Below are 115,343 nucleotides of genomic sequence, written 5' to 3'. Positions count from 1 at the left end.
TTTCGAGTTGGCTTTTTCGCGGCTTCGGCGATCGATGACTGGCCCCCGCCTGCCAAGATTGCGATCTGCCTCGTCCTTCATCAGGTCGGGCTTGAGGAAAAGGCACGTCTGCTACGCGAGGCCCGGCAGGTGCTCGCGCCGGGCGGCAAACTCTATGTTGCCGACTATGGGGAACAGCGCAGCCGCCTCATGCGGTTGTTGTTCCGCCTCACGATCCAGCAGCTCGACGGCGTCCAGGACACCCAGCCCAACGCCGATGGATTGCTCCCGGTGCTGATGAGAGAGGCAGGCTTTTGCGATGTTCGCGAGCTTGAGACGTTCCGCACGCCAACCGGTGCGATCGGGATCATCGAGGCCCGAAAGCCCGGGACCTGACGGCACGGGGCAAAGAAAATCCAAGGGATAACCGCTCTTCTTGCGTATCGATAGAAGCGGCTCCATTCTGGAACCGCCAGGAACGACGCCAACGGCGAACTCGACCGGTGGCGTTTGGACCGCCCCGCCGCGAGGCGGGCATCCGACACATACGGGAGCGGCGGCGATGCACGATCATCAGGGCGCAGAAAAAGGCAGCGGGAGCACGACTGATCCGGTCTGCGGCATGATGGTCGATCCGGCCACCACACCTCATATCGCGACGCATAGCGGCAAGCATCACTATTTCTGCAGCGCAGGCTGCCTCGCCAAATTCGAGGCCGATCCCGATCTTTATGCCGCAAAACGCGAGCCGGCCGCAGCCGATGCACCCGAAGGCGCCATCTGGACCTGCCCGATGCATCCCGAGATCCAGCGCGCCGGCCCCGGAAGCTGCCCGATCTGCGGCATGGCACTCGAGCCCGTCATGCCGACAGCATCGGGCGGCCCCAGCGAAGAATATCGCGATATGCGGCGGCGCTTCTGGATCGGGCTCCTTCTCGCACTCCCGGTGGTTGCGCTCGAAATGGGCGGCCATCTGACAGGCCTCCACCAATATGTCGGCCGCCAGACGAACAACTGGGTCCAGATGCTGCTCGCGACCCCCGTCGTTCTATGGGCGGGCTGGCCCTTCTTCGAGCGCGCCTGGCTCTCGATCCGCAACAAGAGCCTCAACATGTTCACCCTCATTGCGATGGGGACGGGCGTTGCCTGGGGCTACAGCATGATCGCGGCGATTCTCCCGCAAATCTTCCCGGCAGCCTTCCGCGCCGCCGATGGCTCGGTCGCGGTCTATTTCGAGGCCGCCGCGGTCATCACGGTGCTGGTGCTACTCGGGCAGGTGCTCGAACTCAGGGCCCGCGAGACGACGAGCGGCGCGATCCGCGCGCTCCTTGACCTGACACCGAAGCTCGCCCGGCGCGTCCGCAGCGATGGAAGCGACGAGGAGGTAGCGCTCGAGGAAGTCGCGGTCGGCGACATGCTGCGCATCCGTCCGGGCGAAAAAGTCCCCGTCGATGGCATCGTCGTAGAAGGCCGCGGCACGGTCGACGAATCGATGGTCACGGGCGAATCGATGCCGGTGACCAAGGCGGCCGGCGCGGCGCTGATCGGCGGAACGATCAACCAGACGGGCGGCCTGCTCATGCGCAGCGAGAAGGTCGGGCGCGACACGATGCTCGCGCGGATCGTACAAATGGTCGCCGACGCGCAGCGCAGCCGGGCGCCGATCCAGCGTCTCGCCGATACCGTTTCGGGCTGGTTCGTGCCCGGCGTCATCGTCGTCGCCATTGTCGCTTTCGTTGTTTGGTCGCTTCTGGGGCCCGCGCCCGCCATGGCCTATGGCCTTATCGCCGCCGTCTCGGTGCTCATCATCGCCTGTCCCTGCGCGCTCGGCCTCGCGACGCCAATGTCAATCATGGTCGGCGTGGGGCGCGGCGCCGAAGCCGGCGTGCTGATCAAAAATGCCGAGGCGCTTGAGCGGATGGAGAAGGTCGACACGCTCGTCGTCGATAAGACCGGGACGCTGACCGAAGGCAGACCCTCGGTCGTCGCCATCGAAGTCGCCGGCGGCTTCGAGGAGCAGGATCTGCTCCGGATTGCCGCGAGCCTCGAGCGCAGCAGCGAACATCCATTGGCGGCCGCGATCGTCAAGGCCGCCGAGGACCGGGGCCTCGCGCTGGTCGAGCCATCGGGGGTCGACCAGCCGGTCGGCAAGGGTATCGTCGGGGTCGTCGACGACAAGGCGATAGTCCTCGGCAATGCGAGCTTTCTTGAAGAATATGACGTCGATCTGGGCGCGCTCACCGAGGCAGCCGACCGCCTTCGCACAGACGGCGCGACGGCGATTTACATCGCGGTCAATGGCAAGGCGGCCGGGGTCATCGCCATCGCCGACCCCGTCAAGGAAACGACGGGCGACGCGCTCGCTGCGCTGCGCGAAGCCGGAATCAAGGTCATCATGCTCACCGGCGACAATCGCGTCACCGCCGAGGCGATCGCGCGGCGCCTCGGCATCGACGACGTCGAGGCCGATGTCCTCCCCGACCAGAAGAGCGCGGTCGTGCAGCGGCTGCGCGAAGAGGGCCGGATCGTCGCCATGGCCGGCGACGGGGTCAACGACGCCCCCGCGCTCGCCGCCGCCGACGTCGGCATCGCGATGGGCTCGGGAACCGATGTCGCCATCGAAAGCGCGGGTGTGACGCTACTGCGCGGCGACCTTCTGGGCATCGTGCGGGCGCGGCATCTCAGCCATGCGACGATGGCGAACATCCGTCAGAATCTCTTCTTCGCTTTCGCCTATAATGTCGCCGGGATTCCCGTCGCTGCGGGCGTGCTCTATCCGATTTTCGGACTATTGCTCTCGCCGGTCATTGCCGCCGCTGCAATGGCACTCTCGTCCGTCAGCGTCATTGCCAATTCTTTGCGGCTGCGCTTTGCCAGAATCTGATCGAAACCACGGGAGGCACTCGTGAAGTGTCGGCACAACAAGGGGAAATGATATGAGACGACTGACGATTACAGCAATCGCATTGGCCATGCTGGTGGCCGTCCCGGCTCAGGCGACCGAGCCTGCGGATTTTCAGGGCGCGGCGGCAGCGCTCGCGCAGTATAAATCGGCGATGGAGAAACTGGACCTGACCGGCGTCGAGGCCCTCTTTTCGCCAGACGCCCAGATATTCGAATCCGGCGGCGTTGAAGGGAATTTCGCCCACTATCGCGACCATCACCTGGGTCCCGAACTCAAGGAATTCAAATCCTTCACCTTCCGCAATTACAAGATTTCGGTTCGCGGCGAAGGAAATATCGCGATCGCAACCGAGACCTACAGCTTCTCGATTGTGCTCGCGAGCGGCGAGACCATCGAACGGGATGGCGTCGCTACGAGTGTCCTCAAACAGGACAACGGAAAGTGGCAGATCTTCAATCTCCACAGCTCCTCACGCAAGCCGAAGGTGCGACCGGCGGGTGGCAGCTGAGCGGGCAAAAAAGGGGCTAGTCCTCACGATCTCTCCGAACCCACACCTAGCAGGACGCATGAGCCCGAGCGGGTGTGGGCACCCTGAAATGGCTCGTCGCGGCAAGTACGGAAACGCCTGCCTCGTCTGTGACAAGGGCAAAGCTGTTGGGGTGCGTATCATCTGTTGAACAGCCGCCGCATTGCGTTCGGCTGCAAAGCTCAAGGCCTGTTATGCGGGAGATAGATAATGGAGCGATTTCGAACTTTCGATTTCCGAAAGCATATGCCGAGCGTGACGTTCACGCTGCTGGCGGTGGCCCTGATAGCGGGCGCGGGTGCGATCACCGTCTATCTCGGCCTATATAATATAGCGGCCGATGCCCCCCATAACCGGCTGACTTACAGCGTCATCGAAACATTCAGGGAGAAGTCCATCGCAGCGCGATCCGGATCGATCGCGGTGCCGGCAGATTTGGCGGCTCCGGCGCGGATCGCGTCGGGCGCAGGTCTCTATACCGAGATGTGCAGCGGCTGCCATCTCGCGCCCGGGATGGAAAAGACCGAAATGAGTCAAGGGCTGTATCCGCAAGCGCCCGTCTTGTTCAAAGGTTCGGAACGTTCGGCTGCGGAGCAATTCTGGATCATCAAGCATGGCATCAAGATGACCGCCATGCCGGCCTGGGGGAAAACGCATGATGATCGTCTCATCTGGGATATGGTCGCGTTTGTCCGAAAACTCCCTGGCCTGTCGCCGGCACAATATCAGGCTATTACGCAGAATGCGCCAATGGACCATGACGCGATGATGAAGGGCATGACAGAGGCGGAAGGCGCGAGTCAGAAACCAAGCGGAGCGGGCGAACACGCAGGGCACTGAGGTCGTCGACAATTATGCAGCGCCGGGCGTGAACGGGCTCGTTTCGACCTTCCATTCCCGCCCACCTTGCCGGTGGGACGGAAGGTTTCGCCTTTCGCAAAGGGCCGAATCGAGCGAACTGTCTTGGCCGGCAAGCCGCAGGTGGAAAACAGCAATTCGGAATGGATCAAGCGGGGGCTATAAACATGAAGCGCGACCTTGTTCGCGAACTGATCGAGCGCTGGCGCGGCGATTCCGGCTCGACCTATCAAAGCTGGTTCCTGTGGGAGGAGCGACTGAAGAATTTTCGGTCGATCAGAAGAGGCATCTCGCAGGTCGTCGCCGAAATTGAGGCCGGCACCTTCGGAGCGGCATATCGGGGCTCGTCATTGGAGATCATTGTTCATTCAATCGCCGAGCAACGACAGATTTTCAAAGGTGCGGATCATGCTTTCTTGTGGAAGCCCAAACTCCGAATCCCGGACATCTACGAGAACGCCGACAATCAACGAGCTTTTGGCAGACTTCTTCACCATTGCTCCTGTTGCGATACCGCCGAGGAGGTCGTCGCCGGGATCCTCGCAATCGATAGACAGAAGATCAAGGGGTTGGGTCCTGCGGTGGCCAACATTCTCTATTTTCTGCATCCCACTCTTGTGCCTCCGTTCAATACGGCAATCGTAAAGGGCTACAACGCGCTAACGGGTGCGAATGTGAAGCTTGGCAGTTGGGAGCATTTTCTCGCGATGCGCGCGGGCATTCTGGATCTCAACGATCGCTACCGGGATCTTCTTTCCAACGATTTGGGGGCGATAGGAGGGCTGCTGTTCGATATCGGATCGGGACGGTTTCCAGCCCCACCGCTCAGCGGTTCGAGCGAAAATGCGCGCGATTGGATGGCCTTGCTGAATGAAACGCGCTCACAGTCCGACAAGTTCGATAAGGGGCTTGCAAATCAGAAAGAGACCGACCGGACGCATAGCGAAGTCCAATCCTGGCTTCGGGACCTCGGGCTTGCACTTGGATATGACGTCTGGGTAGCGGCAAATGACCGGGGGCGCCTTCATGAGGGTGTGCCGCTCGGGTCTCGATGCCTCGATAGCTTGCCGCATGCCATCGCAACCGCTCAAGGAAGCGATGCCATAAGACTGATCGACATCTTATGGCTCGAGCAATCGACGGCTACGGTCGCGGCGGCATTCGAAGTGGAGCATTCGACATCCATTTATTCCGGAATTGTCCGCATGCTTGATCTCGCGCTGAGCAGCGAGAATCTTCATTTGTCGACGCCACTTTTCCTGGTTGCACCCGATGCGCGAGAAGCCGATGTCCGCGCTCAGCTCCGACGCCCGGCTTTCAGCCGGATCGGTGATCTCGACATTTCCTACCTGCCCTACGCCGAGCTCGAACAGAACAGGGTCGCCATTGCCCGCTTCGGTACGGGCCTGAAGGCGATCAAGGCGATCTCCCATCCATTGCCGTGAGGCAGCCGACGACGCGTAGGCCTCCGAAAGCAGTTGGTCTTTGCATCCTCGCGGCGTCACAGGGAAAGCCGGGCATCGAAATCGCGCGCGCTACCGACGTTCAGGATGGGACTAGCCCGTATCTGTTCGTGCCATCTTACTGCCCGGCTCATCGTGCCATCAGCAGGGCCGTTCAAGTAACGGCGCCGGTGAGAACAGGGACATATCATGTCCTGCGTTCAGAGGAAGTATTCCCCCCGGGCGCAAGCGCCCAGGGGGACCGACGACCGTAGGGGAGTCGCCGGGGGACCTCGCAGGACGAGGAACCTCAGAAAAAGTAGCGCAGCTGCAGTCCATACTGGCGCGGCTCGCCGTAGATGTAGAGCGGAAGAGTAGGGTTCGAGACACCCGTCGCGTCCGTCCCGATCGTACTATAGCTCACATAGCGCTCGTTGGTGAGATTTCGGCCATAAAGCGCAATTTCCCACGCTTCGCTCGCCGGCTGCCATGTGACACGCCCATTTATAAGGGTCGTGGCGTTTCCGGAAAAAAGCGGATTGTTGCTGGGCTTGAAAAAGACGCTGTCGCGCCAGGAGATATCGGTCCGTAATGTCAGCATTCCGCCGCCCAGGGAGGCCTTATATTCTCCGCCGAAAGTGATGTTCCACTTCGGCGCGTTCGGCAGCCGCTTGCCCTTGAGGCTTGCGCCGACGTCGTCAAAATAGACATCGTAGCGCGCATCGAGATAAGCGATCGTGGATGTAAGCGTCAGGCGATCGAACGGCCGTGCCATCAGTTCCGCTTCAACGCCCTTGATCGTCGCCTTGCCGGCGTTGGTGGTACTGGCAACGCCATTATTATACTCGACCACCTGAAGATTGGTGTAATCATAATAGAAGGCGGAAAAATTAGCTCGAAGCCGGCGATCGAGGAGCGTCGACTTCAGGCCGACTTCGTAGCTCCAGACATACTCCGGGAGGAAAGGCCGCCCGTCTCCCAGCTGGAATCCACCCGATTTGAACCCGCGGGTTGCCGACGCATAAGCCATGACGTCATCGGCAAGGTCGTAATCGATCCCAATTTTCGGAGTCCAGGCGGTCCAGGATGATTTGGGCTGACCGGCATCGACCTGATTTCCGTTCAGCAGGACACGATATCCGAAATCCTTTTTTTCGTATGAGTATCGAAGCCCTCCGGTCAATCGCAGGCGGTCGATGAGTTCGTAGCTTGCTTGTCCGAAGAGCGCGAATGCATTCGTCGTATTGTTTTCCGGGATCGCGAGCCGACGACCCGGTTCGATGATCCGTATTTCGTCGTTGCCCTTTTCATTCAGATAGAATGCTCCGACGATCCAGCGCAGCTTGTCCGCATCGTTGTTGAGAAGTTGGAACTCTTGCGTGAAACTGCGGGAACGTTCGTAAAATTCGATATCGCGGAGGAAGAGGTCAGTCGAGTCAACGTCGAGCGCCTGGACGACCTTGCTCTTGCGCAGCGCCGTAATCGAGCGGAGCGTGACCGGGCCGCCGTCCCAGTTCATGGTCGAGGACACGCCCCAGGCATCGACATCGTAACGCGGCAGGCGGTCGAGTGCGGCCTCTTTGTCATTGGCCGGGATCGTCGCCCCCGCATCGACGAAGCCTTGCGGATAAAAGGGCCGAACAGACCGCGCGCCGGTCTCGCGATCACGGCTGGCATCCGCCCGCAACACGATCTCAAGACGGTCGCTCGCGTCAATCGCAAGCGTCAGTCGTCCAGCGAGATTATCTTCGTTTTGGTATCGCCGTCCCGAGACGACGTCGCGGTAGATGCCGTCGCGCTGGTTGGCAAGCAAGGTGAGGCGGCCTCGGACGCCCGCTCCAAGCGGTCCAGAAATCGTGCCGCTCAGCGAGCGCTTCTCGTAATTTCCGACGGTGAGCCCCAGCGCGCCAGTCAAATCCTCCGTAGGCATTTTGGAAATGATGTTGAGTGTGCCGCCGGCGGAGTTGCGACCGAAGAGAACGCCTTGCGGTCCGCGCAGCACCTCGATGCGTTCGACGTCGAACAAATCCTGATAGCTTGTGGTCGGGCGCGAGATGTAGACGCCGTCATAATGGACTGTCGTGCTGGGGTCGGTCGCAACGCCGAACGCCGAGGTGCCAATTCCACGAATATTGATGATCGCCATGGAATCGTTGGTGATCGACACGCCCGGCACAAAAAATTGGAGGTCTTCGACGTTTGATATGCCCGTTGCCGTAAGCGCCTCGCCGGTCATCGCTGTCACCGAGACGGGAACGGACTGCAGATTTTCCTCGCGCTTCTCCGCCGTTACGATGATCTCGGCGAGGCCGTCCGACTGGGCTTCCTGAGCCTGCGCGGGAAACGCGACCGCCACCGCAATCGCCGCCATCGAGCTTCGCTGCATTGCGCGCTTCGTCGACGAATAACAGTATAATTTGTTCATTATGCTTCCCCTGTTTCGAAGAACTGCCCTTTCGCGCAGCCCAAATGAGTTTCGGGGAAGTCGAGGACAAAAACATGCATGCCCGGAAACCGCTGCTTACGGCTTCCGAGTTCAAGCACCCAACATCCCCTACTGACATTGATTACGCACCAGAACGACTCATCCCTCAAAAATGGTTCGGGCGACGTAAAACCATTGGAATTGGGCTCCCCGATTTGTTCAGATCGCCAGGATGAAGTTGATCCGGAACGCCCAAAGGCTCCTACCTTCATCCAGAAGCGGCGCTTTTCGCTTCTGCCCCTCGTCGGAGCCTTGGTCGGCGCCGTGCACGTGACGCAATCGCTCGCTTGACCCTATGGTCAGGTCTTCCCCGTGGAAGCCTATTTGTTCGCTCTGATGCCGGTCCTAGCCGCGGAGATTCGATGGCGCCTGACCCAGGCACTTCGGACGGCCGTCGCAACTCCGGACGCGGCAGCGGCGAGACCTGCGGCTGCGATCCGCGCTAGCCTTCTGCTCGATGTCGCAGCCGGAATTACCATCCCATCGCTTGTAGCCGGGATGCTGGAACCATTTGCGACCGATTGACACCAGTTGGGAGGTGAGACCGGCCGTCAGCACCATCCGCCGCCAAGGCCAGTCGGGCTAGACCTGCTCGAACGCCGCTATGATCGGGCAGTGGAGCGTGTCGGCGGCAGCGCATTGGCGCGACAGGCCCATGAGCGCGCGCCGCGCCGCATCGAGTTCGGCGATCGTCTTTTCGATCGCCGCGATGCGCGCATCGGCCAGTTCGCGCGCTCGCGCGCGATCGCTCGACGCGTCGAGTTCGAGCAGTTCGGCGATCTCGGTGAGCGTAAATCCCGCTGCTTGTGCCGATTTGATGAAGCGCAGACGGCGCAGAACCGCCTCGTCGTAACGCCGGACTCGGCCTTCCGACGGGGCGCTGGCCGACTGAGGCGGAACGGGCAACAGGCCGCGGCGTTGGTAATAGCGGATCGTCTCGACATTGACGCCGCCCTGCCGGGCAAGCTGGCCGATGGTCATGTCACGCAAGGCCTTGACTCCGTACTATGGTACGGAGCCTATATAGCGGGAAGCGATCGGGAATCAAGAAAGGCGAATCGATGAATATGCAGGTTCAGCGCGCGAACGAAAGCGCGCCAGCGCACACTGGTGCGGCGGTTTCGGGCAAGCCGCGGGCGACCATCTATCGCATGGTGATGGAGCAGCATATCTGCCCCTATGGCCTGAAGGCGCTGCATCTGTTGCGCAGCCGCGGCTATGACGTCGAGGATGTCTGGCTGACGACCCGCGAGGAAACCGACGCATTCAAGGCGAAACATGGCGTCGCGACGACGCCGCAGACCTTCATCGAAGGCGAGCGGATCGGCGGTCTTGACGATCTGAGGCGCCATCTCGGTCTGAAAGTCCGCGATCCTAAGGCGCTTACCTATAAGCCCGTCATCGCGCTCTTCTCTATCACCGCGCTGATGGCGCTGGCCGCCAGCCAAGCGGTGTCGGGCACGCCCTTCACAATCCGTGCCGCCGAATGGTTTATCGGGTTCAGCATGGCGTTGCTTGCCTTCCTCAAGCTCCGCGACATCGAGAGCTTCTCGAGCATGTTCCTGAACTATGACTTGCTCGCCAAACGCTGGGTACCCTATGCTACCATCTATCCCTTTGCGGAGGGTCTTGCCGGCATCCTGATGATTTCTGGCGCGCTGAACTGGATATCGATTCCGGTGGCGCTGTTCATCGGGATCATCGGCGCCGTGTCGGTGTTCAAGGCGGTGTATATCGACAAGCGCGAACTCAAATGCGCCTGCGTCGGCGGCGACAGCAATGTGCCGCTGGGTTTCATCTCACTGACCGAAAATCTGATGATGATCGCCATGGCGCTGTGGATGCTGGTCGCGCCCGCCGCCATGACAATGGGCCATTCTTAACGGGTCCGGCGTAACCACGACGGGACAGTCGGCGAACAAGTGAGCGGGATCTCCACCCCGGTTTAGATTGACGCCAAGTTTGACAAGGATCATGCTTCGACCGTGAAACGCTGGCTCACCTTTCTACTTCTTGTCGGAGCCTTACTCGGCCTTCTGGCGCAGGAGACCGCATTCGCCTCGGCGCCCGCGCTCCCGTCGGCCGAGACGGCGTTCGCGGCGGCGATGAGCGACGAATGCGCGGAGATGATGGGGATTAAAAAATCCCAGAAGAGCGCTCCGTGCAAGGGCCTCACGCTCGACTGCATCGCCAAGATGGGCTGCGCGCTACCGCCCGCCGTCGTCTCTCCGGCTACCCCCCTTGCCGAAAAGACATTTGTCGCCGGCTCTTTCGATCCGCTTCCTGTCCGGCGCCTCGCCGGAAGAACATTCGGCCCCGAACCCGACCCGCCCCTATTTCTTGCCTGAATTGCCGACGCGCACCGGCTCGTCCCGGCGCGCGGTTTCACGCTTTTCAATCAAGGAATTCAACATGAAACCGTTTTTTGCCGTTGCCGCGCTCGCGGCAGCAACGCTTGCCGCTCCCGTCCTCGCCCAAGAACCGTCCGGCGGCCATCATGAATGGCAGACCCGCCAGGTGCCAGGGCCGAACAAGTCCAATACCACCTCGCGAGTCCGCGTCTGGGTCAAGGACAAGCCGGGACAGATGGCGCATTGCGACTGCGACATGATGAAGGTGAGTCCGGCGGACTGCATGAAGAATATGTCCGGCGACCAAAGGATGCCCCCGCAAGGGTAACGGTCTTTCTTCCCCGGCGTACAGACGCCGGGGAGGCTTTCGCCCAGTCCACAGCAGGGGGACATCATGCGCCCATATTTTACGGCAGCCTTGCTTGCGCTGCCCTCGGCTCTTCACGCCGAGCCGATGACGCTCGATTCGGCGCTCAGCCGAGCAGCATCGGAGGCACCCGAACTGCAAAGCCGCGAAGCGGGCGTCGACGCCGCCCAATCGGCGGCGATCGCCGCCGACCGGCTGCCCGACCCGAAACTCAATATCGTCCTCCAGGATTTCCCGGTGACCGGACCCGACGCGGGCCGGTTCAATCGCGACGATTTCACGATGCAGGTCATCGGCGTCAGCCAGGATTTTCCGAACCCCGCCAAACGCCGCGCGCGCGCGACCCGCGCGCAGGCCGACATTGGAATCGCCCGCGCCGACGAAGCGGTCACCGCGCAGGACATCAGGCTCGCGACCGCGCTCGCCTGGGTCGATCTCTATTATGCCAAGAAGGAGCTGAAGGAACTCGACCTGCTCGATAGCGGCCTCGAGGACCTTCAATCGACCGTGACGGCGCGGCTTGCCAGCGGTGCGGCGCGCCCGGCGCAGGCGCTCGAACCCGATCAGCTTCGCGCCGCGATCAACGATCGCCGCAGCGCGCTCGCCGCCGAGATCGCCCGCGCCCGCGCGCAGCTCGCCCGCTTCACCGGCGACCCCGCCGCCGACACGCTCGGCGACTTGCCGCCGCAGTCGATCGACGAACAAGGATTGCGCGCCGGCATCGACGCCCTGCCAAAGCTCAGAGCACTCGATGCCCGCGCCCTCGCCGCCGACGCCGAGACCGGTCTCGCACGCGCCGACAAGCGACCCGACTGGAGCGTCAACGCGGCCTATGGGCGCCGCGAGCCCAATTACGGTGATCTCGTCACGGTCGGGGTCACCGTCGACCTGCCCTTCTTCTCGAAAAAGCGGCAGGACCCCAAGATCGCCGCGCGCGCCAGCGAGGCGATGCGCGCCCGGCTCGACCGCGAGGCTGCCAAGCGCGACATCGCGGCAGCGCTCGACGCCGATCTCGCCGATCACCGCATGCATCATGAGCAGCTCGCCAATGCACGTACGCGGCTCGTGCCGCTCGCGAAGAAGCGCGCCGAGCTCGATCTTGCAAGCTACGCCGCCGGAAAGCTCGACCTCGGGACCGCGCTCCTGTCGACTCTCGCGCTTGCCGAGGCCGAAGTCGATGCGCTGGCGCGCGAAGCCGAGGTCGCGCGCGACGCGATCCGGATCAATTATATTTATGGGGAGGCAGGTCGATGACCGATGCAACATCAGCGGCGCGCTGGCGCGTCGCAATCCTGGCCACGGTGCTGATCGCGGGCGGCGGCGGTTATTGGTTGGGACAGAGCGGCAAGAGCGATGCACCAACCGAGACGGCAAGCGGCGGGCGCAAGATCCTCTACTATTATGATCCGATGTTCCCGAACCAGAAGTTCGACAAGCCCGGCAAGTCGCCCTTCATGGACATGCAGCTCGAGCCCAAATATGCCGACGAGGGTGGCGGCGCGGCGCCCGGCGTGTCGATTGACCCGTCGGCGCGTCAGAGCCTCGGCATAAGAGTGGTCGCGGCCGAAATGGGGAGCCTTGCCGCAACCTTCGACGTCAACGGCAGTATCGATTTCAACCAGCGCGATGTCGCGATCGTCCAGGCGCGCTCGGGCGGCTTCGTCGAACGCGTCTATCGCCTCGCGCCTGGCGATGTCATCGGCGCCGGTGCGCCGATCGCCGAATTGCAATTGCCTGAATGGGGCAGCGCCCAGACCGAATATCTGAGCGTCAAGAAGCTCGGCAAACCTGAACTCACGGCGGCCGCGCGGCAGCGGCTGCGGCTGATGGGCATGCCCGAAGGCGTGATCGCCGAGGTCGACCGGAGCGGACGGACCGGCGGCAGACTGACGGTGCGCGCGCCGATCGGCGGCGTGGTCCAGACGCTCAATGCCCGTGCAGGCGTGACTCTCGCCTCGGGGCAGACACTTGCCGAAATCTCGGGACTTGGAACGGTGTGGCTCAATGCCGCGCTCCCCGAAGCGCAGGCCGGACTGGTGAAGATCGGCCAACCTGCCACCGCGAACCTCACCGCCTTTCCCGGCGAGGCTTTTACCGGGCGGGTCGTCGCGATCCTGCCGACCGCAGCGGCGGACAGCCGGACGCTGACAGTGCGCATCGAGCTCGCCAACCGCGGCGGTCGCCTACGCCCCGGCATGTTCGCCGTCGTCGCGCTCGGCGGGGACGCCAAGCCAACGCTGCTGGTGCCAAGCGAAGCGGTGATCCGCACCGGCACGCGCAGCATCGTGATGCTCGAGAAGGGCGACGGACGCTACCATCCCGCCGAAGTGGTCGCCGGACGCGAAGGCGGCGGCAAGACCGAGATATTGCGAGGGCTCGCCCCCGGCGAGAAGGTCGTCGCGTCGGGCCAGTTCCTGCTCGATTCCGAGGCGAGCCTGACCGGTCTCACGGTTCGTCCGCTGGAGCCAGCGCAATGATCGCACGCATTATTCGCGCCTCGGTCGCGGCGCGCGGGCTTGTCGTCGCTTCGGCGCTGATCCTGACCTTGCTCGGGATCGCCGCGGTGCGCACGACTCCGGTCGACGCCCTGCCCGACCTGTCGGACGTCCAGGTCATCGTCCGCACCAGCTATGCGGGACAGGCACCGCGGATCGTCGAGGACCAGGTCACCTATCCGATCACGACGACGATGCTCTCGGTGCCGGGCGCGCGCGTGGTGCGCGGCTACAGCTTCGTCGGCGACAGCTTCGTCTATGTCCTGTTCGACGACGGCACCGATCCCTATTGGGCGCGCAGCCGCGTGCTCGAATATCTGAGCCAGGTGCAAAGCCGTCTCCCCGAGGGCGCGCGCGCGAGCATCGGTCCCGACGCGACCGGGGTTGGCTGGATCTATGAATATGCGCTCGTCGACAAAAGCGGCCGCCACGATCTTGCCGAACTCCGCAGTCTTCAGGACTGGTTCCTCCGCTTCGAGCTTAAATCGGTTCCCGGCGTCGCCGAGGTCGCGAGCATCGGCGGCATGGTGCGCCAGTATCAGATCATCGTCGATCCGCAGAAGCTCGCCGCGTTCGGGGTGACTGCAACCGACGTCGCCGACGCCCTCAAGCGCGCCAACCAGGAAAGCGGCGGCGGCTCCCTAGAACTCGCTGAGGCTGAATATATCGTCCGCGCGAGCGGCTATCTGGAGTCGCTCGACGACTTCCGCGCCGTCCCGATCCGCACCGCCGCGGGCGGACTCCCGGTAACGGTCGGCGATGTCGCGACGGTGCAGATCGGTCCCGACACAAGGCGGGGCATCGCCGAACTCAACGGCGAGGGCGAAGTCGCGGGCGGCGTGATCGTCATGCGCGAGGGCAAGAATGCCCGCGAAGTCATCGACGGCGTGCGCACCAAGCTCGCCGAGCTCAAGCGCAGCCTGCCGCCCGGGGTCGAGATCATCACCACTTATGACCGCTCGGGGTTGATCGACCGCGCGGTCGACAATCTTACCTCGAAGCTCGTCGAAGAGTTCATCATCGTCGGGCTCGTCTGCGCGCTCTTCCTCTGGCACGCGCGCTCGGCACTGGTCGCGATCCTGACGCTGCCGCTCGGCATCCTCATCGCCTTCATCGTGATGCGGCTGCAGGGACTCAACGCCAATATATTGTCGCTCGGCGGCATCGCCATCGCGGTCGGTGCGATGGTCGACGCTGCGGTGGTGATGATCGAAAATGCCCATAAGCATCTCGAACATTGGGAGCGCGATCATCCGGGCGAGGAACTGAAAGGCGCCGAACGCTGGCGCGTCATCACCGACGCCGCCGCCGAGGTTGGGCCCGCCCTCTTCCTCAGCCTCCTCATCATCACCTTCTCCTTCCTCCCCATCTTCACGCTCGAAGGCCAGGAGGGACGGCTCTTCTCGCCGCTCGCCTTCACCAAAACCTATGCGATGGCGGCCGCCGCGATCCTCTCGATCACGCTCATCCCGGTGCTGATGGGCTGGCTGATCCGCGGTAAGATACCCGCCGAACAGAGTAATCCGGTCAACCGCTGGCTGACCCGCATCTATCGCCCGGCACTCGACTGGGTGCTCGAACGGCCGAAAAAAGCGCTCGTGATCGCCGGCCTCGTCTTCGCCACCAGCCTGTGGCCGATGACCCAGATCGGCGGCGAGTTCATGCCGCAGATGCACGAAGGCGACCTCCTTTACATGCCCTCGGCGCTACCCGGCATCTCGGCCGCAAGGGCATCGAGCCTGCTCCAGCAGACGGACCGACTGATCAAGACCGTGCCCGAGGTCGAGAGCGTGTTCGGCAAGGCGGGGCGGGCCGACAGCGCGACCGACCCCGCGCCGCTCGAGATGTTCGAGACGACGATCCGCTTCAAGCCGAAGGACCGTTGGCGCCCCGGCATGACCGAGGAGAAATTGATCGAGGAGCTCGACGCGCGGGTCCGGGTTCCGGGGCTCGCCAATTTCTGGATTCCCCCGATCCGCAATCGCATCGACATGCTTGCGACCGGGATCAAGAGCCCGGTCGGCATCAAGGTCGCGGGCTCGGATCTTGCCGGGATCGATCGCACCGCCAAGCGCATCGAAGCGGTCGTCAAGACCGTACCCGGCGTAGCGTCGGCGCTGGCCGAGCGGCTGACTGGTGGGCGCTATATCGATGTCGACATCGATCGCGCCGCCGCAGCACGCTACGGCCTCAATGTCGCCGACGTGCAAGCGATCGTCTCGGGCGCGATCGGCGGCGAGACGATCGGCCAGACGGTCGAGGGGCTCGCCCGCTATCCGATCAGCGTCCGCTACCCGCGCGAGCTGCGCGACAGTATCGGCGAGCTCGCGAGCCTTCCGGTCCTGACGCCGTCGCGCCAGCAGATCACGCTCGGCACGGTGGCCAGAGTCAAGGTCAGCGACGGGCCGCCGATGCTGCGCAGCGAGAATGGCCGCCCGGTGACCTGGATCTACGTCGACAGCCGCGGCCGCGATTTGCAGGGCCTCGTGCAGGACATCCAGCGGGCGATCGCGCGCGATGTCGATCTGCCGCCCGGCGTCAGCGTTTCCTACACCGGGCAGTTCGAGTTCCTCGTTCGTGCGACCGAGCGGATGAAGGTCGTCGTGCCGGTCACGCTCGCGATCATCTTCCTGCTGCTCTACCTGACCTTCCGCCGCTGGGACGAGGCGCTGCTCATCATGACGACCCTGCCCTTTGCGCTCACCGGCGGGCTCTGGCTCCTCTATCTGCTTGGCTATAACCAGTCGGTCGCGAGCGCGGTCGGGTTCATCGCGCTTGCGGGCGTTGCCGCCGAGTTCGGGGTCGTCATGCTCATCTATCTCAAGCATGCGCTCGCCGATCGCAGCGACGGCCACATATTGGCCGCGGTTCGCGAAGGCGCGCTGCTCCGCGTCCGCCCGAAGGCGATGACCGTTGCGGTTATCCTCGCGGGCCTGTTCCCGATCCTCGTCGGGACCGGCACCGGCTCCGAAGTGATGAGCCGCATCGCCGCGCCGATGATCGGCGGCATGCTCACCGCGCCGCTGCTGTCGATGCTTATCATTCCCGCCGCCTATCTGCTGATGCGAAGGCGTGCGGCTCATCCCGTCCAACCCGAAGGAGAAACGACATGAATAAACTCACTGCGATTACGCTCAGCCTTGCGCTCGGCGCTGGACTTGTCGCCTGCGGCAAGCAAGGCGAAGCACCGAAGACGGAAGAAAAGGCCGCGATGGCCGATGACACAGGGACCATGGCGGCCCCGGCCGAAACGAAGCATGGCAAGGGCACGGCGACCGTGACCGCGATCGATACGGCAAAAGGCCAGGTCACGCTCGATCATGGCGCGATCGCCGAACTCGAATGGCCGCCGATGACGATGGGTTTTGCGGCGAAACCCGAGCTGCTGAAGGACATCAAGGTCGGCGACAAGGTCGCGTTCGAGCTCAATTGGGACGGCAAGGCCGGGACGATCACCAAGCTCGACAAGGCGCCGTAACGCGCCGCCATTGCGCGCGGTGGCCCTAGTTGCCGCGCGCAATGGCTGCTTTGGGGCGCTGGCGGAAGACGGCTGTACTCGAACCTAGTCGGACAGCGCCTCCAGAAGCGGGCAGCCCCCGGCATCGCCGGCGCCGCACGCCTCGACAAGATCGCCCAAGACAGCGGCCATCCGGTCGAGGTCGGCGCGCTTGGCGAGGACGTCGGCAAGCTGGCTCTCGGCCATATGGCGCGCCTGATCGCAGCTATGGCCGCCGCCTTCGGCAAGAAGGAGCAAAGTCCGGACCGTATCGAGGGGAAACCCCAGTTCGCGCGCGCGGCGCACAAATGCAAGGCGCCGCACACCAGCTGAATCATAACGGCGAAATCGCCCGTACCGGACCGGCGCGGGCAGAATGCCGATGCGCTCATAATAGCGGATCGTCTCGATATTGCAGCCGGTAAGCCGAGAAAGCTCGCCGATGGGGATGGTGCTTGAGGGGGCCATTGCGATTCCGCTTGCATCTGTAGTCACTACAGATGGTAGACTTGCCGCTACCGCGAAACAAGGAGTTTGAATTTGGCTGGAGATGCAAGGCGTCCAAAAGGATTTGGGGCCATTTCGCTGGCGCTTGGCGGGATCGCATCGGGCTTTCTCGCAGCCACCTGCTGCGCCCTCCCCATGCTGCTGGCCTCGGCGGGGCTCGGGTCCGCCTGGCTCGTCGGCATAGCGGTCCCGGCCGCGCCCTACCGGCTCTGGTTCGTCGCATTCGGCGCAATTTCGCTCGTCGCCGGTGGCGTCCTGCTGGCGCGCCAGCAGATGCGCGCGGCGCGCTGCGGCGCCGATGGCCTGTGCGTGCCCGCGTCGCTGCGCTTTGTGACCCTGATCGGACTGCTCCTCGCCGCCGTCCTCCTCTGGCTCGGCTATCGCTATGCTTGATCCCTCGCCGGTCCTGCAATCGACGCTGACGTGTCCGCTCTGCGGTCAAATCGCCGACGAAATCATGCCCACCGATGCGTGTCAGTATTTCTACGACTGCAAGGGATGCGGCGCGCTGCTCAAGCCGCTGCCAGGAGACTGCTGTGTCTTCTGTTCCTATGGCACGGTACCCTGCCCGCCAATACAGGTTGACGGCGGCAAGGGCAGTTGCTGCGGCTGAGCCGCAAGCCGCCGACAGTCCCGATAGCGCGGCGGCTAGGCATTTCCGGCGGCGATGGCCTCGATGACCCGGCAATCCGACACCGGCCCGCCATCGCAGAGCTGGACGATACGGGCAAGTTCAGCACGGAGCCGCGCCATCCGTTCCAGCTTTTCATCGACATCGAGCAGGTGACGCGCCGCAACTGCGCGGATTTCGGCGCAGTCCTGCCCCGGCCCCAAGGCCAGCGCCGTCAACGACCGGATTTCATCGATCGAAAAGCCGAGGCCGCGGGCATTGCGGATGAATGCGAGGCGCCCGACATCCTCATCCCCGTAGGTGCGCCGGCCAGAGGCTGTGCGCGCTGCGCAAGGCAGCAATCCGATATCCTCATAGAAGCGGATCGTGTTTACCTTGGTGCCGGTGCGTTTCGCCAGGCCGCCGATCGGTAGCCGCGTGTCGCGCGCCATCTCCCTTCCTCTCAGTCTCGTTTCGATTTCAGCTTGCTTCTACAGTTACTGTAGAATGTAGAACAGGGGAATGAGCAACGACAGCAATTGCGGCTGCACGGGCGACACCGTCAGGGCCGAACGCGATCCCGCCTATCGAAGGGCCTTGTGGATCGTCGTAATTCTCAATCTCGGCTTCGGCGCGATCGAGATCGTCGGCGGGTTCATCGCCAACAGCCAGGCGCTGAAAGCCGACTCGCTCGACTTTATCGGCGACGGCACGATCACGTTGGCCGGCCTCGTCGCGATAGGCTGGACTGCGCTCGCCCGCACGCGTATCGCCTTAGCCCAAGGCCTGTTCCTGCTGTCGCTTGGCATAGGGGTCATCGGCGTCGCGCTGTGGCGTGCCCTGACCGCGGTTCCGCCCGAAGCCGAGCTGATGGGCGGCATCGGCGCCGCCGCCCTCCTCGTCAACCTCACCTCGGCCGCGGTCCTCTCGCGGTTCCGCGAAGGCGACGCCAATGTCCGGGCGGTGTGGCTGTTCAGCCGCAACGACGCGATCGCCAATGTGGCGGTGATCATCGCCGCCGGCCTCGTCGCATGGACCGGGCAAGCCTGGCCCGACCTTGCAGTCGCCGCCATCATTGCCACGCTTTTCCTGCATTCGGCCTATGAGATTCTACGCAGCGCGCGGACCGAATTGCGCGAACTGTCGACTGTGCCCGGACAATAGGGCCAATGCCCCCCGCCCGCCGCTTTCTCTCTCTGCTGATCGCGCTCGCTGCAATCTGCGGCCTCGTCGTGCCGACGGCACAGGCCCGCACTGATGCCGGCGAAGTCCAGACCATCTGGCGCCTGCTGGACTATGTTGCGGTCGACTATGGTGGAGCGGTCTCGAATGGCGCGGTGACGAGCACGGTCGAATATGCCGAGATGACCGAGTTTTCCGCCACCGTTCGCAAGGGGATCGAAGCGCTTCCGGTATCCCCGGCGCGGGCTCGCCTTGTCAGTGAAGCGGGACAACTCCAGACGGCGATCGCATCGAAGGCGGACCCCGGCAAGGTGGCTGGCCAGGCGCGCGGACTCGCGGCGGACCTCCTCGCCGCCTACCCTGTGCCCCTCGCGCCGCGCAACGCTCCAGATCCCCGGCGCGGAGCCCAAGTCTATCTGGAAAATTGCGCCAGCTGTCACGGCGCGCGCGGCGATGGCAATGGACCTCAGGCCAAGGGGCTCGACCCGGCACCTATCGATTTCACCGACGCCGGACGCGCTCGCAAGCGCAGTCTGTTCGCGCTCTATCAGGTGATAGGACAGGGGCTCGAAGGCACGTCCATGCCCAGTTTTGCCCATTTGCCCTCCGACGACCGCTGGGCGGTAGCAGCCTATGCCGGTGGATTTGCCTTTCGCGACGTCGCAGCCGGCCGGCGTGTCTGGAACCAGACCCCTGCGGCGCGCGAACTGGTCCCCGACCTGCAAGCCTTCACGAGTCTCAGCCCGGAAGTGCTTGGTCGTGGGCTGGGATCGGAGCAGGCCGACGCGCTTACCGCCTATTTGCGCTCAGATCCCCAAGCATTGACAACCGCTTCGCCCGCGACGCTTGCGGTTGCCCGTGACAAATTGGCGCAAAGCCTTGCCGCGTACCGCAAGGGAAATCGGAGCGAGGCAGAGCGTCTCGCGCTGTCCGCCTATCTCGACGGTTTCGAACCGATTGAGCCGATCCTGACGACGCGCGATTCCGCCCTTATGGCGCAAATCGAATCCGCGATGTCCGATTATCGCGTGTCCATCGCGCGAGGTGTGCCGGTCGATGCGGTCGCGGGTAAAGCCGCCGCAGTCGAAACCCTTTTCGCCGATGCCGAAGCTGCACTGTCTCCCGATGCAGCCAGCGACGCATCGACCTTTGTCGGGGCGCTTACCATCTTGCTGCGCGAGGGTCTCGAAGCGCTTCTGATCATCGTGGCGATGATCGCTTTCTTACGAAAGGCCGAACGGCCTGAGGTCCTACCCTATGTCCATGGCGGCTGGATCGCAGCCCTGACAGCCGGCGGCGCAACCTGGGCAGTCGCGACCTATGCAATCTCGATCAGCGGAGCGAACCGCGAGTTGACAGAGGGATTTGGCTCGCTTTTCGCCGCAGTCGTTCTCGTCTGGGTCGGCATCTGGATGCACGGAAAGTCACATGCGGAGAGCTGGCAGCGCTATATTCGCGAAGCGATGGGCAAAGCGCTTTCACGTCGCTCGGCCTGGTTCCTGTTCGGGCTCGCTTTCCTCGTGGTCTATCGGGAAGTCTTTGAGACCATCCTGTTTTTCGCAGCTCTCGCCGCGCAAGGAAGCCGCAGCGCGATCGCCGCCGGAGCCGGAACCGCAGTGGTGATCCTGGCAGCAATCGCATGGGTCATGCTTCGTTACAGCCGGGTCCTGCCGATCGGAAGATTTTTCGCTTACAGCTCTTCGCTCATCGCTATCCTCGCGGTTGTCCTGGCCGGCAAGGGCGCGGGCGCGCTACAGGAAGCCGGCCTCCTCGGCATCACCCCGCTAGCTCATTTTCCCCGCTTCCCGGCGATGGGGATATTTCCTTCGCTCGAACCGTTGTTGCTCCAGCTTCTCGCGCTTGCAATCCTCTGGATCGGCTATCGTTACAACAGTCGGCAACATCGCCGCATCGAGACAGCGCCCGGTCGATGAGGGGAATCATCACGGGGTCGGCGCACTCCTCCTTGGCCGTAAGACGGCTTCCGAAAAGAGCCTCCGAGCCAGAGTGCTTACCCGGCGCCCGTTACGCACACGAGTTAGGCCTGCTATTGCGACCCGATGCCCGAAACGTCCAACTGGAACGGCCGACTTAGCCTCGGCGACTATCATGCTCTCTGGTCGGGTTCGGTTGGCGATGCCGCCGCGCACCGCCATTTTGCGGCGCAGGCAGTGTTTTGTGCCGAGCCGCTTACCGTGGTCGATGCTGATGGCGCGCGCCTGTCGGGGCGTTGCTTGCTCATCGAACCCGATACCGTGCACCGGCTGCTCCCCGCGCCCACGGCTGAATTATGGTTCGTCGAGCCGACAGTGGTCTTCGGTCCGCCGGTAGATCTGAAAGACCGGCTGATCTGCTCCGATCCGATTCATGTCGCGCTGCCGGGACAGCGGTCCTTCTGGAAAAACTGGCTCACGCGAGGCGCCCGACCCCCGCTCGATCCGCGCATCACCCGCGCCGCCGCCTCGATTGACCGCCTGATCCCCATGGGCTCTGTCCGTCTCGCGGCTGTGGCGGAGGAGAGCCGCCTTTCGCTCGGCCGCTTCCGGCATCTCTTTGCCGCCGAGATCGGCATGCCCTTCCAGCGCTTTGTGCTCTGGCGAAGGTTGATTATCGCCTTCGACGAATTGGGAATGCGCCGCAGCGCGACCGAGGCCGCACACATGGCAGGGTTCAGCGACAGCGCGCATTTCGCCCGCACGATCAAGGCGATGTTCGGTATCCGGGCAAGCGACCTTTTCATCGAATCATAGCCTCTCCGTTCAAGCCGGTGCGTGATCGCGCCTGGTAGAGGCGCATCATGTCAGACGCACACAGAGACTTCGTCCCGGCACTCGGCAAGAGCGGATCGCTCGACCGCTACGATGCCGCCATAGCCCTCATGACCAGAGAGAAAAGATGGCGAAGCGACTTGCTGCGCTTCGCCGAACCGCGGCCGGGCGAGCGGATCGTCGATATCGGGTGCGGCACGGGAACCTTTGCGATCGCCCTCAAGCAGGCGGCGCCGGAGAGCATCGTTCTGGCGGTCGATCCCGACCCCGCCGTGCTGGAAATCGCGCGCGCCAAGGCTGAGGTTGCCGATGCCGAGATTCGATGGTTCGAGGCTATGGGCGACGAGCTGGACGGCATCGACGCACTCCGGCAATGCGACAAGATCGTATCGAGCCTGGTCCTTCACCAGTGCCCGATGGCCGTTAAGGAAGCGATTGCCGCGCAGATGTTCAGGCTCCTGAGGCCGGGCGGGACCCTTTTCATAGCCGACTATGGCGAGCAGCGCTCGCTGCTGATGCGCATGCTTTTTCGACAGATCCAGCTGCTCGACGGGTTCGAATATACCGAACCCAACGCTAAGGGCTGCGTCCCGGTGATCCTTAAAGCCGCGGGTTTCGAGGCGGTCGAAGAGATGAGAGTCATCCCGACGCCGACCGGCTCGATTTCAATCTATGGGGCGAAGCGGTAGTTTCTCGCCCGGCCCGCGCGGTCGCGGCTAGCCGCGCCAGTGACGCCCGCGGTGATGGTGGTGCATCCGGCGCTTCTGATAGCGCCGCTCGTAGCGGTCCCGCCGTTCATAGCGGCGATCATGGCCGCGGTAGTAGGGATCGTAGCCACGATAGCCACGATCATAGCCATAATTGGGCACGCCGTGGCGTGAGGAACGATAGTCGCGGTCATGACCACGTGGCGCGTCATGTCCGCGGCTATATCCCCCGCGATCGCCATGGTGCTGGGCAAGCGCTGTTCCGGGGAGCGCGAAGGCGAGCATCGCGGCCGCGATCGTCATCAGTTTTCGCATGTCAGTCTCTCCTTTTCGTGGCGTTCAAAATCCCCCTTCATGTTTGAATGCGCTGTGAATATTGGCTCCGATGCTGCCGATCGGACGGTGACCCGGCGTCTCCATGCGACAGGCCGATGGCGGGAGAGACAGTATCGCGCCGCATGGTGGGCACCCGTCCCGCGTGGACGAAGCGGGACGGGTGCGGGCCCTCATTTGCCCTTTGCCGCTACCGCGGCCTGGACTCGGGCCTCGACCTGTTCGGGGCTCGGCTGGACGAGCATCTCGCCATTGACGAAGAAGGTCGGCGTGCCCCGGACGCCGACCGCACGCGCGTCGGCGATGTCCTGCTCCATCCAGGCCATCGCATCGGTTGTCGGCATCGCGCGCGCCTTCGCGACATTGAGGCCGGCCTTCTCGGCGGCCGCCCAGGCACCGTCCATCTTGCCGTCGTGCCATTCGGGCTGCGCTTCGAGCAGGGCGGCCGTCACCGGCTCGAGCTTGCCCTGGACGCGGGCGGCTTCGAGGATCACGATCGCCTCGGCCGAGCCGGGGTGCAGCGGCAGGTAGCGCATAACGAGACGCACATCCTTGGGATATTTGGCAACGATGCCCTTCACCGTGGGATAGAAGGCGCGGCAGGCCTCGCACGACGGGTCGAAAAATTCGACGATGGTGACCGGGGCATTTTTCGGTCCGATGATCGGCGAATGCGGGCGAATGAGGCTGTCGACGGGCCCCGCCACGACCTTCTTCGTGGGTTCGCCCTCGGCGGTTCCGCTGTAGAGCATCGCGCCGCCGGTGAAAGCGAGTGCGGAAACGACAAGCGTGGCCACCACTCCGATGCGTTTGTTCATGATTTCAGTCTCCTTTGGAAGTTGAGCAAGAGGGTGAGGATGAGCGCGAACGCGGTCAGCGACGGGAGGGGCAGCGGCACGCCTCCGATTGCCATGCTCTCTCCCGAGCATGATGGACCGCCGGTGCAGGGGACGATCGGGGCCGGAATGACGCCGACGTAGAGCAGGCTATGATAGAAAGCGACGAGACCACCGCCCGCAGCCAGCGCCAGCCCATAAGGAACGATGGCGCGGTCCGACCTGAACGCCGCGATGCCGAGAATGATCGCAAGCGGGAACATGAAGCTACGCTGGAACCAGCAGAGGTCGCACGGCGCCTGGCCCATGACCTCGCCGACGAAGAGGACGGCCAGGCTCGACAGGAGGGCGATTGCCCAGGCCGCGCCGAGCGGACGCCATTTGTGCGGCGCGAGCAGCGGAAAGCTCGTCATCGCCGGCCACCTTTGAACTTGGACTTGGGCCGTCGCGGCGGCGGTGGCGGCTTGCTGTATTTGGACTTGAGGTAGCTGAGCAGGATGCCGTCGATCGACGCGATCATTCGCTGGAAGCTGGTCTTGATGCCGGGAAGCCGGAGCCAGGCAAAGGGCCCGCGGCAACGATAGCGGTGAACGAACTTCGTCCCGCTCGCCGTCGGCGTCAGGATATAACTCTCCTCGAACTGGAGGATGAAGCTCGGCTTGACGTCGAGTATCAGCTCCTCGCCCGGGCGCGCGGAGAGCACCGCCGCGGAGACTTCGAGAAACTTGGGCTTGTGCGGATCCATGCGCATCGAATAGCGGATCGCGATCGGGTCCTCGGCAAGCTGCTCGATCCGGACATAGGGATTCCAGATCCGGTGGTTCTCGAAATCGCCGAGGACCGCCCATATCTGCTCCGGACTATAGGGGAGGTCATGCTCCCGCTCGAACTCCATCAGCTTAACTCCTCTATCGATCGGCCGCCGGGCTTTGCCCCGCGCCGATGTCGGTGACGCCCGCAGGCGATGGGTCGGCGTGCGCGCCGCCCGTCGTGAACCAGCGGCGCAAGCGCGGGACCATCCGGCGTTCGAAGCCCGCCGCGAGGCTGAAGGACGCCGGCACGATCAGCAGTGTCAGCATCGTCGACAGGATGAGCCCGCCGATCACCGTGACCGCCATCGGCGCGCGCCATGCGCCGTCGCCGGTGAGCGACAGCGCGGTCGGGATCATGCCCGCGACCATCGCGACCGTGGTCATCAGGATCGGCTGCGCGCGCTTGTGTCCGGCGTCGACAATCGCCTCGTCGCGCGGCACCCCCGACGCCATTTCCTCGATCGCGAAGTCGACGAGAAGGATGCTGTTCTTGCCGACGATACCGAGCAGCATCAGCACGCCGATGAACACGGGAAGCGAGAGCGGATAGCCCGTCAGCAGCAACGCGACCGCCCCGCCGAGCGGGGCGAGCAGAAGCGAGCCCATGTTGACGAAGGGCGGGATGATCTTGCGATAGAGTAGGATCAGCACAGCGAGCACGAGAAAAATCCCCGATACGACCGCGATCGCGAAGTTGCGCAGCATCTCGGCCTGCCACTTGGCGCTCCCGAGTACCAGCCGCGTGACCCCGGCGGGCAGCGCCTTGAGCGCCGGCAGCGCCTCGACCTTGTCCATCGCCTGACCGGTCACGAGACCCGGAGCCAGGTCGGCCCCGATGGTGAGCTGGCGCACCTGGTTGGTCCGATTGATCTGGGTCGGGCCGGCGCCGAAGCCGATCTCGGCCACAACCGAGAGCGGCACCGTTCCCCCGTTCCGGGTCGGAACAGGCATATTGCGCAGCGTATCGAGCCGCTCGCGCGCGGTTTCCGCAAGCGCGACGCGAACGGGGATTTGCCGGTCGGACAGCGAGAATTTCGCGCTATTCTGGTCGATCTCGCCCAATGTCGCGACGCGGATCGACTGGCTGAGCGCCTGCGTCGTCACGCCGAGCTGCGCCGCGAGCGCGAAGCGCGGGCGAATGACGATCTCGGGGCGCTGAAGATTGCCCTCGACACGCGGCGACCGGATTTCCTTCACGCGGGCCATCTCGGCAAGCAGCCGGTTGCCGACATCTTCGAGCTTCTTCGGGTCGTCGCTGCCGAGCGTGATCGAGATGTCGCGGCTGCTGCCGCCGCCGCCGCCATGCTGCGACTGGAAGTTGATTCGGGCATCGGGAACCTGCGCTAGCCGCGGCGCGCGGTCCTTTTCGAACTCGGTCGAGGTCAGCTCGCGGTCCTTGCGCAATTTCAGATAGACCGTCGCCGTGCCGACATCGATCCGCGACAGGGCGGATTCGACGAGCGGGTCGCGCTTCATGAGATCGGTCACCTCGTCGGCCACTGCCTCGGTCTGTTCGAGCGTTGCGCCCGGGGCGAGCTGGATGGCCACGCGGCTCGTGTCGGAATCGATCGACGGCTGGAAGGTCATCGGGAGCAGCGAGAAGCTGAAAATGGTCGCAAAGAGCGCCAGCACACCGATGCCGACCACCCAGACGCGATGGTCCTTGATGTAACCGAGCCATTTCCAGCGCCCGCCGCGCGCACGCGCGGCAGCGGCCCCGCTGGTGTCGAGGCTCCAGCGCAAGATGCGCATATAGGTGTCGATCAGCGGGCCCTCGCCATGCTTTTGCGGACCCTGCGCAGAGAGAAAATAGGCGGCGAGCATGGGTGTGATCATGCGCGCGACCGCGAGGCTCATCAGCACCGCGGCCACGACCGTCAGTCCGAAATTCTTGAAATATTGCCCGGCGACGCCCGGCATCAGCCCGACCGGCAGGAACACCGCGACGATCGTCATGGTTGTCGCGAGCACCGCGAGGCCGATCTCGTCGGCCGCATCGATCGAGGCCTGATAGGCCGATTTGCCCATCCGCATGTGGCGCACGATATTCTCGATCTCGACGATCGCATCGTCGACCAGCACGCCGGCAACGAGGCTGAGCGCGAGCAAGGTCATCATGTTGAGCGAGAAGCCCATGAGGTCCATGAACAGGAAGGTCGGGACCGCCGACAGCGGGATGGCGAGCGCCGAGATCAACGTCGCCCGCCAGTCGCGCAAGAAAAGGAAGACGACGACGACCGCGAGGATCGCGCCCTCGACCATCGCATTGATCGCCGAATGATATTGGCCTTTGGTATATTCGATATCGCTGAACAGCTCGGTGAATTTGACCTTGGGGTTTTCCTTCTCGAGTTTTCGCAGCTCCTCGACCGCAGCGTCATAGACGGTCACATCCGAGGCGCCCTTGGCGCGCTCGAAGCCGAAGGTCAGCACCTGCCGCCCGTCCTGCTTCGAGACCGAGCGCTGCTCGGCGTAGAGATCCTTGACCTCGGCGATATCGGCGAGGCGCACGGTCCGGTTCGTCCCGACCGAGATTAGCGTCTCGCCGAGCGCGTTGGCGCTGCTCGCGTTCCCGAGGATACGCACCGCCTGCTCGGAGCCCGCGACCTCCATCCGGCCGCCGGCCGCATTGACATTGAGCTGGACGAGCTGGGTGTTCACCGCGGCGGCGGTAAGGCCGTAGGCGCGCATGCGTTCGGGGTTGAGGATGACGCGGATTTCGCGGCTGACGCCGCCCCGGCGATAGGCGTCGCCCATGCCGGGGACCGCGATCAGCCGCTTCGCGACGACATTGTCGACATACCAGCTCAATTCCTCGAGCGTCATATCGGTGGCCGAAGCCGACCAATAGGCAAGCGTGTTGCCCGAGGTAGAGAGGCGGATAACCTGCGGTTCGAGGATGCCGTTCGGCAGGTTGCTGCGGATCTGGGTGATCTTGTCGCGAATGTCAGTCACCGCCCGGTCGATCGGCGTGCCGATCGCGAACTGGACGAAGGTCTGCGACTGGCCTTCGGTAACCGTCGAATTGAGCTCGTCGATCCCCTCGATCGTCCGCACCGCCGCCTCGACACGCTGCGTGACCTGCGTTTCGAGTTCGGTGGGCGCGGCGCCCGGCTGGGCGATGATGACGATGGCGCCCGGAAAATCGATGTCGGGATCGCTCTGGACCCCCATCATGAGGAAGGAGACGATGCCCGCCACCGTCAGACCGAAGAACATGACGAGCGGCGGGATCGGGTTCCGGATGGACCAGGCCGAGATATTCTTGAAGTTCATCCTCTCTCCCCCTTCCGGTTCGATCCCACCGCGACTGTGCGCCCTCAGCCCATGCTGCGATCGCGATAGGCGAGCAGGCGAAGCGCGTTGGCGACGACGACGAGGGTCGAGCCTTCGTGCGCCGCGACCGCCGCACCGATTCCGAGTCCGAAGATCGTCGCCGGCACGAGGACCACGACGACGCCGAGGCTGACCACCAGATTCTGGCGGATGATGCGGCGCGTCTGGCGGCTAAGTCCGATCGCGAACGGCAGATGAGCGAGGTCATCGGCCATCAGCGCGACGTCGGCGGTTTCGAGGGCAACATCGGACCCCGCGGCGCCCATCGCGATCCCGACGGTGGCGCTCGCCATCGCCGGTGCGTCATTGACGCCGTCACCGACCATGGCGACCGGCTGCTGCGCCTTGAGGTCGCGAATGGCGTCGACCTTCTGATCGGGCATCAGGTCGCCCCAGGCCTCGTCGATCCCGACCTCGGCGGCAATCGATTCCGCGACCTTCTGGTGATCGCCCGAAATCATGATCATCCGGCCGATGCCGAGCTCGCGCAGTTTGGCGATCGCGGTGCGCGCCGCTTCGCGCGGCGTGTCCATCAGACCGATCGCGCCAAGATCGCGGTCGCCCATACGAACGACCATCGTCGTGCGGCCCTGCTCGCGGAGGCCGGCGATCGCAGCCGCCACTTCGCCGCCGATCGGCGCGATGCCGTCGGCACCGAACATTTCGGCCTTGCCGATCAGGACGGTTTCGCCCTCGACCTTTGCCGTGACGCCGCGACCCGTCAGGCTGTTAAGGTCGTCCGCCACCGGTACGCGCGTCGACGTCAGCATGGCCTCGCCATCGCGCGCGATGGCAGCGGCAAGCGGATGATCGCTCAGCCGCTCGACCGCCACCGCGATCCGCAGCAGTTCCTCCTTCGGCACGCCGCTGGCCGGCAGGACGTCGGTGATGCGCGGCTTTCCTTCGGTGAGCGTTCCCGTCTTGTCGAACGCCAGCGCGGTCAGCGAGCCGAGATTTTCGAGCGGGCCACCGCCTTTGACCAGCACGCCGCCGCGCGCCGCACGCGCAACGCCCGACAGGACGGCACTCGGCGTCGCGATCGCGAGCGCGCACGGGCTTGCCGCGACAAGGACCGCCATGGCGCGATAGAAGCTGTCGCGGAACGGCTCGTCGACAACGACCCAGGCGAAGAGCAGGACGAACACAAGCGCGAGCACGCTCGGCACGAAGATGCGCTCGAACTTGTCGGTGAAGCGCTGGGTCGGCGATTTCTGCGTTTCCGCCTCGCTCACCATCTTCACGACCTTAGCGAGCGTGGTATCGGCCGCAAGACGGGTTACCGCGATCTCGATCGCGCCATAGCCGTTGATGGTGCCCGCGAAGACGCGATATTTTGCGTCGAGTGCATCGGGCTTTGCCGCGGCCTGCGCACGATCGGCCACCGGTTCCTTGTCGACGGGGACGCTCTCGCCGGTCACCGGAGCCTGATCTATCGCCGTGCGGCCAACGACGACGAAGCCGTCGGCGGCAAGACGCTCGTTGGGCTTGACGATGACGGTGTCGCCAATCGCCAGCTGCTCGACCGGGACTTCGCGAGCCGTCCCGTCGGCATCCTTCACCGTCGCGGTCTGCGGCGCCAGCTCCGCAAGCGCCTCGATTGCGCGCTTGGCGCGGCCCATGGCATAATGTTCGAGCGCATGGCCGAGGCTGAAGAGGAAGAGGAGCAGCGCGCCTTCGGCCCACGCACCAAGCGCGGCAGCGCCGGCCGCGGCGACGAGCATCAGCGTGTCGATCTCGAAGCGCTTGAGCTTCAGATTCTCGATGGCCTCGCGGACAGTGAACCAGCCACCGAAGCCATAAGCGGCAATATAGAATGCGAGCGGCACCCACTCCGGCGCCGCGGCGAGCTTCTCGATCGCAAAGCCGATGCCGAGGACGAGACCGCACAGCAGCGCGAAGATCAGCTCGGTCCGCTCGCCGAAGATGCCGCCATGATCATGGCCATGGTCGTGGCTATCCTCGCCCGTATGGCCATGTTTGTGATCTGGCCCATGCGCGTGATCCGGACCATGGTCATGGCCATCATCGCCATGTTGGTGGGCGGCTTGTGCCGGGGCAGCCGCGGCGACGGCAGTCGATTTCTGAGTGACGCCCATATCCGAGAGTGTCTTTCTGATCATTTCGATGGAGGTCTCCGAGCGCTGGAACTCGGCGCGCAGCGTACCGGCGGCGCCGACTTCGGCCTCGATCACGCCCGGCATTTCGCGAAGCTTCAGTCCGATCGTCCGCGCGCGACGGGCGTGGCCGACGCCTTCGAGGTCATCCCAGAAGAGATGCTGATACTGGCCGGTGAGCTCGGCACCGGCGCTGCGCGCGAGCTGCCGCACGCGTTCGAGCGGGAGAATATCCGGACGGTAATGGATGCAGAGCTGTGGCGGCGAACCGTCGCTTGAGCGGACAACATGGACCTTGTCGACGCCTTCGCGTCCTTCGAGTTCGCTCGTCAGGCGCGCGACGCAGCGGTCGGCGGTATCGGCGACTTCGGGGAGGAGAAGCGGAATATCGAGCCGCAACTGGTCACTCATGATGCCATCCTTTTCTGTTGGCGGTCGGCAATGCGATCCGGGCGCATGTTAAACGCGCGGCAGGATGAGGTGCGGGAGCCATTGCGGGATGCGACCCGGCTCCCGCACCTCCCTGACAGCCGGAAATCCCTGCCCGTGGTGAGGGGGGCGATTGAGAGGGGCCTCCGACGGCCAGGTTTCGAATTCAAGATCATGCGCGGCGCCCGCTTGGCCGCGCGTAGCGGGACTGAACTGTCGTGCGACGGAGTTGCTGTTCGAGCGCCATGTTCGAGCGCTTGAGAAAAACGCTGCAAACCCGCCGCAGAATGGGATAGCCGAGCCATGAGAAGAGACCCGCGCATTCCAGGCGATGGGTAACCTCCACCCCTTGGCCGAGCTTTTCGAGCCGGTAGCTCTCCTCGATGACGAGCAGCCCGCGCGTGCCTGTCCGCCAGGAGAAGCCCGTCAGCCAGTCGAGGCCGGTTATCCGCCCCTCGGATGCAAATTCCGGACCCCGCTTCCCGCGCGGAGAATAGACATAGCCTACGCGCTCATCATCTCCCGGACGATCGGTGAAACGGAGCGTCGGATGCCAGTCGTCGTACCGCTCGATATCGACGAGCAGTCGCCAGACCCGCCCGATCGGGACCGGCAAGCGGAGCGAGGTGCCTACCGAGAACATCGGAGACCTCCTCGCTCGCACGAGCTGGTCCGCGACGCAGGCCGGGGACCTGCGCCGCGGTGTAGACCGGCAAGATGCCGGTCAGCTCTGAACATCGGGGGGCTCCGCGGCGGATTTCCCGCCGAGGATTTCGACCGCTTCGAGCGTGATGAGCCCGATGTCCGGTATTTCGGTCAGCTGCGCCGCAAAGTCGCGGAGCCGCTGCTCCTCGTCGATGATCTCGATCACGACCGCCCGGTCATTCTCCAGCGCATGCTTGCGGTGGAGATGCGCCGAGCGACCGAAACCGAGAACCGCTTCGAGCACCGTAACGCCTGCCAGCTTTTGCTGGCGAGCGAGTTCGGAAATGAACTCGAAGACCCGCTGATCACCGAAGAAGGCGGATTCATCGGTGTAGATGCGCAAGAGCTTGGATGCTTTTGTCATGACAGTCTCTCCCTATTCCGTGACCGGCTGGACCGCCGACTCCGCTTTTCGCTTGAGGAACTTCGGCTGCCAGTTCGCCCCGAGGACGACTTTTGCGATCGCGGGGAGAACGAGCAGCGTCAGGATGGTCGCCGCGATGAGACCGCCGATGACGGTCGTCGCGAGAGGCTTCTGCACCTCGGCACCCGTGCCGGTCGCGATCGCCATCGGCACGAAGCCGATCGCGGGCACGAAGCCGGTCATGATCACCGCACGCATCTTCTCGGTCATGCCCTCGCGGATTGCCTCCGTGAGCGGGACATCATTCTCGAGCCGTTCGCGGATCGCCGTCATGACGACGAGACCGTTGAGCACCGCGACGCCGGCAAGGCAGATGAAGCCCACCGCCGCCGACACCGAGAAGTTGATGCCCGTAAGCGCGAGAGTGAACACCCCGCCCGCGAGCCCAAGCGGCACGGCGAGGAACACGGCGGTCGCGCGCCCGAACGTGCCGAGCGCCATGTAAAGCAGGATGAAGATGCCCGCGAAGCAGAGCGGCACCACGATCGAGAGCCGCTGCGATGCGGCCTGCAGACTTTCGAACTGCCCGCCCCATTCGAGGTAATAGCCCGCCGGAAGCTTCACATTGGCGATCTTCGCCTGCGCTTCGGCCACGAAGGATCCCGCATCGCGGCCTTCGAGGTTCACCTGCACGACGACGCGCCGCTTGCCATTTTCGCGGCTGATCTGGTTGAGCCCTTCGGTCAGCCGGATCTGCGCCACCTGGGCGAGCGGTATCTGTCCGCGATTGCCGCCCTCGGAGGGCAGCAACACGGGCAGCGCGCGGATGTCGTCGAGATTGACCCGGGTCGCGTCGGGGACGCGAACCGTGATGTCGAAGCGCCTGTCGCCCTCATAGAGCAGGCCGGATTCCCGCCCGCCGAGCGCCGCCGACACCGTATCGGCAACCTCCTGTACCGAGAGACCGTAGCGCGCGATCGCATTGCGATCGAGCTTCACGTCGAGCGTCGGAGCGCCGCCCACTTGGTCGGCCTTGACGCTGCCCGCACCCGGTATGCCCTGGAGCACGCGCACCATCTCGTTCGCCGCGAGCGACATCTTGTCGAGGTCGTCCCCGTAGAGCTTGATGGCCACGTCGCCGCGAACGCCCGCGATCAGTTCGTTGAAACGAAGCTGGATCGGCTGGCTGACTTCATAAAGCTGGCCGAGCTGGCCGCCAGCGGCTTTCTCGATACGCTCGACGACATCGGCCTTCGAATCGACACCTGCCGGCCACTGATCCTGGGGTTTCAGGATCACGAAACCGTCGGAGATGTTCGGCGGCATCGGGTCGGTCGCCACCTCGGCCGTACCCGTCTTCGAAAACATCAGCTCGACTTCGGGCAGGCTCGAGATCGCCGTCTCGACGTTGCGCTGCATGACCAGAGACTGTTCGAGGCTCACCGAAGGCACGCGCGTCGAGGCAAGCGCCATATTCTTCTCGTCGAGCTGCGGAATGAATTCCGAGCCGAGCAGTCCGAACGCCGGGATCGCAAGGACGAAGAAGGCAAAGCCGCCGGCGATGAAAGCCCACGGCTTGGCGAGCGCCTTGTCGAGCAAGGGCAGGTAGCGCTCCTTCGACTTGCGGATCGCCCAGACTTCCTTCTCGGCAACCTTGCCGCGAATCATCAGCGCGACAAGCGCCGGAACCAGGGTGATCGCGAGAATGAAGGCCGCAACGAGCGCGAGCATGATGGTGATGGCCATCGGCGAGAAGGTCTTCCCCTCGACGCCCGTAAACATCAGCAACGGCGCGAAGGCCAGTAGGATGATCGCCTGGCCGAAGACGGTCGGTTTGATCATCTCCTGGCTCGCGCGCATCGTCTCCTCGAGACGTTCGCGAAGGTTGAGCAATCTCCCTTCATGCTCCTGCCGGTGCGCCAGTCTGGCGAGGCAGTTTTCGATGATGATCACCGCCCCGTCGACGATCAGACCGAAGTCGAGCGCGCCGAGGCTCATCAGGTTACCGGGGACCCGGAAGGCGTTCATGCCCATCGCCATCATCAGGAAGGAGAAGGGAATGACGAGCACCGCGATGATCGCGGCGCGCCAGTTGCCGAGCAGGAAGAAGAGCGCGGCCGCTACGAGCAGCGCGCCTTCGGTGAGGTTCTTTTCAACCGTGCCGACGGTTGCGTTCACGAGCTTGGCGCGGTCGAGTACCACCTTCACTTCGACGCCGGGCGGCAGGGTCTTCGACACCTGCGCGATCTTCGCCGAAACATCCTCCGCAACAGTGCGGCTATTCTGCCCGATCAGCATGAGCACGGTCCCGATGACCGCCTCCTTGCCGTTCATGCTGCCCGCACCGGTTCTGAGGTCGCCGCCGATCTTCACATTGGCGAGCTGTCCAACCGTCACGGGCACGCCGCCGCGCGTCGCGACGACGGCGTTGCGGATTTCGTCGACCGAGCGGACGCGTGCATCGACGCGCACGAGATAGGCCTCGCCTGCCCGGTTATAGTAGTTGGCACCGACCGCGAGGTTGGCGCGTTCAAGGGCTTCGCCCAGTTCGCTATAGGAAATGCCGTAGCTGGTGAGGCGGGTCGGATCGGGTTCGACCACGAAGGTCTTGGCATAGCCGCCGATCGAGTCGACGCCGGCGACGCCGCCGACCGACTTCAATTGCGGGCTGACGATCCAGTCCTGGACCGTGCGAAGATAGCCCGATTTGGCGATCTCGTCGGTGAGGATATCGCCCTCGGGGGTCAGATAGCTGCCGTCGGGTTGCCAACCTGGTTGGCCCGCGACCTTCTTGGCGCCCTTCCCGTCGGGATTTTTGTAGCCGACGGTGTACATGACGACCTCGCCGAGACCCGTCGTGACGGGACCGATCTGCGGCTGGGCCCCGTCGGGAAGATTCTCGCCCGCCTGGAGAAGCCGTTCGCCCACCTGCTGGCGCGCGAAATAGAGGTCGGTTTCATCGGTGAAGATTGCCGTCACCTGGCTGAAGCCGTTGCGCGAGATCGAGCGTGTCGTCTCGAGCCCCGGAATGCCGGCGAGCGAGATTTCGATCGGATAGGTTACGAGCTTCTCGATTTCGACCGGCGAGAGACGCGGATCGATCGTGTTGATTTGCACCTGCTTGTTGGTGATGTCGGGAACCGCGTCGATCGGCAGCTTGGTGAGCTGCCATACGCCGAGTCCCGCGATCACGAGGAAGAGAAAGAGTACCGCCCAGCGCGCGCGGACGGATAGCGCCATCAGTTTCGCGATCACGGTTTATTCCTCCTCGCCCGCGCCCTTGCCGAGTTCGGCCTTGAGCAGGAATGCGTTCTTGGTCGCGACGATCTGGCCCGGCTTCAGCCCGGCGAGGATTTCGACACGGCCCGCGCTGCGCTGGCCGACGGTCACCTGCTGCGCGCGGAAGCCGTCCTTCGTGCGGACGAACACCACGTCGCGGCCTTCGAGCGTCTGGAGGGCTTCGTCCGCGATCACGATACGGGCCGGCCCACCGGTTTCGGCGCCGCGGCTCGGAAGCAGCCGCACCCGGACCGCCAAGCCCGGCTGGAGCGCCCCGGGTACGTCGAGCACGGCGGTTGCCGAGCGCGTGTCGCCCGACAGGCCGGGCGTGACGGCGCGCACGCGGGCATCGATCGTCCGTCCGTCGGGAAGTTCGATGATCGCACGGTCTCCGGGCGAGAGCCGCTGGGCATCGGCCGGACCGACGGCGGCCTCGATCTGCACCTTGCTGGGATCGGCAACGCGGAACAATTCGGTTTCGGGCTGAACGAAGGCGCCAAGGCTGGCGTTCTCGGCCGTGATCCGTCCCGAGATCGGGCTTGCCACGATGACGCTGCTGCCATCGCGCGTGACCTGCGCGGCGCTCGCTGCGGCACGCGCGCGCTGCGCTTCGGCCGCGGCGGCCGCGGCTTCGGCTTGCGCCTGCTCATAGTCGACGCGCGCCGACACCTTCTGGTCGAACAGGGTCTTCTCGCGGTGGAGATTTTTCTGCGCGAGCGTCGAGCGCGCATCGGCGGCAATCCGTTCGGCCGCAATCTGGGCGGCGTCGCGGCTTTGCACGATCGCGATCGTCTCACCGGCGCTGACCGGATCGCCGAGCCGCTTGAAGAGACGGGTGACCGCGCCGCCCGCGCGGGCGGTGACGATCGCCTCGCCGCTCGGCGCGGCGGTAACGGTCGCTTGCGAGATGATTTCCGAACCGAGTCCGCCGGCGCCGATCGTCTCGACGCCGATCTCGGCGGCCTTGATCGCTTCGGGCGTGATGGCGAGGCTGCTCGGAAGGGCTTCGCTCGCCGCTTCCTTTTCGCCTTCGGCAGCCGGCGCGGCGGCCGGGTCGGCGGTGCAGCGTGCAACGCCGAAGCCCGTGACGGCAGCGAGTATCATGGCGCCCGCGACAGTGCCGAGGAGACGCTTGTCCTTGGTGATCATATTCTATCTCCGCTGTTGATGCGGTTCGCGCGCCGACCGGCGGCGCACCCCTGTTGACTTGGAAGGACGATGGCGAAGGCGCCTCCGTCCACTGGAAGGCTCGGCGCGCTCATGGCTGATGATCCGCATCGCCGTCGGCGGCTGCCTGGCGCGATAGGATGGCGCGGGCTTCGGCCCGGGCCTGGCGCGCCGCGATCAGTTCGGCCTGCGTTGCCGCATAGGCCTGCTGCGCGTCGATATATTCGACGAGCGAGGACTTGCCGGCGCGGTAGCTGAGTTCGGCGAGCCGGACACCTTCGCGCGCCTGCTCGATGCCGCTACCCTCAAGCGCCGCGAGGCGGGCCTCTGCGGCTTCGAGTTCGGCCTGCGCATTGGCGATCTCCGCCTGAGCATTGACCACTGCATTCTCGCGCCGCGCAATGGCGGCGGCGACATCGGATTTGGCTGCCGAGATGTTGCCGCGGTTGCGGTCGAAGACGGGGAGCGGCACGGAAACATTGGCGATCAATGCGCGATCGCCGGTGTCGCGAAGCTGACGCACCCCGAAGCCGACCGACGGATCGAGCCGGCCATCGGCGCGCTGCCCCTGGAGCCGCGCTTCAGCAATCAGCTTCTCGGTTTCTGCCAAGCGAACGTCGAGCGTCGCGAGCGAGTCCACCGTCTCCGGTGCCACCCACATATCGCCTTCCATCAACTCGGCAGGCGGGACCGAGCTTCCAAGGAGCGCCGCGAGCGAACGCCGGGCGGTCCTTTCTTCGGCCTCGGCCGTGCGTAGCTCGGCGGTGGCCTGAACGAGAGCCGCATTGGCGCGGAACGCACGGAGCGGCGGCTCGTTGCCGGTATCGACCATGGCCTGTGCCACGCGGACGAGTTCGCGGGCACGCGCTTCATTTTCGCGTGCGAGCGCGAGGCTATCGCGGGCCGCGAGAGCGGTCGCGAACTGGTTGCGGACATCGAGCGCAAGATCTGCGCGTGCAATCTCCAACTTGTACTTCGCGGCCAGAAACTCGGCGTCGGCGAGCGTCATGCGCGACCGGCGCCGGCCCCCGATATCGAGACGCTGATTGACCGACACGGTCGTTTCGAGACCGTTCAGGCCCGAGTAGGGGCCGGTGCCTGCGAAATTCTCGACATCGACATTGAGCGTCGGATTGTAGCGATAGCCCGCCTGACGCTGGCGACCGCGAGCGGCCTCCACTTCGGCTTCGGCGGCAACCACGCGCGGCGAGCGCGCGTCGGCTTCCTCCATCGCCTGCGCGAGGGACAATCGAGCGGGAAGCGGGCCGGTACGCACGGCCTCGCCTGCGGAAGAAGGCGGTCCCACCAGCTCCGTCGCTGCCGACTGGGCAGCGGCGGGCGCGGAATTTGAGCCTGCAACGAGCGCCACGAGACTCGCGGCGACAACTATGGATTTCATGAAAAGGAGACTCCTGACGTTTCCAGGGAGAAGCGCACGCGAAGGGCACGCGCAGACCTAGAGCGTCAGGCGATTGGAGGGCGGAACGTCCCGATATAGGCGACGGGCGGCAAGGCGGCCGTCAGGATGCGCGTATGCGCTTCAGGGGCAGGCGTTTCGGTCGCTGCCGACAGCGATTCCGCCGGGACGCCCGAATGGTGACCGTGGCAGCCATGAGCGGCGGCAGGCACCTGCTGCTTTTCGCCGGGAGAGGATTTTTTCTTGTCGACTTCGGCGCCTTCGATCGCCGGTGCGGGAACGCAGCCGGCTTCGATCACAGCAACGAAAAGGCTCGCCTCGGCCCGATCCTCGGTCGCATGTGCGAGCGACCCCGCAACCGTTCCGGATGCAAGGAGAAGGGTCAGGAGGAAGAGGATCACCCGTCGCATTGAAACCGGCCCCTAGCATCGAAACGGCGCGGTGAAAAGTAGAAGATTTTCAATCAACTTCGGCGGCACTCTTCGAACCCCCGAACCGGCTCCGTAATTTTATCTCATGGAGGTAAGAGAGCAGTGCACCTTGCCCCTCTATAGTTGCAGATGCGCCTCAAGAAACAGGATATCGGCCGAACAATCACGCGTTAAGCACAATAATTCTACAATTGTCTTTCACTCTTATTTCTATCGCTTCGCTATTGGCCCCCGCCTCCTTTGTTCGGGACGACATTCGAGCGATATGCTTCCCGTGAGACGAGGGGGTAAATCGGACGCAGAGCGGCACAGCGTCCTGCCGGAACATCAGGGCTTGACCCTGTATCTACTACAGGGTGCAAGAGCCTGCCCTGCACAAAAAAGGGGGAAAGAGGATGGTGCCGCCGACAGTAAATCCCGTGAGCATGGCCGTCATCGAGCCGCTGCTGCGCGAGCAATATCGCCTGTTTTGCGAATCACGCCGAATCGGAGATGAAGCCGCTGCGTGGCAGGCGCTGGAATGGGAACATATATTGAGCCAGCCCTATATGGGCGCGCATCTCGCCTCCCACTGGCACATGTTTCGCTATGCGATCGAGCTCGGCGATGCCCGTGAAGCTACCGGTCAGGCAATGCGGTTCCTGCTCGTCCCGCTCGGTTCGCTGACCGGCCGCCTCCCCGCAGGGAATAATGGTCGCGCGCGGGTGAGCGCCTTCGAGCCGATGCCGATGCCGCAGGCCCTCGAAGCGCTGATCGAAACGGCCCGGTCGACGGAGAGCCGCGCTGCGCGAACCGATTGATCCGGTTTTGGACTTCCGGAACGGGTCATTCGCTGTTAGGGGCGCGACCATGTCCGGCGCTACCCTTCGCCTGTTGCTTGTGTTCATCCTGCTGCTCAGCGGGCTCCACAATGCTGCGCCGGCGATGGCGGGCATGACGCACCATGCGACGGATTCGCATCTTTCGCACCATGTCGAGCCGGGCCATGCGTCGGACAAGGACACGCAAAAAGGTCAGCAGGACGCCGACCTCCACGGCAGTCACCATAATTGCCCGGTCGCATCCGATCAGGCCCTTTCGGGTCATGACGATCTGTCCTGTTTTTCCGGCGGCCTGCACTTTGCGTTGCCCGCGACGCGCCTCGCTTCGCGCGCGCTCGCACCGCCCCTGAACCCTCCCCTCGCCTGAACGCCGCCTGCCGCGCGGCCCCTTTTCGGCCTGCGCTCAGTCGAATCGTTCAGGAGTGATCATTCATGCATATCCATATGCGCGCCGCCCTGTTGGCCGGGGCTGCGCTGCTGGCGGGGTCCGTTTGGGCCCAGCCGCTAACGCTCGACCAGGCGGTCGAGCGGGCCATCGCTGCATCGCCCGAGCTTAGAGCGGGCGAAGCGGGGGTCGACGCCGCGCGCGCCGACCAGCTGCAAGCCCGCGTCCGTCCCAATCCGACCGTGTCGGTCGACATGGACAATGGCGTCGGGACGGGCGGCTATGGCCTGTTCCGGCAATCGGAACTCACCGTCACCTATTCGCAGCCGCTCGAACGCGGGGGCAAGCGCGAGGCGCGAATGGCGCTTGCCGAGCGCGGTGTCGTTCTCGCCGAGGCGCAGTGGCGGCTCGTCCGGCTCGACATCGCCCAGGAAGTGCAGCGCGCCTATATCGACGTCCAGATCGCCGAGCAGATGGTCTGGATCGCAGAGGATCGCGTCAAACTTGAAAAGGAGATGCGGACCGAAGCGATCAGGCGCGTGCGCGGCTACAAGGATCCGCTCTTCGTCGAGACGCGCGCCGATGCCCGCATTCTCGAAGCCGAACTGGCCCTGAAGGAAGCCCAGGCGAAGCGGCAGTCCGCACGCGCATTGCTCACCTCCTTCTGGGGCGGCACGCCTGACAGCCTCGTTATCGCCGAGGGGATCGAGAAACCCGATCCGCGCGATCCGCCGCTCGCCGAAGCCGACGCGGCGGTCTTCGACGCCGCCGTCGACCGGGCCCGCGCGCAGGTCGTCGTCGAGCAGAGCCGTGCGCACCAAGACTATACGGTCTCGGGCGGCACGCGCTTTCTTCGCGAGACCAATGATGTCGCCGTTCTTGGCGGCATCTCGATCCCGCTCGGACGGTTCGACCGCAACCAGGGCAATATCGCCCGGGCGCAGGCCGAACGGCGGCAGCTCGAGTTCCAATCCGAAGCGAGCCGGCTCGAGCGGCTGCGGCGCCTCGCGTCGCTGCGCGCCGATGCCGACGCCGCACGCGTCCGGGCCGAGGGCATCATGAACGACGTCTATCCCAAGGCGGTGAAGACGCTCGGCCAGGTGCGCGAAGGCTATGCCCGCGGCGGGTTCCTGTTCGCCGACGTACAGGATGCCGCCGACGTCATCATCCAGATCCAGGGTCAGTGGGCCGAGGCCATGACACGCTACCGCGATTTGCTCGCGGAGATCGATCGCCTGACCGGCCGCTTCGATGCGGCTCCCCTTGCGGAGAATATTCCATGAAGAAGTTTCCATTTCCCGCCGCGGCTGCGGCGCTGTTCCTTGCTGTGCCTCTCGCTGCCTGCGGTGGCGGAGCCGAGGGCGAAGACAAGCATGAAGAAGGCGAAAGCCACGCTGAGGGCGAAGGCGAGGAAGATGCCAAAGGCCCGAACGGTGGCAAATTGCTCAAGAATGGCGATTTCGCGGTCGAGGTCATAATCTTCGAGAATGGCACCGAGCCGCAATTCCGCGTTTTCGCAACGCGGGACGGCAAACCGGTCGACCCGAAGGATGTCCAGCTCGCCATCACCCTCACGCGGCTTGGCGGCGACGTCGATCGCTTCACCTTCCGCCCGCAGGGCAAATTCCTCGCAGGGCAAGGTGTCGTCACCGAACCGCACAGCTTCGACGTCGAGGTTGTCGCGGTGACGGGCGGCAAGCGGCACGTTTGGAAATATGCGAACCCCGAAGGGCGCACGCGGATCGGGGCTGACGCCGCCAAGGCCGGAGGCATCGAAACCGCGGTCGTCGGACCGGCGACGGTGGGCGAAATGCGCGAACTCTACGGCACCGTCCAACTGTCGCCGACCGCCCGCTCCGAAATTCGCGGCCAGTTCCCCGGCCGCGTCGTCTCGGTGACCAAGGCGGTGGGCGACAGCGTCCGCCGTGGGGAACTGCTCGCGCGCATCGAGTCGAGCGAGAGCCTCCAGGTCTATCCGGTATATGCGACGGTCGGCGGCGTGATCGCCGAGCGCAACGCCAACCCCGGCGACGTCACCGACGGGCGCGCACTCTATGTGGTCACCGACCCGGCGCAGACCACGGTCGTCTTCAACATCTTCCCCCGCGACCTCGCGATCATACGTCCGGGCATGCGGGTGACGGTGGAGACGCAGGACGGCGCCGAAATCGCGACCGCGCCGCTCGGGCAGTTCCTGCCCGACGGCAATGTCGAGGCGGGCACTGCGCTCATCCGCGCGACCATCCCGAACCGCTCGGGAACGCTCCGCCCTGGCATGGCCTTGCGCGGCCGCGTGATGGTCAACCCCGTCACCGTGCCGCTTGCCGTGCGCACCGAGGCGATCCAGCCCTTCCGCGACTTCAAGGTGGTCTATGCCAATTTCGGGCAGGACTATGAGGTCCGGATGCTGAAGCTCGGCCGTTCGTCGCCCGAATGGACCGAGGTCCTGTCGGGCATCAAGCCCGGCACCGCCTATGTCACCAAGGGCAGTTTCCTCGTTCGCGCCGACATCGAAAAGTCCGGCGCGGGCCACGACCATTGATCGGGGAGCAGGATAACATGCTAGCCAGAACCATAGGCTTTTCGATCCGGCAACGATGGCTCGTCCTCGCGGTGGTCGCGCTCCTCTGCGCGATCGGCGCGTGGAGCGCGACCAAATTGCCCATCGACGCCGTTCCCGACATCACCAACGTCCAGGTCCAGATCAACACCAAGGCGGAAGGCTATTCGCCGCTCGAGTCCGAGCAGCGCATCACCTATCCGATCGAGACCGCGATCGCGGGCATCCCGAACCTCAACTATACCAGGTCGATCTCGCGCTATGGCCTGAGCCAGGTCACTGTCGTCTTCGAGGACGGGACCGACATCTATTTCGCGCGCCAGCAGGTCAACGAGCGGCTCCAGGCCGCGCGCGGCCAGCTTCCGCCCGGGATGGAGCCCGAAATGGGCCCGATCTCGACGGGCCTCGGCGAAATCTTCATGTTCTCGATCGAGGCCGAACCGGGCGCGCGAAAACCCGACGGCACGCCTTATACGGCGGAAGACCTCCGGACGATGTCCGATTGGGTCATCCGGCCGCAGATGCGCACGATTCCGGGGGTCGCCGAGATCAACACGATCGGCGGCTATGCCCGCCAATATCATGTGACACCCAACCCGGCCTCGCTCGCCTCGCTCAATCTCTCGCTCAACGATGTCGTCACCGCACTCGAGGCCAATAATGCCAACCGCGGGGCCGGTTATGTCGAGCGCAGCGGCGAACAGATTCTGATCCGCGTGCCGGGTCAGGCCAATAATGAGCGTGACCTGTCGCAGATCATCGTCACCACCCGCGGCGGGGTTCCGATCCGGATCGCCGACGTCGCCGATGTCGCGATCGGCTCGGGGCTCCGCACAGGCGCCGCAACCGAAAATGGCAAGGAAGTCGTCCTCGCGACGGTCTCGATGCTGATCGGCGAGAATCCGCGCGTGGTGGCGCAGGCCTCGGCCGAACGCCTCGTCGAAGCCTCGCGTGCGTTGCCGAAGGGTGTCGTTGCCAAGCCGCTCTACGATCGCACCGCGCTCGTCGAGCGGACGATTTCGACGGTGCAGAAGAATCTCGCCGAGGGCGCGCTGCTCGTCATCGTGATCCTGTTCCTGCTGCTCGGCAATTTCCGGGCCGCGCTGATCACGGCGGCGGTCATTCCGGTCGCGATGCTGATGACGCTGACGGGCATGCTCCAGACGCGGACATCGGCAAACCTCATGAGCCTCGGGGCGCTCGACTTCGGCCTCATCGTCGACGGGGCCGTCATCATCGTCGAGAACTGCCTCCGCCGGCTCGGCGAGGCTCAGCACAGGCTCGGACGCCTGCTCGACCGCGACGAGCGCTTCGGCCTAGTCGCTTCCGCAAGCGCAGAAGTGATCAAGCCGAGCATCTTCGGCATTATTATCATCACCGCAGTCTATCTGCCGATCTTCGCGCTCGAGGGCGTCGAGGGCAAAACCTTCCATCCGATGGCGATCACCGTCGTCCTCGCGCTTACCGCCGCTCTGCTGCTGTCGCTCACCCTGGTTCCGGCCGCGGTGGCGCTGTTCGTGACCGGCAAGGTCGAAGAAAAGGAAAATTGGCTGATGCGCGGGCTCGGCAAGGGCTACCGCCCGATGCTCGACCGCGTCCTCAATTGGCCGAAGGCTGCGCTGGCTGGTGCTTTGGCGCTTGTCGCGCTGAGCGGCGTGGCGGCGACCAGTCTCGGGTCCGAGTTCATCCCGGACCTCGACGAAGGCGATATCGCGATGCACGCGATGCGCATTCCGGGGACGAGCCTCACCCAGTCGATCGCGATGCAGGAGGCGCTGGAGAAGAGGATCAGGCAGTTCCCCGAAGTCGAGCGGGTGTTCGCGAAGATCGGCACTCCCGAGGTAGCGACCGATCCGATGCCCCCGTCGGTCGCCGATAATTTCATCATGCTCAAGGACCGGAAGGAATGGCCCAATCCGAGAAAGACGCGCGACCAGCTCGTTGCCGAACTCAACAAGGCGGCGAACGAGGTGCCAGGGAACAATTATGAGTTCACCCAGCCGGTGAAGATGCGCATGAACGAGCTGATCGCCGGCGTTCGCGCCGACGTGGCGATCAAGTTGTTCGGCGACGACCTCGATCAATTGCTCGAATCGGGGCAGGCGATCGAGGAAGTCGCGGGCGGGATTGCGGGCGCGCAGGACGTGAAGCTCGAACAGGTCACCGGCCTGCCGATGCTCTCGGTCACGCCCGATCGCGACAAGCTCGCGCGCTACGGTGTCAGCATGGAAACGGTGCAGGATGCGGTTTCGACAGCGACCGGCGGCCGTCAGGCCGGCGAGCTTTTCGAGGGTGACCGCCGCTTCGACGTCATCGTCCGGCTTCCCGAGGCCATTCGCACCGATCTCGCGTCGCTCGGCAATCTCCCCGTTGCACTTCCGGCCGGCGGCTTCGTGCCGCTTTCGGAGCTGGCGGAGATATCGCTCGCGGCGGGGCCGAACCAGATCAGCCGCGAAAATGGCAAGCGCCGCGCGGTGATCACGGCGAATGTTCGTGGGCGCGATCTGGGCTCGTTCATCGACGAGCTCACGCAAAAGGTCGAAGCTGAGGTCGTGCTGCCCGATGGTTACTACATCGAATATGGCGGCACATTCGAGCAGCTTCAGTCCGCGACCGAGCGCCTCCAGATCGTCGTGCCGCTGGTGCTGCTGCTGATCTTCGGGCTGCTGTTCATGCTGTTCGGCACGGTGCGCGATGCTGCGATCGTCTTCTCGGGCGTGCCTCTGGCGCTGACGGGCGGGGTCGCGGCGCTGGCGCTGCGCGACATTCCGTTATCGATCTCGGCGGGCGTCGGCTTCATCGCTTTGTCCGGGGTCGCGGTGCTGAACGGCGTGGTGATGCTATCCTTCATCAAGGATCTGCGCGAACGCGGAAAAGCGCTCGTCGAGGCGATCCGCGAAGGCGCGCTGACCCGCCTCAGACCGGTGATGATGACGGCGCTGGTGGCGTCGCTCGGGTTCGTACCGATGGCGCTCAATGTCGGGGCTGGGTCCGAGGTGCAGCGGCCGCTGGCAACTGTCGTCATCGGCGGGATCATCTCGTCGACGATCCTGACTTTGCTCGTGCTGCCGGCCCTGTACCTCCTGGTCCATCGACGGACCGCGAAGGCCGAAGAGGAAGAGCTGGCGCGCCCGAGCAGCGTCCCCAGCCCCGAAGGCTGAGACACTCCCGGATGGCCGCCATTCCCCCCTGTCGGCGGCAACCGAGAGTGCTGACTGGGGCGGAACCCAAGCGGGTTCCGCCTCCTTTTAGGGATGGTGAGGATTGAGGAGCTTGCAATGAATGAAAAAGCATCCGGGAGCGAACGCGAAAAGCGAACGCTCCAGATCGTTCTCGTCCTGAACTCGGCTATCGCGATCGCCTTCCTCGTAACCGGCGGGCTCGGCGATTCGAGCGCGCTCATCGCCAATGGGCTCGACAATCTGTCCGACGCCGCGGTCTATGCCTTGAGCCTCGTTGCGCTCAGCCACGGCCTGAAATGGAAAACCCGTGCTGCCACGGCATCGGGTGTCATGCTGCTGGTCTTCGCGGCCGGCGTCCTGTTCGATGTAGGACGGCGCTATTTCGAAGGCAGCGAACCGATCGGTCCGACAATGATGATCATGTCGGCCGTCGCTGCGGTGGTGAACTATGCTTGTCTGAAGCTCTTGCAGCGCATTCAGGATCCGGACGTCAACCTCAGAGCCGCGACAACCTTCAGCTACAACGACTTCATCTCGAACGGCGGCATCCTGATCGCGGGTGTCCTCGTCTGGTGGCTCGGTACGAACTGGCCGGACCTTCTGGTTGGATTTGCGACTGCGCTGATCGCGATCAAGGGCGGCATCGAAATCCTTCGCGACGCCCGCCAAGAGGCCAAACAGCAGAAAGATTAGAGCATGTGAGGCGTGTCGGATCGGCGGAAGAATGTTCGGACCTCTGCGAACAACGTCGCCGATCCTGCCCTAGAGGCACCCGACAGCTCGCTCCCATCATATTACGTCCTTATTACGCGAGGCAAAAATCGAGCCCACGTAACGACGCGTATTACGCCGCCATTCGGCGTAAGTGTCTGAAATTGTTAGGAAAACTGGAGCGGGCGAAGGGATTCGAACCCTCGACCCCAACCTTGGCAAGGTTGTGCTCTACCCCTGAGCTACGCCCGCTCTGGCGGCTGGAAACCGGTCGGTTCCAGCGGGTGAGGCGGGCGATTAGCACCGGCTTTTTGACTCGGCAACCCCTGAATGCGCTTTTTCTCCGAAGGGTTGGCATATCGCCCGCAAATCCCACATAAGCAAGGCAAGAGGCCTTTCCGCTGGCGTGGAAAAGGCGGGAAATCAAAAAGCAGGAGCATGTTTCGTGGCCACTCTCGGTCTGAACCCGCAGGAAAAGGAAGCAGTCGAAGCGTTTCGCCGCGATGTCGTAGACCCGTCGATGACCAGCCTGGTCATCCTCGATTTCTGGGCCGAATGGTGCGGCCCGTGCAAGCAGCTCGGCCCCGTGCTCGAAAAGGTCGCCGCCGACTATGCAGACAAGGGCGTCATCCTGGTCAAGGTCGACGTCGATGCGAATCGCTTCATCGCCGGCCAATTCCAGGTCCAGTCGATCCCGACCGTTTATGCAATCTTTCAGGGGCAGCCGGTCGCCAACCTGACCAATGCGCGCACCGAAAGCCAGCTCAAGGCGATTCTCGACCAGTTGCTCGCGCAACTGCCGATCGAAAGCGCGGCGAAGGATCTGGCGGTCGAGATCGCGCCGCTGATCGAAATGGGCGAAAGCGTGCTCGCCGAAGGCGACGGCGCACGCGCCGCGAGCATCTTTGCGCAGATCATCGAGATGGCGCCCGACAATGCCGCGGCGCACGGCGGGCTGATTCGCGCGCTCGTTCTGACGGACGATGTCGAGAATGCCCAGACGGCGCTCGACGCGCTGCCCGCCGAGATCGCGGCCGATCCCGCGATCGCGCAGGCGAAGAGCGCGCTTGCGCTCGCCGCCGATGCCCCCGACGCGGGCGAACTCGCCGCATTCGAGGCAGCGGTCGCGGCGAACCCCGGCGATCACCAAGCGCGATTCGACCTCGCGAGCGCGCAGATCGGCGCGGGGCAGCGCGACGCCGCCGCCGACAATCTGCTCCACATCGTCGGCGCCGACCGCGAATGGAATGACGATGCGGCGCGCGCGAAATTGCTGTCGCTGTTCGAAGCCGTCGGGCTTGAGGACCCGTGGGTCGCCGCACAGCGCCGCCGTCTGTCGCTGATCCTCTTCGGCTGATGAACACCGACGCGCCTCTCACCATCCAGCGGATCGCGATCTTTCCGCTCACCGGCGCGGTGCTGTTTCCCGGGCTACACCTGCCGCTACATATTTTCGAGCCGCGCTATTCGGCGATGGTGCAGGAGGTGCTGGCGCGCGACCGGCAGATCGGAATGATCCAGCCGCGCCAGATTCCGGGCGAAGAGGATCGCGAGCCGCCGGCGCTCTATGACGTCGGCTGTGTCGGGCGGATCATCGATGTCGAAGCGCTCGACGAAGGGCGCTTCAACCTCGTCCTCGAAGGCGTCGCGCGCTTTCGCGTCCGGCGCGAACTCGACGTCACGACGCCCTTCCGGCAGGTCGAGGCCGAGATCGAAGTCGAAAGCGAGGATGACGCCGTGCTCGCGAGCATCGAGCGCGCCAGCCTCGAACGCGAGGCGAAGCGGTTTGCGCAGCGACAGGGCTATGTCGTCGACTGGGATTCGGTCGGCCAGCTCGACGATGCGACGCTCGTCAACGGCATCGCGCAGGTCGCGCCCTTCGATGCCGCGGCGAAACAGGCGCTGCTCGAAGCGTCGCCGATCGACGCGCGCGCCGAGCTCGTCGTCCAGCTTATGCAATTCTTCGGCCGCTTCGACAGCGACGACGGGCGCGCGACGCTGCAATAACTTTCAGTGAAGCTTGCGGACCGGCGCGTGCCGGGCGATGTCGGCGAGCGCCCGGCGCACGATATGACGGTCGCTTTCGCGCAGACGTTCGGCGGCGTCGCTTACCGTCAGATGGCGGCGAACGAGTTCCTTCTCGGCCGCAAGCCGTGCATTGCCGCGCGGCCCGCATGACCGGGCGCCGCGGCGGTCGGCCCAATCCGCGACCAGCCGGTCGGCGAGACGCACGGCGAGATTGTCGGCGGCGCCCTGTTCGGTTTCGATTTCGGCGGCGGGATCGACCAGCCACTCGTCGCGGTCTTCCGCCGGCAACGCGTCGATCGACAGCGTCGCGGTGACGTGACGGCGGCCCGCGCAGCGCTGGTCGCCGTGGAGGCGGTGGCGCAGCGCCTGCAGTTCGGCACGGAATTGCCAGGTCACATAAGTGGTGAAGCGCGCCCGCGCGGGGTCATAATGTTCGGCGGCGCGGTGGAGCGCGATCGCGCACGCCTGCGCCGCATCCTCGGCGACGTCGGTAAGACCATAGCGGCGCGTGAAATAGCGGATCCGCGGTCCCGCCAACGCCGCGAGCCGCACAAAGCTGCGATCGGCGAGCGCACGTGTCCGTGCGCCCGGCGCCGCGTCGAGCGCCATTCGCGCCCGGATATAATCGGTTACCGCCGTTTCGAGCGCATCGCTTTTTGCTGACATGGCCCTACCCCCATCCTGCCGCGGCATGGTTGCCGCTTGGGTAGGGATAGGCGGTCATGCTTAGCGCCGGGCTGCCGGCGGCCTAGGTAATAATACTTGGCCAAACCCCCTTCGCATCGAGCGAGGTCGAGATGCCCATCGACCTTGCGCCGCGCCGCAGGGTGTCTCGACTTCGTTCGCCACGAACGGAGTGAAAGATTGCGTTTAGACCTCGGCGCCCGCGAGCAGGCGCGGCAGGTCGCCCGCCTCGCCGCGCGCCTCGTCCATGAAGAAGCGCTTGAGCATCGGCATATGCTGCACCGCGCCGAGCCCGGTGCGGCGGATCGCGGCGGCGGTGCGCCCCGGGATGCCGAACAGCCGCGTCAGCCCGTCAGTCGCGATGCTGACCATCATATTGTCGAGCCCGCGCCAGCGCTGGTAGCGCGCGAGGAGCGCGGCGTCGCCAAGGTCGAGCCCCAGCCGCGCGCCCTCGACGAGCACTTCCGTCAGCGCCGCGACGTCGCGCAGCCCGAGATTCAGCCCCTGCCCCGCAATCGGGTGGATGCCGTGTGCCGCGTCGCCAACGAGCGCGATGCGGTCGGCGACGATCGAGGCGCTGTGGTGGAAGCCGAGCGGATAGGTCATGCGCGGCGCGACGAGCTGCATCGCGCCCAGCACGCCGCCCGCACGCTTTTCGAGCTCGGCGGCGAAGCCGCGCTCACCCAGCTTGGCAAAGCCGGGACCATCCTTTTCGGATACGGTCCAGACGAAGGCGGAGCGATGCCGCCCCTGCGCATCGTCGACGAGCGGGAGCAAGGCAAACGGCCCCGAAGGATAGAAGATTTCGTGCGCGACATTGCCATGCGGCTTTTCGTGCGCGACCGCGCCGATCATCGCATGATGGTGGTAGGACCAGTTGGCGATGCTGAACCCCGTAGCGTCGCGCGTCGGCGAGCGGCGGCCCTCGGCGACGATCAGCAGCGGCGCCGCAAGGGTGGTGCCGTCGGCGAGCGTCAGCGTGACGCCATGACCGTCGATCGCGCGCGACACGACGGTCGCCGGCATCCAGAACCGCACCAGCGGCGCATCGGCGAGCGCGGCGGCGAGCGCGAGGCGGAGCTGGCGGTTTTCGACCATCGTGCCGAGCGGCGGGTCGCCGTCGGCGGTGACGAAGTCGAGTTCGCCGCCGCGGCCGCTGTCGGGGGCGCCGTCGCCCACCTTGATGGCGCGGATCGGGCAGCCGTGACCTGCGAGGCGATCGGCGATCCCCAGCACCTCGAACATCTGCCACGTCGCGCTCGCGATCGCCGAGGCGCGGCCGTCGAAGCCGGGGGCGATCGTCCGGGTGGGGTCGGCGGGATCGACGATCTGGACCGACAGGCCGTGACGGGCGAGGGCAAGGGCGAGCGCCTGGCCGACAAGGCCGCCGCCCGAAATCAGGACATCGCTGCGCAGCGTTTCTTTCATCGCTTCGCCCTAGCGTGCGGCAGGGCGGTTGGAAAGGCTGTGGGCGAGCGCGGGGCCGCGCTTGACGGCGAGTCCGCTGCATGCGCATATCGCCGGACCAACTCACAGGGACCGGAAGAGAGCATGGCTAGCCGCAAGGCCGCACCCGCAAAGGCCGATTGGCGCACCGTTTTCCGCCAAAGCATCGCGCGATCGCTGGTGATCGCGTCGGCGGTGGCGCTTGGGCTCTTCACGCTGTTCCTGACGCTCGCGCTGATCACCTACGACAGCACCGACGCCGCGCTCAACACCGCGGCGCACGGCACCGCGTCCAACTGGATGGGGAGCGCGGGGGCCTGGTTCGCCGACCTCGGCCTGTCGATCGGCGGCGTCGGCGTCGCGCTGTTGCTGCCGCTGCTGGGCATCATCGCCTGGCGGCTGTGGACCGGCGAGGCGCAGCCCTATTGGCCGCGCCAGCTCGCCTACAGCTTTATCGGCATCCTCTTCGTCGGGCTCGGCGCCGAGCTCTGGTCGCCGGCGACCAACGCGCCGCTGCCCGCGGGCTGGGGCGGGATCATCGCGCTGCTGCTCGGCGGCGCGATCGCGCCGCTGTTCGCACAGGCTGGCGAGCCCGCCGCGGCGCTGATCCGCTTCGCGACGATCCTTCTGCTCGTCGGGCTGGGGCTGTGGCTCGCGTGGCGCGCGCTCCGGCTCGAAAAGGGCTGGGCATCGCGGTTCCGATTGCCCGCCCCGACTAGCAGCCGCATCGCCGAGCCCGTCCGCGCGCCGCGCGCCGACGACCGGGTGCCGGGCCCGCTGGAGCCCGCCGTGCGCCCGCGCGCCGTGGCCGAGCCCGTCGACCGCGCGCCGCCCGAAATCGCCGACCCCGCGCAGCGTAGCGCGCCCTCGAAACCCCGGCCCAAACCGCAGACCGAGCTGTTCACCAATTACCAGCTGCCCTCGATCGACCTGCTCGCCCCCGCGCCCGACCGGCCGGCGGGCCAGATCGACAAGGCGGCGCTCGAGCGCAACGCGCGCCTGCTCGAATCGGTGCTCGAGGATTTCCAGGTGAAGGGCGTCGTCACCGCGGTGCGTCCGGGCCCGGTCGTCACCATGTACGAACTCGAACCCGCGCCGGGCACCAAGGCGAGCCGCGTGTCGAACCTCGCCGACGATATCGCGCGCAACATGTCGGCGCTGTCGGCGCGCATCGCTCCGATCCCGGGGCGCACCGTCATCGGCATCGAGCTGCCCAACGCGCAGCGCGAAGCGGTGGTGCTGCACGAAATCATCGGCAGCGCGCTGTTCCAAGACCAGACCGGCGCGCTGCCGATCATCCTCGGCAAAAATATCAGCGGCGACGCGATGATCGCCGACCTCGCGCCGATGCCGCACTTGCTGATCGCGGGCACCACCGGCTCGGGCAAGTCGGTCGGTTTGAACGCGATGATCCTCTCGCTGCTCTATCGCCTTGGCCCCGACCAGGTGAAGATGATCATGATCGACCCGAAGATGCTCGAACTGAGCGTCTATGACGATATTCCGCACCTGCTCGCCCCCGTCGTCACCGAACCCAAGAAGGCGATCCGCGCGCTCAAATGGGCGGTCGAGCAGATGGAGGACCGCTACAGGATGATGTCGTCGCTGTCGGTGCGCAACCTCGCCTCCTACAATGACAAGGTGCGCGGCGCGCTCGCCAAGGGCAAGTCGCTCGGGCGCCGCGTCCAGACCGGCTACGACCCCGAGACCGGCCAGCCGGTCTATGAGGAAGAGACGCTCGATTACCAGCCGCTGCCGCAGATCGTCGTCATCGTCGACGAGCTCGCCGATTTGATGATGACCGCCGGCAAGGAGGTCGAATTCCTGATCCAGCGATTGGCGCAAAAAGCGCGCGCGGCGGGCATCCACCTGATCCTCGCGACGCAGCGTCCGTCGGTCGACGTCATCACCGGCGTGATCAAGGCGAATCTGCCGACGCGCATCAGCTTCAACGTCACATCGAAGATCGACAGCCGCACCATTTTGGGCGAAGCGGGCGCCGAGCAACTGCTCGGTAAGGGCGACATGCTCTATGTCCCCGGCGGCAAGCAGATCACGCGTATCCACGGCCCCTTCGTCTCCGACGACGAGGTGCGCGCGGTCGCCGATCACTGGAAGGGGCAGGGCCGCCCCGACTATGTCGAAAGCGTCACCGAGGATCCCGAGGACGGCGGCTTCGCGATGGAGGGCGCCCCCGCCGGCGGCGACAGCGCAGAGGATCGCATGTACGCGAAGGCCTGCCAGATCGTCGCCGAGAGCCAGAAAGCCTCGACGAGCTGGCTCCAGCGGCAACTCCGCATCGGCTACAATAGCGCGGCCCGCCTCATCGAGCGGATGGAGGAGGAAGGCATTGTCAGCCCGCCGAACCATGTCGGCCGCCGCGACGTGCTCACCGATCAATATGGTCAGCCGCGCTGAGGAACCTTTTCCCCGCCCCGCGACTTGAACAGCGTCTAACCGCCGGGTTCAGCGCGGGTTAAATGCCCGGTTGCGAAAAACGGGCTGAAAAAAGCGAGAATGAGAGCCAAATGACCAAGAAGACGATGATCCGCCTTGCCGCCTGGATGCTCGCCCCCGCTGCCGTCGCCGGCCTCGCCGCCGGCGCGCCCGCGATCGCCCAGTCGGCGAGCGCGCTGGCGTCGGTGCAGTCGCACCTCAAATCGACCAGTTCGATGACCTCCGACTTCGTGCAGACCGACCGCAACGGCCAGCGCGTGTCGGGGAAGCTGACCCTCAAGCGTCCGGGCAAGATCCGGTTCCAGTATCAAAAGGGCGTGCCGCTGCTGATCGTCGGCGACGGCAGCCGGCTGACGATGATCGATTATGAGGTCAACCAGGTGCAGAGCTGGCCGGTGAAGAATTCGCCGCTCGGCGCGCTGCTCGACCCCGATCGCGACCTGTCGAAATATGCCAAGATCCTGCCGACCGGGAACGACGACGTGCTGAGCGTCGAGGTCAAGGATCCGAAGCGCCCCGAATATGGCACGATCACCATGGTGTTCGTCCGCGACGGCGCGGCGCCGGGCGGGCTGCGCCTGCGCGGCTGGGTCGCGCTCGATTCGCAGAACAACCGCACGCGGATCGATCTCAGCAACCAGAAGTTCAACGTTGCGGTCGCCGATTCGGCTTTCCGCTGGACCGATCCCCGCCCGAAGCGGCGCGGCCGCTAACCGTCGAGGCCGGCGTGGCTGCACTCCCTTCGGAAACGCAGCCATTTTTCCAGACCAACCGTCGCCCGCTATCGACGAACTGCAGGACAGGCGCCGAACGCGCCTTTTTGTTCAGCTTGGCGACAGGGAACACGCGCTATTCCAACTCTCGAAGGCGCCAACACGGCCCCCGGATTTGGGTTTCCCCCTGTTGCCCCTCCCGGGCTGCCAGGCACCTTCATTCAAGAGCGTGACGAACGCTGACCTTGAACCCCCGTTCCACCGCCCCTGGGACGGGGGTTTAATTTGTCCGGCGCATTTTTCGGCCGCCGACGCGGCATGGCCGCACCGGCAAGCAACCGCATTGCGAACCGAACCGCGCGCCGATAGAGCCGACCCATGACTCGCACCAGCATCGCATCGTGGAACATCAACAGCGTTCGCGCGCGCATCGGCATCGTCGAAAAATTCCTGCGCGAAGAAGCCCCCGACATCCTCTGCCTTCAGGAAACCAAGGTCGAATGCGGCCTGTTCCCGCCGGAGATGTTCCGGCGGCTGGGCTATGAACATATCGTCACCCACGGCCAGCGCATGCACCATGGCGTCGCGATCGTCAGCAAGGTTCCGCTCGCCGACGTGCGCAAATATGACTGGCAGGCGAATGGCGAGGCGCGCCACGTCGGGGTGACGCTGCCGTCTGGGGTGCGGCTCGACAATGTCTATATTCCCGCGGGCGGCGATATTCCCGACCGCGATCTCAATCCCAAATTCGGGCAGAAGCTCGACTTCTTCGGCCGCATGACCGAATGGTCGGGCGCGCTGAACGGCACGCCGACGGTGCTGACGGGCGATTTCAACGTCGCGCCGCTCGAAAGCGACGTCTGGAACCACAAGGCGCTGCTCGACGTCGTCAGTCACACGCCGATCGAGGTCGAAACGCTGGCAAGGCTGCAGGCGGCATCGAACTGGGTCGATCTCGGTCGCCACTTCATCGAAGCGCCGACGCCGCTCTACACCTGGTGGAGCTACCGCGCGAAAGACTGGGAAGCGTCGAACCGCGGGCGACGGCTCGACCATATGTGGGTGACCCCCGACCTGAAGGGAAAGGCGGTGTCGCACCGCATCGTCCAGCCGGCGCGTAGCTGGGAACGGCCGTCGGACCATATCCCGCTGATCACCGAGTTCGACTTTTGAGCGAAACCCCAAAAGACCCAGGCGCCCGAAGGGCCGCCCGCGCTATCGATGCGCTGCGCCGGGGCTGGCCGTTTCGTGTCGCGGGTGCCGACGGCACGCTCGACCTGCTCGCGGTCGAAAGCGCGCGCGATGCCGCGCTCGCCGAATTCGGCGGCGGGGACATGCTCCTGTCGGGCGAGCGCGCGGTCACGCTCAAACTGACCAACCAGCGCGCCGCCGCGACGCCGGGTCCGGTCCGGCTGGCGAACGCCGCCGATACCGTCATCGCAGCGCTGGCGATCGCCGACCCGGCGCTCGATCTTGCGAATCCGCTCAAAGGCCCGTTCGGCACCCTGGCGACCGGCGGCGACGCGGCGGCGGCGGCGGCGATGACGATGGCCCGCCACGCCGGCCTGCTCCCGGCCTTCTTCGTGCGCGCCGCCGCGGGCGAAGCCGAGAGTGAGTGCAGCGCCGGCGACGTCGCCGCGCTGCTCGATCCCGTCCGGCTCGAAGTCGCGGCGCGCGCGCGCCTGCCCGTCGCAGCCAGCGAAAGCGCCGAAATCTTCGCCTTCCGCTCGCCCGAGGAGGCGTCGGATCATGTCGCGCTGATTATCGGCAAGCGCGACGCGGGTCCGCCCGTTGTCCGGCTGCACAGCGAATGCCTGACCGGCGACGTCCTCGGCAGCCTCAAATGCGATTGCGGGCCGCAACTCCACGCCGCGCTCCATGCAATGGCCGACGCGCCGTGGGGCGTGCTCCTCTACCTGCGGCAGGAAGGCCGGGGCATCGGTCTTGTGAACAAGCTGCGCGCCTATGCGTTGCAGGATCAGGGCTATGACACGGTCGACGCGAATTTGCGGCTGGGTTTTCCGGTCGAGGCGCGCGATTTTGCGATCGCCGGGCGGATGCTCGACCTGCTCAACATCCCGCGCATCCGGCTGATGACGAACAACCCCGAAAAGGTCGCGCGGCTCGAAAAGGAGGGCGTCGAGGTCGTCGAGCGCCTGCCGCTCGCGCTACCGACGAACAAATATAACGAGCAATATCTCGCAACGAAGCGCGACCGGACCGGGCACCAGCTTTAAAACACGTCGCCCCCGCGAAGGCGGGGGCCGCTATCGGCGTCGCGCAAGGCTGCCGGCGGCCCCCGCCTTCGCGGGGGCGACGATTTGTTCAATGCACGAAGCGCGCCACCACATCGCGGTAGCTGCGGCTGACCTTCACCTGCGCGCCAGAACCGAGCACGAGGAAGCATTCGCCGTTGGTGTGCGGCTTGACCTGCTTGACCTGACTGAGGTTGACGATCGTCGAGCGGTGGACGCGCTGGAAATTGCGCGGGTCGAGCCGCTTTTCCAGATCCTTCATCGTCTCGCGCAGGATCAGGCTGTTGTCGGCGGTATAGATGCACATATAGTCGCCCGCCGCATCGATCCGCTCGATGCTGTCGACGTCGACGCGGAAGATCTGGCCGCGATCCTTGATGTTGATCATCTTTTCATAGCGGTCGGCGGCGTGCGCGTCGGGCTGCGTCTCGGCGTCATAATCCTCGACCGCTTCGGGCGCGACTTCGGCGAGCACGGTCTTCAGCCGTTCGACCTCGGCCGCCCCGCGCTTTTCGGTAAGGCGCTGGCGGACGCGGTCGAGCGCATCCGCCAGCCGCTCGGGCTCGACGGGCTTCACCAGATAGTCGACCGCCTGTGCCTCGAAGGCGCGGATCGCATGATCCGAATAGGCGGTGACGAACACGACGAGCGGCGGCTCGACCTCCATCAACCCCTGGATCACCGAAAAACCGTCGAACCCCGGCATCTGGATGTCGAGGAAAACGAGGTCGGGTTTATGCGTCTTGATTTTCCTTATGGCCTCGCGGCCGTTCTGTGCGGTGTCGACAACTTCGACATCGCCATGCGCTTCGAGCCTGAGTTGCAGGCCCTGGGTCGCCAATTTTTCATCATCCACCAGGATGGTTCTAATCGTCATGTGCGTTCGGTTCCAATCGTCATTTGCCCGTCGGGCTGGAACGGAAACTCGATCACCACCGTGAATCCGCCATCAGCGCCCATATGGACGTCGAACCGTTGCTGATCGCCGAAAGCCTGCGCCAGCCGGTCCCTGATGTTGGCTAAACCCACACCGGTCGATTCCGTTGCAACGCCAGTGGTGGGGTCGGTGGGGTCGGCTGACAATCCCGCGCCGGTGTCGGACACGGTGATCCGGACATTTTGACCGGCCAGCTGTGCGGAAATCGTGATATCGGCGCCTTCCTCCTGCGGCGTCACCGCATATTTGATCGCGTTTTCGATGAGCGGCTGAAGCAGAAGCGACGGCAAACGCGCGCGCGAAACCGCCGGATCGATCATAAAATGGGGACGCAGCCGCTCCTCGAAACGCATCTTCTCGATGTCGAGATAGAGCTTCAGCGTCTCGATCTCCTGCGCCAGCGTCACCTGCGCGGTCGGCTCGTTGGCGAGCGTGTAGCGAAGGAAAGCCGAGAGGCGCGACAGCATCGCATTGGCGGGCTCGGCCTGTTTCAGGAGCACGAGAGTCGAAATGCTGTTCAAGGTGTTGAACAGGAAATGCGGGTTGAGCTGGTAACGCAGCATCGCGAGCTGTGCCGAGGCTGCCTGCGCCTCGAGCCGCAGCACGCGATCATTCTGTTCCTCGAGCTGGAGGAAATAGTTGATCGCGAAATAAAGCGCCGACCAGGCCGCGAGCGACGTCGCGTCGATATACATCGCGCCGAGCAAAAGACTCGTGAAGCCCGCCTCGCTCGCCGGGTTCTGGATCTGTGCCACCCACGCATCGATGAAGGCCCAGAGCGCGGTCGCGACGCCGGCGAGGCCGAAGCTGACCCCCCACATCAAGAGCGGGCGTCGGCTGATCAGCGCGCGGTAACAGACCGACAGGATCAGCGTCAGCGAAAAGCCGGTGATTGCCGAAATCGTCTGCGGAATGAAAAAGGTGAAGGCCTGCCCGTTGGCGAGCCCCGACACGCCGCGCAGCCCGAGCCACGCGGCCCAGCCCAATATCTGCAAATTCCAGAAGGCCCGCACCTTGTTGTCGAAGAAGGGCCCGGGCGAAGTCAGGCGAAACAGCGGCATGAGGGTCCGTGGGTTGGCGATGTCAGTGGCTGCGCGCGCGAAGGCGGGCGGCGGGGGGGCGCGTCATTCGGCCGCGACCGCCGCCGCGGGCGCGTCGGCGCGCACGCGCGCTTGCCCGAGCGGCTGCAATTCCGAACGATGCTTCCACAGCAATTCCTTGTAACCGATCACCCGCCCGTCGTGCGCGGTCAGCGTGACGGGACCGATCGGCTGTTCGTCGCGCGCATCGACCAGCACCGGGGTCGAGGGCACGCCCGCGCCCCATTTTTCGCCCCATTGGCGCAGCGCGATCATCGCGGGGAGCAGTTCGATTCCCTTGTCGGTGAGCTGGTAGCGGACCTTGCGCCGATCCTCGGCCATCACCTCGCGCGCCATGATGCCATGGTCGACGAGCTTCGACAGCCGGTTCGACAATATGTTGCGCGCGATGCTCAGTTCCTGCTGGAACTCCTCGAAATGATGCACGCCGTTGAACGCCGCGCGCAGGATCATGAACGACCATCGCTCGCCCATCGCCTCGAGCGCGAGCGGCAGGGCGCAATTGTCCCCGTGCAGGTCGTTCAATACTTCGCGTAATTTTCCCATGCCCAATGCCCTAACGTAAAATCTGCCGGCGTGCCAAAAAAATATAGGGCCTCCGTTGCATTTCGCAACTCAAACGCTAGTTGCGATTCGCAACCCTTTTGGGGTTGCGCAAAACAGGAGGTCCAGATGCCCATTTTCAAACTTTCTCCCCTCTTCGCCCCGCTTCCGCTCGCCGGCACCGCGCTGATCGGCGGCCTTGCGCTTGTCCCGGCCGCAGCGACGGCGGCGGGAGGCGTTTATTATCGCGCCGAACTTGCGGCCCCCGCGCCCAAGGCCCGTTTCGTCGCGCGCGACGTCGTCTGGGCGTGCAAGGATGCCGGCTGCACCGCGGGCCAGGGGACGAGCCGTCCGCTGATCATGTGCGCCGCGCTCGCCAAGGCGGCCGGTCCGGTCGCGAGTTTCACCGCCGGCGGCAAGGCGCTCGACGCCGACGAACTCGCCCGCTGCAACGAAACGAAATAACCGGACAACCCCAAAGAGGGCGGCCGTACCTCTCGGCGAGGGGCGGCCGCCTTTTCACGTCCGGGGTTGGCCGGTCAGGCGGCGATGCGGTTGCGCGCGACGACGAGCGACCAGCGCGCGATCGCGGGCAGCCGCGTCGCGACATGCGCCGGATCGGCCCGAAACGCGCGGCGCACCAGGTCGAACCGCCAGCGATGCTGGCTGCGCAGCGCCAGCCCGAGCAGGATTTCGCTGCGACTGCGCACGGGCAGCGCGTCGGGCAGCGCGCGTTCGACGATCTCGGCGGTCAGCGCCTGGATATGCTCGGCGCGTTGGCTCGTCAGGCTGCCGCCATGCTTGCGATAAAGGTAGAGGTCCTCGTGCAGCGTGACGAAGGTGAAGCGCCGCGCGGCACGCAACCAGAAGTCGTAATCCTCGACGCCGAACAGCGCGGTGTCATAGCCGCCGAGCGCCTCGGTCACGCGCGCGCGATAGAGGAAACAGGCGCCGACATTGTTGCCATAGAGCAACCGTTCGACCGGGCCGACGCGCGAGCGGCCTAGTTCGCCCCCCGCATCGTCGATCAGCGTGAAATCGGCGTGGGCGATGTCGGCGCCGGGCTGCGCGTCCAGCACGGCGACGAGCCGCGCCAGCATCTGCGGCCGAAGCAGATTGTCGTCCGAGGTCCAGCTGTGCAGTTCGCCGCGCGCCGCGGCAAAGCCGTGATTGAGCGCCGCGGGCAGCCCGACGTTGGTGTCGAGCCGCAACAGCCGCACGCGCGGGTCGCGCGCCGCGGCCTCCGCCATGATCGCAGGCGAGGCGTCGCGCGACGCATCGTCGACGAGGATCAGTTCGAAATCGCCGAAATCCTGCACCAGCACCGAATCGATCGCCTCGGCGAGCCAGCGCGCACCATTGTGCACGGGCATCACCATCGACACCCGCGGCGGCGCGGTCGAATCGAGAGCTTCGGTCCCCATCTCGCGGAATCTCCTACCCGCGACGAACGATGCTTCCAACGGGCTTTACCAAAGTTGCTAACGTATTGGCGCCGGGCGCAATCAAATTTCGCATTGCAATATATGCAGCATGAACGACATTGAGTGTGATGCTGAGGCAATATGAACTTGTCGAGCGCGTGCGCGCTTATGATCCCGACGTCGACGAGGCGCTGCTCAACCGCGCCTATGTGTTCACCGTGCAGAAGCATGGGAGCCAGAAGCGCGCGTCGGGCGACCCCTATTTCAGCCATCCGGTAGAGGTGGCGGGCATCCTGACCGATCTCCACCTCGACAGCGAGACGATCGTCACCGCGCTGCTCCACGACACGCTCGAGGATACGCTGACGACCCCCGAGGAGATCGAGCGGCTCTTCGGCAGCGACGTCGGCCGGCTCGTCGATGGCGTGACCAAGCTCAGCAAGATCGAGGCGCAGACCGAGAATGAGCGCGCCGCGGAAAATCTGCGCAAATTCCTGCTCGCCATGTCGGACGACATCCGCGTGCTGCTCGTCAAGCTCGCCGACCGGCTGCACAATATGCGCACGCTGCATTTCATCAAGAATCCCGACAAGCGCCGCCGCATCGCCAAGGAGACGATGGACATCTATGCCCCGCTCGCCGAGCGGATCGGCATGTATGAATATATGCGCGAGATGCAGCTGCTCGCCTTTCGCGAGCTCGAGCCCGAGGCCTATGCGACGATCACCGGCCGCCTCGCCAAGCTGACCGCGGGGGGCAAGGATAAGGTCGCCGCGATCACCCGCGAGTTCAAGGAGCTGCTCGCCGCCGCGGGGATCGAGGCCGAGGTGTCGGGGCGCGAGAAGCATCCCTATTCGATCTGGCGCAAGATGCAGGAACGCCACGTCAGCTTCGAGCAGGTGACCGACATCATCGCCTTTCGCATCGTCACCCCGACCGACGCCGACTGCTATGCCGCGCTGGGCCTGATCCACCGCAAGTGGAAAATGGTCCCCGGCCGCTTCAAGGATTATATCTCGACCCCGAAGCGCAACGGCTACAAGTCGCTGCACACGACGATCATGCACCAGCAGAATATGCGGATCGAAATCCAGCTCCGCAGCCTCGGCATGCACCAGCAGTCCGAATTCGGGCTCGCCGCGCACTGGGCGTACAAGCAGGGCGGCAGCACCCCCGACGGCCAGGCCGGGTGGATTCGCGATCTCATCGAGATTCTCGAACAGACGCACGACCCCGAGGAGTTCCTCGAAAACACGCGCATCGCGATGTATCAGGACCGCATCTTCGCCTTCACGCCGAAGGGCAGCCTGCACCAGCTTCCCAAGGGCGCGACCCCGGTCGATTTCGCCTATGCCGTCCACACGGGGCTCGGCGACCGCACGGTGGGGGCAAAGGTCAACGGCCGGCTCGTCCCGTTGCGCACCCAGCTTTCGAACGGCGATACCGTCGAAATCCTGTCGTCGGACAAACAGACGCCGCAGCCCGCCTGGCTCGGCTTCGCGGTGACGGGCAAGGCGCGCGCCGCGATTCGCCGCCATGTGCGCTCGAAGGAAAAGGTCGAACTCGCCGCGCTGGGTCGCACGATGTATGACGAGATGGTTGCGCGGCTCCCGAACAAGGTCGGCGACAAGGCCCGCGCCGCGGCGCGCGAACGGCTGAAGCTCGACGACGATAGCGCACTCTATATCGCGATCGCCAAGCAGCGGCTCACCGACAATGCGGTCCTCGAGGCGCTCGTCCCCGGCATCACCGCCGAGATGAAGACCAAGCCCGGCAAGCTCGTGCAGGGTGCGGCGGTGTCGATCGCGGGGCTGACCCCCGGCGTCGCCTACCAGCTCGCCGACTGCTGCCACCCGGTGCCCGGCGACCGCATCGTCGGCCTGTCGCGCCCGGGCGAAGGGATCGAAGTTCATGTCATCGACTGCCCGAGCCTCGCCGACGGGATCGATGCCGACTGGATCGACCTGCGCTGGCAGGAGGACAGCGAGGGCGGCAACGCGCGGCTGTGCATCGTCATTCGCAACGAACCCGGGACGCTCGCCGAAATGTCGGGCATCCTCGCCGCCAATATGGCGAACATCACCAATTTGCGGCTGTCGAACCGCGAGGGCGGCTTCCACACCTATGACGTCGTCGTCGAGGTGCGCGACGTCCAGCATGTGATGCGCATCCTGTCGGCGCTGCGCGCGTCGGACAGCGTGGTGCAGGCGGAGCGGCTTTAGGCGGCTTCGTCCGTTTCGGGGTGGGGAGCTGTCGTTGCGGCAATTTAAGCCCCTCCCCTTCAGGGGAGGAGTTGGGGTGGGGTCCCTCGGCCTTGCGCAACACCGATAAACCCCACCCCACTACGACTAGGCAGCAAGCTGCCAAGTCTACGTTGCCCCTCCCCTGAAGGGGAGGGGCTGTTCCCCCTTATGTCCGCAATCGCCCGAAACCCGCTTCGCCTTCAATTCGCGTACAACAGCGGCGGCCGCCACGCGCTCTCGTCGACCTCGTCGCGAACCTTGTACACGGTCCCCTTGCTGTTCAGGAACAGCTTCTCCATCTCGCCCCGCGTGAAGGGACGCGAGCCGAGGCGGCCGAACACCGCCATCTGGCCGCCCGTCTCGTCGACCGCGCGGTCGCGGTCGAGCCCCTTCGACAGCGCGAGCGCCGGCGACGGCGTCTTTGCCCAGGCGATCAGTTCGGGGGTCGGTTTGGGCGAGAAGCCGTAGAGCCCCGGATTGTCGGGGCTGGTGAGCTGGAGGACCTTGATGCCGTTCCGCCCGTCGGCGACATAGCCGAACAGCGAGGCGTTGGTCGACGCGACGATCACATCCTCGGCATCGTTGAGCGTGCCGCCGAAGGTCAGCCCCGGCCAGACGACCGGCGCCGCAGGGCGCGTCACATCGACGATCACGAGCCCGTCGGCCTTTGCCGCGACATACATATAGGTGCGCGCAAGATAGATTTTGCGCGCATTGGCGAGCCGCACCGTGCCTGCGGGCACCGCGACCGGCTGCGCCAGATCGGTGACGTCGAACAGCTTCACCCCCTCGGCGTCGGTGACCCAGAGATAGCGGAACTGCACCGCGCTCGCGCGTGCATCGGTCAGCGGCAGCTGCGCCGTGACCTTCGGCTGGAGCGGCACCGTCAGGTCGAGCACGACAAGCCCGGCGTCGGTGGTGACATAGGCGATGTTGCCCGCGAGCGTGATGTGCCGCGCGCCCGCAAGGACATTGCCCTCGTTCCATGTCAGCGCGCGTTTCAGCTTGTTGTTGCGGAATTCGCCGTCGGCCATCGTGTCGATGTCGACGAGCACCAGTCCCTCGACGCTGTCGGTGATCACCGCGTAACGATAGATGTCGTGCATCGCCTGTTCGTGATTCTCGGGGAAATTCTTCACGATATTCTCGTTGCGCGACACGCTGATCGGCTGCGTCGTCGCGATCGCCATGCAGGTCGCGTTCTTCGTCTTCACATGCGTGTCGTGCCCCATCGGTGAGAAGGGGGCGCGGACGATGCGTTCGGAGAAGCCCTTGTTGCCGATCGACGCGACGTCATAGACGCGGAAACCGCCCTTGCCCTCCGCCACATACATATATTCGCCGCGCTGCTGGAGGCAGTTCACCCGGCCGCTGGTGTCCTGCACGATGTTGGCGAATTCCTCGAGCGCGCGGGTTTCGCCCGACAGCTTCTTGTCGAGGATCTTGCCGCGCACCCAGTTCTTGAGCTCGCGCCCATTCTGCTCGACGTGCAGCTTCCAATAGTCGGGATAGGCATATTTCTGCAGATAGCTGCCGATCACCGCCTGCGGCTCGTCCCATTCGGTGACGCGCGTCGCCTGGAAACCGTCTTCCATCCCCGACCAGACATTGAGGCCGACGAAATTGACGAAATTGGTGCCGAGCAGCAGCAACTGCGACATGATCGCATTATTGTCGTCGGCGGCCGACAGGTGGCAATCCGAGCATTGCTTGGTTTCCGACCGGCGGACCGTGTGCGGGAAATGCGGCGCAAAGGCCTGGCTCGAATAGCCCGCCGAGGAGATCGGCGGCTGCTGCACATAGATGCGCTCGCGGTTGACGTTGGTCGACGACAGTACCAGCGCCGAGGTCGATCGCACCGGGGTGATGATGCCGCGCGCTTCGCCGTTCGGGCCGGGCTCGCCGGGCTTGGTGAGTTGATGCCGGCCGAGCTGGAACATCTCGTCGCGCGCCACCTGCGGATTATAGGTCGCGAAATTGCGCGTCTCCTCGCCCTCGAAATGGTGCGTCGTGGTCTTCCAGTTCGCCTCGATCGGCAAATGGCAGCCACCGCAACTCGTCGTCCATGAGAGGTGACAGGTGAAGCAGGTCATCTTGTCGTCGCCGTGCGCGCGGTCTTCGCGTGCGACGCCTGGACCCCATTCGAACTTGCCGTCGTCCGATCCCGAACGCGCCATCAGCTTGGCGCGCGCCGCCTTGGCGTTGAAATGCGGCCCCGGGGTCACCGCCTGTTTGACCAGGCTGACCTGCCATTCGAGCTTGGGGTCGACGATCGATCGCTGGATCAGCCCGATCACCTCGGCATCGTCATTATACTGGAATTCGAAGCGTCGGCGGCCGTCGGGATTGCGGAGCAGCGCAAGGTTGGTCCCCTGCGGCCGCGCCGCGACGTTCGAGGTCAAGAGGTTCGGGAAGGCGTCGGCGGTGCCGTGGCAGTCCTTGCAGCCGATCTCGACCGCGTTCGCCACCTCGCCCTGGATATAGCCGTTGCCATGGCTGTCCTGCGCGAAGTGGCAGTCCGCGCATTGCATGCCCTTTTCGGCGTGAATGTCCATCATATGAACCGTCTTGCCGGGGTTGAGCCCGGGCGGGACGAACTTGCCCTCGACGCCAGGCCTCCCGGAATCGGCGCTCGCAAGGCAGAGCTCGCGCTCCTTGGCGTCGCTATAATGGCTACAACTCTTGCGCCACTTTTCGGGGTCCTTCGGGTCGACGATGTTGGCGGTGTCGGTGCCGTAAGTCGCCATATTGCCCTCGGCGTTCAGCAGATTGCCGTTGCGGTCGCGCTTGAAGATGCCGCGAAAGTTCCAGCCGTGGCCGTGATAGTCGGCGAACTGCGTATCCTTGTTCGTATCGTTGACGTCATAGACGTCGCGCAGGAATTCGACGTCGGACCAGAGACCGCGCGCCGATGCGCCTTCGGGATTGCGTTCGAGCACCTTGTGGACCTCGGCGGCGGTCGGATAGCGCTGCTCCTTATATTTCTTTTGATACTCCTCGTCGCTCATCCCCGGCGGGCGCGGCGCACTATTGTCGGGGCCGGGCCACATCTGCGGCGCGTCCGATTCATAATCCCACATCGTGTAGCCGAGGTAGGAATTGAGGAAGATGTTCGGCTGGTGCATGTGGCACGACATGCACTGCGAGGTCGGAATCGCGCGCGTGAAGGCGTGACTGATCGGATGGCCCGATTCGCCGCGCGCCGGCGATCCGGGGCGCGCCGGGACATCGGGATCGGCGGGATCGATCAACGAACCATGGCCGCCGCCGGCCTGGTGGTCGTCTTCGCCGCCATGTCCGTCGCCATAACCCGCGGGCTTCCGTTTCTTTTCGGCGATCGTCGGATCGATCGTCGCGGTTTCGCCGTCGCGGCCGAACTGCGCATAGGTCAGGCTGTGGCGCGGCTCGCGGTCGTTGGCATAGACGACGTGGCAGCCCGAACAGCCCGAATGGCGATAGTCGCCGGGCTGGTCGTTCGTTCCCATGAACCACATCAAGGGATCGTTGAGCCGCGTCTTGTGGATGTTGAGCACGGGGATCGAGACGCGCAGGCCCGTGCCCGGGCCGCGGTTCGACTGTTTGAGGTCGGGGCGCCCCGGCTCCTCGAGCCGCTGGATGCTGCCGGTCGGGTTCGGCAGGCCGACCTCGGCGAATTGCGAATTGATGTTGCGCCCGCCGCGTTCGAAGACGCGGAAGACGTCGCCGGGCGGAATGACGTTCCAGCGCGGCAGCGGATACATTTTGGCGAGCGCGCCGCGCTTTTTCTCCTGATCGGTCAGGATCTTGTCGAAACCGAAGCTCGGCTTGCACGCCTCCTTATATTCCTCGGCGGTCAGACGCGACGAGGGCGAGAGGATGCACGCCGCTTCGCCGGTGCGTGTATAGGCCTCGCCGAACACGTAATTCTTATAGGGGACGATGCCGTTGTTGTACGCCGCACCGCCCCACAGCATCGCGCCGGTGGACATCAGCGAGCGTTCGGCCGCCTCGATCACCTCGAGATGACACGCCCCGCACGCCTCGCGCGCGACGCGGTAATCGCTGGGATTGACGAAGCGGATGAATTCGGGCGCCTCGCGGTTGAGCAATGTATAGCTGCGCACCGGATTGGCCGAGGTGTCGCCCCAGCTCTTCGGATAGGTCGGCTGCGGGTGCGCGGCCTTCATCGCGGCGATATTGTCGGGATGCTTGTAACCGAGCTCGGGCTTGCCGAAGGCGGCGGGCGACAGTGAATCGCCGCCGTGGCAATCGGTGCAGCCGAGCTTGACCGCGGGGGTCGCGTGCATCGACGGCTGGTCGGTGCGCGTGTGGCACGAATAGCAGCCGTTCGATTTCGCCGCGACCTCGGCATCGCCCTGCTCGCGCGGCGCGGGCGGGGTGAAGCGATATTCGACCTTCACCGGCTTTTCCTTTTCGGCCGCGCCAAGGTCCGCCGCACCCGCGAACAGCGCCGTCGCCATAAGGATAAACAGGAAGAGGAGCGTGCGCATCATGGGCTAGAAACTCAAAATCACATTGGCCAGGATCGACACATAGGCCTTGTCGCGCCGCTGGTTCTCGAACAGATCCTTGAACCCCGCGCCGGGCAGCAGCACCGCGCCGCTGAGCCGCCCGACGATATTCTGCGTCGCCTTCGGCCGCCAGATCGCCGCCGCCGACAGGTCCCAGCCGATCGCTTTCGGGATCGACCCTTCGCTGCGCAGCACCTGCAGTATCTTGGTGTTGTCGAACCAGAGATGGTTGGCGTTGGCCGAAAGGCGGAATTGCGGTGTCAGGTCGAAATCGGCGCCGGCGCCGAGCAGCACCGTGCCGGGATTGACGAAGTTCGACTGCCCCTCTTCCTTCGACGAGCGCAGCGAGTTGAGCAGGCCGTTGCGTCCGGTCAGCCCGATCGCGCGACCGCCGCCGATGAAGGGCACCGCCTGGCGAATCCAGTAGCTGGTGTCGGCCCCCGCGAAGACCGGATTTTCGAAGATCGCGTCGAAGCCCGTCTGCTTGTCGTCGAAGGGGTCCTTGTCGCCCGTCGCATAGAGGCCCGACAGGCGGAAACGCATCCAGTCATGATCGTAGCTGAGCTCGGCCGCCCCGAAATAGGATCGGATGTCCGCCTTGCGCCCCGTGAACACATTGTCGCGGTCGCTGCCCAGCGCGGCATAGCCCATCGCGGTGACGTTGATCCGGCCGATCCGGCCGTCGACGCCATAGCCGAGATAGATCGCGTCATAGTCGCGGCCCTGCAGATTGCCGATCAGCGCCGGCCGCACGGGAAAGCCATTGTCGTCGATCTGGACGCGGTTCGCTTCGCGGTTGATGTTCCACGTCGCCGAAATTTCGCTGGTCAGCCCGACGAAGGGGAAATCCTGCCGATACAGATTGGCGTGCAGGACCCAGTCGCGCCGCGGCGACTGGGTCAGGTCGTTGAGCCCGCTGTTCGTGTCCTTTTCGAGCCGCCAGACGGCGACCAGATTATACTGGATGCGGTTGTTGTCGCGGTTGCCGAACAGGCGGTAGCTGAGCTGGCTGTCCTGAAACAGAAAGCCACGGAAATCGGCCTGGAACGGCTGGATACCGACGCGCACCGAATCGAAGTCGTAGCGATCCGACGTGTTCTGCAGATGATAGTCGATGAAGGCTTCCTGGACGCCCAGAAAGCTGTCGAAGCGCGTCTTCCCCTTCGACGGCTCGACGAAAAGGATGCGCCTTTCGGGGACCTCGACATAATTCAGGTTGTACGCCAGCGTCAGGCGATATTCGACATCGGGCGGCTTGTAGGTCGTGTTGCCTTTGATCAGCGCCGCGCCGACGATGAAGGTCTGCGAGGCGACGAGGCTTTCGGGCCGGCCGAAGACGTCGTTGCTGCCCGGCCGGTCGGGATATTGGATGCCGACGGGGATCGGGAAGGTGCGCGGTTCGAGCACGCTGTCCGACACCGCGTTCAGCGCAAAGAACCAGTCGTCGCCCTTGATCGGCAGCCACGGCACCTTCGCGCGGTCGATCGGCCGGTCGCCCTTCAGCGTATTTTGGTGATAGGGATCGAACCAGCGTTCCTTGACCACACCCAGCGTCTCGATGAGGCGCCAGCGGTCGGGAACGGGAAGCTGGTCCTCCATCCCCGGAAAGGCCTGCGGGGGCGGCGGACGCAGCGCGCCCTCATTGTCCTGCGACAATTGGTCGGGAAGATCGGGCCGATAGCCGGGTCGGCGGCGGCCCTCGATGATCTGGCTCATCAGATCGTCGCCGACCGTTTCCTTCCATTCGACGGGCGGCGGCGGCGGGGTCAGTTCGTCGGCGGGCTGCTGTGTTGTCGCGGGTTCGGATGCGTCATCGGCGGCGACCGCCGGATCGACCGGCGGCGGCGGTACATCGGCGCCGGGCGCGCCCTGCGCCGCAAGCGTCGCGATGATCGGCCAAAGGCTGCCCCCTTCCATCACCGCCTATAGCCCGCTGCAGACATTTTGCTGGTTCGAACCGACGAAGGGCGCGAACGGACAGGCGATGAAGGTCAGCCGCTGGCTGCCGCCGGGAAGCGGGACGACGATCTGGTCCGACCGGATCGAACGATCGGGCGGGCCGAGCGTGCCGAGCTTTTGTCCGGCGTTATATAGGCCGAGGAAGGCGATCATGTCGCTCTGGTCGTCGCCGTCGCCCGACGCGGCGATCGCACCCACGAGCTGGCCCCCGCGATAGATGGGGACCCCGCCCGCGAACAGCGTGAGGCCGTTGTTGATGCGGTTGCGTCCCGTCACCGGAACCACCGGGCTTTGCGAACAGCTTTGCGGCACGTCGGCGGGTCGCGCACCCAGTATATATTCGACATGTGCGACGATGTCGGGGGTCACCAGCCGCGACTGCAGCCCGGTCGAAAATATGCTGAAGCTCGCCTCGGGCACCGAAAGCGGCCCCGGCGGCCGCCCGACCTCGGCATCGGGAAAGTTCGGGCGCGACAGATTGCCGACCGCGCGGCCGGAAAAGGCGGTCGCCCCGGTCAGCGCGCCGGGATCGTTCAGAAAGCCCCGGAATGCGCTAACAAACGGCAGGATCGCGGGGTCGCCATTGGCCGAGAGGTCGCCAGCGGCGAGCGCGTTCGAGAAGAAGACCGTCGTGCGCGCCTTCTGCGGCACCGCGTCGATCGCGTCGACGAGCGCGTCGGGGCCGCGGACAAGCCCCAATATCTCGCCGTTTGTATCGACCACCGCGATCGTGTTCTGTGCGCGGTTGTCGACCGGGCGGCGAACCTGCGCGCGCGCGCGGCGCTGGACGTCGAACGCCTCGACGAGCATCGTGCGCACTTCGGCGGCGGTCAGCGGCTGCGCGACCGTCGCGGCGTCGGTTCCCGCCTTGGGCAGAAAGCGGGTATTGCCCTGGCCGTCGCTGACCACCCAGATGTCGGGATCATTATAACCGTCGCTCGCCTTGGCGGGGCGTACGCCCGATTCCTCGGCGCCATAAACCGAACCCGCAACGATTCCCGTTGCCGCGTCATAATATCCCCGCACCGAAACGAGCGCGCCGACCACGCCGTTGATCGAGGCGAAGGCGGGCGCCGCGGATGCTGCGCTCCTGATGTCGGCCGATGTCGCTTCGGAATAGCGCAGCAGCGTGCCGTCGATGCTGATGCGGTCGGCGCGGATTTCCTCGGAGGGTTCGAACCCGCGGGTCGCCGCGAGCGCGACGATTTCCTCGCGCAGATCGGTGTCGCGTTCGCGATATTCGGTGTCGAAGCCATAGACGCCGTCGCCGATCACCGCGACCGAACCGACCACCGCTCCATTCTTGTAGAGCGGGAAGGCGCCCGCATCGGCGCCGACGCCGAGCGGCCCGCGCTTCGTTCCCGCCAGATTGCCTGGGACGCCCACGCCGAGGAAACGCCGCGACACGTCCGAACAGGGAAGCTGGCTAAGCTGGACGCTGAACAGCGCGCCGCTTTCGAGCCCGCGCGTGAGGCGCGACGGCGGGAAATTTTCCTGGACGATGTCGTTGGCGGTGCGGCTGGAAAAGGCGCCGCCGACCGACGAGAAATAGGAAGAGGTCAGCGCCTTCGATATGCCGCCCGCGAGGGCTGCGGGCGCGGGAAGGTCGAGCCCTTGCAGGTCGGTGGCGCTGCCGTCGGGCGCGCGCGGCGTGCGCAAGCTCAGGTCGGCGCCGTTCATCGCGAAGACCGCGAGCACATTGCCCACGCGGTCGATGACGACGAAACCTGCGCGAAAATTCTGCGCCTGCGCCTCGGCGACGCCTTGGGCGATGATCCGCTCGATGTCGCCGGTGGTGAGGTTGGTCAGCGCGGGAATCTGGAAAACGCTGCCCGTCGGGGTCGGGGTCGGCGTGGGGGTCGGTGTCGGGCTCGGCGTCGGCGTGCCGCCACCTCCGCCGCCGCACGATGTCAGCAACAGCGCACCCATCGCAGCAAGGGCAACCGAACGGAAAAGACGGTTTTTGTTTGGCATGATCTTACCGCAACGCCCCGATCGCGCGCACCGCGCTGCCGAAAGAGGCCTGGAATTCGGACGGCTTATAGGCGTTGGGATCCTTGACCGCGGCATAGGCGCGGTCGATGTCACCGCGGATGCCCGCCGCCGCGCCCACCGTTATGCGCCCTGACGACACCATCGCGTTGAGCAGGGTGTCGACCCCCATCACCGCCTGCTGCGACCCCGAATAGTCGGTGTAGCGGTCGCTGATCGCCTTCGCCGAAATCGCGTCGACCATCGCGAAGGCATCGGCGCCCGAGAAGCTGCGCGAGGCGAACGCGCGCTTGAGCGACGCGACCGTCTGCGACAGCTCCGCCGCGGCCTGCACCGTGCTCGCCCGGTCGCTCGCCATCGCCTTGTGGAACGCCGCGGTGCGCGCGGCGAGCTGATCGGCGAGCACGGGCGACGCCATGCGCGCCGCCGCGGCGAGCATGATCAGATTCTCGTCATTATAAGGCGGCATGCCTTCGGGAAGGTTGCGTCCTGCATTGTCGAGCCCGGTGCGCACCGGCTTTGCCTGATCGAAGATGCGGCGGTGGCAGCTGTGGCAGTCGAGGAAGTAGAATTCGGGGAAGATCCCCTCGGTCCCGCGCCGCGTCTGGAACAGCGCGAGGCTGCGCTCGATCGCGGTCGCCTGTCCCACCGCCCACATCTGGACATGATCGGTGCGGCCGCCCGGCGCGCCGAACTTGCGCCAGCCGTAATCGGCATCCTCCTGATGATGCGCCTGCAGCGAGGAAAAAAGGTCGAGCTCGAACGATATGCGCGGGTGCCCCGCCGCCATGATGCGGTGCGTCACGAACTGACCGTCGGCGGCCGAACCGAAGTGACAGTCGACGCAAACGCCCGCGCGGACCACCGGATCCTCGAGCTTCTTGAGCCCCGCCGACAGGTTGGCGAGATGCTTGTCGCGCATTTCGCGGTCGGGATCGGCGTTGGTGCCCACCCCGGCATAATGGCTCGCGAGCCAGCCGCCCGCGGGGCCGTGACACGATTCGCAGCCGACGCCATCCTCGGCCGGCACCGCGCGCGCGGTGCCCGCGGTGCTGTGGCAACCGAGGCACATCTGCGCCTTGGCGGGATCGCCGATGCCGAGATTGCGCGCGATGAACTGGCTGCGATTGTTATTGAGGACCGCCCAGGCCCGGCTGTGCGCACCGCCCGGGGTCGAGGGCTCCTGCCATTTCATCAGCTCGTCCTGACGGACGACGGTGCCGTCACCCTCCATCCGGCCGTGGCAGGTCGAGCCAGCGCACGAGGCAACGCCGGTATAGCGCGCGCCGCTTTCGCCCTGCGACCGCGCGGGCGGCGCAAAGACGAACGCCGCAATGGCGAGCGCGAGAAACATCGCCGCCAGAACGGCAAATGCCGCGCGCGTGGGAAGACGGGCGGCAAATGCCGCCCAAGGCCGATCGCCGCGCTCCTTCCCAGCGTGCGCCGTCATCCGCAGTACCCCTTTTGCCCAATCCGGCGCTTATTACGCCCTGGATCGATTTACACCACCCCGAAAGCCAGCATCGCGTCGGCAACCTTCTTGAATCCCGCGATATTGGCGCCCTTCACATAGTCGATATAGCCGTTGCCCTGATCGCCATAGGTCAGGCAATTCTTGTGGATACCGTCCATGATGTCCTTGAGCATCTGTTGCAGCTCGCCCTCGCTCCACGCACGCCGGCCGCTGTTCTGGCTCATTTCGAGGCCCGACACCGCGACGCCGCCGGCATTGGCGGCCTTGCCCGGCGCGAACATGATCTTCGCATCCTTGAAGACGTGCACACCCTCGAGGTTGGTCGGCATGTTGGCGCCCTCGCTGACCGCGATGCAGCCGTTCTTGACCAGCGTCTTCGCATCTTCGCCGAGCAGCTCGTTCTGCGTCGCGCAGGGCAAGGCCACGTCGCACTTCACGCCCCACGGCGTCTTGCCGGGCGTGAAGGTCGCGGTCTTGAACTCTTCGCAATATTCCTCGATCCGCCCGCGACGATGCGTCTTGTGTGCCTTCACCCAGTCGATCTTGTCCTGGGTGATGCCGTCGGGATCATGGATGAAACCGCCCGAATCGGACAGCGTCAGCACCTTGCCGCCGAGCTGGACGATCTTTTCGGCGGCGTGCGTCGCGACATTGCCCGATCCCGAAATCACCGCGCTCTTGCCGACCAGATCCTGCCCCTTCGCCGCGAGCATGTTGGCGAGGAAATAGACCGCACCATAACCCGTCGCCTCGGTGCGGATCAGCGAGCCACCCCATTCGAGCCCCTTGCCGGTGAGCACCCCGGTAAACTCGTTGGTGATGCGCTTGTACTGGCCGAACATGAAGCCGATTTCGCGCCCGCCGACGCCGATATCGCCCGCGGGCACGTCTATGTCGGCGCCGATGTGGCGATAGAGTTCGGTCATGAAGCTCTGGCAGAAGCGCATGATCTCGCGCACGCTCTTGCCCTTGGGGTTGAAGTTCGATCCGCCCTTGCCGCCGCCCATGGGCAGGCCGGTGAGCGCATTTTTGAACGTCTGTTCGAACGCCAGGAATTTGAGCACGCTTTCGGTGACGCTGGGGTGAAAGCGGATGCCGCCCTTGTACGGGCCGATGGCATTGTTGTTCTGGACGCGCCAGCCGCGCTGAACGCGGATATTGCCGTTATCGTCCTCCCAGCAGACGCGGAAGGAGACGACCCGGTCGGGTTCGGCGATGCGCCGCAAAATCTGTTGCGCGTGATATTCTTCCTTGTCGGCGATGAAATCGAAAATGTCCTCGGACACTTCCTGCACCGCTTGGACGAATTCGGGTTGCCCCGGATTGCGTCGCTTCACGCCTTCCATGAACGTCGCAAAATCGACGTGATCCGAAACTGCCATGCACCCCTCCCCTGACGACTGGGAAAGCCGGTGCGACCCCTGACGATTTTATCGTTGACCGACCTTACAGACCAAAGGCTACACCATCGCCAAGCAAAGGCAATATGACCGCGCGCACAGCCCGCATTTTTTGCAGGCCGTAAAAGAGGGGCAAAAATGAGCGAGGGCAACAAGATGACGGGAACCGCGACCGGCGGCATGACAGGCACCAATCGCGCGATATTGATCGCCGCCTTCATCCTGCTCGCCGCAGCGATCGGCTATGCGATCTGGCGCGATTCCACGCCGTCCGCCACGGGTCCGGCCAGCGAAGCCGCCGCCGCGCCATCCGACCAGCTCGCCGACCTCGAAGCGCGGACGCAGCGCGAACCGGACAGTGCCGACGCGTGGACGGCGCTCGGAGCCGCGAAATTCGACCTCGGCGATTTCGCGGGGGCGATCGCGGCATATGAAAAAGCCGTCGCGCTTTCGCCCGAATCGGCGGGCCTGTGGTCGGCGCTCGGCGAAGCGCGGGTGATGGCGAGCGACAGCGACCCGATGCCCGCCGCCGCTTCGGATGCTTTCGACAAGGCAATCGCGCTCGACGCGAAGGACCCGCGCGCGCGCTATTTCCTCGCGGTGAAAAAGGACATCGGCGGCGATCACAAAGGCGCGCTCGACGATTGGTTCGCACTGCTCGCCGACACGCCGCAGGGGGCGCCGTGGGAAGCCGATCTGCGCCGCACGATCGAACAGGTCGGGCAGATCCACAAGATCGACGTCGCCGAGCGGCTTGCCGCCACGCAGCCGCGCGCGCTGACCGCCGACGAAATGCCCGTCGCCGCGCGCGCGATCCCGGGGCCGAGCCGCGCCGACATGGAAGCCGCGTCGCAGCTTCCCAAAGGTCAGCAGGACGCGATGATCGAAGGCATGGTGAGCGGCCTCGAAGCCAAGCTCAAGGCCAATCCGGCCGACGTCGACCGCTGGATCATGCTGATGCGCAGCCGCATGACTCTGGGCGAAACGGCGAAGGCCGCGCAGGCGCTGAAGGATGGCATCGCCGCCAACCCGGCCGAAGCGGGACGGCTCAAGGCGCAGGCGCAGCTTCTCGGCGTGCCGGGCGCGTAAAATGCCCATTGGCGCGCCGCCCCGAAACGGCTAATCCGGGAGCCGCTGCGGGGGGCAACCATAATATAGGGTCGCCGCGGCATTCTGCCGCGAGACGCTTTCGGACGTATTGCCCGGGACAGCTGTCCACTCTGTATCGGGCCTCGTGGTTTTAACTGATGCCCGACCTGCGTCCGCGTTTCACCCCGCCATCAGCGCCGCATTGCCGCCCGCCGCGGTGATGTCGGTCGAGATCGACTTTTCCTCGGCGAAGCGGTGCAGATAATGCGGGCCGCCTGCCTTGGGCCCCGTCCCCGACAGCCCGCGCCCGCCAAAGGGCTGCGAGCCGACGATCGCACCGATCTGGTTGCGGTTGACATAGACGTTGCCGACCGCCGCTCGCGCCGCGACACGCGCCGCCACACCGTCGATGCGCGTGTGAACGCCGAGCGTCAGGCCATAGCCCGAGGCGTTGATCGCGTCGATCAGCGCGTCGAGCTCGCCGCCTTTCCATGTCGCGACATGCAAAACCGGGCCGAAAATCTCACGCTTCAGATCGGTGACATGGTCGAGCCGGATCAGCACCGGCGGCACGAAATGACCGCCCGCGGGCAGGTTGGTTCGCGTCGCCTCGGCGATCACCCGCCCAGCGGCGCGCGCTTCGGCGACATAGGCGGCGATGTTGGCCTGCGCTTCGTCGTCGATAATCGGGCCGACGTCGGTCGCAAGGATCGACGGGTCGCCGACGTTGAGTTCGGCCATCGCGCCCGCCACCATCTCGATCATCGTGTCAGCGACATCGTCCTGCACGCACAGCAGCCGCAGCGCCGAACAGCGCTGGCCCGCCGATTGAAAAGCCGAGGCAACGGCGTCGCGCGCCACCTGTTCGGGAAGCGCGGTCGAATCGACGATCATCGCATTCGCGCCACCCGTTTCGGCGATCAGCGTCGCGATCGGGCCGTCGCGCCCCGCAAGGCTGCGGTTGATCATTCGCGCGACCTCGGTCGATCCGGTGAAGGCGACGCCGATGATGTCGTCGTGGCTTGTCAGCGCCGCGCCGACGGTTTCGCCGCGGCCCGGGAGGTAATGGAGCACATCGCCCGGAATCCCCGCTTCGAGCAGCAGCTCGACCGCGGCGTGCGCGATCAGCGGCGTCTGCTCGGCGGGTTTCGCGAGCACCGCATTGCCGGCGGCGAGCGCCGCCGACACCTGCCCCAAGAAGATCGCGAGCGGGAAGTTCCACGGGCTGATCGCAACGAACACGCCCTTGCCTTCGAGCATCAGCTCGTTGCGCTCGCCCGTCGGGCCGGGAAGCGCGACCGGATAGGTGAAATCGGCGCGCGCCTGCGCGGCGTAATAACGGAGGAAATCGACCGCCTCGCGCACCTCGGCGACCGCGTCGACGAGCGTTTTGCCCGCCTCGTCGATCGCGAGGCCGAGGAAGAGCGCGTCATGCTCCTCGAGCAGGTCGGCGGCGCGTTCGAGCCGCCCGGCCCGGAAAGCGCCCCCCGCGAGGCTCCAATTGTCCCGCGCTTTACGCGCGGCAGCAACGGCATCGGCGACAGTGGCGGCATCAGCCTCGATCACCTGCCCGACCACCGCACCCGTCGCGGGATTGCGCACCGGATCCGCCTTGCCCTTGCGCGCGACGCCGCCGACGATCGGCGCCGCGACCAGGTCCGCGCGCCGCGCCGCGCCGATCGCCGCGACCAGCGCCTCGGGCACGCCCGGATCGCCAAGGTCGTAGCCGCGCGAATTGCGCCGCGCCGGCTCGAATAATTCGAGCCCGGTTGCAATGTTTGACGACGCCGCGCTCGCGACGCTGCGCGGGTCGACCGCAAGCTGTTCGGCGCTGACGTCGGGGTCGGAGAATTGATGCACGAAGCTGGAGTTGGCGCCATTTTCGAGCAGGCGGCGAACGAGATAGGCAAGCAGATCGCGATGCGTGCCGACCGGCGCATAGACGCGCACCGGACGCGGCGGCGGGAAGAGCGCGACGAGCGCGTCGTGCGCGCCCTCGCCCATGCCGTGCAGCCGCTGCAGCTCGTAATCGGCGCCCGCGAACAGCTCGGCGACGAACGCAAGCGTCATCGCATTATGGCTCGCGAACGCCGGATAGATGCAATCCTGGCAGTCGCGCAGCAGTTGCGCGCAGCGCATGTAATTGAGGTCGGTGTGCAGCTTGGCGGTGAATACAGGAAAGTCGCTTAAGCCCAGCGTCTGCGCGCGCTTGATCTCGGTATCCCAATAGGCGCCCTTGACGAGCCGCATCGACAGTTTGACCCCGCGCGCCCGCGCGCGGTTCGCGAGCCAGTCGATCACCGCCGGCGCGCGCTTCTGATACGCCTGAATGACGATGCCGAGCCCGGTCCAGCCGTCGGCGATACCGGCGTCGATCAGCGCCGCGAACACGTCCACATGCGGTTCCAGCCGGTCGCTTTCCTCGGCGTCGATCATCAGCGGGATATTCACCGCGCGCGCCGCCTTCGCGAGTTCGATCACGCGCGGGATCAGCTCATCGCGCACGCGCGCTGTTTGCAGATATTCGTAGCGCGGGTGGAGCGCCGACAGCTTGATCGAAATGCCGTGGTTGGCATGCGGGTCGCCAGGCTTCGCGCCCTTGCCGATGCGCGCGATCGCCGCGGCATAGCTGTCGAAATAGCGTAGCGCGTCATCCGCTGTGCGCGCCGCTTCGCCGAGCATGTCGAAACTCGCGAGCTCGCTCTTTTCCTTGTCGGCGCGCTTGACCGCGGCGTCGATCGTCTCGCCCATCACGAACTGCTGGCCGAGCAGCTTCATCGCGGCGAGCGCGGCCTGACGGATCACCGGCTCGCCCGAGCGGCGGATCATCGATTTGAGCAGGTTCAGCGGTTTCGCCTTGCTGCCCATCGCATCGAGCATCAACGTCGCCGAACCGAGCGACAGGCCGCGCGCCGACAGCGCAACGACCAGCGGGCTGTCGTCATCGTCGCCCTCGGCCCAGTGGCGCCCGGCGATCTTGTCGCGGATCAGCGCGTTGGCGGTTGCATTGTCGGGAACGCGCAGCAGCGCCTCGGCAAGGCACATAAGCACGACGCCTTCCTCGGTCGACAGGCGATAACGGTTCATCAACTGCGCGACGAGCGTTTCGCGCTCGCCCTCGGCCTTCGCCTTGCGGATCAGGTCGAGCCCGCGGCGCGTCACGGCATCGACGCTCGCCGAAGAGGTTGCGAGGGCAGCGCGCAGCTCGGCGACGATGTCGGATTCGCTGCGGCGGGCGAGGGCGCGGATGGCGGCGCGGTCGGGGCTTGGGATCATGGCAGCTTCTACCATATTGACTGAAGTCGATACGACTTGTTTGATAGCAAGTGACATATGAATTGACCAAGATTTGAGCACATATTAGTCGATTCAGATGAAAAATAGCCCATTGATAGTCGAATTGGACGAATTCGATCGCAAGATCCTCGCGATTCTGGGACGCGACGGGCGGATCACCTTCACCGAGCTGGCCGTGCAGGTCGGCCTTTCGAAAACGCCGTGTCAGCAGCGCGTGAAGCGCCTCGTCGACAGCGGGCTGATCACCGGTTTTCGCGCGATCGTCGATCCAGCCAAGGTGGGGCTCGACCATGTCGCCTTCACCGAGGTCAAGCTGTCGGACACCCGCGAAGAGGCGCTCAAGCAGTTCAACAAGGCCGTGCGGCAGATTCCCGAGGTCGAGGAATGCCATATGATCGCGAGCAGCTTCGATTATCTGCTCAAGGTCCGCACCCCCGACATCCGTCGCTATCGTATCGTCCTCGGCGAAAAAATCTCGAGCCTGCCGCACGTCGCGAGCACTTCGACCTTCGTCGCGATGGAGACGATCCGCGAAGCGGCGCGCTGAAGGATTGACCGCCGCGCCGGAAGGCGGCAAAGGCCAGAAACGGCGCGCGGGTGTAGCTCAATGGTAGAGCAGAAGCTTCCCAAGCTTACGACGAGGGTTCGATTCCCTTCACCCGCTCCAGATTTTCGCAGCGATTTGGCCCCGCTATCGCGATCCGCGAAAGTCCGGCCAGTCCGCACAGCGGGACTGACAGCGTGGCTTTGCCACGCCCCCCCCCTAAACCTTCTCCACCGTCACCGACTGCTCGACCAGCTGGATCTCGCGATAGGCGGTCAGAAAAGCGATGTCGGCGGCGTCGCGGCCGATGCAGATGCGCGCGCATCCCGACGGCCTCGTCATCCCCGTCGCGTCGACCATATGCCAGTCGCCATCCAGATAGACTTCGGCGACGGCATGGAAGTCCATGGGCCGGACGCCGAGCGCGTAGACGCTCGCCATGCGCGCCGGGATATGCGCGGCGCGCGCGAGCGCGATCATCACATGCGCATAGTCGCGGCACACACCGCGCCGCTCGACGAAGCTGTCGAGCGCGCCGGTATCGATGGTGCTGGTGCCCGCGACATAGGTGAAGCGGCTCTCGATCCAGTCGCGCATGCGGACGATCTTCGCGCCGCCTTCGAGCTCGCCGAAGCGGCGGTCGACGAAGGCGTGAAACTTGTTCGACGGGCAATAGCGCGATTCGTTGAGATAGGGCACCGCCTCGGCCGGCAGGCGGTGCAGCGGCACTTCGGCCAGCGACGCGAGGTCGATGTCGGGGCGGTCCACCACGACGCGCGCGCGATATTCGGCGCGGAGCGTGCCCTCGGCGCGCAGCCAGATCGGGTCGCAGATGCCGTCGGGCGCGGGGACGCGCGAAATGGATTCGGGCTCGCCGAGGTCGAGCGAGGCGTCCTCGACACGCTGGCCGCCGCCGTTCGCCGCCTCGATCTGGAGCATCAGGTCGACGGGTTCGGACAGCCGGTAATTTAGGGAGGCGGAGATTTCGAGTTTCATCTATCGGCAACGCATCAAGGAGGGTTCGGTGGCACTTAATAGGACAAAGGCCGGGACAAGGGAAAAGAACAAGTGACGCCTTCGCGCACCATCCCCTTCATCGTCGCGACGATTTTCATGGATGCGGTCGGCTTCGGCATCATCATGCCGGTCTTGCCGCAGCTTGTGATGGAGGTCGGCAAGATCGACCTGCCGCACGCGATTGAGGTCGGCGCGTGGATCGGGCTCGTCATGGCGGTCGCGACCTTTATCGCCTCGCCCGTGCTCGGCAATCTCTCCGACCATTTCGGGCGGCGGCGCGTGCTGCTCCTCGCATTGGGCGGGCTCGCGGTCGATTACGCGCTGCTGACGATCGTCGAGACCCTGCCCTGGCTGTTCGTCGCGCGCGCGCTGTCGGGCATTTTCGGCGGCAGCTACGCCGCGGCGCAGGCGGCGATCGCCGACATCACGGCTCCGCAGGAGCGCGCGCGCAACTTCGGCTTCGTCGGCGCGGCGTTCGGGATCGGTTTCGTCGCCGGGCCCGCGATCGGCGGCTTCCTCGGCGAGATGAGCCCGCGTGCGCCCTTCGTCGCCGCCGCGATCCTCGCAGCCGCGAACATGCTCTATGGCCTGTTCATCTTCCCCGAAACGCTGCCGCCCGAGCGCCGCCGCGCCTTCGACTGGCGCCGCGCCAATCCGCTCGGCGCGTGGCAGACGATGCGCGCGCTGCCCGGCATGGACGGCGTCGCCGGAGTGCTCGTGCTGTGGCAGATCGCGAGCCTCGTCTATCCGATGACATGGAGCTTTTACTGCATCGCACAGCTCGGCTGGACGCCGGGGATGATCGGCGCGAGCCTCGCCGCGGTCGGGGTGATGATCGCATTGGGGCAGGTCTTCGTCGTCGGCCCCGCGGTCGCGCGCTTCGGCGAACGCGACGCGGCGACGCTCGGCATCCTTGTCGCAGTCGCGGTTTACGTTAGCTATGCCTTCACCACCTCGACGATCGGCGCCTTCCTGCTCTTGATCCCCGTCGCGTTGCAGGCCCCCGTCCAGCCGTCGCTGATGGCGATGATGTCGCGCCGGGCCACCGCGGAGACGCAGGGCGAGGTGCAGGGTATTTCGGCGATGGCGATGGGGCTGGGACAGCTCGTCGCGCCGCTGCTGCTCACGGGAACGATGGCTTATTTCACCGCCGACAAGGCGCCGGTGCATTTTCCGGGTGCCGCCTTCATCGTCGCCGCCATCTTTGGCCTGCTGGCGATTGCCATGCTCCGCCGCCTGCCGCGCGCGCAGCCGGCCGATCAGATCCCGCCGTCGGTCACCGCGTAGCCGAGCGCATCGAAGCCGGCGGTCAGCATCTGGGTGCACGCCGCGACCTCGGCGCCGTCGACCGAGCGAATGACGAAATTCGCGCCGACCTTGCCATCGCGAAAGAAGGGGTAGCTGCCGATCGCGACCCCCGGATGCTCCTTTTCGCCGAGGCGGAGCAGGTCGGCGATTTCGCTCTCGGGCGCCCAGGCGCCGATCGTATGCGCGACGAGCGGCTTGCCGCCTTCGAGCTCACCAGTCAGCGCGTCGAGCATCCCCGCGGTGATGTGCGGTACCCCGGCCATCACGAACAGATTGCCGATGCGGATACCCGGCGCGCCCGACATGCGGTTGGGGATCAGCTCGGCGCCTTCGGGGGTGCGCGCCATGCGCAGCCGCGCTTCGGTCAGTTCGCCGCCGCGTTTGCTGTAATAGCCCTCGAGGATCGCGCGCGCCTCTGGATGGACGATGACGCCGACGCCGAGCGCCTTCGCCACCGCATCGACGGTGATGTCGTCGTGTGTCGGGCCGATGCCGCCGGTGGTGAAGACATAGTCGTAGCGCGCACGGATCGCGTTCAGCGCGTCGACGATCTCGTCCTCGACATCGGGAACGATGCGCACCTCGCGCAGCCTGATCCCCTGCACGTCGAGCCAGGTCGCGATCTGCGATACATTCTTGTCCTGCGTTCGGCCCGAGAGAATCTCGTCGCCGATCACCAGCACGGCGGCGGTCCAGATGCGTTCGTCGCTCATCGCTTTGCCTTAGCCCGCTGGCATGACAAAACAAGTCCGCTGGCAGTCGAACATTGTTCTTGATATGTTCCTACCCGAATCGATCCAATGGGAGAAGCATGGTGGCCGACGAACTGATTTTCTATACCAACCCGATGTCGCGCGGACAGATCGCGCGCTGGATGCTCGAAGAGGTCGGCGTGCCTTACGAGCCGCGCATCCTCGATTATGGGACGACGATGAAGGACGCCGAATATCTCAAGGTGAACCCGATGGGCAAGGTTCCGGCGATCGTCCACAATGGCAAGGCCGTCACCGAATGCGCCGCGATCTGCGCCTATCTCGCCGACGCCTTTCCCGAAGCCGGGCTCGCCCCCGACCCGGCCGACCGCGCCGATTATTATCGCTGGCTCTTCTTCACCGCGGGCCCCGTCGAGCAGGCGATCACCGCCAAAAATTTCGGATTCGAGCCCGACGCCGACCAGCAGCGTATGGCGGGCTTCGGCTCGCTCGCCGCGGCGCTCGACACACTCGAAAGCGCGGTTGCGGGCAAGGCCTTCGTCGCGGGCGAGCGGTTCAGTGCCGCCGACGTCTATGTCGGCAGCCAGATCGACTGGGGGCTGCAGTTCGGCACCATCGCGCTGCGCCCGGCGTTCGAGGCCTATGCCGCCGGACTTCGCGAACGCCCGGCCTACCAGCGCGCGAAAGAAATCGACAACGGCCTGATCGCCGAGATGCAGGCGGCGGGCACCGCGGGCTAGAAGCAGAACTCGAAAACGAGACAGCCCTCCCGCCTGGGTCGCAGGGGCGGGAGGGCTGTGGTTCCGGACCGCCGTGGTGGGGCGGCCCGGATAGGAAACCGGTCGGGCCTAGCGCGCGGCTTCGCGCACCTTCTGCACTGCGGGGAGCAGCAGGCCGATCAGGATCTGGATCGGGTTCGAGGTCAGCGTCATGCCGCCCTGCGCGGGCTGCGCCGACTGCGCCATCGCGGGGGTCGCCGAGGCGAGGATGGCGAGCGCGAGGACGGGGGCGATCATCTTCCTGTTCATCGTCATTTCCTTTCAGAATCGGTTCAAAGTCGTCGAATTGGGCTCGGGTATTTCCCGATGACCCGGCTTATGCCGCGCGGGGTCGCGCCCGGCCGTGATCGCCATCACTCGCCGCAGAAAAACTCACAAAGATTTGAAAAAAAGAAAGAAACTTTCTATCCGCGCTTCAAACGCACCAGCGCCGTATCGAGCGCCTGCAGGAATTGCGAGCGATCGGCCTTCGAAAAGGGCGGCGGTCCGCCGACCCGGCCGTCCATTCCCGCGCGCAGGTCGGCCATGATCGCGCGGGTCGCGATCGCGGGGCCGATCGATGCCGCCGTGAAGGGCTTGCCGTTCGGGCCGAGCACGCTCGCCCCCGCTTTCAGCGCGCGGTCGGCGAGCAATATGTCGGCGGTGATCACGATGCTCTTCGCATCCGCCGCTTCGGCGATCCAGTCGTCGGCGGCGTCGAAGCCGTCCGAGACGGTAACGCGCTCGATCAGCGGATGCTCGGGCACGCGCAGGCGGCTGTTGCTCACGACCTTGACCGGCACCTCGTGCCGCCACGCGACGCGATAGATTTCGTCCTTCACCGGGCAGGCGTCGGCATCGACGAGGATCACGGGCGCGCTCATCCCGCGAGCCCGTCCCAGAGCAGCTTGGCGCCGAGCAACACCATCAGCGCATAGATGAGCACATAGAAGCGTTCGGGATTCATCCGCTTCATCCAGCGCACGGTCAGCAGCGTCGACACGATCGCGAGCGGCATCAGCAGCAGCGCCGCGACGACCACCTCGTGCGGAAAGGCGCCGAGCGCGAGATAGGCGGGCACCTTCATCCAGTTGATCAGCGCGAAGAGCACCGAACTCGTCCCGATGAAGACGAGATGCGGCAGGCGGCGCAGCGTCACCCACATCTGGAACGGCGGGCCGCCGGCGTGCGCGATCTGGCTCGTCAGCCCGGTCGCAAAGCCGAACAGGCTGCCGACCCAGCCCGGCGACTGCGACGCCGCGACGATCCGCCCGCCGCGCTCGACCCACAGACGGTAAAGCCCGAAGGCGAGCGTGATCGCGCCCAGCGCCGCCATCAGCTGCGCCTCGTTCACCCGTTCGGCATAATACCAGCCCGCGAGGATGCCGAGCGCAGCGCCGGGCAGCATCCAGCCGATGATCCAGCCGTCCCACGTCTTGCGGAACGACCAGACGCTGATCACGTCCTGAACGATCAGGACGGGCAGCAGCAGCGCCGCCGCGGTCGCGGGCGGCAGCACGAGGGCTGCCAGGGGCGTCGCGAGCGCGCCGACCCCGGCGAGCCCGCCCTTCGCCATGCCGAGCAGCACGACCGCGACGACCAGAATCGCCAGCGTTGCCGGATCGGCCAATATGCTCATGCGGCGGGGCTCATGCGTCGGGATTGTCGGGCAGGCGCCAGTCGATCGCGCCGCGTCCCTTCGCCTCGAGAAATGCGTTCGCTTGGCTGAACGGCCGCGACCCGAAAAAGCCGTTGTGCGCCGACAGCGGCGAGGGGTGCGGCGCGCGCAGGATCAGGTGCGGGCCGTCGGGCCCCAGCCCCGGCACATTCGCCGCCTTCTTCTGCGCGTGGCTGCCCCACAGGATGAAGACCTTGGGCGCCGGGTCGGCGGCGACCGCGGCGACCGCGGCGTCGGTGAACTTCTCCCACCCCTTGCCCTGATGCGATGCGGCCATCCCCGCCTCGACCGTCAGGCAATTGTTGAGCAGCAGCACGCCCTGGCTCGCCCAATGTTTGAGATAGCCGTGCGAAGCGGGCGCGATACCAAGGTCGCTCTTCATTTCCTTGTAGATGTTGACGAGGCTCGGCGGGGTGCGCACGCCGGGTTGCACCGAAAAGCAGAGCCCGTGCGCCTGTCCCGGCCCGTGATAGGGGTCCTGCCCCAGGATCACGACGCGCACGTCCTGCGGCGGCGTCGCGTCGAGCGCGGCGAACCAGTCGCGTGGGCGCGGAAAGATCGCCTTCCCCTTATCGCGCTCGCCCGCCAGAAATTGCTTGAGCGCCGCCATATAGGGCTGCTCGAACTCGCCGCCGATGCGGGCGAGCCAGTCGGGATGCAATTTGACCTCGGCCATGCCCATGGGCTTCACCAGAGCGTTGCGGACTTGTCCAGCCTTCTATTCCCCCCGCGCGGCGAACGGGCCTTTGCCTCATCGGCTCGCTTCCCTATATCACTCCGATGACAAGCCCGACCGATCCCCGCCGCTTCCTCTACCGTGCCGACGCGCTCGACCCCGATCTGGCGCAGAAGCTCGCGCGCGAAGCGCTCGCCAAGGCCGACGACGGCGAACTTTACCTGCAATATCGCGCGACCGAGAGCTTCGGCTTCGACGACGGGCGCCTCAAGACCGCCGATTATTCGACCGACGCCGGTTTTGGCCTCCGCGCCGTGTCGGGCGAGATGACGGGCTTTGCCCATGCCAGCGACGTCAGCGCGGGGGCGATCCGCCGCGCCGCCGAGACGCTCGCGCTGCTCGATCCCGCCAGCCAAGCCCCCGCCGGCCCGCCGCCGCGCACCAACCGCCACCTTTACGACGAGGCGAACCCGCTCGACCTCATCCCCTTCGCGAAGAAGGTCGAGCTTTGCCAGAAGGTCGACGCGGCCGCGCGCGCGCGCGATCCGCGCGTCGTACAGGTCTCGGTCGCGCTCGCCGGGAGCTGGTCGGTGGTCGAGATCGTCCGCGCCGACGGCTTCCTCGCGACCGACATCCGCCCGCTCGTCCGCCTCAACGTCTCGATCGTGGTCGAGGAGAACGGGCGGCGCGAGAGCGGCTATTTCGGCCTCGGCGGCCGCTACATGTACGATCATCTGTTCGAGGAGGCGCAGTGGAACCGCGCGATCGACGAGGCGCTGAACCAGGCGCTCGTCAATCTGCGCGCGGTCGACGCCCCTGCGGGCGAGTTCACCGTGCTGCTCGGCCCCGGCTGGCCCGGCGTGCTGCTCCACGAAGCCGTCGGTCACGGGCTCGAGGGCGATTTCAACCGCAAGGGCACCAGCGCCTTTTCGGGCCGGATCGGCGAACGCGTAGCGGCGCCGGGCGTCACCGTGGTCGACGACGGTGCGATGGAAAGCCCGGTCGGCGGCGGCCGCCGCGGCTCGCTCAGCATCGACGACGAGGGCACGCCGACGAGCGAAACGGTGCTGATCGAGGACGGGATCCTCAAAGGCTATATGCAGGACCGCCTCAACGCGCGGCTGATGGGTGTCGAACCCACCGGCAACGGGCGCCGCGAGAGCTTCGCGCACGCGCCGATGCCGCGGATGACCAACACCTTCATGCGCGGCGGGAATGACGATCCCGCCGAGCTTCTGAGCCGCGTCAAGAACGGTATCTTCGCCAAGAGCTTTGGCGGCGGACAGGTCGACATCGTGTCGGGCAAGTTCGTTTTTTCCTGCACCGAGGCGTACAAGATCGAGAACGGCAAATTGGGCGACTCGATCAAGGGCGCAACGCTGATCGGCGACGGGCCGAGCGTGCTGACCAAGGTCACGGGTATCGGCAACGACATGGCGATCGACGAAGGCATCGGCATCTGCGGCAAGGGCGGCCAGAGCGTCCCCGCGGGCGTCGGCCAGCCGACCTTGCTGGTGAGCGGGCTGACCGTCGGCGGGACGGCCTAGATTCCTTCTCGCTTAACGGGAGAAGGATATGCAGCCTTGCCGCAAGGCGCCGTCGAGGGGGAGGGCGACCGGAGTGATCGCCCTCACTTGGCGTCCCGCCTCGCCGCGCATATAGGATAACCAAACAGAAACATGATTCGGTCGCATCATCCGTGGGGGAATCCCTCGCAATAGGGAGGATAATATGCGTTCGACTCTGCGTTTCGTTTCCGCGGCCGCCGTCGCCGCGACGCTCGTCGCCGTTCCCGGTTCGGCGCAAAAAACGACCGGCCCCAAGGAACGATACGAGATGGACGTCGCGACGATGTCGGGTTTCGCCGCGATGACCGCGGGCGGACGCAAACCCGGCGTGGGCGGCATGATGGGGATGATGTTCGGCGGCGGCCCCGAAAATCAGGTCGCGCGCACGATCGAACTCCGGCTCGGGGCGAACCTGCCGCCGACCAAGCCGCCCGCGCGCGCCGATCATTTTTTCCAGCCGCAGGCGAAGCTTGGCGCGTCATTGCCGCTATGGGGCCCCGAGCCCGGCCAGCCGCGTCAGCGCGAGGACGGCAACGAAATGCCCGACAATTTCGAGCGCCCCAAGGGTCGCCTGCTGCTGTTCTGGGGCTGCGGCGCCAAGGCCGGGCCGGGGCAGCCCGTCGTGATCGATTTTGCCAAGGTCGCGGCGGGGCAAGTGCCGCCGAACCTTTTTACCTCGACCGTCCCGCGCATCCGCGAGGTGATGACGTCGAACAGCGCCTCCTATGCCGACTGGCCGAACCGCAAATCGTCGAAAGCGGTGCCGAAGGACAGCTCGCTGCTCGGCGCGCACCGCATCGCGGGGAATGTGGGGCCGGAGATCAATTTCACGCTTGCGCAGGACTATATGCCCGCGCTGGGTGCCTCGACCACGATGCAGGGCGACGGGTCGGTGATGATCCGTTGGAACGCACTCCAGCCGGCGACCGGCTATGTCGCCTGGGCGTTCGGCGGCATGGACCGCGGCGGCGGGAACGGCGACATGGTGTGGTGGACGAGCAGCAACGCGCGCGAATTCGGCGGCGGCCTGTGGGACTGGCTGCCGCCGTCGGTCGTCGCGAACCTGATCACCAAAAAGATCGTGATGCCGCCGTCGCAGACGAGCTGCCAGATCCCCGCCGAGGTCAAGAAGGCATCGGGCGAGATGATGATCGGCAATTTGAACGCCTTCGGGCCCGAAGCCAATTTCTCCTATCCGCCAAAGCCGGCGGGCAATGCCGTGTGGAACATCGACTGGACCGCGAAAGTCCGTTTCCGATCGCACACGATGCTGATGATCGGCGCCGACTTCGGCGGCATGAGCGGCTCGAACACGGGTGGCAGCACCCCCGCCGAGCCCGCGAAAAAGAAGAAATGCAAGGGCCCATTCGGCATTCCGCTCCCCGACGGAGCGTGCTGAAACAGCGGCGAGTCAGCCCCTGTTCACGCACAATCGCGTAAACGGGCGCCGGGTAGGCTATGATGAAGACAGGAGTCGAACCATGCGTCACCTCATCCCGGCGCTCATTGCCGCCGCGGCCGTAGCAGCCGCCCCCGCCGCGACCGCGCGCGAGAAGCTCGATCCCGAGGCCGAGCTTGCCAAGCTGCTCGAAGGCCGCGTCGCCGGCGAACCGCAGAGCTGCATCCCGCTGTCGACCGCGCGCAGCTCGCAGATCATCGACAAGACGGCGATCGTCTACAAGGTCGGCAGCACCTATTGGGTCAACCGGCCGAAGGGCGGCGCCGAATCGCTCGACGACGACGATATCCTCGTCCTCAGGACGTCGGGGAGCCAGCTGTGCAGCATCGACACGCTCGAACTGCACGATCGGACGAGTCGGATGTACAGCGGCTTCGTTTCGCTCGGCGAGTTCGTGCCGTACCGCAAAGCGAAGGGCGAATAGCTTCGCGAGCGCACAGCTAAGCTATCCAGGGTTGCGCAAACCGCTATGGATTGCTTGGCTGCGCTCGCAATGACAAGTGATTCCCAAGCGCCCGCCCCTCCCCCCGCCGACTGGGCCAAGCAACTGCTCGCCTTCTGGTTCGACGACCATGGCATGGACGACTGGTACGGCGGCGGCCCCGATTTCGATGCCGAGGTCCGCGATCTTGCCGAAGGCTGGCACGAGGCCCTCCGTTCGCAGCCCGCCGAGGCCTTTCTGACCGAACCCGACACCGCGCTCGCGGCGACGATCCTGTTCGATCAGGTGCCGCGCAACATCTATCGCGGCCACGCCGACGCCTTCGCGACCGACAGCCTCGCCCGCGCGATCGCGCATGGCATCGTCGCGCGCGGCTGGCACGAGGGCTGGCCCGACGAGCGCCGCCAGTTCGCCTGCCTGCCCTTCCAGCACAGCGAGGATCTCGGCGACCAGCGCGAATCGCTGCGCCTGTTCGCGGCGTTCGACGACCCGATGTTCCAGGATTACGCCAAGAAACATTTCGACATCGTCGACCGCTTCGGCCGCTTCCCGCATCGCAACGAAGCCCTCGGCCGCGCGACCCGGCCCGACGAGGAAGCCGCGATAGAAGAAGGAAAGAATTGGTGATAGGGCGGGCGCGAACCGGAGAACAGCCATGGCCGAATTCACCGATACGCTGACCGAAAAGCATATCGCCTTCATCGCGAAGCAGCCGGTCTTTTTCACCGCGACCGCCGCCGCCGACGGCCGGATCAACCTGTCGCCAAAGGGCTATGCCGACAGTTTCCGCGTCCTTTCCGAAAATCAGGTCGCCTATCTCGACCTCGGCGGATCGGGAAACGAAACCCACGCGCACCTCGCCGCCGACGGGCGCATCACGATCATGTTCTGCGCCTTCGATCGCAGCGCGCTGATCCTGCGTATCTATGGCCGCGGCCGCCCGGTGTTGCCGCAAGACGGGGAATGGGACGCGCTCGCCACCCATTTCACGCTGCTTCCCGGCACGCGCCAGATTTTCGTGATCGACGTCGAAAGCGTGCAGACGAGCTGCGGCTGGGGTGTGCCGATGATGGAATTGCAACACGAACGCGACACGCTGCAGAAATATCACCGCCAGGCCGACCGCGCCCTGTGGGTCGAGAAATTCAAGGAACGCGACCGGAGCATCGACGGCCTGCCGACGCGCCCGACCGATCGTTTCATAACGGGCGACGCCTGATGCCGCTCGTCGAGCTTGTCCGGCTTCCCAATGGCGCCGAAGCCGAATTACTGCGCGGCCGGCTCGAGAGCGCGGGGGTCCATGCCGTCTGCTTCGACGCGGGCATGAACATCGCCGAAAGCGTCGGCCTGCTCATCCCCGTCCGTATCATGGTGCTCGACGAAGACCTTGCCGAAGCGCGGGCGCTGGTCGCCGAATTCGAGGGCGGCGGGAACGGAAACGCGGCCTGAGCGCTTGAAAAGCACGTCATGATCAAGGTCGCCAGTTACAATATGCGCAAGGGCATCGGGCTCGATCGCCGCCGCGACCCCGGCCGGGTGCTCTCGGTGCTCGGCGAGCTCGACGCCGATATCGTCGCGCTGCAGGAAGCCGACCGGCGTTTCGGGACGCGCGCGAGCGCGATCCCGCCGCACATGTTCGCGGATCATAGCGATTATGTCCCCGTCGACCTGCTCAGCGGGCGCCCCTATGCGATCGGCTGGCACGGCAATGCGCTGCTCGTCCGCAAGGGCGCCGAGGTCGAGGAAAGCCATGCGCTCCACCTGCCGACGCTCGAACCCCGAGGAGCCGTCGCGGCGACGGTGCGCATCGGCGACACGCGGCTCCGCGTCGTGGGCATGCACCTCGACATTTCGGGGCTCCGCCGCCGCCAGCAGGCGCGCGCGATCCTGAACCATGTCGCCGAGGGCGAGCCCTTGCCGACGATCCTGATGGGCGACTGCAACGAATGGCGCGCGACGGGAGGATGCCTGGCCGATTTCGGCGCGCAGCACCGCCTCGTCGACACCGGCCACAGCTTTCACAGCCGCCGCCCCGTCGCGAAGCTCGACCGGATTTTCGCCACCCCCGACCTCGAAGCGGTCGAGGCGGGCGTCCACCGCAGCGCGCTCGCGGCGCGCGCGTCGGATCATTTGCCCATCTGGGCGCGATTTACGAAGGCGTCCTAGTCCGCCCGCCGCTGCTGCCTAAAATTTAGGCAAAGCACTGCCTCGCCTGCCCACCGAACGCACGATCTGGTGCGTCCGCGACTCCAAAACCGTCACAAAATGTTAACTTCTGCCGCGCGGACGCAATCTGGCACGCCCGTTGCAGAGCGACATGGTGCCATTAGCAAAAGGGGGCGTCATGAAGCTGATCCTGGCCATCATCAAACCATTCAAGCTCGACGAGGTGCGCGAGGCGCTCACCGGACTCGGCATCGCCGGCATGACCGTGACCGAGGTGAAGGGCTTCGGCCGGCAAAAGGGGCAGACCGAAATCTATCGCGGCGCCGAATATGCCACCAACATGGTGCCGAAGGTGAAGATCGAGCTCGTCTGCGACGACGCGCTCGCACCGCGTGTCGTCGAAACCTTGCAGCAAAGCGCCGGTACCGGTTCGATCGGCGACGGCAAGATTTTCGTCCTCGACGTCGGTCAGGCCGTGCGTATCCGCACGGGCGAAACCGGCGAGGCGGCACTGTAATGACGAAGGGGGAAACTATGACGTTCGCAAACAAGATTGCGGCGAGCGCCGGGGCCGTCGGCCTCTCGCTGTTCGCCGCGCTGCCCGCCTGGGCCCAAGAAGCGGCGCCCGCCGTCGCAGAGGCCGCCGCGCCGACAGCCGACAAGGGTGACACCGCCTGGATGATGATTTCCACCGTGCTCGTCATGGCGATGATCGTTCCTGGCCTCGCGCTATTCTACGGCGGGCTCGTCCGCACGAAGAATATGGCTTCGGTCCTCACGCAGGTGCTCGCGGTCGCGGCGCTCGCGATGATCCTCTGGGTCATGTACGGCTACAGCCTCGCCTTCGGCGGCGACGCCAACCAATTCATCTCGGCCGGAAAGACGTTTCTCGCCGGCGTGACAGCGGATTCGACCGTCGCGACCTTCACCGATGGTGTCGTCATCCCCGAATTCGTGTTCATTGCCTTCCAGATGACCTTCTCGGCGATCACCGTCGCGCTGGTGCTCGGCGGCCTCGTCGAGCGGATGAAATTCTCGGCGGTGATGGTCTTCGCGATCGTCTGGCTGACCATCGTCTATTACCCGATCGCGCATATGGTCTGGTATCTCGGCGGCGACGATGCCTCGACCGGCCTGATCTTCGGCTGGGGCGCGCTCGACTTCGCGGGCGGCACCGTCGTCCACATCAACGCGGGTGTCGCGGCGCTCGTCGGTGGCTTCATCATCGGCAAGCGCAGCGGCTACCAGAAGGACATCATGGCGCCGCACTCGCTGACCATGACGCTGATCGGCACCGGCCTCCTTTGGGTGGGCTGGTTCGGCTTCAACGCCGGCTCGGCGCTCGAAGCCAATGGTTCGGCCGGCCTGGCCCTCATCAACACTTTCACCGCGACCGCCGCCGGCGTGCTCTTCTGGATGCTCACCGAACGCGTTCTCGGTCACAAGGGCTCGCTGCTCGGCGCCTGTTCGGGCGCGATCGCCGGCCTCGTCGCCGTCACCCCGGCCGCGGGCAACTCGGGTCCGTTCGGCGCGATCCTGCTCGGCGCGATCGCGGGCATCGTCTGCTGCTGGTTCGTGATGAAGGTGAAACCCAAACTCGGCTTCGACGATTCGCTCGACGTCTTCGGCATCCACGGTCTCGGCGGCATCATCGGTTCGGTCGGCACCGCGGTGACGATGCTCGCCGCGCTCGGCGGCCCCGCAGGCGACGATTATGTCCTCGGCAGCCAGCTCTGGATCCAGATCAAGTCGGTCCTCGTCGCGATCCTTTGGTCCGGTGTCGGGTCGGCCATCGCCTTCTATATCGCCAAGGCGGTCACCGGCGGGCGCGTCTCCGAAGAGGTCGAGCGCGAAGGCCTCGACCTCGGCGAGCACGGCGAGCGCGCCTATAATTATTGACGAGACAGGATACCCGTCGCCGCACGTCTCTCTCCTTTCAATCGGCGGCGGCGGGATCCTCACCAGGTTCCTCCTGCGAACCACTGGCCGGGACCGACGTCCCGGCCTTTTTTTGACTGTGGCCGGAAGGGCCACGGGCCCGGGACCGACGTCCCGGCCTTTTTTTGATTGTGGACGGAAGGGCCACGGGCGCGGGATCGAGGTCCCCGGCCATTTTTTACTGTGGCCGCGACGCAACAGGTTCGGGTAATTTTATTGCGCGTGAATCGTCCCCCATTGCAGATCAATCGCAAGAGGCGCACGCTCCCGGACGGACCAGCGTCAGATTGGCCACCAGGAGGAGGATTATCATGAATGCACGAGCATCTTTGCTCGCTGGCTTGTCGTACCTTGCGCTCGCAAGCGTCCCGGCAGCGGCGCAGGACGCGCCATCGGGCAGCTATGACGGCAACGAGATCATCGTCACCGCGACCAAGCGCGACGCCAGCCTTCAGGACGTTCCCTTTTCGATCAACGCCCAGACCGAGCAGGCGATCGAGCGCGCCAATGCGAGCACGATCGAGGATCTGTCGCGCAACGTCGCGGGGCTGACCGTCCAGAATCTCGGGCCCGGGCAGAGCCAGGTGTCGGTACGCGGCGTTTCCGCCGGGCAGATCGCGCGCGACCAGCCGGGCGTCAAGGAACAGGTCGGCGTCTACCTCGACGAATCGGTCGTCTCGCTGTCGCTGTTCACCCCGGACCTCGACCTGTTCGATTTGAACCGCGTCGAAACGCTGCGCGGGCCGCAAGGCACGCTCTTCGGCTCGGGTTCGGTCGGCGGCACGCTGCGCTATATCACCAATCAGCCGACCACCGACCGTGTGGAAGGCAAGGTCGAGGGCAATGTGAACCTCGTCGACGGCGACGATTTCGGCGGCCATCTCAAGGGTGCGATCAACCTGCCCCTGAGCTCCAACCTCGCGATGCGCGCGGTCGGCTATTACACGCGCTACGGCGGTTTCATCGATGCGCTGCGCGAAGGCGGCGGGGTCACAGAGGACGTCAACAGCGGCGAACGCTATGGCGGCCGCGTGTCGCTCCGCTGGGAACCGGCCGAGAATCTCTCGATCACCCCGCGCTTCCTTTACCAAAAGGTTACGACCGACGGTTTCAACCGGCAGGAAGTCTATAATCTCTTCGCCAACCAGTTCACGACAACGCGCCCGCAGGTGGCGTTCGAGGAGCGCCAGCAATATCTGCTGCTCGACGAAGCGTTCGAGGACGAGGTCAAGCTCTTCGATCTCACGATGAACTATGGCGGCGACACGATCGGCCTGACCTCGGTCACGAGCTATACCGATCGCGACATCCTCGTCAGCCGCGATGCGAGCGCGCTCACGGGCAGCGTGTCAGCCGATCTCGCCTTCCCCGACGCGGGTATCCTGCTCCCGTCGAACCTCGTCGACACGACGGGGGTCAAGCAGTTCACGCAGGAACTTCGCGTGAACTCGGCAGGCGAAGGCCCCTTCCAATGGCTCGTCGGCGGCTATTATGCGAACGTCAAACGCGACTATGCCCAGCGCCTGCCGACGCCCGGTTATGATGGCTTCACCGACGCGACCCTCGGCGCCGGAACTTCGGCTGCGGTGGCGAATGGCTTCGGCCCCGATTCGCCCTACAACGCCGACATTCCCTATGACCTGTCGCAGATCGCGATTTTCGGCGAACTCAGCTATGATTTCACCGAGCGCCTCACCGCAACGGTGGGCGGGCGCTATTATGCCTTCGACGAAACGCGGCGCTTCGTATCGGGCGGGCTGTTTACGAACGGCGACAATGACCGCGACAAGACCTCGTCGACCGGCTTTTCGCCGCGCCTGCTCTTGAGCTACGACGTGGCCGACGGGGTCACGCTCAACGCGCAGGCGTCGAAGGGCTTCCGCCTCGGCGGCGTCAACGATCCGCTGAACCTTCCGCTATGCGACGGCGGGGTTCCGAACGGCCCCGATGCCGAGACCTTCGGCGGCCGGCCGCGCTACGACGACGAAACGCTGTGGAACTACGAAGGCGGGGTAAAGGCGCAGTTCGGCGGCATCACCTTCAACGCCGCCGGCTTCTATACCAAGATCAACAATCTGCAGGTCACCGCCGACGCCGGCAGTTGCTCGTCGCGCATCGTGTTCAACGCCGACGCGCATACGATGGGGCTGGAATTCGAGCTGTCGGCGAGCCCCGTCACCGGGCTCGATCTCGGATTGTCGGGCAGCTATGTCGAGGCCGAGTTCGATTCGACGCTGACGCGCCCGAACGGCACGGTGATCGAGGGCATACGCGACGGCAACCGCCTGCCCTCGGTACCGAAGTTCCAGATGGCGGCGAACGCGACCTACAGCTTCCCGATCGACGCATCGGGGAACAGCAACGCCTTCGTCACCGCCTCCTTCCAGCATGTCGGCAGCCGCTATACGCAGCCGGGGGACCAGGAGAACAACCCGCGCACCTTCGTCCACGGCTTCACCTTCGGCGGCGCGCCGATCGGCTCGGCGACGACGCTCGAACTCAAGCTGCCCGACTATCAGCTGGTCAATCTCGGCGCCGGGATCGAATTCCCCGACGAACTCGAAATCTCGGTCTATGTGAACAATCTGCTCGACGAAAATGCGCTACTCGCCTTCGACCGCGAACGCGGCGGGCGCGCACGGCTCGGCTTTGCGACGAACCAGCCGCGCACCTTCGGCGTCACGGTGCGAAAGGGCTTTTAAGCGGCCGCGAAAGGGGCCGGATCGCAGGTGCGCGCCGGCCCCTTTCTCAACTGAAATGCTGCACAAATTTTGTGCAGCATTGCCGCAATTTTAGCCTTTCCAACATGACATTAATGTGGCATTCATTGGGTCAACAGTTTCAGGAGGGGAGAGCCTGAAAGGCTGGGCCGGGACGCAAGTCCCGGCCCTCTTTTTTTGTGCGCAACATGCGCCCGCCTGAAAAGTGGCGGCTTTCAGGGGTTTTTGCGCGTGTAGCGCAGCACGGCGAAGACGTGCCAGCTACCATCTTCCCGTAGAACCGAATCGCTGACGAGGAGCCGCCCACCCTCTTTAAGGACATAGGTCGAGCGGCCGATCTCGACATCGGCGCTGCCCCAATGCGTCCACCATTTCGCCGCATTCACCCCGCCCGCAATCGCGCGCGTGCGCCCCGTGCTGTCGGTCCATTTCCCGCGGACGCGCCCCTTCGCATCGACGGTATAGCTCGCCTCGGCCGAGTAGGTGACGGGCGGGGTTCGCTCGATGCGCAGCCGATAGGCAAGCGTCGTTGCGCCGCCCTCGCCCGGCGCGATCTCGAGCGTCGCGGTCGCGGGCTTGCCGAACGCTTCACCTTCGCCGACCCAGCTTCCGTGCCAGGCGGCCAGCGACGGTGCGCCGGCGGCGGGCGCCGCGGACGCGAGAAGCGCCGCAGCCGCCCAGCCGAGCGCTGTCATGACGCCATCTCGGACTGCGAGAACATGAAGGCGTTGCCGTCGGGATCGAAAAAGGTGAGCAGCTTCACCAGCCCGGGGATATGCTGGATATCGCCGTCCTGCCGCACGCCTTCGGCATCGAGATGCGCCTTGGCCTGGACGATGTCGGCGACCTCGAACACATTGGTCGCGCCGCCGCCCTGCACGACGCTCTCGACCTCGCTGAGCCCGATATTGACCCCTGCCATTGGCGTCCGTAGCTCGCACCAGCCGATCTCGTCGGCGCGGTAGAGCAGTTCGCAGCGCATCACCCGCTCATACCAGGCGATCGACGCGGTCATGTCCTTCACCCCCATCGAGCAGGTCAGCTCGGATCCATATTCGAGCGCCATATCTTTGCTCCCTCTACCGGCATCCTTGCACCGATGGTCCGGTTTGTATATTTAGTTGCAAATGACGTCAAGCAAGTCCGATCCGCTGCCTCCCGACCCCGTTCTGGTTCAGCTCGGAAGCCACCGCTGGCTGGTGCCCTTGCTCGCCGATCTCGCTGGTCACAAGGGCGCGCGCTTCGTCGAGCTCATCCACCGGCTGGGACTGCCCCGCGACAGCCTGACGCGGACACTGGAGGCCGCGCAGGCGATCGGCTGGGTGCGGCGCAACCCCGGTCACGGCCACCCGCTCCGCCCTGAATATATATTGACCGAAACGGGACAAGCGGCCGCCGCGCGCGCCGCGACGATTGCCGACGCCCATGGCGCGCTCGGCCTGCCGTCCGGCGCCGCGACGCGCTGGGGACTGCCGCTCGTTGTCGGCATCGGCGCGGGGCACGACCGCTTCAACGCGCTGTCGCGTCTGCTCGCCCCTGCGACACCGCGCGCGCTGTCGCAGGGGCTGGCTGCGCTTGGGCGCCATGGGCTGGTGACGCGCGAGGTGATCGACATGCGCCCGCCGGCGAGTCGGTATGACCTGACGGGCAACGGGCGATTGTTGGCGGCCGCTTGCTCTTAGCCCTCAGGCCAGCGCCGCCTTCACGAAGTCAGCCGCGCGTTCGCCGATCATGATGCTCGGCGCGTTGGTGTTGCCGCTGACCAGCCGCGGCATGATGCTCGCGTCGGCGACCCACAGTCCGTCGACGCCGTTCAGCTTCAGCGCCGGATCGACCACCGCATCGGCATCGCTGCCCATCCGGCACGTGCCGACAGGGTGATAGACGGTGTCGGCGCGGCTGCGGATCAGCGCGTCGAGCGCGGAATCGTCGCCCAGATCGACCGGATGGCGGTCGACCCCGGCATAGTCCGACAGCGGCGGCGCCGCCGCGATGCGGTGCATCATCCTTACGCCCGCCCGCAAGGTCGCCATGTCGCGGTCGTCGGTCAGGAAGCCCGGGTCGATCAGCGGCGCCGCGGCGGCATCGGGCGACGCCAGCGTTACCGACCCGCGGCTTTCGGGACGCAGCACGCAGGCGTGGCACGAAAAACCATGCCCCTTCACCTTCGTCCGGCCATGGTCCTCGAGCATCGCGGGGACGAAATGATACTGGATGTCGGGCGCGGGCAGGTCCGGCCGCGATTTCCAGAAGCCGCCCGCCTCGGCGAAGCAGGTCGTCATGATGCCGCTGCGTTTGGTGCGATGCTCGAAGATCGCCTTGACCATCCGCCAGGTGCCGCCCGCGCTGTCGCCGAACGGGTCGGCCGAGCGCGTTTCCCAGCTCGACACATAGTCGATATGGTCCTGCAGATTCGCGCCGACGCCAGCGCGGTCGAGAGCGACCTCGATCCCCTTGTCCTTGAGATGCGCGCCCGGCCCGATCCCCGACAGCATCAATATCTGCGGGCTGTTGAAGGCGCCCGCCGACAGAACCACCCCGCCGCGCGCACGGAGCGTCTCGCGTTTCGATCCGCGCCGGATGACCACCCCCGTCGCGCGGCCGTCCTCGACGACGATCTTCTCGACCAGCGCCCCCGTGCGCACCGCGAAATTGCCATGTTCGCGCAAGGGCTCGACATAGGCGCGCGCCGCCGACCAGCGTTCGCCCGCTTTCTGCGTCACCTGATAGAGGCCGAACCCCTCCTGGCTCGCACCGTTGAAATCGGCCGTGCGCGGCAGTTGCAGCGCCGCCGCGCTCTCGACGAAGCGCCGGCTCGTCACATTGGGCCAGCGCTGGTCCATGACGTTGAGCGGCCCGCCGCTGCCGTGGAAATCGTCGGCTCCGCGCTCATTATGTTCGGCGCGTTTGAACCAGGGAAGTACGTCGGCATAGCTCCACCCCGTCGCGCCCAGCGACGCCCACTGGTCGTAATCGAAGGCTGCCCCACGGATATAGACCATCGCGTTGATCGCGCTCGACCCGCCGAGCCCGCGCCCGCGCGGCTGGTATCCGGTGCGCCCGTTCAGCCCCTTTTGCGGCACCGTTTCATATTTATAATTCGAGCTGTTCCGGATGAAGGGCATGAAGCCCGGCGTCTTGATCAGCATATTGTCGTTGCGCCCGCCCGCCTCGACCAGACAAACGCTGCGCTTGCCGTCCTCGGCGAGCCGCCCCGCCGCCGCGCTGCCCGCGCTGCCTCCGCCGATGACGATGATGTCGAACTGATCCATGCTTGCGCCTCTCCCTCGCGCCGCCTGGCTGGCGGTCTTCCGGATGCTTACATGAATGTCATTAGATGGCGAAGCAAGCTGCCAGATGCAATGGTTTCAGATGCAGTTACCGTTGAGACATGCCGCCAGCAAAAGCAGCGAAGGCGCGGCGCAAAGCGCGAGCAACAGGCCTCCACTCACGATCAGCCAATGATTTCCGGAACGCCAGCCGGCGATAGCGCCCACAAGGAAAACGGCGACACAAAGGAGCGAGACCAGCCATAGTCCCGATCCGGCCGAGCCCGCAAAAATCATCACCCCGCCATAGTGCAACCCGGCAATGCTGGCGAACAGCGCCAGCGCGATCGGCATAGCACCCGCCACGAACGCCAGCACATCCCAATAGCGCCAGCGGGTATCGCTCACTCCGCCGGTTCCTCGACCGGCCGTCCGGCGGCCCAGCGTTCCTTGATCGTCGCGCTCGTCGCGCGGCTGCCGTCGTGGCTCCAGCCGGGCTCGCGCCACATATAGTCGAGCTTGTGCCGCCACGGCGCGGCCCACACGTCCTTCGCGATCCCGACCCATTCATGGACCGCGGCCCACAGGATGTTGAAGCTGCCGAGCTGCTTGACGATGCCGTAACGCACCGGCTCGTCGTCGCGTTCGGCGACGAAGCTGCCGAACATCCTGTCCCAGATGATGAAGACGCCGGCATAGTTCGCATCGAGATAGCGCGGATTGACGCCGTGGTGTACGCGGTGGTGCGACGGCGTGTTCATCACCGCCTCGAACCAGCGCGGCATCCGCCCGATTGCCTCGGTATGGATCCAGAACTGGTAGATCAGGTTCAGCCCCGCGCAGAAAAAGACCATCGCGGGCGGAAAGCCGATCAGGAACAAAGGCAGGCGGAAGATGAAACCGAGGCTGAAGAAGCCGGTCCACGTCTGCCGGAGCGCGGTCGACAGATTATAATGCTGGCTCGAATGATGGATGACATGGCTCGCCCAGAACCAGCGCACGCGGTGCGCGCTGCGGTGAAAGGCATAATAGGCGAGATCGTCGAGAAAGAAGCAGAGGATCCACGCCCACCACCAAGTGCTGAACTCGATCCCGATGTCGAACAGACGGAATTGATAGACCCACACCGCCATGCCGATCACCGCCGCACCGACGAGCGCGCCCGCGACCTGGCTCACCGTGCCGAGCATCAGCGAGGTCAGCGTATCTCGCGCTTCGTAGCGGCTCCGGTCGCGGCGCAGCGAGATCAGCATTTCCACGATCAGCAGCAGGATGAAGGCGGGCACGGCATAGACGACGGGATCGGGAAGTTCAGGCACGAACGATCTCCCGCATCCGCGATGCCCACATCCCCGCATCCTTCCCCAGTTGCAGCGTCACCGCGCCGAAGGTCTTCTCCGGCATCGTCAACGTCAGGAAATCCTTGTCGAGCCGCCCGATGACACTCGCATCGACCGGCCGCGCCGCGAAATGATTGCCGTGCGCGCGGACCAGCAACATCCGACCCTCGGCATTGCGGACGATCGCCGCAAAGCCCGCGCGGTCGCGCGCCACTTCGATCCCGCGAAACCCCGCTTCGGCCTCTTCGGCGAGCCGGATCGCGTGATCGGCATCCTGGATGCGCGGATCGGCGCCGAGCCCCATCTTGCCGACCAGCCAGGCGATGAACAGCACCGCGACGAGCGACGCGCCGGTCTGGACCGCGACCGCAGTCATTTCGAGCCTGAAAGCGCGTCCAGCATTGGCCGCAGCCCCGAAAGATCGTAACCCGCCTTCGCGGCCGCATCGACGATGCCGCCGACGTCGTCGCCGGCGCGCGCGCGCGTCAGCGCCCACAGGTGCGTCGAGCGCGTTCCCGAACGGCAATAGGCGAGGATTGGCCCCGTCGCGCTCGCCAGCAATTTGTCGAGCGCGTCGATCTGCGCATGGCTGAACCCCGCATGGCCGATCGGAATCGCGGCGTAGGCCAGCCCCTCGGCGGCGCAGGCGCCCCCGATATGCTCGCCCTGCGGCGCCGCCGGTTCCTCGCCGTCGGGACGGTTGTTCACCACCAATGCAAAGCCTTGCGCCTTGGCCTCGGCGACATCCTCGATGCCGATCTGCGGCGCGACGCTGAACTGGGCGGACAGGGGACGAAAATCGCTCATGCCGCCGATCTACTCCCGCCGCGCATTGGCTGACAAGCGTGAAGGTGCATGCGCGATCGAAGGATGGCCGTTTTGGGTTGGGGAGCGGACATTCCACAACCGTCGCCCCCGCGAAGGGGCGTCGACCGGTCTTCGGCATCAAGCGGGACCCCGGATCAAGTCCGGGGTGACGAATAATGAGACGGCAGCAAACGGTCGCTTGCCGACGATCAATATTGGCGGATCACGTTCAGAAACGCGTCGCCCCACGCGTCGAGCTTCTTGCCGCCGACGCCGGGAATGTCGGCGAGCGCGCTCCGCGTCGCGGGGCGCTCGCTCGCCATCGCGCGCAGCACCGCGTCGTGGAAGATCACATAGGGCGGCACCCCGGCTTCGGCCGCCAGTTCGCGCCGCATCGCGCGCAGCGCATCGAACAACGGATCGCCGACCGGGTTCGCGGCCGCCCGATCGGCCCGCGAAGCCCTCTGCGTCCGCTTCACCGGCGGCTCGGCGATCAGCACCGGCGCTTCGCCCTTCATCATCGCGCGCCCGGCGGGGCCGAACATCAGCCCGCCATGCTCGGTCGTCTCGAGCGCCTCGCGCGCGACGAGCGTGCGGACGAGCGGCTTGATCAGCCGCGCCTCCTCGCCCGCGACGATGCCGAAGACCGAAAGCTTGTCGTGACCGCGCTGGGAAATGCGCTCGTCGCTCCGCCCCGTCAGCACCGCCTCGACATGCCCGGCGCCAAAGCTTTGCCCGGTGCGATAGACCGCCGAAAGCAGTTTCTGCGCGAGCACCGTCGCATCGATCTGGCGCGGCGGTTCGAGGCAGGTGTCGCAATTGCCGCAGCGTTCGGGCGGCGACTCGCCGAAATGGCGTAACAGTAGCGCGCGGCGGCACTCGACCGTCTCGACCAGCGCCGCAAGCGAATTGAGCCGCGCCCGCTCGCTTGCTTGTCGGCCTTCGGGCAATTCGCCGAGCCGCATCCGCGCGCGCGCGAAATCCTCGGCGCCCCACAGCATCAGCGCCTCGGCGGGGTCGCCGTCACGCCCCGCGCGTCCGGTTTCCTGATAATAGCTCTCGATCGACTTCGGCAGCCCGGCGTGCGCGACGAAACGCACGTCGGGCTTGTCGATTCCCATGCCGAAAGCGACCGTCGCGGTGACGATCCCGTCCTCCGACGCGACGAAATCATGCTGCACCTGCGCGCGGCGCTCGGGATCGAGCCCGGCGTGATAGGCGGCAACGCTGCGCCCCGTGGCGGCGGCAAGCTTCGCCGCCATGCGTTCGGTCCCGTCGCGCGTCGGGCAATAGACGATCCCCGGCCCGGGATTGGCGGCGATAAAATCGGTGAGTTGCTTCGCGGGACTCCCGCGCGGCGTCACGCGGTAGCGGATATTCGGGCGGTCGAAGCCCGCGAGCACCAGCCCCTCGTCCGGAATGCCGAGCTGGACGAGGATATCCTCGCGCGTGTGCTTGTCCGCCGTCGCCGTCAGCGCGAGACGCGGCACCGCAGGAAATGCATCGAGCAGCGGCCGCAGCAGCCGGTAATCGGGCCGGAAATCATGCCCCCATTCGGAAACGCAATGTGCCTCGTCGATCGCGAACAGCGCCGGCGCGCGCGCTTCCATCAGCGACCGGAAGCCTTCACCTGTCGCGCGCTCGGGCGCGATATAGAGGAGGTCGAGTTCGCCGTCGCGATACGCCTGCCGCGTGTCGGCGAAATCGGCATCGACGCTCGTCAGGCTCGCGGCGCGAATCCCCGCCGCGCGCGCGCCGCGCAGCTGATCGTGCATCAGCGCGATCAGCGGAGAGACCACAACGACGCAACCGGTCAGCGCCACCGCAGGCAATTGGTAGGTCAGCGACTTGCCCGCCCCCGTCGGCATCACCGCGAGCGTGCGCTCGCCCGCCATCACGCGATCGACGACCTCGCCCTGGCGGCCGCGGAAATGATCGAAACCGAAGGTGGATTTGAGCAGCGGGAGGAGCGCGTCGGCGGACATTGGAATGGGCGATAGGGCGGAAGCGGGATAAAACTCAACCCCCACCCTGACGGGAAGGGCTCAAGCCCGTGTCAGCATCGCGCGCTCGGCCATGCGCGACGCGGTCTCGCGCTCGGCCATCACGACATGGTCGGCGCCGCGCCGCACCAGATCGCTCACTTCCTCGTCCGAATGCGCGCGCGCGACGATGACGAGCTTGGGGTTGATCGCGCGCGCGCGCCGCACGATCGCGCCCGCCTCGACCCCTTCGGGAATCGCGATCAGCAGCGTCGACGCCGCATCGAGCCCGGCCTGGCGCAGGATGCTCTCCTTCGTCGCATCGCCGATAATCACCGTCGCGCCCGCGGCCTCGGCGGCGGCGGCCATGTCCTTCTGGTCCTCGATCACCGTCAGCCCCTCGCCGCGTCCGCAGATCATCCCGCCGATATGGCTGCCGACGCGGCCGTAACCGATCAGCACGACCCCGGCGTTGCACGGCCCGGGCGTTTCGTCGGCCGCGCTCCCGGGCTGCTCCGCGGCGGGCGCGTCGGAACGGATGCGTTTGACCACCAGCGTGAACAGGATCGGGTTGAACAGGATCGAGAGCATCGCCCCCGCGAGGATCAGGTCGCGTCCCGTTTCGGGCAACACTTTCAGACCGACGCCCAGCCCGGCGAGGATGAACGAGAATTCGCCGATCTGTGCGAGGCTGACCGAGATCGTCAGCGCGGTCTGGTTCGGATGGCCGAAGGCGCGGACGAGCGCGTAGGCGGCGAGCGATTTGCCGACGACGATGATCGCCACCGTTGCGACGACCGGGCCCGGCTGTTCGGTCAAGACTTCGGGATTGAAGAGCATTCCCACCGACACGAAGAAGAGCACGGCAAAAGCGTCGCGCAGCGGCAGCGTCTCTTCGGCGGCGCGCCGCGACAATTGCGTCTCGCCGAGGATCATGCCGGCGAAGAAGGCGCCGAGCGCAAAGCTCACATCGAAAATCACCGCCGCGCCGAATGCGACCCCGAGCGCGATCGCCAGTACCGCAAGCCGGAAGAGCTCGCGCGATCCCGAATGCGCGACCCAGTGGAGTACCCACGGCAGGATTCGCCGCGCGATTAGGAACATGAAGGCGCCGAAGCCGACCACCTTGACGAAGACGATCCCCGCCGATTGCAGCAGCCCGGCGCCACTGGCCTCGTCGCCGCGCGCGCCGAACATCGCGGGCAGCAGCACGAGCGCGAGCACCATGACGAGGTCCTCGACGATCAGCCAGCCGACCGCGATGCGCCCCTTCTCGGTCTCCACCATGTCGCGCGCCTGCAATGCGCGCAGCAGCACGACGGTCGATGCGACCGACAGCGCAAGGCCGAACACCGCGCTCCCCTCGATCGACCAGCCGAGCCATAGCCCGAGCATCATGCCGAGCGCGGTCGCGACCGCGATCTGCAGAATCGCGCCCGGCACCGCGATCTTGCGAACCGAAAGCAGGTCCTTCAGCGAAAAATGGAGGCCGACCCCGAACATGAGGAGGATGACGCCGATCTCGGCGAGTTGCATCGCCAGTCCCGTGTCGGCGACAAAGCCCGGAGTGAAGGGCCCGACGAGGATACCGGCGAGCAGATAGCCCGCGATCGGCGAGATTTTGAGCCGGTGCGCGAGCGCGCCCATCAGGAAGGCGACCCCCAAGCCCGCGACGATGGTTCCGATCAGCGTGGTATCATGCGGCATGAACCCTTGCGTAGAGGGCGCGTGCGCGAGGGGTCAACCCAAGCCGGCTATTTTCGTTACGATCGAGCCGTCAGGCGGCGAACACCCGGCCGTCGTCGCCGCGATCGTCGCCCTGCGCAACACCGCGCCCCGGCCGTCCGATCAGGAAACCCTGCGCCTCGTCGCAGCCTTCGCGGCGCAGCACGTCGAGCTGTTCGGAGGTCTCGATGCCCTCGGCGAGGATCGGGATCGACAGGCTCTTGCCGAGCGCGAGCACCGCGCGCAGGATCGCGGTCGACTGGACGTTGCCGGCGAGCTCGGCGAGGAAGAAGCGATCGAGCTTGATCTTGTCGAAGGGAAAGGCACGCAGCGTTTCGAGCGACGAATAGCCGGTTCCGAAATCGTCGAGCGCGACCCCGACGCCGAGCGCCTTGATCTGGCGCAGCACATGCAGCGCGCGTTCGCGGTCGGCGATAATCGCGGTTTCGGTCAGCTCGATCTCCAGCCGTCGCGGCGGCAGGCCGGTGTCGAGCAATATCTGGTGGAACAGGCGCGGCAGGTCGACATGTGCGAGCTGCAGCGGCGATACATTGACCGCAACCTTCGATGCGTGCGGCCAGGCGGCCGCGTCGGTGCAGGCGCGCCGCATCACCCATTCGCCGAGCGCCAGGATAAAGCCGTTCGCTTCGGCAAGCGGGATGAAGATGGCCGGCGGGATCGCGCCGCGAACCGGATGCGTCCAGCGCAGCAGTGCTTCATAGCCGGTGATCTCGCCGGTCGTGACCGAAGTCTGGACCTGATAATGAACGTCGAGCTGTTCTCGCTCGATCGCGCTGCGCAGATCGGCGGCAAGTTCGCGCTGGTCACGGATCGCCTCGTCGAGCTGCCAGTCATAATGGCAGGGCGTCGTCGCTGCGTCGGCCTTCGCGCGGTACATCGCGAGGTCGGCGTTGTTCACCAGCATCTCGGCGGTCGCCGCATCGTCGGGAAAGACCGCGACGCCGATGCTCGCGCCGACCCGCGCTTCGAAATCGGGAAAGACGAGCGGCGTCTTGAGTTCGGCATCGAGCCGCGCGGCAAAGGCCGCGAGCTGTGCGCGATCGGTAAAGCGCGTCAGCGCAACGAACTCGTCGCCGCCCAATCGCGCGACGAACTCGTTATGCCCCAGCGTATCGCGCATCCGCTGCGCGATACGCGCGAGCACCTCGTCGCCCGCTTTGTGGCCGTGGACGTCATTGATTTCCTTGAAGCGGTCGAGATCGATCGCGCAGAGGCCGACGCGTTCGCCGCTCACCATCGCCGCCCCGATCTGCCGCGCCAGTTCGGCGCGAAAGGCGGTGCGATTGGGAAGGCCCGTCAGCGCATCGTTCATCGCCATGCGCGTCATCTCGCGGAGCGCCTCCGACCGCGTCTGGCGGTCAAGCATCGCGGCGAAGACGCCCGCGGCGATCACGATGCCGCCGACGAGGACCGTCGCGAGCGCCAGCGCGTTGAACTCCACCGGGCGCAGCGGCGTCTCGTCGAGCGCCATCGGGGTGATCCGCATCGCGGTCATTGCGAGGAAATGAAGCGACGCGATCGCCAGCACGATGAGCAAAGTCGCGAGCGGCACGCGGTATCGCACCGCGCGGCTCGTGCGCAGCACGGTCAGCGCCGCGGCGGCGAAGGCCATGCCGCAGATCACCGCTGCCGCGATATACTGGCCGTCCCACGCGACGATGCCATCGACCCGGTACGCGGTCATGCCGGTAAAGTGCATCGCGGCGATCGCGGCGCCGAACAACGCCCCGCCGATCGCGCCGAAAACCTCGTCCTTGCCCCAGGCCGCGACCGCGAATCCGATGAAGCTGCCGACCATTGCGACCATCAGCGACGCGATGGTCAGCACCGGATCGAGCGTCACGGGCGCTTTCGCCTCGAACGCCAGCATCGCGACGAAATGCGTGCACCAGATTGTCGCGCTCGCGGCGACGGCGACGAGGAAGGCCCAGGCGATCCCTTGCGACCGCGACGCATCGCGCGCGCGCTCGAACATCTGGACGATCGCAAAGGCGCCGACGCCGCAAATCGCGACCGCCAGCGCGACGAGCCACGGATCGTGGTCGATCGCGATACACATCGCCAGCCTGATCAAGAACCCACCTTTCGCCTCGAACGCCCGTCGGTGCGACGGATCGGCTCAAAGCGGCTCAATGGGTGGAAATCACTTACAAAATTGTAAACGGCGGGCCCGCGAATTACGCCTCGACCGTGCCCTCGTCGCGCTCCGCCTGCTGCCTTGCCCACATATCGGCGTAGAGGCCGCGCATGCCCAGCAGCTGATCGTGCGTTCCCGTCTCGGCGACGCGGCCCTTTTCGAGCACGATGATGCGGTCGGCGTTGGTCACCGTCGACAGGCGGTGCGCGATCACCAGCGTCGTGCGCCGCGCCGCGATGCGGTCGAGCGTCGACTGGATCGCCGCCTCGGTGCGGCTGTCGAGCGCGCTCGTCGCTTCGTCGAGAATCAGCAGCGGCGGGTTCTTGAGCAAAGTGCGCGCGATCGCGACGCGTTGCTTCTCGCCGCCCGACAGCTTGAGCCCGCGTTCGCCGACCTCGGTGTCGTAACCCTGCGGCAAGAGCGCGATGAAACCGTCGATCGCCGCGCCTTCGGCCGCCGCGGCGATTTCTTCGGCGCTCGCGCCTTTGCGGCCATAGGCGATGTTGTAGCCGATCGAATCGTTGAACAGCACCGTGTCCTGCGGAACGATGCCGATTTCGGCGCGCAGGCTCTTTTGCGTCACTTGGGCGATGTCCTGACCGTCGATCAGGATGCGCCCGCCCTGCGGATCATAGAAACGGAAGAGCAGCCGCGCGATCGTAGACTTGCCCGCACCCGACGGCCCGACAATCGCCAGCGTCTCGCCCGCGCCGACCGCAAAGCTGACGCCGTTCAATATCGTACGGTCGGACTCGTACCCGAAGACGACATTCTCGAACGCCACCGCGCCGCCATTTACGACCAGCGGCCACGCGCCCTCGGCATCGGCGATCTCGGGCGGCGTGTCAATGAGGCGGAACATCGCCTCCATGTCGATCAGCCCCTGCCGGATCACGCGATAGACCATACCGAGCATGTCGAGCGGGCGGAAAAGCTGCGCGAGCAGCGTGTTCACCAGCACCACGTCGCCGACCTTATACTCACCGACCGACCAACCCCAGACGGTATAGGCCATCGCCCCTGCGAGCGCGGCGTTGGTGATCAGGCTCTGCCCGACGTTTAGCCAGGCGAGGCTGTTCTCGCTCTTCACCGCGGCGCGCGCATATTGGTCGGCGACGTCGCGATAACGCGCTTCCTCGCGCGCCTCGGCACCGAAATATTTGACCGTTTCGTAATTCAGCAGGCTGTCGACGCTGCGCCCGATCGTCAGCGTGTCGAGGTCGTTCATCCGGGTGCGCAGCGCGTTGCGCCAGTCGGTCACCTTGCGCGTGAAGATGATATAGACGACCACCATCAGCGCGGTCGCGCTCGCGAGGCCGAAACTGAACTTGGTCCAGAAGATGATCAGCACCGCCGCGAGTTCGATCACCGTCGGCGCGATGTTGAACAGCAGGAAATAGAGCATTGTGTCGATGCTCTTCGTGCCGCGCTCGATCACCTTCGTCACTTCGCCCGTCCGCCGCGCGAGGTGGAAGCGCAGGCTCAGCGCGTGGAGGTGGCTGAAGGTCGTGATCGCGAGCTCGCGCGTCGCATCCTGCCCGACGCGTTCGAACACCACATTGCGGAGGTTGTCGAACAGCACGCCGGCAAAGCGCGCGCCGGAATAGGCGAGCACCAGCCCGATCGCGAGCGCGACGCCTTCCTCCATCCCCGGCGCCATGCGGTCGATCGCGGCGCCATAGAGGAACCCCATCGACAGTTGCACGCCCTTCGACGCGAGCACGATCAGGCCGGCGAGGACGATGCGCAGCTTCGCCTCGCGCTGCCCGGCGGGCCACAGATAGGGAAGGAAGCGCCGCAGCGTCGCAAGGACGGGCGGTTCGCGGCTGGCGTCGGCGGAGGTTGCGGTATCGGGGGGCATGGACGCCCCATGTAGGGGCACAACGCCGCCGCGCCAACTCCCCTCGTCTAGCGCGACTCGCGCCGTCCCGCGTGGCGGATGATCCGGTCGATCAGCCGACGTTCCTCGGAGGAGGGCATCGGGACGATCGCGGCGGGCGGTTCCTGGCGGCGACCGAACAGCGGACGCCGGGGCGGGACGATGGGAGCAAAGCGCATGGGGGCTGCTTTCAACTATGCGGCGTTGCCCCCCGGCGCCGCTATGACCTGGTCCCTGCAGCCATGGTGAAACCGCATGGTTGCGGCCCGGTAAAGCGGCGTGGTTACTGCTTTCTTTCCGGTACCGTGAAGGTGCCCGTGACGCGCCCGCCGGTGCCGCCCTCTACCGGATTACCGTCGGGTCCACGCGCCGCCCCGCGTCCGTCGACCGTCGCGCGGCCGCTGGTGAGGTCGATGACGAGCCGTCCGCCGCGCAGATTGTTGCCGCGCTGGCGCAGTTCGACATTGCCGACCATCGTGATCAGCCGCCGGTCGAGGTCATAGATGGCGACATTGCCCTTTGCCATTTCGTCGCCCTTCACCACCGTCACCCCGCCGGTCGCGTCGAGCCGGTTCACGTCGGTGCCGCCGGCGCGCGTATAGGCGACCGTCATCCGCGGCGCGGTTACCGTCAGCCCCGCCTGCATCACGCGGACATTGCCCGCGAGCACGACGCGGTCGGCGCGATCCTGCACCTCGATGCTGCCCGCCGCGAAATCGACCGGCGCGTTGCTGTTGTGGTTGGCGAGCGCCTGCGCCTGCGCGGCATCGCCGCCGCCGCCGCTGGACAGCAGCGCCAGGCTGGTCAGGGCGAAGCCCGCGCCTGCGAGCACCATGCTCTTCAGGGTCCAAAGCCGGTTCATTTGAGCACTCCCTGATTGATCCTGAGCCGCGCATTGCCCTCGAGGCGCACGATCCGCTTGTCGAGGTCGGCCGACAGCCGATTGGCCGAAAAGCGGCCGATATTCAATGTGCCGTCGACGCCGCCCTCGCCCGCGAGCGTGCGCGTGTTGAGGTCGACCGCGACATTGCTCGCATCGATGCTATAGCCGTTCGCGCTCTTGACCTGCACCGTTCCCGGGACCGCGACCTTTTCGGTCTCCATATTATAGGCGCCATTCTTCGCGACGATCGTCGCGGGGCCGTCGGCGAGCTTGATCGCCCCCGACAGGTCGGTCATCCGCACGATCGGTTCGGCGGAGCTTTTCTGCACCGCGCTGCCCGCGAGCAGCGCGAAAGGCTGTCCCTTCGCATCCTGCCCACGATATTCGGCGCGCGTCACCTTCATTCGTTCGCTCGCCATGTCGACCTTGTCCTTGGCGAGCAGGAAGCTGATCTCGGCGCGCTGGGTGAAGGGCGAGAAGACGAGCACCGCCGCGACGACGCCGATGACGAGCGGCAGCCCGAAGCGCAGGATGCGCACCACCCGGTCGTGGCTCGACCCGCTCGCCGCCCACATGCGGCGCATCGTGCGATCGAGATCGGCGCGTTCGGACATGGACGAAGCCTCCCGGACCTTCAGCTATGCGCGAAAATATCGACCTCGGGCCAGCCCGCAAGGTCGAGCGCGGCGCGCGTCGGCAGGAAATCGAAACAGGCCTGCGCAAGCGCCGTGCGCCCCTCGCGCGCCAGCCGCACGTCGAGAATTTCCTTCATCGCATGCAGGAAACGCACATCGCTCGCCGCATAGTCGCGCTGCGCGTCGCTGAGCTCGGCGGCGCCCCAGTCGCTCGACTGCTGCTGCTTCGACACTTCCTGGCCGAGCAGCTCGCGCACCAGTTCCTTGAGCCCGTGCCGGTCGGTATAGGTGCGCACCAGCTTGGAGGCGATCTTGGTGCAATAGACCGGCGCGGTCACCACGCCGAGCGCCTGCTGCAGCGCGGCGATGTCGAAGCGCGCGAAATGAAAGAGTTTCAGCCGCGACGGATCGGTCAGAATCGCCTTCAGAACCGGCGCGTCATAGGCGCTGCCGGGACCAAAGCGCACCAGATGCTCGTCGCCCGATCCGTCGCTGATCTGGACGAGGCACAATCGGTCGCGCAGCGGGTTCAAACCCATGGTTTCGGTATCGACCGCGACCGGGCCCGGGCGCAGCACGCCCTCGGGCAGATCTTCTTCGTGGAAATAGACAGTCATAGCCGCCGCCTTAGGCCAAGCAGCCCTGCCGCTCAATGGCTGGTTTTGGGGCCCGGCCCCGGGTCGCCGAAGCCCGCGGCAAACCGTGCAATATTCCGCACCATCTTTCTGAAATTTTCTGTTCGCAGCCTGTGGATAATTAGGCTATATCTTGCGCCCTTGGTGGCATGGGGCGAGTCCGTGCCCGTGGTGAACTGCGTCCCCGTCCGGCGCAAGGAGCCGGTTGAATGGGGTGTGGACGACCGAAAGCGACTACTAAGCAATGAGTTTCAACAAGGATCGCCGTGGCCATCGGGGACGCGGCAAGCGCGATGATTTCGGCAATTTCGACAGCTTTGAACCGGCACCCTACGGTGGCGACAGCTACGGCGGCGGTCGTGGCGGCTTCGGCGATCGTGATCGCGGCGGCTTCGGCGGCGGCGATCGCGGTGGCTTCGGCGGTGGCGACCGCGGCGGCGGGGGCGGCTTCGGCGGCGGACGCGGCGGCGGCATGCCCGCGCAGGTCGTCGGCGAGGGCCAGGGCACGGTGAAGTTCTTCAACGCATCGAAGGGCTTCGGCTTCGTCGCCCGCGACGATGGCGGCGAAGATGTGTTCGTTCACATCAGCGCGGTCGAACAGGCGGGCCTGCAGGGCCTCGCTTCGGGCCAGCCGCTCGGCTTCACGCTCGTCGAACGCAACGGCAAGGTGTCGGCGATCGACCTCAAGATCGAGGGCGAGCCCCTGCCGATCGAGGAATTCGCTCCGCGCCAGCGCGACGGCGACCGTCCGGGCGGCGCCCGCGGCCGGCGTCAGCTGACCGGTGAACGCACCTCGGGCACGGTGAAATTCTTCAACACGACGAAGGGCTTCGGCTTCATCGCACGCGACGACGGACAGGCCGACGCCTTCGTCCACATCAGCGCGGTGCAGCGCGCCGGCATGACCGGCCTCGACGAAGGCGACCGCGTCGCATTCGACATCGAGGTCGACGACCGCGGCAAGTTCGCGGCGGTGAACATCCAGCCGCATCAGGACTGATCCGCCGGACAGGCAAACGGAAAGGGCGGCCCACGAGCCGCCCTTTTTGTTTGGAACGCCGGTTTGCCAACGACCGGTTACAGCCGGGAGTTGCCGTCCTTATATCGCGGAAACCCGACTCAAATCTTCCCGCGTACCCCCAGGAAGAAGCGCCGCCCCAGATAATCATATTGCGTCCCGAACGCCGGCGCCTGCCCGATGACCGGCGGCGTCGCAGTGACGACGGTCGACACGCGCGGCGGCGGCGTGTCGAACAGATTTGCTACGCCCAGCGTGATCCGGAAACGGTCGGCGACATCGCGGCTCAGCGACAGCGAATGATAGAAGGTCGCGGGCACGCTGACATCGGGGCAGAAGCGCCCACCGGGACGGAAGCTCGAGGTACGGCAGGCGTCGCCGCCCTGCGCGCGGAGCAGATCCTTCTCGTTCGACGCCGCGCCGGTGACGTCGAGCCCGTAAAAGAGCGTCCAGCCCTCCTTCATCCAGCCGAGGTTGAAATCGCCTACCCACTTCGGATTGCCGATCTTGCCATTGTCGTCGATCTCGGTGCCGGGAAAGAGTTCGACCTTGTCCTCGACCTGCCAGGTCATCTGCGCGCGGAAGGTCAGCGACCCCAGATTGCCGAGGTCCTGATCGACCGCGAGCGACACGTCGACGCCGCGATTGCGCTGGCGGCTGATGTTGACATAGCGGTCGGTGACCGCCGCGACGCTCTGCGCGTCGGGTCCGGCGGCGGTGCGCGTGAACAGGCCGCAGAAGGGTTCGGCAGCGAAATTTTCCGAATCATAACAGCCGGTGAGGAGGTTGCCCGCGCCGAGCAGCGCGATCTCGTCCTTCACCTTGATGTCGAAATAATCGACCGCAAGCCGCGTCTTGAGCCCGCGCCATAGCGCCCCCGACAAATCGGGGGTGAGGATGACCGACACGGTCTTCGCGGTCGAGGTTTCGGGTTCGAGCCGGCCGAGCCCGCCGCCCGACACGATCGTCGCCGGGCCGATTCCGCCGGCATAGTCGGGCGCGATGCCATCGGCGGCGCAATTGTCGAAGATGCGCTGGCTGATCGCGCCCGCCGCGAGCCGCGCCGCGGTTTGGATGCACGGATCGATATCCGGCTGACCGAGGAAACCCGTCTGGTCCTGAAGGAAGAGTTCGAACAGCGCCGGCGCGCGGAACGAGGTGCCCCAGGTGCCGCGGAACCGTAGCCAGTCGGCCACCGCCCAGTCGGCGCCGACCTTCCACGTCGTATCGCCGAAGCTGTCCTGCGCGCCGCCACGCGCGGTCGCCTCGACATGCGTGTAGCGCGCCGCGCCCGACAGCGTCAGCCGCTCGATCATCGGCACGCCTGCAAGCAGCGGCAGCTCGACCTCGCCGAAAAGCTCCTTCGACACGGTGCGCCCCGCGGTGATGCCCGAGGTCGTGAAATTGGCGACATTGCCGGCGAGCGTCGCTTCGCCGGGCGTGTCGTCGATCTCGTCGCGGCGGATATTCGCGCCGATCGCGACGCCGACGGGCCCGGCCGGAAGCGTCAGAAGCTTACCCGTCAGCAGCGCCTCGGCCGATGTCTGCTTGAACAAGGTCCGCCCCGTCTCGCGCCCTGTCAGGAAGGCACGCTCGGCGGGAGTGAAATTGCCGCGCAGCACGCGCGGATCGGTGAAGTCGATGTCGATGCACTCCGCGCCGCGGATCGCGGTGACCGTCCCCGCGCACGAGCGCGTGCGCAAGGTCTGCGACGCGAGCGCGTCCCGATAGATGACATCCTGCGTATAGCTCGCGTCCGACCGGCTGTGCTGGCCGTGGACGTCCCATTTCCATCCCGCCCCGAAATCGCCGCGCAACCCAAGCACACCGCGATAATAATCGACGTCGGCCCGGCTTTCGGACTTCACCAGCACGCGCGGGCGCAGGATCAGGTTGCCGCCGAACTCGCCATTGAGCGGATCGCCGAGATCACCCGGATCGCAATTATACTGCGTCGGGTCGCAGAGGAAGAAAGGCAGCATCGACGCGCCGGTGAACTGCTGCAGCTCGATCCGCTGGACGCCATTGTTGTGCGACTTGCGGTTGCTGAACAGGAATTCGCCATAAGCGGTGATGCCGTCGGTGACGTCGTAAGTCCCCTCGGCGAACGCGCTGATGCGGCGCACGCCCGAAAACACGTCCATATCCTGCTCGGCGGGCTCGAACTGGTTGAGCGCGCCCGTCGAGGGGCCGTCGAAATTGACCCCGAAGAAATCGGCGGGGCCGAACACGCCGATCGGGTTGTACGCGTTGATCGGGATGCCGACGCCCGCGAATTCGCTGCCATATTGACCCGCGAAGATCGCCTGCCCGTTCGGCGCGATCAGGCCGGGGCCGAATGTGGGGAAACCATTTTCGTCGACCCCCGAAAAATCGCTGAACACGATCATGTTCGCCTGCGTGCTGCTGCACGCCGGGCGTCCGGTGCGGAAATCGACGATGTCCGCGCGGCTGCCGTCGGCCTCGCGCTTCAGATATTCCTCGGAGCAGAAGAGGAAGCCGCGGTCGCGGCGCGTCAGATTCTGCTGGCGGAAAAAATCGACCGTCGCGAAAAAATGGCCGCGATCGAATGTCTTGCCGAAGCTCGCGTCGGCGCCATAGCTTTCGCCGCCGCCATGTTCGGTGATCGATGAAAAGCCGCCGGCCTCGAAGCCGTCGAGGTCGTCGCGGGTCAATATATTGACCACGCCTGCTACGGCATCGGAGCCATAGATCGACGAGGCGCCGGTCTTGAGTATCTCGACCTGCCGCACCACCGACAGCGGCAGCACGTTGAGGTCGAAGGGCGCGACCGACCCACGGATGCCCGCGGGTCCCGCGCGGCGGCCGTTGATCAGCACCAATGTCCGCTCGGCGCCGAGGCCGCGCAGCGACACCGTCTGCACATCATTGCCGCCATTGGCGACAAAGCGATTCGAGATCGCCGAGGTGATCTGGATCGATCCCTGCGCCGCCGGTGCCGACTGCAGCACGTCGGCGAGCTGTACCTGTCCTTGCAGCTTCGCCGATTCGGGATCGATGATCTGGATCGGGTCGGCGCTGGTGAATTCGCTCTTTGCGATGCGCGAGCCGGTGACGATGATTTCGTCGGCGTCGTCCTGCGCCATTGCGGGGCTCGCCGATAAAGCAATCGCCGAGGCCGTTGCGGCTAGAAACACCTGGGCCGAAAACACCTGGGAACGGGTGCCCATTTTCGTCATCCTTGTTCGAATAGAAGTTGATCTCGCCCCCCGGCGCGCCGGAAATTAGCCCCGGGGCGTTTCGATATGGTTTACGCGGCGGTAATTTTTTGAGCGCCGCGCCTGCTTGCCGACACCCGCGCGCATCGCTACGCACGCGTCCGAAAGGATCGGATAATGGTGAGCGCGCTGGGCGAGACATTGGACCGGCTGGAATCGATTGTCCGCGACCGCCTCGCGGCGGGCGACGCCGAGGCTTCCTATGTCGCGAGCCTCGCCGCCAAGGGCCGCGGCAAGATCGCGCAAAAGCTGGGCGAGGAAGCGGTCGAGACCGTGATCGCGGCGCTCACCGAGGATGACGCCGCTCTGACCGGCGAGGCGGCTGACCTCGTTTTCCACCTCACCATCCTGCTTGCGACACGCGGCCTGTCATGGAACGACATCGCCGCCGAATTGGCGCGCCGCCACGGCACCTCGGGCCACGCCGAAAAGGCCGGCCGCCCCCAATAGGAGCTTCCCCATGCCGATCGATGCGACCCGTCCCTATGACGAGACCAATATCTTCGCGCGCATCCTGCGCGGCGAGCTGCCGTCGAAGACCGTCTACGAGGACGAATTCGCCCTCGCCTTCCACGACATCAATCCGCAAGCGCCACTGCACATCCTCGTGATTCCCAAGGGCGCCTATGTCAGCTGGGACGATTTTTCGGAGCGCGGCAGCGACGCCGAGATCGCGGGCTTCGTTCGCGCGGTCGGCAAGGTCGCGCGCGATCAGGGCCTCGTCGCCCCCGGCTACCGCCTGCTCGCCAACACCGGACTCGACAGCCACCAGGAAATCCCGCACCTCCACGTCCACATCTTCGCCGGCCAGCCGCTCGGTCCGATGCTCGCGCGCTGATATCCCGCGCCGTCTGTGACCCCGGTCACAGCATTTTCCCCGACCGCGACTAACCGTGCCGAGCGCGCGGCGACGGGTGGACTCTTGTCCCTGTTTCCAGCAGGATAGATATCCGGGCCAGAAGGGGAGACGAAGCGATGGGCAAGGCATGGCGCGCGCTAGCTACAGGCATGGCCGGCAAGGCAAAACTGGCGCTGATCCTGCCGCTCGCCCTCGCGATGGCCGCGACCGCGACCGCCGACACCGTGCCGCAGGTCACGCTCGCGACGCCGGGCAGCTCGGGCACCGGCGACGGCACGATCACGCGCTTCACCTTGCGTTTCTCCGAAGACATGGTCCCGCTCGGCGATCCGCGCGCACCCGCACCCGCTACCAACGACTGCAAGCTTCCGTCGACCGGCCGCTGGGTCGACACGCGCACCTGGGTGCTCGAATTCGATAAACCGCTCCCCGGCGGGCTCGCCTGTCATGTCGAACTTCGCGACGGGCTCACCACCGCGCGCGGCGTTGCGGTCGCGGGCAACAGCCGCTTCGCGCTCGACACCGGCGGCCCCTCGGCGCGCGCGGTGCTCGTTGGCGGCATGGGCGGCGGGATCGAGGAAGAGCAGATTTTCCTCGTCGCAACCAACGTCGCCGCCGACCGCGCCTCGGTCGGCCGCTACGGCTATTGCGCGGTCGACGGCATCGGCGAGAAGATCCCGCTCGACGTCCTGCCGCGCGAAACCGCGACTGAAATCCTGACCGGCCTCGGCGACAATAATTGGTCGCGCCAGTCCTTCACCTACGACGCCGGCCTGCCGCAGCGTTTCCCCGCCGCGGGCGCCGACCGCGAGGCC

At 65.5% G+C, this 115,343-nt stretch carries 101 protein-coding genes and 2 tRNA genes (2 of these 103 only partly in view); 52 read left to right on the top strand and 51 right to left on the bottom strand.

Annotated elements, in window-relative coordinates; all coding sequences use genetic code 11:
* The 5 genes from E5675_RS01580 to E5675_RS01560 form a co-directional block, all read left to right on the top strand.
* Positions 1–375, top strand: partial view of a class I SAM-dependent methyltransferase gene (locus E5675_RS01580; RefSeq protein WP_003046415.1) — the 3' portion only. 303 nt of this gene lie to the left of the window's left edge; only the last 375 of its 678 coding nucleotides appear in the window; the start codon falls outside the window, past its left edge; its stop codon occupies positions 373–375.
* A gap of 166 nt (positions 376–541) precedes the next feature.
* Complete coding sequence (locus E5675_RS01575) at positions 542–2,863, top strand: heavy metal translocating P-type ATPase (protein ID WP_037553293.1); 2,322 nt, start codon at positions 542–544, stop codon at positions 2,861–2,863.
* A 52-nt stretch (positions 2,864–2,915) separates the two neighbouring features.
* Positions 2,916–3,392, top strand: coding sequence for a nuclear transport factor 2 family protein (locus E5675_RS01570; protein WP_037553291.1), 477 nt, complete (start codon positions 2,916–2,918; stop codon positions 3,390–3,392).
* A gap of 228 nt (positions 3,393–3,620) precedes the next feature.
* Positions 3,621–4,250 carry a cytochrome c gene (locus tag E5675_RS01565; protein WP_037553289.1) on the top strand — a complete coding sequence of 210 codons (630 nt, stop codon included), beginning with the start codon at positions 3,621–3,623 and terminating at the stop codon, positions 4,248–4,250.
* A gap of 185 nt (positions 4,251–4,435) precedes the next feature.
* Positions 4,436–5,713 (top strand): hypothetical protein, encoded by a 1,278-nt coding sequence (locus tag E5675_RS01560; RefSeq protein WP_037553287.1) that lies wholly within the window; start codon positions 4,436–4,438, stop codon positions 5,711–5,713.
* 307 nt (positions 5,714–6,020) lie between these two features.
* On the opposite strand, the gene E5675_RS01555 is transcribed toward E5675_RS01560, so the two are convergent.
* Both E5675_RS01555 and E5675_RS01550 read right to left on the bottom strand, forming a co-directional pair.
* Positions 6,021–8,135: a TonB-dependent receptor gene (locus E5675_RS01555; RefSeq protein ID WP_052181951.1), complete on the bottom strand. Its 2,115-nt coding sequence runs from the start codon at positions 8,133–8,135 to the stop codon at positions 6,021–6,023.
* Between the two features lie 642 nt (positions 8,136–8,777).
* Positions 8,778–9,176 carry a MerR family transcriptional regulator gene (locus E5675_RS01550; RefSeq protein ID WP_003046425.1) on the bottom strand — a complete coding sequence of 133 codons (399 nt, stop codon included), beginning with the start codon at positions 9,174–9,176 and terminating at the stop codon, positions 8,778–8,780.
* Between the two features lie 170 nt (positions 9,177–9,346).
* On the opposite strand from E5675_RS01550, the gene E5675_RS01545 reads away from it, so the two are divergent.
* The 7 genes from E5675_RS01545 to E5675_RS01515 all read left to right on the top strand — a co-directional run bounded on the left by E5675_RS01545 (position 9,347) and on the right by E5675_RS01515 (position 16,886).
* Positions 9,347–10,078, top strand: a complete 732-nt coding sequence (locus tag E5675_RS01545; RefSeq protein ID WP_049754754.1) for a MauE/DoxX family redox-associated membrane protein — start codon at positions 9,347–9,349, stop codon at positions 10,076–10,078.
* 102 nt (positions 10,079–10,180) lie between these two features.
* Positions 10,181–10,543, top strand: coding sequence for a hypothetical protein (locus tag E5675_RS01540; RefSeq protein ID WP_003046437.1), 363 nt, complete (start codon positions 10,181–10,183; stop codon positions 10,541–10,543).
* A gap of 64 nt (positions 10,544–10,607) precedes the next feature.
* Entirely contained in the window at positions 10,608–10,874 is a 267-nt protein-coding gene (locus E5675_RS01535) for a hypothetical protein (RefSeq protein WP_003046439.1), read from the top strand.
* 66 nt (positions 10,875–10,940) lie between these two features.
* Entirely contained in the window at positions 10,941–12,167 is a 1,227-nt protein-coding gene (locus E5675_RS01530) for a TolC family protein (protein WP_003046442.1), read from the top strand.
* Positions 12,164–13,390 carry an efflux RND transporter periplasmic adaptor subunit gene (locus E5675_RS01525; protein ID WP_003046445.1) on the top strand — a complete coding sequence of 409 codons (1,227 nt, stop codon included), beginning with the start codon at positions 12,164–12,166 and terminating at the stop codon, positions 13,388–13,390. The genes E5675_RS01530 and E5675_RS01525 overlap by 4 nt, the downstream gene beginning before the upstream one ends.
* Positions 13,387–16,521, top strand: a complete 3,135-nt coding sequence (locus tag E5675_RS01520) for an efflux RND transporter permease subunit (RefSeq protein WP_136173112.1) — start codon at positions 13,387–13,389, stop codon at positions 16,519–16,521. The genes E5675_RS01525 and E5675_RS01520 overlap by 4 nt, the downstream gene beginning before the upstream one ends.
* The gene (locus tag E5675_RS01515; protein WP_003046451.1) at positions 16,518–16,886 is read left to right on the top strand and encodes a copper-binding protein; all 369 of its coding nucleotides are present in this window, start codon (positions 16,518–16,520) and stop codon (positions 16,884–16,886) included. The genes E5675_RS01520 and E5675_RS01515 overlap by 4 nt, the downstream gene beginning before the upstream one ends.
* An 84-nt stretch (positions 16,887–16,970) precedes the next feature.
* Here the strand turns inward: E5675_RS01515 and E5675_RS01510 are convergent, their stop codons facing one another.
* Positions 16,971–17,372, bottom strand: a complete 402-nt coding sequence (locus E5675_RS01510) for a helix-turn-helix domain-containing protein (RefSeq protein WP_003046453.1) — start codon at positions 17,370–17,372, stop codon at positions 16,971–16,973.
* A 174-nt stretch (positions 17,373–17,546) separates the two neighbouring features.
* Between E5675_RS01510 and E5675_RS01505 the strand changes: the two genes are divergently transcribed.
* Together E5675_RS01505 and E5675_RS01500 are read left to right on the top strand one after the other, a co-directional pair.
* Entirely contained in the window at positions 17,547–17,804 is a 258-nt protein-coding gene (locus E5675_RS01505) for a hypothetical protein (protein ID WP_003046455.1), read from the top strand.
* Positions 17,797–18,024 (top strand): GDCCVxC domain-containing (seleno)protein, encoded by a 228-nt coding sequence (locus E5675_RS01500; RefSeq protein WP_081611194.1) that lies wholly within the window; start codon positions 17,797–17,799, stop codon positions 18,022–18,024. The genes E5675_RS01505 and E5675_RS01500 overlap by 8 nt, the downstream gene beginning before the upstream one ends.
* Positions 18,025–18,059: 35 nt before the next feature.
* Here the strand turns inward: E5675_RS01500 and E5675_RS01495 are convergent, their stop codons facing one another.
* Positions 18,060–18,473 (bottom strand): helix-turn-helix domain-containing protein, encoded by a 414-nt coding sequence (locus E5675_RS01495; RefSeq protein ID WP_003046458.1) that lies wholly within the window; start codon positions 18,471–18,473, stop codon positions 18,060–18,062.
* Positions 18,474–18,543: 70 nt separating this feature from the next.
* On the opposite strand from E5675_RS01495, the gene E5675_RS01490 reads away from it, so the two are divergent.
* The 4 genes from E5675_RS01490 (at position 18,544) to E5675_RS01475 (ending at position 22,660) form a co-directional block, all read left to right on the top strand.
* Positions 18,544–19,185, top strand: a complete 642-nt coding sequence (locus tag E5675_RS01490) for a cation transporter (protein WP_037553278.1) — start codon at positions 18,544–18,546, stop codon at positions 19,183–19,185.
* Positions 19,186–19,190: 5 nt separating this feature from the next.
* Complete coding sequence (locus tag E5675_RS01485; RefSeq protein WP_136173111.1) at positions 19,191–21,137, top strand: cytochrome c/FTR1 family iron permease; 1,947 nt, start codon at positions 19,191–19,193, stop codon at positions 21,135–21,137.
* 126 nt (positions 21,138–21,263) lie between these two features.
* Complete coding sequence (locus tag E5675_RS01480; RefSeq protein ID WP_003046466.1) at positions 21,264–21,953, top strand: AraC family transcriptional regulator; 690 nt, start codon at positions 21,264–21,266, stop codon at positions 21,951–21,953.
* 47 nt (positions 21,954–22,000) lie between these two features.
* On the top strand, positions 22,001–22,660 hold the full coding sequence (locus tag E5675_RS01475) for a class I SAM-dependent methyltransferase (protein ID WP_037553277.1): 660 nt from the start codon (positions 22,001–22,003) through the stop codon (positions 22,658–22,660).
* Positions 22,661–22,687: 27 nt separating this feature from the next.
* Here E5675_RS01475 and E5675_RS01470 read toward each other — a convergent pair whose 3' ends face one another.
* The 12 genes from E5675_RS01470 to E5675_RS01415 form a co-directional block, all read right to left on the bottom strand.
* Entirely contained in the window at positions 22,688–22,993 is a 306-nt protein-coding gene (locus E5675_RS01470) for a hypothetical protein (RefSeq protein ID WP_003046472.1), read from the bottom strand.
* A 191-nt stretch (positions 22,994–23,184) separates the two neighbouring features.
* Positions 23,185–23,829 carry a thioredoxin domain-containing protein gene (locus E5675_RS01465; protein WP_003046475.1) on the bottom strand — a complete coding sequence of 215 codons (645 nt, stop codon included), beginning with the start codon at positions 23,827–23,829 and terminating at the stop codon, positions 23,185–23,187.
* Positions 23,826–24,260 carry a disulfide bond formation protein B gene (locus tag E5675_RS01460; protein WP_003046478.1) on the bottom strand — a complete coding sequence of 145 codons (435 nt, stop codon included), beginning with the start codon at positions 24,258–24,260 and terminating at the stop codon, positions 23,826–23,828. Before E5675_RS01460 ends, E5675_RS01465 begins: the two co-directional genes overlap by 4 nt.
* Entirely contained in the window at positions 24,257–24,742 is a 486-nt protein-coding gene (locus E5675_RS01455) for an SRPBCC family protein (RefSeq protein ID WP_003046480.1), read from the bottom strand. The genes E5675_RS01460 and E5675_RS01455 overlap by 4 nt, the downstream gene beginning before the upstream one ends.
* Positions 24,743–24,755: 13 nt before the next feature.
* Complete coding sequence (locus E5675_RS01450; RefSeq protein WP_003046483.1) at positions 24,756–27,935, bottom strand: efflux RND transporter permease subunit; 3,180 nt, start codon at positions 27,933–27,935, stop codon at positions 24,756–24,758.
* Between the two features lie 44 nt (positions 27,936–27,979).
* Positions 27,980–30,520, bottom strand: coding sequence for a heavy metal translocating P-type ATPase (locus E5675_RS01445; protein ID WP_003046486.1), 2,541 nt, complete (start codon positions 30,518–30,520; stop codon positions 27,980–27,982).
* A 190-nt stretch (positions 30,521–30,710) separates the two neighbouring features.
* Positions 30,711–31,181 carry an SRPBCC family protein gene (locus E5675_RS01440; RefSeq protein WP_003046490.1) on the bottom strand — a complete coding sequence of 157 codons (471 nt, stop codon included), beginning with the start codon at positions 31,179–31,181 and terminating at the stop codon, positions 30,711–30,713.
* Positions 31,182–31,262: 81 nt separating this feature from the next.
* On the bottom strand, positions 31,263–31,607 hold the full coding sequence (locus E5675_RS01435; protein ID WP_003046493.1) for a DUF190 domain-containing protein: 345 nt from the start codon (positions 31,605–31,607) through the stop codon (positions 31,263–31,265).
* Between the two features lie 12 nt (positions 31,608–31,619).
* The gene (locus E5675_RS01430) at positions 31,620–34,862 is read right to left on the bottom strand and encodes a CusA/CzcA family heavy metal efflux RND transporter (RefSeq protein WP_003046495.1); all 3,243 of its coding nucleotides are present in this window, start codon (positions 34,860–34,862) and stop codon (positions 31,620–31,622) included.
* 3 nt (positions 34,863–34,865) lie between these two features.
* Complete coding sequence (locus E5675_RS01425; RefSeq protein ID WP_003046498.1) at positions 34,866–36,035, bottom strand: efflux RND transporter periplasmic adaptor subunit; 1,170 nt, start codon at positions 36,033–36,035, stop codon at positions 34,866–34,868.
* Between the two features lie 109 nt (positions 36,036–36,144).
* Complete coding sequence (locus tag E5675_RS01420; protein ID WP_037553274.1) at positions 36,145–37,452, bottom strand: TolC family protein; 1,308 nt, start codon at positions 37,450–37,452, stop codon at positions 36,145–36,147.
* A gap of 65 nt (positions 37,453–37,517) precedes the next feature.
* Positions 37,518–37,880 (bottom strand): hypothetical protein, encoded by a 363-nt coding sequence (locus E5675_RS01415; RefSeq protein ID WP_003046504.1) that lies wholly within the window; start codon positions 37,878–37,880, stop codon positions 37,518–37,520.
* Between the two features lie 446 nt (positions 37,881–38,326).
* Between E5675_RS01415 and E5675_RS01410 the strand changes: the two genes are divergently transcribed.
* The 6 genes from E5675_RS01410 (at position 38,327) to E5675_RS01385 (ending at position 45,542) form a co-directional block, all read left to right on the top strand.
* Positions 38,327–38,701 carry a DUF3703 domain-containing protein gene (locus tag E5675_RS01410; RefSeq protein ID WP_037553271.1) on the top strand — a complete coding sequence of 125 codons (375 nt, stop codon included), beginning with the start codon at positions 38,327–38,329 and terminating at the stop codon, positions 38,699–38,701.
* Between the two features lie 49 nt (positions 38,702–38,750).
* The gene (locus E5675_RS01405) at positions 38,751–39,089 is read left to right on the top strand and encodes a hypothetical protein (RefSeq protein ID WP_003046510.1); all 339 of its coding nucleotides are present in this window, start codon (positions 38,751–38,753) and stop codon (positions 39,087–39,089) included.
* Between the two features lie 65 nt (positions 39,090–39,154).
* Positions 39,155–40,390 (top strand): TolC family protein, encoded by a 1,236-nt coding sequence (locus tag E5675_RS01400; RefSeq protein ID WP_003046513.1) that lies wholly within the window; start codon positions 39,155–39,157, stop codon positions 40,388–40,390.
* Positions 40,387–41,649: an efflux RND transporter periplasmic adaptor subunit gene (locus E5675_RS01395; RefSeq protein ID WP_003046516.1), complete on the top strand. Its 1,263-nt coding sequence runs from the start codon at positions 40,387–40,389 to the stop codon at positions 41,647–41,649. Before E5675_RS01400 ends, E5675_RS01395 begins: the two co-directional genes overlap by 4 nt.
* Before the next feature lie 17 nt (positions 41,650–41,666).
* Positions 41,667–44,828, top strand: coding sequence for a CusA/CzcA family heavy metal efflux RND transporter (locus E5675_RS01390; protein WP_037553392.1), 3,162 nt, complete (start codon positions 41,667–41,669; stop codon positions 44,826–44,828).
* Between the two features lie 117 nt (positions 44,829–44,945).
* Positions 44,946–45,542, top strand: coding sequence for a cation transporter (locus E5675_RS01385; RefSeq protein WP_003046522.1), 597 nt, complete (start codon positions 44,946–44,948; stop codon positions 45,540–45,542).
* A gap of 195 nt (positions 45,543–45,737) precedes the next feature.
* Here the strand turns inward: E5675_RS01385 and E5675_RS01380 are convergent.
* Positions 45,738–45,812: transfer RNA gene (locus E5675_RS01380), tRNA-Gly, on the bottom strand.
* 193 nt (positions 45,813–46,005) lie between these two features.
* Here E5675_RS01380 and E5675_RS01375 point away from each other — a divergent pair.
* Both E5675_RS01375 and E5675_RS01370 read left to right on the top strand, forming a co-directional pair.
* Positions 46,006–46,917, top strand: coding sequence for a tetratricopeptide repeat protein (locus E5675_RS01375; protein ID WP_136173110.1), 912 nt, complete (start codon positions 46,006–46,008; stop codon positions 46,915–46,917).
* On the top strand, positions 46,917–47,567 hold the full coding sequence (locus E5675_RS01370) for an LON peptidase substrate-binding domain-containing protein (RefSeq protein WP_136173109.1): 651 nt from the start codon (positions 46,917–46,919) through the stop codon (positions 47,565–47,567). Before E5675_RS01375 ends, E5675_RS01370 begins: the two co-directional genes overlap by 1 nt.
* Before the next feature lie 3 nt (positions 47,568–47,570).
* Here the strand turns inward: E5675_RS01370 and E5675_RS01365 are convergent, their stop codons facing one another.
* Positions 47,571–48,254: a sigma factor gene (locus E5675_RS01365; RefSeq protein ID WP_136173108.1), complete on the bottom strand. Its 684-nt coding sequence runs from the start codon at positions 48,252–48,254 to the stop codon at positions 47,571–47,573.
* Positions 48,255–48,458: 204 nt separating this feature from the next.
* A complete protein-coding gene (locus E5675_RS01360) occupies positions 48,459–49,700 on the bottom strand; it encodes an FAD-dependent monooxygenase (protein ID WP_136173107.1) in 1,242 nt (413 codons plus the stop codon).
* Positions 49,701–49,823: 123 nt separating this feature from the next.
* Between E5675_RS01360 and E5675_RS01355 the strand changes: the two genes are divergently transcribed.
* The 4 genes from E5675_RS01355 (at position 49,824) to ribA (ending at position 55,125) form a co-directional block, all read left to right on the top strand.
* On the top strand, positions 49,824–52,136 hold the full coding sequence (locus tag E5675_RS01355) for a DNA translocase FtsK 4TM domain-containing protein (RefSeq protein WP_136173106.1): 2,313 nt from the start codon (positions 49,824–49,826) through the stop codon (positions 52,134–52,136).
* 146 nt (positions 52,137–52,282) lie between these two features.
* Positions 52,283–52,888 carry an outer membrane lipoprotein carrier protein LolA gene (locus E5675_RS01350; RefSeq protein WP_247594911.1) on the top strand — a complete coding sequence of 202 codons (606 nt, stop codon included), beginning with the start codon at positions 52,283–52,285 and terminating at the stop codon, positions 52,886–52,888.
* A gap of 378 nt (positions 52,889–53,266) precedes the next feature.
* Positions 53,267–54,061, top strand: a complete 795-nt coding sequence (locus tag E5675_RS01345) for an exodeoxyribonuclease III (RefSeq protein WP_136173105.1) — start codon at positions 53,267–53,269, stop codon at positions 54,059–54,061.
* Complete coding sequence (ribA, locus tag E5675_RS01340) at positions 54,058–55,125, top strand: GTP cyclohydrolase II (RefSeq protein ID WP_136173104.1); 1,068 nt, start codon at positions 54,058–54,060, stop codon at positions 55,123–55,125. Before E5675_RS01345 ends, ribA begins: the two co-directional genes overlap by 4 nt.
* Positions 55,126–55,213: 88 nt before the next feature.
* Here the strand turns inward: ribA and E5675_RS01335 are convergent, their stop codons facing one another.
* The 3 genes from E5675_RS01335 to E5675_RS01325 form a co-directional block, all read right to left on the bottom strand.
* Positions 55,214–56,020 (bottom strand): LytTR family DNA-binding domain-containing protein, encoded by an 807-nt coding sequence (locus tag E5675_RS01335; RefSeq protein WP_136173103.1) that lies wholly within the window; start codon positions 56,018–56,020, stop codon positions 55,214–55,216.
* Positions 56,017–57,141: a histidine kinase gene (locus E5675_RS01330; RefSeq protein ID WP_136173102.1), complete on the bottom strand. Its 1,125-nt coding sequence runs from the start codon at positions 57,139–57,141 to the stop codon at positions 56,017–56,019. The genes E5675_RS01335 and E5675_RS01330 overlap by 4 nt, the downstream gene beginning before the upstream one ends.
* Before the next feature lie 63 nt (positions 57,142–57,204).
* Positions 57,205–57,726, bottom strand: a complete 522-nt coding sequence (locus tag E5675_RS01325) for a helix-turn-helix domain-containing protein (protein ID WP_136173101.1) — start codon at positions 57,724–57,726, stop codon at positions 57,205–57,207.
* Positions 57,727–57,852: 126 nt separating this feature from the next.
* Between E5675_RS01325 and E5675_RS01320 the strand changes: the two genes are divergently transcribed.
* A complete protein-coding gene (locus E5675_RS01320) occupies positions 57,853–58,188 on the top strand; it encodes a hypothetical protein (protein WP_136173100.1) in 336 nt (111 codons plus the stop codon).
* Positions 58,189–58,262: 74 nt separating this feature from the next.
* On the opposite strand, the gene E5675_RS01315 is transcribed toward E5675_RS01320, so the two are convergent.
* Positions 58,263–59,147, bottom strand: coding sequence for a glycosyltransferase (locus E5675_RS01315; RefSeq protein ID WP_136173099.1), 885 nt, complete (start codon positions 59,145–59,147; stop codon positions 58,263–58,265).
* Positions 59,148–59,275: 128 nt separating this feature from the next.
* On the opposite strand from E5675_RS01315, the gene E5675_RS01310 reads away from it, so the two are divergent.
* Positions 59,276–61,369 carry a bifunctional (p)ppGpp synthetase/guanosine-3',5'-bis(diphosphate) 3'-pyrophosphohydrolase gene (locus E5675_RS01310; protein ID WP_136173098.1) on the top strand — a complete coding sequence of 698 codons (2,094 nt, stop codon included), beginning with the start codon at positions 59,276–59,278 and terminating at the stop codon, positions 61,367–61,369.
* Between the two features lie 221 nt (positions 61,370–61,590).
* Here E5675_RS01310 and E5675_RS01305 read toward each other — a convergent pair whose 3' ends face one another.
* From E5675_RS01305 to gdhA, 5 genes are read right to left on the bottom strand one after another with little or no spacing between them, the layout of a single operon-like run.
* A complete protein-coding gene (locus E5675_RS01305; RefSeq protein ID WP_247594910.1) occupies positions 61,591–65,850 on the bottom strand; it encodes a hypothetical protein in 4,260 nt (1,419 codons plus the stop codon).
* 36 nt (positions 65,851–65,886) lie between these two features.
* Complete coding sequence (locus tag E5675_RS01300) at positions 65,887–67,818, bottom strand: hypothetical protein (protein WP_247594746.1); 1,932 nt, start codon at positions 67,816–67,818, stop codon at positions 65,887–65,889.
* A gap of 6 nt (positions 67,819–67,824) precedes the next feature.
* Complete coding sequence (locus tag E5675_RS01295) at positions 67,825–69,834, bottom strand: heme-binding protein (RefSeq protein ID WP_136173096.1); 2,010 nt, start codon at positions 69,832–69,834, stop codon at positions 67,825–67,827.
* A gap of 4 nt (positions 69,835–69,838) precedes the next feature.
* Complete coding sequence (locus tag E5675_RS01290) at positions 69,839–71,302, bottom strand: multiheme c-type cytochrome (RefSeq protein WP_136173095.1); 1,464 nt, start codon at positions 71,300–71,302, stop codon at positions 69,839–69,841.
* A 50-nt stretch (positions 71,303–71,352) separates the two neighbouring features.
* A complete protein-coding gene (gene gdhA, locus E5675_RS01285) occupies positions 71,353–72,708 on the bottom strand; it encodes an NADP-specific glutamate dehydrogenase (RefSeq protein WP_136173094.1) in 1,356 nt (451 codons plus the stop codon).
* A 156-nt stretch (positions 72,709–72,864) separates the two neighbouring features.
* Here gdhA and E5675_RS01280 point away from each other — a divergent pair, with 156 nt between their 5' ends.
* Positions 72,865–73,815: a tetratricopeptide repeat protein gene (locus E5675_RS01280; protein ID WP_247594745.1), complete on the top strand. Its 951-nt coding sequence runs from the start codon at positions 72,865–72,867 to the stop codon at positions 73,813–73,815.
* Between the two features lie 180 nt (positions 73,816–73,995).
* Here E5675_RS01280 and putA read toward each other — a convergent pair whose 3' ends face one another.
* Positions 73,996–77,091, bottom strand: a complete 3,096-nt coding sequence (gene putA, locus E5675_RS01275; protein ID WP_210727590.1) for a bifunctional proline dehydrogenase/L-glutamate gamma-semialdehyde dehydrogenase PutA — start codon at positions 77,089–77,091, stop codon at positions 73,996–73,998.
* A gap of 97 nt (positions 77,092–77,188) precedes the next feature.
* Between putA and E5675_RS01270 the strand changes: the two genes are divergently transcribed.
* Together E5675_RS01270 and E5675_RS01265 are read left to right on the top strand one after the other, a co-directional pair.
* Positions 77,189–77,659, top strand: coding sequence for an Lrp/AsnC family transcriptional regulator (locus tag E5675_RS01270; RefSeq protein WP_136173092.1), 471 nt, complete (start codon positions 77,189–77,191; stop codon positions 77,657–77,659).
* Positions 77,660–77,705: 46 nt separating this feature from the next.
* A tRNA-Gly gene (locus E5675_RS01265) sits at positions 77,706–77,779 on the top strand.
* A 96-nt stretch (positions 77,780–77,875) separates the two neighbouring features.
* On the opposite strand, the gene E5675_RS01260 is transcribed toward E5675_RS01265, so the two are convergent.
* On the bottom strand, positions 77,876–78,652 hold the full coding sequence (locus E5675_RS01260; protein ID WP_136173091.1) for a transglutaminase family protein: 777 nt from the start codon (positions 78,650–78,652) through the stop codon (positions 77,876–77,878).
* Between the two features lie 72 nt (positions 78,653–78,724).
* Between E5675_RS01260 and E5675_RS01255 the strand changes: the two genes are divergently transcribed.
* Positions 78,725–79,960 (top strand): MFS transporter, encoded by a 1,236-nt coding sequence (locus E5675_RS01255; RefSeq protein WP_136173090.1) that lies wholly within the window; start codon positions 78,725–78,727, stop codon positions 79,958–79,960.
* Here the strand turns inward: E5675_RS01255 and E5675_RS01250 are convergent.
* Positions 79,933–80,694 carry a competence/damage-inducible protein A gene (locus E5675_RS01250; protein ID WP_136173089.1) on the bottom strand — a complete coding sequence of 254 codons (762 nt, stop codon included), beginning with the start codon at positions 80,692–80,694 and terminating at the stop codon, positions 79,933–79,935. The two genes, E5675_RS01255 and E5675_RS01250, sit on opposite strands and share 28 nt — an antisense overlap.
* Positions 80,695–80,795: 101 nt before the next feature.
* On the opposite strand from E5675_RS01250, the gene E5675_RS01245 reads away from it, so the two are divergent.
* Positions 80,796–81,434, top strand: a complete 639-nt coding sequence (locus tag E5675_RS01245; protein ID WP_136176285.1) for a glutathione S-transferase family protein — start codon at positions 80,796–80,798, stop codon at positions 81,432–81,434.
* 108 nt (positions 81,435–81,542) lie between these two features.
* On the opposite strand, the gene E5675_RS01240 is transcribed toward E5675_RS01245, so the two are convergent.
* The 4 genes from E5675_RS01240 to ung all read right to left on the bottom strand — a co-directional run bounded on the left by E5675_RS01240 (position 81,543) and on the right by ung (position 83,806).
* On the bottom strand, positions 81,543–81,722 hold the full coding sequence (locus tag E5675_RS01240) for a hypothetical protein (protein ID WP_136173088.1): 180 nt from the start codon (positions 81,720–81,722) through the stop codon (positions 81,543–81,545).
* A 155-nt stretch (positions 81,723–81,877) separates the two neighbouring features.
* Complete coding sequence (locus E5675_RS01235) at positions 81,878–82,336, bottom strand: YaiI/YqxD family protein (protein WP_136173087.1); 459 nt, start codon at positions 82,334–82,336, stop codon at positions 81,878–81,880.
* Positions 82,333–83,091 (bottom strand): sulfite exporter TauE/SafE family protein, encoded by a 759-nt coding sequence (locus E5675_RS01230; RefSeq protein WP_136173086.1) that lies wholly within the window; start codon positions 83,089–83,091, stop codon positions 82,333–82,335. Before E5675_RS01230 ends, E5675_RS01235 begins: the two co-directional genes overlap by 4 nt.
* A 10-nt stretch (positions 83,092–83,101) precedes the next feature.
* Positions 83,102–83,806, bottom strand: coding sequence for a uracil-DNA glycosylase (ung, locus tag E5675_RS01225; protein ID WP_136176284.1), 705 nt, complete (start codon positions 83,804–83,806; stop codon positions 83,102–83,104).
* Between the two features lie 104 nt (positions 83,807–83,910).
* On the opposite strand from ung, the gene tldD reads away from it, so the two are divergent.
* The 10 genes from tldD to E5675_RS01175 all read left to right on the top strand — a co-directional run bounded on the left by tldD (position 83,911) and on the right by E5675_RS01175 (position 94,081).
* Positions 83,911–85,353, top strand: a complete 1,443-nt coding sequence (gene tldD, locus E5675_RS01220; protein ID WP_136173085.1) for a metalloprotease TldD — start codon at positions 83,911–83,913, stop codon at positions 85,351–85,353.
* Between the two features lie 184 nt (positions 85,354–85,537).
* Positions 85,538–86,773 carry a hypothetical protein gene (locus E5675_RS01215; protein WP_136173084.1) on the top strand — a complete coding sequence of 412 codons (1,236 nt, stop codon included), beginning with the start codon at positions 85,538–85,540 and terminating at the stop codon, positions 86,771–86,773.
* A gap of 82 nt (positions 86,774–86,855) precedes the next feature.
* Positions 86,856–87,257 carry a hypothetical protein gene (locus tag E5675_RS01210; RefSeq protein WP_136173083.1) on the top strand — a complete coding sequence of 134 codons (402 nt, stop codon included), beginning with the start codon at positions 86,856–86,858 and terminating at the stop codon, positions 87,255–87,257.
* A gap of 69 nt (positions 87,258–87,326) precedes the next feature.
* Complete coding sequence (locus E5675_RS01205; RefSeq protein WP_136173082.1) at positions 87,327–87,902, top strand: DUF924 family protein; 576 nt, start codon at positions 87,327–87,329, stop codon at positions 87,900–87,902.
* A gap of 28 nt (positions 87,903–87,930) precedes the next feature.
* Positions 87,931–88,494: a pyridoxamine 5'-phosphate oxidase family protein gene (locus E5675_RS01200; RefSeq protein ID WP_136173081.1), complete on the top strand. Its 564-nt coding sequence runs from the start codon at positions 87,931–87,933 to the stop codon at positions 88,492–88,494.
* Positions 88,494–88,724, top strand: coding sequence for a DUF2007 domain-containing protein (locus E5675_RS01195; protein WP_136173080.1), 231 nt, complete (start codon positions 88,494–88,496; stop codon positions 88,722–88,724). Before E5675_RS01200 ends, E5675_RS01195 begins: the two co-directional genes overlap by 1 nt.
* A gap of 18 nt (positions 88,725–88,742) precedes the next feature.
* On the top strand, positions 88,743–89,441 hold the full coding sequence (locus tag E5675_RS01190) for an endonuclease/exonuclease/phosphatase family protein (protein WP_136173079.1): 699 nt from the start codon (positions 88,743–88,745) through the stop codon (positions 89,439–89,441).
* A 178-nt stretch (positions 89,442–89,619) separates the two neighbouring features.
* A complete protein-coding gene (locus E5675_RS01185) occupies positions 89,620–89,958 on the top strand; it encodes a P-II family nitrogen regulator (protein WP_003043080.1) in 339 nt (112 codons plus the stop codon).
* A 17-nt stretch (positions 89,959–89,975) separates the two neighbouring features.
* Positions 89,976–91,340, top strand: coding sequence for an ammonium transporter (locus E5675_RS01180; RefSeq protein ID WP_136173078.1), 1,365 nt, complete (start codon positions 89,976–89,978; stop codon positions 91,338–91,340).
* Positions 91,341–91,690: 350 nt separating this feature from the next.
* Positions 91,691–94,081 carry a TonB-dependent receptor gene (locus E5675_RS01175; RefSeq protein ID WP_136173077.1) on the top strand — a complete coding sequence of 797 codons (2,391 nt, stop codon included), beginning with the start codon at positions 91,691–91,693 and terminating at the stop codon, positions 94,079–94,081.
* A gap of 233 nt (positions 94,082–94,314) precedes the next feature.
* On the opposite strand, the gene E5675_RS01170 is transcribed toward E5675_RS01175, so the two are convergent.
* Positions 94,315–94,794: a hypothetical protein gene (locus tag E5675_RS01170; RefSeq protein WP_136173076.1), complete on the bottom strand. Its 480-nt coding sequence runs from the start codon at positions 94,792–94,794 to the stop codon at positions 94,315–94,317.
* Positions 94,791–95,165: a VOC family protein gene (locus tag E5675_RS01165; RefSeq protein ID WP_136173075.1), complete on the bottom strand. Its 375-nt coding sequence runs from the start codon at positions 95,163–95,165 to the stop codon at positions 94,791–94,793. The genes E5675_RS01170 and E5675_RS01165 overlap by 4 nt, the downstream gene beginning before the upstream one ends.
* A 61-nt stretch (positions 95,166–95,226) precedes the next feature.
* Between E5675_RS01165 and E5675_RS01160 the strand changes: the two genes are divergently transcribed.
* Positions 95,227–95,781 carry a winged helix-turn-helix transcriptional regulator gene (locus E5675_RS01160; RefSeq protein ID WP_136173074.1) on the top strand — a complete coding sequence of 185 codons (555 nt, stop codon included), beginning with the start codon at positions 95,227–95,229 and terminating at the stop codon, positions 95,779–95,781.
* Positions 95,782–95,784: 3 nt separating this feature from the next.
* Here E5675_RS01160 and E5675_RS01155 read toward each other — a convergent pair whose 3' ends face one another.
* The 13 genes from E5675_RS01155 to E5675_RS01100 form a co-directional block, all read right to left on the bottom strand.
* Positions 95,785–97,371 (bottom strand): GMC family oxidoreductase N-terminal domain-containing protein, encoded by a 1,587-nt coding sequence (locus E5675_RS01155; RefSeq protein WP_136173073.1) that lies wholly within the window; start codon positions 97,369–97,371, stop codon positions 95,785–95,787.
* 96 nt (positions 97,372–97,467) lie between these two features.
* Positions 97,468–97,776, bottom strand: coding sequence for a hypothetical protein (locus E5675_RS01150; RefSeq protein WP_136173072.1), 309 nt, complete (start codon positions 97,774–97,776; stop codon positions 97,468–97,470).
* Positions 97,773–98,687: a sterol desaturase family protein gene (locus tag E5675_RS01145; RefSeq protein ID WP_136173071.1), complete on the bottom strand. Its 915-nt coding sequence runs from the start codon at positions 98,685–98,687 to the stop codon at positions 97,773–97,775. Before E5675_RS01145 ends, E5675_RS01150 begins: the two co-directional genes overlap by 4 nt.
* On the bottom strand, positions 98,680–99,084 hold the full coding sequence (locus E5675_RS01140; RefSeq protein WP_136173070.1) for a hypothetical protein: 405 nt from the start codon (positions 99,082–99,084) through the stop codon (positions 98,680–98,682). Before E5675_RS01140 ends, E5675_RS01145 begins: the two co-directional genes overlap by 8 nt.
* Positions 99,081–99,515: a TIGR01244 family sulfur transferase gene (locus tag E5675_RS01135; protein ID WP_136173069.1), complete on the bottom strand. Its 435-nt coding sequence runs from the start codon at positions 99,513–99,515 to the stop codon at positions 99,081–99,083. The genes E5675_RS01140 and E5675_RS01135 overlap by 4 nt, the downstream gene beginning before the upstream one ends.
* Positions 99,516–99,724: 209 nt before the next feature.
* Positions 99,725–101,500, bottom strand: coding sequence for a DNA helicase RecQ (gene recQ, locus E5675_RS01130; protein ID WP_136173068.1), 1,776 nt, complete (start codon positions 101,498–101,500; stop codon positions 99,725–99,727).
* A gap of 60 nt (positions 101,501–101,560) precedes the next feature.
* On the bottom strand, positions 101,561–103,204 hold the full coding sequence (ybaL, locus tag E5675_RS01125) for a YbaL family putative K(+) efflux transporter (RefSeq protein WP_136173067.1): 1,644 nt from the start codon (positions 103,202–103,204) through the stop codon (positions 101,561–101,563).
* Between the two features lie 70 nt (positions 103,205–103,274).
* A complete protein-coding gene (locus E5675_RS01120; RefSeq protein WP_247594744.1) occupies positions 103,275–105,317 on the bottom strand; it encodes a bifunctional diguanylate cyclase/phosphodiesterase in 2,043 nt (680 codons plus the stop codon).
* Between the two features lie 103 nt (positions 105,318–105,420).
* Positions 105,421–107,241 carry an ABC transporter ATP-binding protein/permease gene (locus E5675_RS01115; RefSeq protein WP_136173066.1) on the bottom strand — a complete coding sequence of 607 codons (1,821 nt, stop codon included), beginning with the start codon at positions 107,239–107,241 and terminating at the stop codon, positions 105,421–105,423.
* A 47-nt stretch (positions 107,242–107,288) separates the two neighbouring features.
* Positions 107,289–107,438 (bottom strand): hypothetical protein, encoded by a 150-nt coding sequence (locus tag E5675_RS21365; RefSeq protein WP_168707774.1) that lies wholly within the window; start codon positions 107,436–107,438, stop codon positions 107,289–107,291.
* A 104-nt stretch (positions 107,439–107,542) separates the two neighbouring features.
* Positions 107,543–108,121 carry an LptA/OstA family protein gene (locus tag E5675_RS01110; RefSeq protein WP_210727589.1) on the bottom strand — a complete coding sequence of 193 codons (579 nt, stop codon included), beginning with the start codon at positions 108,119–108,121 and terminating at the stop codon, positions 107,543–107,545.
* A complete protein-coding gene (gene lptC / locus E5675_RS01105; RefSeq protein ID WP_136173065.1) occupies positions 108,118–108,756 on the bottom strand; it encodes an LPS export ABC transporter periplasmic protein LptC in 639 nt (212 codons plus the stop codon). The genes E5675_RS01110 and lptC overlap by 4 nt, the downstream gene beginning before the upstream one ends.
* Before the next feature lie 20 nt (positions 108,757–108,776).
* Positions 108,777–109,394: a ribonuclease H-like domain-containing protein gene (locus E5675_RS01100; protein ID WP_136173064.1), complete on the bottom strand. Its 618-nt coding sequence runs from the start codon at positions 109,392–109,394 to the stop codon at positions 108,777–108,779.
* 262 nt (positions 109,395–109,656) lie between these two features.
* On the opposite strand from E5675_RS01100, the gene E5675_RS21870 reads away from it, so the two are divergent.
* On the top strand, positions 109,657–110,412 hold the full coding sequence (locus E5675_RS21870; RefSeq protein WP_136173063.1) for a cold-shock protein: 756 nt from the start codon (positions 109,657–109,659) through the stop codon (positions 110,410–110,412).
* Positions 110,413–110,531: 119 nt separating this feature from the next.
* On the opposite strand, the gene E5675_RS01090 is transcribed toward E5675_RS21870, so the two are convergent.
* Positions 110,532–113,621, bottom strand: coding sequence for a TonB-dependent receptor (locus E5675_RS01090; RefSeq protein WP_168707773.1), 3,090 nt, complete (start codon positions 113,619–113,621; stop codon positions 110,532–110,534).
* 177 nt (positions 113,622–113,798) lie between these two features.
* On the opposite strand from E5675_RS01090, the gene E5675_RS01085 reads away from it, so the two are divergent.
* The 3 genes from E5675_RS01085 to E5675_RS01075 form a co-directional block, all read left to right on the top strand.
* The gene (locus E5675_RS01085) at positions 113,799–114,119 is read left to right on the top strand and encodes a phosphoribosyl-ATP diphosphatase (protein ID WP_168707956.1); all 321 of its coding nucleotides are present in this window, start codon (positions 113,799–113,801) and stop codon (positions 114,117–114,119) included.
* Between the two features lie 10 nt (positions 114,120–114,129).
* On the top strand, positions 114,130–114,507 hold the full coding sequence (locus E5675_RS01080; protein WP_136173060.1) for a histidine triad nucleotide-binding protein: 378 nt from the start codon (positions 114,130–114,132) through the stop codon (positions 114,505–114,507).
* A 137-nt stretch (positions 114,508–114,644) separates the two neighbouring features.
* Positions 114,645–115,343, top strand: partial view of an MG2 domain-containing protein gene (locus E5675_RS01075; RefSeq protein WP_247594743.1) — the 5' portion only. 5,145 nt of this gene lie beyond the right edge of the window; only the first 699 of its 5,844 coding nucleotides appear in the window; it begins with the start codon at positions 114,645–114,647; its stop codon lies beyond the right edge, outside the window.

Source organism: Sphingopyxis sp. PAMC25046, assembly GCF_004795895.1.
Taxonomy (GTDB): Bacteria; Pseudomonadota; Alphaproteobacteria; order Sphingomonadales; family Sphingomonadaceae; genus Sphingopyxis.
Note: the sequence above shows the minus strand (reverse complement) of the source record. Positions and strands in the feature narration are given on the sequence as shown.

Coding starts and splice junctions, on each gene's coding strand:
- E5675_RS01575 (WP_037553293.1), top strand. CDS start 542: ATGCACGATCATCAGGGCGCAGAAAAAGGCAGCGGGAGCACGACTGAT.
- E5675_RS01570 (WP_037553291.1), top strand. CDS start 2,916: ATGAGACGACTGACGATTACAGCAATCGCATTGGCCATGCTGGTGGCC.
- E5675_RS01565 (WP_037553289.1), top strand. CDS start 3,621: ATGGAGCGATTTCGAACTTTCGATTTCCGAAAGCATATGCCGAGCGTG.
- E5675_RS01560 (WP_037553287.1), top strand. CDS start 4,436: ATGAAGCGCGACCTTGTTCGCGAACTGATCGAGCGCTGGCGCGGCGAT.
- E5675_RS01555 (WP_052181951.1), bottom strand. CDS start 8,135: ATGAACAAATTATACTGTTATTCGTCGACGAAGCGCGCAATGCAGCGA.
- E5675_RS01550 (WP_003046425.1), bottom strand. CDS start 9,176: ATGACCATCGGCCAGCTTGCCCGGCAGGGCGGCGTCAATGTCGAGACG.
- E5675_RS01545 (WP_049754754.1), top strand. CDS start 9,347: ATGGTGATGGAGCAGCATATCTGCCCCTATGGCCTGAAGGCGCTGCAT.
- E5675_RS01535 (WP_003046439.1), top strand. CDS start 10,608: ATGAAACCGTTTTTTGCCGTTGCCGCGCTCGCGGCAGCAACGCTTGCC.
- E5675_RS01530 (WP_003046442.1), top strand. CDS start 10,941: ATGCGCCCATATTTTACGGCAGCCTTGCTTGCGCTGCCCTCGGCTCTT.
- E5675_RS01525 (WP_003046445.1), top strand. CDS start 12,164: ATGACCGATGCAACATCAGCGGCGCGCTGGCGCGTCGCAATCCTGGCC.
- E5675_RS01520 (WP_136173112.1), top strand. CDS start 13,387: ATGATCGCACGCATTATTCGCGCCTCGGTCGCGGCGCGCGGGCTTGTC.
- E5675_RS01515 (WP_003046451.1), top strand. CDS start 16,518: ATGAATAAACTCACTGCGATTACGCTCAGCCTTGCGCTCGGCGCTGGA.
- E5675_RS01510 (WP_003046453.1), bottom strand. CDS start 17,372: ATGGCCCCCTCAAGCACCATCCCCATCGGCGAGCTTTCTCGGCTTACC.
- E5675_RS01505 (WP_003046455.1), top strand. CDS start 17,547: ATGCTGCTGGCCTCGGCGGGGCTCGGGTCCGCCTGGCTCGTCGGCATA.
- E5675_RS01500 (WP_081611194.1), top strand. CDS start 17,797: ATGCTTGATCCCTCGCCGGTCCTGCAATCGACGCTGACGTGTCCGCTC.
- E5675_RS01495 (WP_003046458.1), bottom strand. CDS start 18,473: ATGGCGCGCGACACGCGGCTACCGATCGGCGGCCTGGCGAAACGCACC.
- E5675_RS01490 (WP_037553278.1), top strand. CDS start 18,544: ATGAGCAACGACAGCAATTGCGGCTGCACGGGCGACACCGTCAGGGCC.
- E5675_RS01485 (WP_136173111.1), top strand. CDS start 19,191: ATGCCCCCCGCCCGCCGCTTTCTCTCTCTGCTGATCGCGCTCGCTGCA.
- E5675_RS01480 (WP_003046466.1), top strand. CDS start 21,264: ATGCCCGAAACGTCCAACTGGAACGGCCGACTTAGCCTCGGCGACTAT.
- E5675_RS01475 (WP_037553277.1), top strand. CDS start 22,001: ATGTCAGACGCACACAGAGACTTCGTCCCGGCACTCGGCAAGAGCGGA.
- E5675_RS01470 (WP_003046472.1), bottom strand. CDS start 22,993: ATGCGAAAACTGATGACGATCGCGGCCGCGATGCTCGCCTTCGCGCTC.
- E5675_RS01465 (WP_003046475.1), bottom strand. CDS start 23,829: ATGAACAAACGCATCGGAGTGGTGGCCACGCTTGTCGTTTCCGCACTC.
- E5675_RS01460 (WP_003046478.1), bottom strand. CDS start 24,260: ATGACGAGCTTTCCGCTGCTCGCGCCGCACAAATGGCGTCCGCTCGGC.
- E5675_RS01455 (WP_003046480.1), bottom strand. CDS start 24,742: ATGGAGTTCGAGCGGGAGCATGACCTCCCCTATAGTCCGGAGCAGATA.
- E5675_RS01450 (WP_003046483.1), bottom strand. CDS start 27,935: ATGAACTTCAAGAATATCTCGGCCTGGTCCATCCGGAACCCGATCCCG.
- E5675_RS01445 (WP_003046486.1), bottom strand. CDS start 30,520: ATGAGTGACCAGTTGCGGCTCGATATTCCGCTTCTCCTCCCCGAAGTC.
- E5675_RS01440 (WP_003046490.1), bottom strand. CDS start 31,181: ATGTTCTCGGTAGGCACCTCGCTCCGCTTGCCGGTCCCGATCGGGCGG.
- E5675_RS01435 (WP_003046493.1), bottom strand. CDS start 31,607: ATGACAAAAGCATCCAAGCTCTTGCGCATCTACACCGATGAATCCGCC.
- E5675_RS01425 (WP_003046498.1), bottom strand. CDS start 36,035: ATGATCACCAAGGACAAGCGTCTCCTCGGCACTGTCGCGGGCGCCATG.
- E5675_RS01420 (WP_037553274.1), bottom strand. CDS start 37,452: ATGAAATCCATAGTTGTCGCCGCGAGTCTCGTGGCGCTCGTTGCAGGC.
- E5675_RS01415 (WP_003046504.1), bottom strand. CDS start 37,880: ATGCGACGGGTGATCCTCTTCCTCCTGACCCTTCTCCTTGCATCCGGA.
- E5675_RS01410 (WP_037553271.1), top strand. CDS start 38,327: ATGGCCGTCATCGAGCCGCTGCTGCGCGAGCAATATCGCCTGTTTTGC.
- E5675_RS01405 (WP_003046510.1), top strand. CDS start 38,751: ATGTCCGGCGCTACCCTTCGCCTGTTGCTTGTGTTCATCCTGCTGCTC.
- E5675_RS01400 (WP_003046513.1), top strand. CDS start 39,155: ATGCATATCCATATGCGCGCCGCCCTGTTGGCCGGGGCTGCGCTGCTG.
- E5675_RS01395 (WP_003046516.1), top strand. CDS start 40,387: ATGAAGAAGTTTCCATTTCCCGCCGCGGCTGCGGCGCTGTTCCTTGCT.
- E5675_RS01390 (WP_037553392.1), top strand. CDS start 41,667: ATGCTAGCCAGAACCATAGGCTTTTCGATCCGGCAACGATGGCTCGTC.
- E5675_RS01385 (WP_003046522.1), top strand. CDS start 44,946: ATGAATGAAAAAGCATCCGGGAGCGAACGCGAAAAGCGAACGCTCCAG.
- E5675_RS01370 (WP_136173109.1), top strand. CDS start 46,917: ATGAACACCGACGCGCCTCTCACCATCCAGCGGATCGCGATCTTTCCG.
- E5675_RS01365 (WP_136173108.1), bottom strand. CDS start 48,254: ATGTCAGCAAAAAGCGATGCGCTCGAAACGGCGGTAACCGATTATATC.
- E5675_RS01360 (WP_136173107.1), bottom strand. CDS start 49,700: ATGAAAGAAACGCTGCGCAGCGATGTCCTGATTTCGGGCGGCGGCCTT.
- E5675_RS01355 (WP_136173106.1), top strand. CDS start 49,824: ATGGCTAGCCGCAAGGCCGCACCCGCAAAGGCCGATTGGCGCACCGTT.
- E5675_RS01350 (WP_247594911.1), top strand. CDS start 52,283: ATGCTCGCCCCCGCTGCCGTCGCCGGCCTCGCCGCCGGCGCGCCCGCG.
- E5675_RS01345 (WP_136173105.1), top strand. CDS start 53,267: ATGACTCGCACCAGCATCGCATCGTGGAACATCAACAGCGTTCGCGCG.
- E5675_RS01335 (WP_136173103.1), bottom strand. CDS start 56,020: ATGACGATTAGAACCATCCTGGTGGATGATGAAAAATTGGCGACCCAG.
- E5675_RS01330 (WP_136173102.1), bottom strand. CDS start 57,141: ATGCCGCTGTTTCGCCTGACTTCGCCCGGGCCCTTCTTCGACAACAAG.
- E5675_RS01325 (WP_136173101.1), bottom strand. CDS start 57,726: ATGGGAAAATTACGCGAAGTATTGAACGACCTGCACGGGGACAATTGC.
- E5675_RS01320 (WP_136173100.1), top strand. CDS start 57,853: ATGCCCATTTTCAAACTTTCTCCCCTCTTCGCCCCGCTTCCGCTCGCC.
- E5675_RS01315 (WP_136173099.1), bottom strand. CDS start 59,147: ATGGGGACCGAAGCTCTCGATTCGACCGCGCCGCCGCGGGTGTCGATG.
- E5675_RS01310 (WP_136173098.1), top strand. CDS start 59,276: ATGCTGAGGCAATATGAACTTGTCGAGCGCGTGCGCGCTTATGATCCC.
- E5675_RS01305 (WP_247594910.1), bottom strand. CDS start 65,850: ATGGCGACGGCGCTGTTCGCGGGTGCGGCGGACCTTGGCGCGGCCGAA.
- E5675_RS01300 (WP_247594746.1), bottom strand. CDS start 67,818: ATGGAAGGGGGCAGCCTTTGGCCGATCATCGCGACGCTTGCGGCGCAG.
- E5675_RS01295 (WP_136173096.1), bottom strand. CDS start 69,834: ATGCCAAACAAAAACCGTCTTTTCCGTTCGGTTGCCCTTGCTGCGATG.
- E5675_RS01290 (WP_136173095.1), bottom strand. CDS start 71,302: ATGACGGCGCACGCTGGGAAGGAGCGCGGCGATCGGCCTTGGGCGGCA.
- gdhA (WP_136173094.1), bottom strand. CDS start 72,708: ATGGCAGTTTCGGATCACGTCGATTTTGCGACGTTCATGGAAGGCGTG.
- E5675_RS01280 (WP_247594745.1), top strand. CDS start 72,865: ATGAGCGAGGGCAACAAGATGACGGGAACCGCGACCGGCGGCATGACA.
- putA (WP_210727590.1), bottom strand. CDS start 77,091: ATGATCCCAAGCCCCGACCGCGCCGCCATCCGCGCCCTCGCCCGCCGC.
- E5675_RS01270 (WP_136173092.1), top strand. CDS start 77,189: ATGAAAAATAGCCCATTGATAGTCGAATTGGACGAATTCGATCGCAAG.
- E5675_RS01260 (WP_136173091.1), bottom strand. CDS start 78,652: ATGAAACTCGAAATCTCCGCCTCCCTAAATTACCGGCTGTCCGAACCC.
- E5675_RS01250 (WP_136173089.1), bottom strand. CDS start 80,694: ATGAGCGACGAACGCATCTGGACCGCCGCCGTGCTGGTGATCGGCGAC.
- E5675_RS01240 (WP_136173088.1), bottom strand. CDS start 81,722: ATGAACAGGAAGATGATCGCCCCCGTCCTCGCGCTCGCCATCCTCGCC.
- E5675_RS01235 (WP_136173087.1), bottom strand. CDS start 82,336: ATGAGCGCGCCCGTGATCCTCGTCGATGCCGACGCCTGCCCGGTGAAG.
- E5675_RS01230 (WP_136173086.1), bottom strand. CDS start 83,091: ATGAGCATATTGGCCGATCCGGCAACGCTGGCGATTCTGGTCGTCGCG.
- ung (WP_136176284.1), bottom strand. CDS start 83,806: ATGGCCGAGGTCAAATTGCATCCCGACTGGCTCGCCCGCATCGGCGGC.
- tldD (WP_136173085.1), top strand. CDS start 83,911: ATGACAAGCCCGACCGATCCCCGCCGCTTCCTCTACCGTGCCGACGCG.
- E5675_RS01215 (WP_136173084.1), top strand. CDS start 85,538: ATGCGTTCGACTCTGCGTTTCGTTTCCGCGGCCGCCGTCGCCGCGACG.
- E5675_RS01210 (WP_136173083.1), top strand. CDS start 86,856: ATGCGTCACCTCATCCCGGCGCTCATTGCCGCCGCGGCCGTAGCAGCC.
- E5675_RS01205 (WP_136173082.1), top strand. CDS start 87,327: ATGACAAGTGATTCCCAAGCGCCCGCCCCTCCCCCCGCCGACTGGGCC.
- E5675_RS01200 (WP_136173081.1), top strand. CDS start 87,931: ATGGCCGAATTCACCGATACGCTGACCGAAAAGCATATCGCCTTCATC.
- E5675_RS01195 (WP_136173080.1), top strand. CDS start 88,494: ATGCCGCTCGTCGAGCTTGTCCGGCTTCCCAATGGCGCCGAAGCCGAA.
- E5675_RS01190 (WP_136173079.1), top strand. CDS start 88,743: ATGATCAAGGTCGCCAGTTACAATATGCGCAAGGGCATCGGGCTCGAT.
- E5675_RS01185 (WP_003043080.1), top strand. CDS start 89,620: ATGAAGCTGATCCTGGCCATCATCAAACCATTCAAGCTCGACGAGGTG.
- E5675_RS01180 (WP_136173078.1), top strand. CDS start 89,976: ATGACGTTCGCAAACAAGATTGCGGCGAGCGCCGGGGCCGTCGGCCTC.
- E5675_RS01175 (WP_136173077.1), top strand. CDS start 91,691: ATGAATGCACGAGCATCTTTGCTCGCTGGCTTGTCGTACCTTGCGCTC.
- E5675_RS01170 (WP_136173076.1), bottom strand. CDS start 94,794: ATGACAGCGCTCGGCTGGGCGGCTGCGGCGCTTCTCGCGTCCGCGGCG.
- E5675_RS01165 (WP_136173075.1), bottom strand. CDS start 95,165: ATGGCGCTCGAATATGGATCCGAGCTGACCTGCTCGATGGGGGTGAAG.
- E5675_RS01160 (WP_136173074.1), top strand. CDS start 95,227: ATGACGTCAAGCAAGTCCGATCCGCTGCCTCCCGACCCCGTTCTGGTT.
- E5675_RS01155 (WP_136173073.1), bottom strand. CDS start 97,371: ATGGATCAGTTCGACATCATCGTCATCGGCGGAGGCAGCGCGGGCAGC.
- E5675_RS01140 (WP_136173070.1), bottom strand. CDS start 99,084: ATGACTGCGGTCGCGGTCCAGACCGGCGCGTCGCTCGTCGCGGTGCTG.
- E5675_RS01135 (WP_136173069.1), bottom strand. CDS start 99,515: ATGAGCGATTTTCGTCCCCTGTCCGCCCAGTTCAGCGTCGCGCCGCAG.
- recQ (WP_136173068.1), bottom strand. CDS start 101,500: ATGTCCGCCGACGCGCTCCTCCCGCTGCTCAAATCCACCTTCGGTTTC.
- ybaL (WP_136173067.1), bottom strand. CDS start 103,204: ATGCCGCATGATACCACGCTGATCGGAACCATCGTCGCGGGCTTGGGG.
- E5675_RS01115 (WP_136173066.1), bottom strand. CDS start 107,241: ATGCCCCCCGATACCGCAACCTCCGCCGACGCCAGCCGCGAACCGCCC.
- E5675_RS21365 (WP_168707774.1), bottom strand. CDS start 107,438: ATGCGCTTTGCTCCCATCGTCCCGCCCCGGCGTCCGCTGTTCGGTCGC.
- E5675_RS01110 (WP_210727589.1), bottom strand. CDS start 108,121: ATGAACCGGCTTTGGACCCTGAAGAGCATGGTGCTCGCAGGCGCGGGC.
- lptC (WP_136173065.1), bottom strand. CDS start 108,756: ATGTCCGAACGCGCCGATCTCGATCGCACGATGCGCCGCATGTGGGCG.
- E5675_RS01100 (WP_136173064.1), bottom strand. CDS start 109,394: ATGACTGTCTATTTCCACGAAGAAGATCTGCCCGAGGGCGTGCTGCGC.
- E5675_RS21870 (WP_136173063.1), top strand. CDS start 109,657: ATGAGTTTCAACAAGGATCGCCGTGGCCATCGGGGACGCGGCAAGCGC.
- E5675_RS01090 (WP_168707773.1), bottom strand. CDS start 113,621: ATGGGCACCCGTTCCCAGGTGTTTTCGGCCCAGGTGTTTCTAGCCGCA.
- E5675_RS01080 (WP_136173060.1), top strand. CDS start 114,130: ATGCCGATCGATGCGACCCGTCCCTATGACGAGACCAATATCTTCGCG.